This window comes from Halomonas flagellata (assembly GCF_022487945.1).
GTDB lineage: Bacteria > Pseudomonadota > Gammaproteobacteria > Pseudomonadales > Halomonadaceae > Halomonas > Halomonas flagellata.
This window is the reverse complement of sequence record NZ_JAKVPY010000002.1, coordinates 55,108-169,140: the sequence shown is the minus strand read 5'-3', so window position 1 is coordinate 169,140 and position 114,033 is coordinate 55,108. Positions and strand designations below refer to the sequence as shown.

Annotated in this window: 101 protein-coding genes (2 of these 101 cut by a window edge); 52 read left to right on the top strand and 49 right to left on the bottom strand. The window is 68.6% G+C overall.

What is annotated here, in order from left to right; genetic code table 11:
- The 4 genes in view from MKP05_RS02460 to pilM are tightly spaced (each overlapping or abutting the next) and all read right to left on the bottom strand, a layout consistent with a single transcriptional unit that may run on beyond the window.
- Positions 1 to 484 carry the 5' portion of a pilus assembly protein PilP gene (locus MKP05_RS02460; protein ID WP_240566865.1) on the bottom strand. It extends 47 nt beyond the left edge of the window, so the window shows 484 of its 531 coding nt (coding positions 1-484); it begins with the start codon at positions 482 to 484; its stop codon lies off the left edge, out of view.
- Positions 481 to 1,107: a type IV pilus inner membrane component PilO gene (locus MKP05_RS02455; protein ID WP_240566864.1), complete on the bottom strand. Its 627-nt coding sequence runs from the start codon at positions 1,105 to 1,107 to the stop codon at positions 481 to 483. Before MKP05_RS02455 ends, MKP05_RS02460 begins: the two co-directional genes overlap by 4 nt.
- Complete coding sequence (locus MKP05_RS02450) at positions 1,104 to 1,679, bottom strand: PilN domain-containing protein (RefSeq protein ID WP_240566863.1); 576 nt, start codon at positions 1,677 to 1,679, stop codon at positions 1,104 to 1,106. Before MKP05_RS02450 ends, MKP05_RS02455 begins: the two co-directional genes overlap by 4 nt.
- Positions 1,676 to 2,737: a type IV pilus assembly protein PilM gene (gene pilM / locus MKP05_RS02445; protein ID WP_240566862.1), complete on the bottom strand. Its 1,062-nt coding sequence runs from the start codon at positions 2,735 to 2,737 to the stop codon at positions 1,676 to 1,678. Before pilM ends, MKP05_RS02450 begins: the two co-directional genes overlap by 4 nt.
- A 265-nt stretch (positions 2,738 to 3,002) precedes the next feature.
- Between pilM and MKP05_RS02440 the strand changes: the two genes are divergently transcribed.
- Entirely contained in the window at positions 3,003 to 5,531 is a 2,529-nt protein-coding gene (locus MKP05_RS02440) for a penicillin-binding protein 1A (RefSeq protein ID WP_240566861.1), read from the top strand.
- 98 nt (positions 5,532 to 5,629) lie between these two features.
- Positions 5,630 to 6,394, top strand: coding sequence for a DUF481 domain-containing protein (locus MKP05_RS02435; RefSeq protein ID WP_240566860.1), 765 nt, complete (start codon positions 5,630 to 5,632; stop codon positions 6,392 to 6,394).
- Between the two features lie 88 nt (positions 6,395 to 6,482).
- Here the strand turns inward: MKP05_RS02435 and MKP05_RS02430 are convergent, their stop codons facing one another.
- The gene (locus tag MKP05_RS02430; protein WP_240566859.1) at positions 6,483 to 7,751 is read right to left on the bottom strand and encodes a malic enzyme-like NAD(P)-binding protein; all 1,269 of its coding nucleotides are present in this window, start codon (positions 7,749 to 7,751) and stop codon (positions 6,483 to 6,485) included.
- A gap of 276 nt (positions 7,752 to 8,027) precedes the next feature.
- Positions 8,028 to 8,243 carry a 50S ribosomal protein L31 gene (gene rpmE / locus MKP05_RS02425; RefSeq protein ID WP_110282993.1) on the bottom strand — a complete coding sequence of 72 codons (216 nt, stop codon included), beginning with the start codon at positions 8,241 to 8,243 and terminating at the stop codon, positions 8,028 to 8,030.
- Between the two features lie 20 nt (positions 8,244 to 8,263).
- Between rpmE and MKP05_RS02420 the strand changes: the two genes are divergently transcribed.
- From MKP05_RS02420 to tatC, 13 genes are all read left to right on the top strand, one after another.
- Complete coding sequence (locus MKP05_RS02420) at positions 8,264 to 10,636, top strand: primosomal protein N' (RefSeq protein WP_240566858.1); 2,373 nt, start codon at positions 8,264 to 8,266, stop codon at positions 10,634 to 10,636.
- A 265-nt stretch (positions 10,637 to 10,901) separates the two neighbouring features.
- Positions 10,902 to 12,587 carry an arginine--tRNA ligase gene (gene argS, locus MKP05_RS02415; protein WP_240566857.1) on the top strand — a complete coding sequence of 562 codons (1,686 nt, stop codon included), beginning with the start codon at positions 10,902 to 10,904 and terminating at the stop codon, positions 12,585 to 12,587.
- Positions 12,588 to 12,590: 3 nt separating this feature from the next.
- A complete protein-coding gene (locus tag MKP05_RS02410) occupies positions 12,591 to 13,316 on the top strand; it encodes an SPOR domain-containing protein (protein ID WP_240566856.1) in 726 nt (241 codons plus the stop codon).
- A gap of 143 nt (positions 13,317 to 13,459) precedes the next feature.
- Positions 13,460 to 13,978: an ATP-dependent protease subunit HslV gene (gene hslV / locus MKP05_RS02405; protein WP_102627017.1), complete on the top strand. Its 519-nt coding sequence runs from the start codon at positions 13,460 to 13,462 to the stop codon at positions 13,976 to 13,978.
- Between the two features lie 11 nt (positions 13,979 to 13,989).
- On the top strand, positions 13,990 to 15,312 hold the full coding sequence (gene hslU, locus MKP05_RS02400) for an ATP-dependent protease ATPase subunit HslU (protein WP_240566855.1): 1,323 nt from the start codon (positions 13,990 to 13,992) through the stop codon (positions 15,310 to 15,312).
- A 203-nt stretch (positions 15,313 to 15,515) separates the two neighbouring features.
- The gene (locus MKP05_RS02395; protein ID WP_110282988.1) at positions 15,516 to 15,899 is read left to right on the top strand and encodes a gamma-butyrobetaine hydroxylase family protein; all 384 of its coding nucleotides are present in this window, start codon (positions 15,516 to 15,518) and stop codon (positions 15,897 to 15,899) included.
- Between the two features lie 102 nt (positions 15,900 to 16,001).
- Positions 16,002 to 16,757: a bifunctional demethylmenaquinone methyltransferase/2-methoxy-6-polyprenyl-1,4-benzoquinol methylase UbiE gene (ubiE, locus tag MKP05_RS02390; RefSeq protein ID WP_110282987.1), complete on the top strand. Its 756-nt coding sequence runs from the start codon at positions 16,002 to 16,004 to the stop codon at positions 16,755 to 16,757.
- Positions 16,757 to 17,383 carry a ubiquinone biosynthesis accessory factor UbiJ gene (locus MKP05_RS02385; RefSeq protein WP_240566854.1) on the top strand — a complete coding sequence of 209 codons (627 nt, stop codon included), beginning with the start codon at positions 16,757 to 16,759 and terminating at the stop codon, positions 17,381 to 17,383. The genes ubiE and MKP05_RS02385 overlap by 1 nt, the downstream gene beginning before the upstream one ends.
- Positions 17,383 to 19,005 (top strand): ubiquinone biosynthesis regulatory protein kinase UbiB, encoded by a 1,623-nt coding sequence (gene ubiB / locus MKP05_RS02380; RefSeq protein ID WP_240566932.1) that lies wholly within the window; start codon positions 17,383 to 17,385, stop codon positions 19,003 to 19,005. Before MKP05_RS02385 ends, ubiB begins: the two co-directional genes overlap by 1 nt.
- A 29-nt stretch (positions 19,006 to 19,034) precedes the next feature.
- Positions 19,035 to 19,370 carry a phosphoribosyl-ATP diphosphatase gene (locus tag MKP05_RS02375; RefSeq protein WP_110282985.1) on the top strand — a complete coding sequence of 112 codons (336 nt, stop codon included), beginning with the start codon at positions 19,035 to 19,037 and terminating at the stop codon, positions 19,368 to 19,370.
- A gap of 54 nt (positions 19,371 to 19,424) precedes the next feature.
- A complete protein-coding gene (gene tatA / locus MKP05_RS02370; RefSeq protein WP_102627011.1) occupies positions 19,425 to 19,685 on the top strand; it encodes a Sec-independent protein translocase subunit TatA in 261 nt (86 codons plus the stop codon).
- Between the two features lie 6 nt (positions 19,686 to 19,691).
- Entirely contained in the window at positions 19,692 to 20,135 is a 444-nt protein-coding gene (tatB, locus tag MKP05_RS02365) for a Sec-independent protein translocase protein TatB (RefSeq protein ID WP_240566853.1), read from the top strand.
- On the top strand, positions 20,132 to 20,896 hold the full coding sequence (tatC, locus tag MKP05_RS02360) for a twin-arginine translocase subunit TatC (RefSeq protein ID WP_240566852.1): 765 nt from the start codon (positions 20,132 to 20,134) through the stop codon (positions 20,894 to 20,896). The genes tatB and tatC overlap by 4 nt, the downstream gene beginning before the upstream one ends.
- Positions 20,897 to 21,056: 160 nt before the next feature.
- Here tatC and elbB read toward each other — a convergent pair whose 3' ends face one another.
- Entirely contained in the window at positions 21,057 to 21,725 is a 669-nt protein-coding gene (gene elbB / locus MKP05_RS02355) for an isoprenoid biosynthesis glyoxalase ElbB (RefSeq protein WP_240566851.1), read from the bottom strand.
- A 223-nt stretch (positions 21,726 to 21,948) separates the two neighbouring features.
- Here elbB and hemB point away from each other — a divergent pair, with 223 nt between their 5' ends.
- Positions 21,949 to 22,947, top strand: coding sequence for a porphobilinogen synthase (gene hemB / locus MKP05_RS02350; protein ID WP_439108964.1), 999 nt, complete (start codon positions 21,949 to 21,951; stop codon positions 22,945 to 22,947).
- A gap of 54 nt (positions 22,948 to 23,001) precedes the next feature.
- Positions 23,002 to 25,233, top strand: coding sequence for a polyphosphate kinase 1 (gene ppk1, locus MKP05_RS02345; RefSeq protein ID WP_240566849.1), 2,232 nt, complete (start codon positions 23,002 to 23,004; stop codon positions 25,231 to 25,233).
- Here ppk1 and MKP05_RS02340 read toward each other — a convergent pair.
- The 8 genes from MKP05_RS02340 to rho all read right to left on the bottom strand — a co-directional run bounded on the left by MKP05_RS02340 (position 25,230) and on the right by rho (position 32,369).
- Positions 25,230 to 25,742 (bottom strand): DUF3087 family protein, encoded by a 513-nt coding sequence (locus tag MKP05_RS02340; protein WP_240566848.1) that lies wholly within the window; start codon positions 25,740 to 25,742, stop codon positions 25,230 to 25,232. The two genes, ppk1 and MKP05_RS02340, sit on opposite strands and share 4 nt — an antisense overlap.
- A gap of 320 nt (positions 25,743 to 26,062) precedes the next feature.
- Positions 26,063 to 27,127 (bottom strand): 3-deoxy-7-phosphoheptulonate synthase, encoded by a 1,065-nt coding sequence (locus tag MKP05_RS02335; protein ID WP_240566847.1) that lies wholly within the window; start codon positions 27,125 to 27,127, stop codon positions 26,063 to 26,065.
- Between the two features lie 322 nt (positions 27,128 to 27,449).
- The gene (locus MKP05_RS02330; protein ID WP_181422002.1) at positions 27,450 to 27,611 is read right to left on the bottom strand and encodes a hypothetical protein; all 162 of its coding nucleotides are present in this window, start codon (positions 27,609 to 27,611) and stop codon (positions 27,450 to 27,452) included.
- A gap of 67 nt (positions 27,612 to 27,678) precedes the next feature.
- Positions 27,679 to 27,804: a hypothetical protein gene (locus MKP05_RS21715; protein ID WP_258364101.1), complete on the bottom strand. Its 126-nt coding sequence runs from the start codon at positions 27,802 to 27,804 to the stop codon at positions 27,679 to 27,681.
- 45 nt (positions 27,805 to 27,849) lie between these two features.
- Positions 27,850 to 28,563, bottom strand: a complete 714-nt coding sequence (gene folM, locus MKP05_RS02325) for a dihydromonapterin reductase (protein WP_240566846.1) — start codon at positions 28,561 to 28,563, stop codon at positions 27,850 to 27,852.
- Positions 28,560 to 29,339, bottom strand: a complete 780-nt coding sequence (locus MKP05_RS02320) for an NAD(P)H-flavin reductase (RefSeq protein ID WP_240566845.1) — start codon at positions 29,337 to 29,339, stop codon at positions 28,560 to 28,562. Before MKP05_RS02320 ends, folM begins: the two co-directional genes overlap by 4 nt.
- Positions 29,336 to 30,832, bottom strand: a complete 1,497-nt coding sequence (gene ubiD, locus MKP05_RS02315) for a 4-hydroxy-3-polyprenylbenzoate decarboxylase (RefSeq protein ID WP_110282975.1) — start codon at positions 30,830 to 30,832, stop codon at positions 29,336 to 29,338. Before ubiD ends, MKP05_RS02320 begins: the two co-directional genes overlap by 4 nt.
- A 277-nt stretch (positions 30,833 to 31,109) precedes the next feature.
- Positions 31,110 to 32,369: a transcription termination factor Rho gene (rho, locus tag MKP05_RS02310; protein ID WP_110282974.1), complete on the bottom strand. Its 1,260-nt coding sequence runs from the start codon at positions 32,367 to 32,369 to the stop codon at positions 31,110 to 31,112.
- A 457-nt stretch (positions 32,370 to 32,826) separates the two neighbouring features.
- On the opposite strand from rho, the gene ppx reads away from it, so the two are divergent.
- Positions 32,827 to 34,371, top strand: a complete 1,545-nt coding sequence (gene ppx / locus MKP05_RS02305; protein ID WP_240566844.1) for an exopolyphosphatase — start codon at positions 32,827 to 32,829, stop codon at positions 34,369 to 34,371.
- Here the strand turns inward: ppx and tilS are convergent.
- The 18 genes from tilS to rpsB all read right to left on the bottom strand — a co-directional run bounded on the left by tilS (position 34,301) and on the right by rpsB (position 55,767).
- The gene (gene tilS, locus MKP05_RS02300; RefSeq protein ID WP_240566843.1) at positions 34,301 to 35,632 is read right to left on the bottom strand and encodes a tRNA lysidine(34) synthetase TilS; all 1,332 of its coding nucleotides are present in this window, start codon (positions 35,630 to 35,632) and stop codon (positions 34,301 to 34,303) included. The two genes, ppx and tilS, sit on opposite strands and share 71 nt — an antisense overlap.
- Positions 35,633 to 35,852: 220 nt before the next feature.
- A complete protein-coding gene (gene accA, locus MKP05_RS02295; RefSeq protein ID WP_240566842.1) occupies positions 35,853 to 36,806 on the bottom strand; it encodes an acetyl-CoA carboxylase carboxyl transferase subunit alpha in 954 nt (317 codons plus the stop codon).
- A gap of 438 nt (positions 36,807 to 37,244) precedes the next feature.
- A complete protein-coding gene (dnaE, locus tag MKP05_RS02290; protein ID WP_240566841.1) occupies positions 37,245 to 40,745 on the bottom strand; it encodes a DNA polymerase III subunit alpha in 3,501 nt (1,166 codons plus the stop codon).
- A 254-nt stretch (positions 40,746 to 40,999) separates the two neighbouring features.
- A complete protein-coding gene (gene rnhB, locus MKP05_RS02285) occupies positions 41,000 to 41,611 on the bottom strand; it encodes a ribonuclease HII (protein WP_240566840.1) in 612 nt (203 codons plus the stop codon).
- Positions 41,608 to 42,819: a lipid-A-disaccharide synthase gene (gene lpxB / locus MKP05_RS02280; protein ID WP_240566931.1), complete on the bottom strand. Its 1,212-nt coding sequence runs from the start codon at positions 42,817 to 42,819 to the stop codon at positions 41,608 to 41,610. The genes rnhB and lpxB overlap by 4 nt, the downstream gene beginning before the upstream one ends.
- Before the next feature lie 28 nt (positions 42,820 to 42,847).
- The gene (lpxA, locus tag MKP05_RS02275) at positions 42,848 to 43,615 is read right to left on the bottom strand and encodes an acyl-ACP--UDP-N-acetylglucosamine O-acyltransferase (protein ID WP_240566839.1); all 768 of its coding nucleotides are present in this window, start codon (positions 43,613 to 43,615) and stop codon (positions 42,848 to 42,850) included.
- Positions 43,612 to 44,055: a 3-hydroxyacyl-ACP dehydratase FabZ gene (fabZ, locus tag MKP05_RS02270; protein WP_110282967.1), complete on the bottom strand. Its 444-nt coding sequence runs from the start codon at positions 44,053 to 44,055 to the stop codon at positions 43,612 to 43,614. The genes lpxA and fabZ overlap by 4 nt, the downstream gene beginning before the upstream one ends.
- 149 nt (positions 44,056 to 44,204) lie before the next feature.
- On the bottom strand, positions 44,205 to 45,245 hold the full coding sequence (gene lpxD / locus MKP05_RS02265; RefSeq protein WP_240566838.1) for a UDP-3-O-(3-hydroxymyristoyl)glucosamine N-acyltransferase: 1,041 nt from the start codon (positions 45,243 to 45,245) through the stop codon (positions 44,205 to 44,207).
- A 29-nt stretch (positions 45,246 to 45,274) separates the two neighbouring features.
- Positions 45,275 to 45,781, bottom strand: coding sequence for an OmpH/Skp family outer membrane protein (locus MKP05_RS02260; RefSeq protein ID WP_110282965.1), 507 nt, complete (start codon positions 45,779 to 45,781; stop codon positions 45,275 to 45,277).
- Positions 45,782 to 45,805: 24 nt separating this feature from the next.
- Positions 45,806 to 48,148, bottom strand: coding sequence for an outer membrane protein assembly factor BamA (gene bamA, locus MKP05_RS02255; RefSeq protein ID WP_240566837.1), 2,343 nt, complete (start codon positions 48,146 to 48,148; stop codon positions 45,806 to 45,808).
- A 124-nt stretch (positions 48,149 to 48,272) separates the two neighbouring features.
- Positions 48,273 to 49,631 carry an RIP metalloprotease RseP gene (gene rseP / locus MKP05_RS02250; RefSeq protein ID WP_240566836.1) on the bottom strand — a complete coding sequence of 453 codons (1,359 nt, stop codon included), beginning with the start codon at positions 49,629 to 49,631 and terminating at the stop codon, positions 48,273 to 48,275.
- A gap of 34 nt (positions 49,632 to 49,665) precedes the next feature.
- Entirely contained in the window at positions 49,666 to 50,853 is a 1,188-nt protein-coding gene (gene ispC / locus MKP05_RS02245; RefSeq protein WP_240566930.1) for a 1-deoxy-D-xylulose-5-phosphate reductoisomerase, read from the bottom strand.
- Positions 50,854 to 50,862: 9 nt separating this feature from the next.
- A complete protein-coding gene (locus MKP05_RS02240; RefSeq protein ID WP_240566835.1) occupies positions 50,863 to 51,663 on the bottom strand; it encodes a phosphatidate cytidylyltransferase in 801 nt (266 codons plus the stop codon).
- On the bottom strand, positions 51,656 to 52,441 hold the full coding sequence (gene uppS / locus MKP05_RS02235; RefSeq protein WP_240566834.1) for a polyprenyl diphosphate synthase: 786 nt from the start codon (positions 52,439 to 52,441) through the stop codon (positions 51,656 to 51,658). The genes MKP05_RS02240 and uppS overlap by 8 nt, the downstream gene beginning before the upstream one ends.
- 85 nt (positions 52,442 to 52,526) lie before the next feature.
- Entirely contained in the window at positions 52,527 to 53,084 is a 558-nt protein-coding gene (gene frr / locus MKP05_RS02230) for a ribosome recycling factor (protein ID WP_110282962.1), read from the bottom strand.
- A 4-nt stretch (positions 53,085 to 53,088) separates the two neighbouring features.
- Complete coding sequence (gene pyrH / locus MKP05_RS02225; RefSeq protein WP_110283449.1) at positions 53,089 to 53,862, bottom strand: UMP kinase; 774 nt, start codon at positions 53,860 to 53,862, stop codon at positions 53,089 to 53,091.
- 138 nt (positions 53,863 to 54,000) lie between these two features.
- Positions 54,001 to 54,870: a translation elongation factor Ts gene (tsf, locus tag MKP05_RS02220; RefSeq protein ID WP_240566833.1), complete on the bottom strand. Its 870-nt coding sequence runs from the start codon at positions 54,868 to 54,870 to the stop codon at positions 54,001 to 54,003.
- Between the two features lie 150 nt (positions 54,871 to 55,020).
- Positions 55,021 to 55,767 (bottom strand): 30S ribosomal protein S2, encoded by a 747-nt coding sequence (rpsB, locus tag MKP05_RS02215; RefSeq protein ID WP_240566832.1) that lies wholly within the window; start codon positions 55,765 to 55,767, stop codon positions 55,021 to 55,023.
- A 310-nt stretch (positions 55,768 to 56,077) separates the two neighbouring features.
- Here rpsB and map point away from each other — a divergent pair, with 310 nt between their 5' ends.
- From map to MKP05_RS02180, 7 genes are all read left to right on the top strand, one after another.
- The gene (gene map / locus MKP05_RS02210; RefSeq protein ID WP_240566831.1) at positions 56,078 to 56,869 is read left to right on the top strand and encodes a type I methionyl aminopeptidase; all 792 of its coding nucleotides are present in this window, start codon (positions 56,078 to 56,080) and stop codon (positions 56,867 to 56,869) included.
- A 5-nt stretch (positions 56,870 to 56,874) separates the two neighbouring features.
- Entirely contained in the window at positions 56,875 to 59,556 is a 2,682-nt protein-coding gene (locus tag MKP05_RS02205) for a [protein-PII] uridylyltransferase (RefSeq protein WP_240566830.1), read from the top strand.
- 309 nt (positions 59,557 to 59,865) lie between these two features.
- Complete coding sequence (dapC, locus tag MKP05_RS02200; RefSeq protein WP_240566829.1) at positions 59,866 to 61,092, top strand: succinyldiaminopimelate transaminase; 1,227 nt, start codon at positions 59,866 to 59,868, stop codon at positions 61,090 to 61,092.
- Positions 61,092 to 61,436, top strand: coding sequence for a Spx/MgsR family RNA polymerase-binding regulatory protein (locus MKP05_RS02195; RefSeq protein WP_110282957.1), 345 nt, complete (start codon positions 61,092 to 61,094; stop codon positions 61,434 to 61,436). Before dapC ends, MKP05_RS02195 begins: the two co-directional genes overlap by 1 nt.
- A 50-nt stretch (positions 61,437 to 61,486) precedes the next feature.
- Positions 61,487 to 62,512, top strand: coding sequence for a 2,3,4,5-tetrahydropyridine-2,6-dicarboxylate N-succinyltransferase (gene dapD, locus MKP05_RS02190; protein ID WP_110282956.1), 1,026 nt, complete (start codon positions 61,487 to 61,489; stop codon positions 62,510 to 62,512).
- The gene (gene dapE / locus MKP05_RS02185; protein ID WP_240566828.1) at positions 62,499 to 63,665 is read left to right on the top strand and encodes a succinyl-diaminopimelate desuccinylase; all 1,167 of its coding nucleotides are present in this window, start codon (positions 62,499 to 62,501) and stop codon (positions 63,663 to 63,665) included. Before dapD ends, dapE begins: the two co-directional genes overlap by 14 nt.
- 8 nt (positions 63,666 to 63,673) lie before the next feature.
- A complete protein-coding gene (locus MKP05_RS02180; RefSeq protein WP_240566827.1) occupies positions 63,674 to 64,060 on the top strand; it encodes a hypothetical protein in 387 nt (128 codons plus the stop codon).
- 92 nt (positions 64,061 to 64,152) lie between these two features.
- Here MKP05_RS02180 and MKP05_RS21710 read toward each other — a convergent pair whose 3' ends face one another.
- Positions 64,153 to 64,617, bottom strand: coding sequence for a cold-shock protein (locus MKP05_RS21710; protein ID WP_276316494.1), 465 nt, complete (start codon positions 64,615 to 64,617; stop codon positions 64,153 to 64,155).
- Positions 64,618 to 64,679: 62 nt separating this feature from the next.
- Here MKP05_RS21710 and MKP05_RS02170 point away from each other — a divergent pair, with 62 nt between their 5' ends.
- From MKP05_RS02170 to MKP05_RS02070, 21 genes are all read left to right on the top strand, one after another.
- Entirely contained in the window at positions 64,680 to 64,958 is a 279-nt protein-coding gene (locus MKP05_RS02170; RefSeq protein WP_240566826.1) for a SlyX family protein, read from the top strand.
- A gap of 303 nt (positions 64,959 to 65,261) precedes the next feature.
- On the top strand, positions 65,262 to 66,878 hold the full coding sequence (locus MKP05_RS02165) for a phage tail sheath family protein (protein WP_240566825.1): 1,617 nt from the start codon (positions 65,262 to 65,264) through the stop codon (positions 66,876 to 66,878).
- A gap of 27 nt (positions 66,879 to 66,905) precedes the next feature.
- A complete protein-coding gene (locus MKP05_RS02160) occupies positions 66,906 to 67,433 on the top strand; it encodes a phage tail protein (RefSeq protein WP_110282950.1) in 528 nt (175 codons plus the stop codon).
- A 1-nt stretch (position 67,434) separates the two neighbouring features.
- Positions 67,435 to 68,154, top strand: coding sequence for a T4 family baseplate hub assembly chaperone (locus tag MKP05_RS02155; RefSeq protein WP_240566824.1), 720 nt, complete (start codon positions 67,435 to 67,437; stop codon positions 68,152 to 68,154).
- Between the two features lie 1,042 nt (positions 68,155 to 69,196).
- On the top strand, positions 69,197 to 70,501 hold the full coding sequence (locus MKP05_RS02150) for a Pvc16 family protein (protein WP_240566823.1): 1,305 nt from the start codon (positions 69,197 to 69,199) through the stop codon (positions 70,499 to 70,501).
- On the top strand, positions 70,498 to 72,615 hold the full coding sequence (locus MKP05_RS02145; protein WP_240566822.1) for an ATP-binding protein: 2,118 nt from the start codon (positions 70,498 to 70,500) through the stop codon (positions 72,613 to 72,615). The genes MKP05_RS02150 and MKP05_RS02145 overlap by 4 nt, the downstream gene beginning before the upstream one ends.
- Complete coding sequence (locus tag MKP05_RS02140) at positions 72,612 to 72,845, top strand: hypothetical protein (RefSeq protein WP_110282946.1); 234 nt, start codon at positions 72,612 to 72,614, stop codon at positions 72,843 to 72,845. The genes MKP05_RS02145 and MKP05_RS02140 overlap by 4 nt, the downstream gene beginning before the upstream one ends.
- Positions 72,842 to 74,662: an eCIS core domain-containing protein gene (locus tag MKP05_RS02135; RefSeq protein ID WP_276316493.1), complete on the top strand. Its 1,821-nt coding sequence runs from the start codon at positions 72,842 to 72,844 to the stop codon at positions 74,660 to 74,662. The genes MKP05_RS02140 and MKP05_RS02135 overlap by 4 nt, the downstream gene beginning before the upstream one ends.
- 40 nt (positions 74,663 to 74,702) lie before the next feature.
- On the top strand, positions 74,703 to 75,272 hold the full coding sequence (locus MKP05_RS02130) for a hypothetical protein (protein WP_240566820.1): 570 nt from the start codon (positions 74,703 to 74,705) through the stop codon (positions 75,270 to 75,272).
- A 3-nt stretch (positions 75,273 to 75,275) separates the two neighbouring features.
- Positions 75,276 to 75,893, top strand: a complete 618-nt coding sequence (locus MKP05_RS02125; RefSeq protein WP_240566819.1) for a hypothetical protein — start codon at positions 75,276 to 75,278, stop codon at positions 75,891 to 75,893.
- 9 nt (positions 75,894 to 75,902) lie between these two features.
- Positions 75,903 to 76,202, top strand: coding sequence for a hypothetical protein (locus MKP05_RS02120; RefSeq protein ID WP_240566818.1), 300 nt, complete (start codon positions 75,903 to 75,905; stop codon positions 76,200 to 76,202).
- On the top strand, positions 76,199 to 77,335 hold the full coding sequence (locus MKP05_RS02115; protein WP_240566817.1) for a hypothetical protein: 1,137 nt from the start codon (positions 76,199 to 76,201) through the stop codon (positions 77,333 to 77,335). Before MKP05_RS02120 ends, MKP05_RS02115 begins: the two co-directional genes overlap by 4 nt.
- A complete protein-coding gene (locus tag MKP05_RS02110; protein ID WP_240566816.1) occupies positions 77,332 to 77,829 on the top strand; it encodes a phage baseplate assembly protein V in 498 nt (165 codons plus the stop codon). The genes MKP05_RS02115 and MKP05_RS02110 overlap by 4 nt, the downstream gene beginning before the upstream one ends.
- Positions 77,829 to 78,152: a hypothetical protein gene (locus MKP05_RS02105; protein ID WP_110282939.1), complete on the top strand. Its 324-nt coding sequence runs from the start codon at positions 77,829 to 77,831 to the stop codon at positions 78,150 to 78,152. Before MKP05_RS02110 ends, MKP05_RS02105 begins: the two co-directional genes overlap by 1 nt.
- Positions 78,149 to 78,511 carry a GPW/gp25 family protein gene (locus MKP05_RS02100; protein WP_219999901.1) on the top strand — a complete coding sequence of 121 codons (363 nt, stop codon included), beginning with the start codon at positions 78,149 to 78,151 and terminating at the stop codon, positions 78,509 to 78,511. Before MKP05_RS02105 ends, MKP05_RS02100 begins: the two co-directional genes overlap by 4 nt.
- Positions 78,508 to 81,162: a putative baseplate assembly protein gene (locus tag MKP05_RS02095; protein WP_240566815.1), complete on the top strand. Its 2,655-nt coding sequence runs from the start codon at positions 78,508 to 78,510 to the stop codon at positions 81,160 to 81,162. Before MKP05_RS02100 ends, MKP05_RS02095 begins: the two co-directional genes overlap by 4 nt.
- The gene (locus MKP05_RS02090) at positions 81,159 to 84,584 is read left to right on the top strand and encodes a putative baseplate assembly protein (RefSeq protein ID WP_240566814.1); all 3,426 of its coding nucleotides are present in this window, start codon (positions 81,159 to 81,161) and stop codon (positions 84,582 to 84,584) included. Before MKP05_RS02095 ends, MKP05_RS02090 begins: the two co-directional genes overlap by 4 nt.
- Complete coding sequence (locus MKP05_RS02085; RefSeq protein WP_240566813.1) at positions 84,581 to 87,154, top strand: DUF11 domain-containing protein; 2,574 nt, start codon at positions 84,581 to 84,583, stop codon at positions 87,152 to 87,154. Before MKP05_RS02090 ends, MKP05_RS02085 begins: the two co-directional genes overlap by 4 nt.
- Before the next feature lie 12 nt (positions 87,155 to 87,166).
- Positions 87,167 to 89,128, top strand: a complete 1,962-nt coding sequence (locus MKP05_RS02080) for a DUF6519 domain-containing protein (RefSeq protein ID WP_240566812.1) — start codon at positions 87,167 to 87,169, stop codon at positions 89,126 to 89,128.
- A gap of 221 nt (positions 89,129 to 89,349) precedes the next feature.
- Complete coding sequence (locus MKP05_RS02075) at positions 89,350 to 91,935, top strand: proprotein convertase P-domain-containing protein (RefSeq protein ID WP_240566811.1); 2,586 nt, start codon at positions 89,350 to 89,352, stop codon at positions 91,933 to 91,935.
- Between the two features lie 11 nt (positions 91,936 to 91,946).
- Positions 91,947 to 92,102, top strand: coding sequence for a hypothetical protein (locus MKP05_RS02070; protein WP_240566810.1), 156 nt, complete (start codon positions 91,947 to 91,949; stop codon positions 92,100 to 92,102).
- An 8-nt stretch (positions 92,103 to 92,110) separates the two neighbouring features.
- On the opposite strand, the gene trxB is transcribed toward MKP05_RS02070, so the two are convergent.
- Both trxB and MKP05_RS02060 read right to left on the bottom strand, forming a co-directional pair.
- A complete protein-coding gene (gene trxB, locus MKP05_RS02065) occupies positions 92,111 to 93,064 on the bottom strand; it encodes a thioredoxin-disulfide reductase (protein WP_240566809.1) in 954 nt (317 codons plus the stop codon).
- 151 nt (positions 93,065 to 93,215) lie between these two features.
- Complete coding sequence (locus MKP05_RS02060; protein WP_240566808.1) at positions 93,216 to 93,422, bottom strand: zinc ribbon domain-containing protein; 207 nt, start codon at positions 93,420 to 93,422, stop codon at positions 93,216 to 93,218.
- Positions 93,423 to 93,600: 178 nt separating this feature from the next.
- Here MKP05_RS02060 and acnA point away from each other — a divergent pair, with 178 nt between their 5' ends.
- Positions 93,601 to 96,351: an aconitate hydratase AcnA gene (gene acnA, locus MKP05_RS02055; protein ID WP_240566807.1), complete on the top strand. Its 2,751-nt coding sequence runs from the start codon at positions 93,601 to 93,603 to the stop codon at positions 96,349 to 96,351.
- Positions 96,352 to 96,457: 106 nt separating this feature from the next.
- On the opposite strand, the gene MKP05_RS02050 is transcribed toward acnA, so the two are convergent.
- The 11 genes from MKP05_RS02050 to radC all read right to left on the bottom strand — a co-directional run bounded on the left by MKP05_RS02050 (position 96,458) and on the right by radC (position 107,076).
- On the bottom strand, positions 96,458 to 96,862 hold the full coding sequence (locus MKP05_RS02050; protein WP_110282931.1) for a cupin domain-containing protein: 405 nt from the start codon (positions 96,860 to 96,862) through the stop codon (positions 96,458 to 96,460).
- 135 nt (positions 96,863 to 96,997) lie between these two features.
- Complete coding sequence (locus MKP05_RS02045; protein ID WP_240566806.1) at positions 96,998 to 98,677, bottom strand: NAD-dependent malic enzyme; 1,680 nt, start codon at positions 98,675 to 98,677, stop codon at positions 96,998 to 97,000.
- A gap of 136 nt (positions 98,678 to 98,813) precedes the next feature.
- Complete coding sequence (locus MKP05_RS02040) at positions 98,814 to 100,022, bottom strand: YeeE/YedE family protein (protein ID WP_240566805.1); 1,209 nt, start codon at positions 100,020 to 100,022, stop codon at positions 98,814 to 98,816.
- Positions 100,023 to 100,204: 182 nt separating this feature from the next.
- Positions 100,205 to 101,218, bottom strand: coding sequence for a tryptophan--tRNA ligase (locus MKP05_RS02035; protein ID WP_240566804.1), 1,014 nt, complete (start codon positions 101,216 to 101,218; stop codon positions 100,205 to 100,207).
- A gap of 312 nt (positions 101,219 to 101,530) precedes the next feature.
- Positions 101,531 to 102,646 carry an alanine dehydrogenase gene (gene ald, locus MKP05_RS02030; protein WP_240566803.1) on the bottom strand — a complete coding sequence of 372 codons (1,116 nt, stop codon included), beginning with the start codon at positions 102,644 to 102,646 and terminating at the stop codon, positions 101,531 to 101,533.
- A 201-nt stretch (positions 102,647 to 102,847) separates the two neighbouring features.
- A complete protein-coding gene (locus MKP05_RS02025) occupies positions 102,848 to 103,168 on the bottom strand; it encodes a putative signal transducing protein (RefSeq protein WP_110282926.1) in 321 nt (106 codons plus the stop codon).
- 5 nt (positions 103,169 to 103,173) lie between these two features.
- The gene (locus MKP05_RS02020; RefSeq protein ID WP_240566802.1) at positions 103,174 to 104,370 is read right to left on the bottom strand and encodes a class I SAM-dependent rRNA methyltransferase; all 1,197 of its coding nucleotides are present in this window, start codon (positions 104,368 to 104,370) and stop codon (positions 103,174 to 103,176) included.
- A gap of 51 nt (positions 104,371 to 104,421) precedes the next feature.
- Complete coding sequence (mutM, locus tag MKP05_RS02015) at positions 104,422 to 105,261, bottom strand: bifunctional DNA-formamidopyrimidine glycosylase/DNA-(apurinic or apyrimidinic site) lyase (protein WP_240566801.1); 840 nt, start codon at positions 105,259 to 105,261, stop codon at positions 104,422 to 104,424.
- Between the two features lie 123 nt (positions 105,262 to 105,384).
- The gene (gene rpmG, locus MKP05_RS02010) at positions 105,385 to 105,540 is read right to left on the bottom strand and encodes a 50S ribosomal protein L33 (protein ID WP_102630031.1); all 156 of its coding nucleotides are present in this window, start codon (positions 105,538 to 105,540) and stop codon (positions 105,385 to 105,387) included.
- 26 nt (positions 105,541 to 105,566) lie between these two features.
- Positions 105,567 to 105,803 carry a 50S ribosomal protein L28 gene (gene rpmB, locus MKP05_RS02005; protein WP_110282923.1) on the bottom strand — a complete coding sequence of 79 codons (237 nt, stop codon included), beginning with the start codon at positions 105,801 to 105,803 and terminating at the stop codon, positions 105,567 to 105,569.
- A gap of 598 nt (positions 105,804 to 106,401) precedes the next feature.
- Positions 106,402 to 107,076 (bottom strand): RadC family protein, encoded by a 675-nt coding sequence (gene radC / locus MKP05_RS02000; protein ID WP_110282922.1) that lies wholly within the window; start codon positions 107,074 to 107,076, stop codon positions 106,402 to 106,404.
- A gap of 135 nt (positions 107,077 to 107,211) precedes the next feature.
- Between radC and coaBC the strand changes: the two genes are divergently transcribed.
- The 5 genes from coaBC to slmA all read left to right on the top strand — a co-directional run bounded on the left by coaBC (position 107,212) and on the right by slmA (position 112,114).
- Positions 107,212 to 108,489: a bifunctional phosphopantothenoylcysteine decarboxylase/phosphopantothenate--cysteine ligase CoaBC gene (gene coaBC / locus MKP05_RS01995; RefSeq protein WP_240566800.1), complete on the top strand. Its 1,278-nt coding sequence runs from the start codon at positions 107,212 to 107,214 to the stop codon at positions 108,487 to 108,489.
- 28 nt (positions 108,490 to 108,517) lie between these two features.
- Positions 108,518 to 109,000 carry a dUTP diphosphatase gene (gene dut, locus MKP05_RS01990; RefSeq protein ID WP_240566799.1) on the top strand — a complete coding sequence of 161 codons (483 nt, stop codon included), beginning with the start codon at positions 108,518 to 108,520 and terminating at the stop codon, positions 108,998 to 109,000.
- A 31-nt stretch (positions 109,001 to 109,031) separates the two neighbouring features.
- Complete coding sequence (locus MKP05_RS01985; RefSeq protein ID WP_240566798.1) at positions 109,032 to 110,429, top strand: phosphomannomutase/phosphoglucomutase; 1,398 nt, start codon at positions 109,032 to 109,034, stop codon at positions 110,427 to 110,429.
- A 69-nt stretch (positions 110,430 to 110,498) separates the two neighbouring features.
- Complete coding sequence (gene argB, locus MKP05_RS01980) at positions 110,499 to 111,416, top strand: acetylglutamate kinase (RefSeq protein WP_240566797.1); 918 nt, start codon at positions 110,499 to 110,501, stop codon at positions 111,414 to 111,416.
- An 80-nt stretch (positions 111,417 to 111,496) separates the two neighbouring features.
- Positions 111,497 to 112,114: a nucleoid occlusion factor SlmA gene (gene slmA / locus MKP05_RS01975; protein ID WP_240566796.1), complete on the top strand. Its 618-nt coding sequence runs from the start codon at positions 111,497 to 111,499 to the stop codon at positions 112,112 to 112,114.
- Positions 112,115 to 112,129: 15 nt separating this feature from the next.
- On the opposite strand, the gene MKP05_RS01970 is transcribed toward slmA, so the two are convergent.
- Both MKP05_RS01970 and MKP05_RS01965 read right to left on the bottom strand, forming a co-directional pair.
- Complete coding sequence (locus MKP05_RS01970; RefSeq protein ID WP_240566795.1) at positions 112,130 to 113,476, bottom strand: DUF3999 domain-containing protein; 1,347 nt, start codon at positions 113,474 to 113,476, stop codon at positions 112,130 to 112,132.
- A protein-coding gene (locus tag MKP05_RS01965) for a DUF2339 domain-containing protein (protein ID WP_240566794.1) crosses the window boundary here: on the bottom strand, positions 113,473 to 114,033 show its final stretch. The gene runs 2,151 nt beyond the window's last position; the window shows 561 of its 2,712 coding nt (coding positions 2,152-2,712); its start codon lies off the right edge, out of view — the gene reads right to left on this strand; it ends in the stop codon at positions 113,473 to 113,475. Before MKP05_RS01965 ends, MKP05_RS01970 begins: the two co-directional genes overlap by 4 nt.

The window sequence follows — 114,033 nt, the reverse complement described above, 5'->3', positions numbered from 1 at the left end:
GCCCCGTCGGCACCACTTCGACCAGTTGCACCGAGGCGCCCGTGATGCTGATGATGCGCCCGAAATCGCTGCCCAGGTAGTCGCCGACCCGCAGGCGATACACCTGACCGTCCGGTGCCCGCACCAGGGCCGAGGGTTGCCCACCCACCTGCAGGGTGCCCACCAGGTCGAGCTCGCCGAGCCCGTAGGCCTCCAGCGGCTCACGGGCCCGGGTCAAGTCCGGCGCCAGGCCCTCGGAGCCCCGGGGCGGCTGTTCCGCCTCCGGCAGCTGGGCGATGAAGGGGCTGCGCCGGCCGGCCTCGTCATAGGGCACCGCCTCGTACTCGGGAATCTCGGGCAGCTCCACCCGCGGCACCTGGCCGGGGTCGTTGCGGATCGCCGCGAGCTCGCGATCGAGGTCGCCCAGCTCGGGATCGGCACAACCGGCCAGCAGCATCACCAGCAGGCCGCCGGCGGGCCCCAACACCCTGCGCGCCGCGTTCATGGTGCCTCCTCTTCGCTCGGCCGGTAGCTGTAGGTCCGGGCCAGCATCGACAACTGCAGACGCTGGCCGCTGCCGCCTTCGGCGGGCGCCAGGGTGAAGTCGTGCTGGGTGACGATGCGTGGCAAGCCAGCGACACCCGCCAGGAAGGCCGCCACCCGATGGTAGTCACCCTGCACCTGGATATCGAAGGGCTGCTCGATGTAATGCTCCTGTGTCACCGGGCTGCGCAGGCGAATGGAGTCGATGGCCAGCTGGTTGTCGATGGCCGTTTCGCTGATGTCGTCGATCAGCGACGGTATCTCGGCACCGCTGGGCAGCATCTCCCGCAGTGTCTCCATGCGTACCTCTAGCCTGGCCATCTCTTCACGCATCACGGGCAGGTTGGCGGCCTGGGAAGCCTTGCTCTGGTAGTCGCGCAGCAGCTGGCGCTCCTCGGCCCGCATCCGGTCCAGCTCCTCGGCCCTGGGCGCCGCCAGGTACCAGTGCATGCCGGCAAAGGTCAGACCCAGGGCCAGCAGGCAGCAGATCAGCTGCAGCGACCAGGGCCAGCCGCCGGCCTCCTTGATGTCCAGTTCGCGCCAGTCCAGTGCACGCAACCGGCGCAGTTCCCCCTTGAGGCTCATGGCACCTCCTGTGCATTCTCGCCCGGATCGCCGGCCGGCATGTGCTGGCTCATGCTCAGGCTGAAGCGGCGGCGCTGACCATCTTCCCCGGTTTCCACCTCGGAGAGCATCGGTACCGAGAAGGCGTCGGTCGCCGCCAGGGCGCGCAGCTGGTCGGAGACCTGGCGATTGTTCTCGGCCAGGCCGACCAGCCGCAGGCTGCCCTGCTCACGAGAGAGCCGGGTGTAGTGCACTCCGTCGACCAGGCTGGTGACGAGATCGCTGAACACATGGACCGTCTGGGCGCGCCCCATCTGCAGGTCGGTGAAGACCTGGACCTGCTCGAGCATGCGCTCGCGGATCGCCTCCAGCTCGCTGAGCTCGAGGATGGCGGTGTCGAGCTGCCGGCTCTGGGCCTGGATATGGGCATTGCGCTGCTGCTGGGCCTCGAGCTGCTGTTCGTAGTGCCAGGTCATGCCGTAGCCGCCGCCGAGCCCCAGCACCGCCATCAACCCCAGCGCCAGGAAGAAACGCTTGCTGCGGCGGGCGCGAACCTCCTCCCGCCAGGGCAGCAGATTGATCTCGATGGTCATGGGCGGGACCTCATCGCCAGGCCGCAGGCCGTGAGCATGGCCGGGGCGTCACCGGCCAGGGTCTGCACGTCGATGCGGGTGTTGACCTTCATGCGCTGCAGGGGATTGGCGATCACCACCTCCATGCCGCTTTCCTGGCCCAGGCGCTCGGCCAGGCCGGGGATCACACTGGAGCCACCGGCCAGCACCATGCGCCGCACCTCGTGCTTGCGTCCGGCGGTGTAGTAGAGTTGCAGGGAACGGCCGACCTGTTGCACCAGGGTGTCGAGGAAGGGGTCGAGCACACTGCGCTGGTAATCCTCGGGCAATCCCCCGCGCTTCTTGGCCAGGCCCGCCTCTTCCAGGCTCAACCCGTAGCGATTGCGGATCTCCTCGGTGAGCTGGCGACCGCCGAAGACGGTATCGCGGCTGTAGACGATGCGCCCTTCGCGCAGTACATGGAAGGCATTCATGGTGGCACCGATGTCCACCAGGGCGACGCAGTCCTCCTCGCCCCCGGCGACCGGCAACTGATGGCGCAGCTCGGTGAAGGCACGCTCCATGGCGAAGGTCTCCACATCCACCGCCCCGGGGGTCAAGCCGGCCTGCAGCAGGGCGTCGGTCAGCTGGCCGACGTCCTGCTGGCGACAGGCCACCAGCAGCACGTCCTGCTGGTCACCGTAACGGGCATTGAGGCCCAGGCGCTGGAAGTCGAAGGCGACTTCGCTGAACGGAAAGGGGATATGCTTGTCGGATTCGAGTTGGATGCGCGCCTCGATCTCGTCGTCGTTGAGCGAGGCGGGCAGGGTCAGGGTCTTGGTGATCGCCGCGCTGGCCGGCACCGCCACCGCGGCGCGGCGCGAGTTCGGCCGGGCCTGCTGGACCGCGCGCGCGAGGGCGTCGACCACTTCGCCCATGTCGCGGATCCGCCGCTCGACCACCGCACCCTCGCGCAGGGGACGGACGGCATAGCTGTCGACCTGGTAGTGGGCGCCGGTTCGCTTGAGTTCGATGAGCTTGACGGTGGCCGAGGTGATATCGACACCAATCAGTCCCTTGCCGGATGCTCTGAGTCGCATCTAGGTCATGCCCCTGCCTGATCCATGCGGCTTGCCGCTCATTATGGTATTTCATCCCTCGGCGTGGGAGGAATGGATGATGGAAATCATACCCCGCTCTGTAATCAGAGGTTACATGATATTGCCAACCCACACACGGCAAACCCTGTCGCCAAACATCAACGCTGGTGGCCGCCCGCCCAGCTTCCTATAATGGCGGCGCAAAGGAAAACCCCCTATATCGCCGCCAGACTGCTCCAGTTCTCATCACGGATACCGCGATTTCATGAAGTTTCTCAGAACCCTGATCTTTTCGGCCGCGTGGCTGCTGATCTCGCTCACCGCCGCCACGGTCCTGAGCGTGGTGGGTGCCGCCCTCTATTTCGCTCCAGGCCTGCCCGATGTCCGCCAGTTGCAGGACTTCGAGCTGCACACCCCGCTGCGCATCTTCACGCGCGACGGCAAGCTGATCGGCGAGTTCGGCGATGAGCGCCGCATGCCCGTAGAGTTCGACGAGATCCCGCCGGAGATGGTCCAGGCCCTCCTGGCGGCCGAGGACTCGGGGTTCTTCGAGCATCGCGGCGTCGACCCCCGTGGCCTGGCCCGGGCCGCCTTCGAGCTGGTCTCCAGCGGCGGCGACATCCAGTCCGGCGGCTCCACCATCACCATGCAGGTGGCGCGCAACTACCTGCTGACCCTCGACCGCACCTTCACCCGCAAGATCCGCGAGATCCTGCTGGCCCTGCAGATGGAGCAGATCCTCTCCAAGGAGGAGATCCTCGAGCTCTACGTCAACAAGATCTTCCTCGGTCATCGCGCCTATGGCATCGCCGCGGCGTCCGAGACCTACTACGACCGCCCTCTCGGCGAGCTGACCCTGGCCGAGAAGGCGATGATCGCCGGCCTGCCCAAGGCACCCTCCTCCTTCAACCCGCTGGCCAACCCCGAGCGCTCGCTGATCCGCCGCAACTGGATCCTGTTCCGCATGCGCGAGCTGGGCCATATCGACCAGGCGGCCTACGACGAGGCGGTGCAGGCGCCGATCACCGCCCGGCGCCACATCACCCGCCCGGAAGTCGATGCCGAGTACGTGGCCGAAATGGCTCGCCAGTTCGCCCTCGAGCGCTTCGGCGAGGAGGCCTACACCGGAGGGTATCGCATTCACACCACCCTCGACAGCGACCTTCAGCCCTACGCGCAACGCGCCCTGGCCGATGGCCTGATCGCCTACGACACCCGCCACGGCTGGCGCGGCCCCGAGGAGCGCGATATCCCGCCGAGCCTGGTGGAGGCCCAGGACCGCACCGAGCGCCGGGGGCTCGAGGAGGAGCTGTCCGAGTCACCCGAGGTGATGCAGACCGCCCGCCGTGCCGCCGAACGCAGCCAGACCGAGATCGAGGGCATCGACGGCGACGTCAGCAACTGGTTGCAGGTGCTCGAGCGCACTCCCGGGTTCGGCCCGCTGCAACCGGCCATCGTGGTGGCCAGCGAGGGCCGCGAGATGCAGGTCATGGCCCGCGGCGGCGAGCTGCATACCATCGACTGGGACGGCCTGAGCTGGGCTCGCCCCCATCTCAGCCCCAGGAGTCGCGGCCCCGAGCCGGGCTCCGCCGCCGAGATCGCCGAGCCCGGCGACCTGGTGCGCATCCTCGCCCGGGAAGACGGCAGCCATCGCCTCTCCCAGCGCCCCGACGCCGAGGGCTCGCTGGTGGTGATGGAACCCGACACCGGCGCCATCCTCGCCCTCCAGGGCGGCTTCGACTTCAACGCCAGCAAGTTCAACCGCGCGGTGCAGGCCCAGCGCCAGTCCGGCTCGATCTTCAAGCCCTTCGTCTACCTGGCCGCCCTCGACAGCGGCCTGATGACCGCCGCCAGCGTGGTCAACGACGCCCCGGTGGTGCTGGAGGACGGCAGCAACGAGCTGTGGCGCCCGGTCAACTCCAGCCGGGACTTCCTCGGTCCCACGCGACTGCGGGTGGCCCTGGCCCGTTCGCGCAACCTGGTCACCATCCGCGTGCTGCAGCAGGTCGGCATGGATGCCACCCTCGACTTCCTCAAGGGCTTCGGCTTCGCCGAGGGTCGCCTGCCCAATGGGCTGTCGCTGGCGCTGGGCAGCGCCGACCTGACGCCGCTGGAGATGACCAACGCCTATGCGGTACTGGCCAACGGCGGCTTCCAGGTCTCCCCCTGGTTCATCGAGCGCATCACCCGCGGCGACGACAGCAACGTGCTGGACGAGGCGCTGCCGAAGGTCGCCTGTCGTGACTGCCGCGATGGCCAGAGCGAGGTGGAGATCGAGGGACGTCGCCACCCGGTGGCCCCGCGCGTGGCCGACCCCACCGCCATCTACATCCTGCGCGACATGCTGCGCGACGTGATCGAGAACGGCACCGGTCGCGCCGCCCTGGAACTGGAACGCGACGACCTCGTCGGCAAGACCGGCACCACCAACGGCTACCGTGACGCCTGGTTTGCCGGCTACAACAGCGATCTGGTGACCACCGTCTGGGTGGGCAAGGACGACAACGAGACCATCGCCGAGTACGGCGGCAATGCCGCCCTGCCGATCTGGATCGACTTCATGGGCGCGGCCCTCGAGGGCCGCGCCGAGGCGATGCCCAGCCCCCCGACCGACCTGGTGACCGCCCGCGTCGACCCCCAGACCGGCCGACGCCTGCCTGACGGCGAGACGGGCGGCATCAGCGAGATCTTCCACCCCGACCACCTGCCCGACTACCAGTCGCGGCGCGTCGACCGCGAGGTCGAACAGCGCAGCGGCTCGCAGGGCACCGGCGCCTACGAGGCCATCTTCTGAGAAAGCGCGCCAGGCGGCAGGGACGCCGCCCCTTTCATCTGCCAACCGCGAGCGCCGCCTTCGGCGGCCCCGACAACCGGCAACCCACGGAGACCGATATGCCGCGTCTTGCGACGAGCCGCTCCCGACCCTCATGGTGGGCACTGTGCGGCCTGCTGGCGGCCGCCGGCAGTGCACAGGCCAGCCCCTTCTATGCCCCGCCGCCCCCCGAAGAGGACGCCAAGTCCTTCAGCGGCGACGCCGAGCTGGGCTATACCCGGCTTTCCGGCAACACCGACAACCAGACCCTGATCGGCAAGAGCCGCCTGACCTGGCTGACCGGCCGGTGGACCCACACCCTGCGCGGCGAGGCGCGCAACGTCGCCCGCAACGGTGAGACCAGTGGCGAGCGCTACCTGCTGTCCGGGCGCGAGCGCTACGACCTCGAGGGGCCCCACTACCTGTTCGGCTTCGCGCGCTGGGAAAAGGACCGCTTCAGCGGTTTCGACCTGCAGTTCACCACCATCGGTGGCTATGGCCGTGACCTGGTCGACACCGAGCGCCAGCGACTCTCGCTGGAGGCCGGTCCGGGCGTTCGCCACGACCGCATCCAGGAGGAGGAGAACGAAACCCTGGCGGTGGCCTACGGCGCCATGGCCTACGAGTACGAGATCTCCGACACCTCGGCGCTGACGCAGGAGCTCTCGGTGGAGGGCACCGACGACAACACCACCTCCCGTTCGCTGTCGTCGCTCACCGCCCGCCTCAACTCGCACCTGGCGCTGAAGCTCTCCCACGAGATCAAGCACAACTCCCAGCCACCCGAGGCCGCCATGGCCCGCACCGACCACACCACCAGCGCCTCGGTGCTCTACGACTGGTAGCCGCTGGCCATGTCAGCAGCCACGAACGACGCCGCCGGCCCGAGGGCCGGCGGCGTCGTGTCGCGGGTCTAACGTCGGTCAGCAGCGGTCATCCACCATAGACGTCGTCCACGGTGGCCAGCGGGTAGTGGGAAGGATAGGGCTTGCGCGCCACCCCGGAATCCACCGCCGCCTGGGCCACCGCCGAGGAGATGCGCTCGAGCAGGCGCACGTCCACGGGGGTCGGGATGATGTACTCGGGGCCGAAGCTCATGCTCTCCTGCTCGTAGGCCTCCAGCACCGCCTGGGGCACCGGCTCGCGAGCCAGGTCCTTGAGCGCATGCACGGCCGCCACCTTCATCTCCTCGTTGATGCGGGTCGCCCGCACGTCCAGGGCACCGCGGAAGATGAACGGGAAGCCCAGCACGTTGTTGACCTGATTCGGGTAGTCGGAGCGACCGGTGGCCATGATCACGTCGGGGCGCGTCTCGCGGGCCAGCTCGGGATCGATCTCGGGGTCCGGGTTGGTGCAGGCGAAGACCACCGGGGTCGGGGCCATCTTGCGGATATGGTCGGCGGTCATCAGCCCCGGGCCGGACAGGCCGACGAACACATCGGCGCCGTCGATGGCGTCATCCAGGGTGCGCTTGTCGGTGTCGACGGCGAACATCGCCTTGTACTGGTTGAGATCCTCGCGCCCGGTATGGATCACGCCCTTGCGGTCGAGCATCACGATGTTCTCGGGGTGTGCCCCGCAGGAGACCAGCAGCTTCATGCAGGCGATCGCCGCGGCACCGGCGCCCAGGCAGACGATGCGCGCGCTGTCCAGCGACTTGCCGGCGATGTCCAGGGCATTGAGCATGCCCGCCGCGGTGACGATGGCGGTGCCGTGCTGGTCGTCATGGAAGACCGGAATGTTGCACTGCTCGATCAGCGCCTGCTCGATCTCGAAGCACTCCGGCGCCTTGATGTCCTCGAGGTTGATGCCACCCCAGGTATCGGCGATGCGTGCCACGGTGTCGATGAACGCCTGGGGGCTCTCGGCGTTGACCTCGATGTCCACCGAGTTGATGCCGGCAAAGCGCTTGAACAGCACGCCCTTGCCCTCCATCACCGGCTTGCTCGCCAGCGGCCCGAGATTGCCCAGGCCGAGGATGGCGCTGCCATCGGAAATCACCGCCACCAGGTTTCCCTTGCCGGTATAGAGGTAGGCATTTTCCGGATCACGGGCAATCTCGCGGACAGGCTCGGCCACGCCCGGGCTGTAGGCCAGGGACAGATCCCGAGCAGTGGCGGTGGGCTTGGTCAGTTCCACCGACAGCTTTCCGGGAATGGGATTCGCGTGGTAGTCAAGCGCCGCCTTTCTTGAGTCTGTCATGCTCTCGATCCGGTCAGGTGATTTAGGGGGCAGCCAGAGTATAGAAAAAACTTCCACACCTCAACTGGGCAGATTTTCCCACCTTTTGTACGCTCGTTTGATGGCGTTTGCAGACATTTGTTGCAACTTGTACCCGATACGATCAGCCATAATGCATCGCTTATCATGCCGCCACCAGACGCAGGAGAAAAAAAGACCCGCCTCGATGGGCGGGTCTCTCTCGACGGTCGACCTCGACGGTCGACCTCGACGGCCGGGACCGTGACGGGGCGATGATCAGCCCCGCTTGATGGCGGCACCGAAGCGCTTGTTGAAGCGCTCGACGCGACCGCCGGTGGTCGCCTGCTTCTGCTTGCCGGTGTAGAAGGGGTGGCACTGCGAGCAGACGTCCAGGGACAGGTCGTGACCCACGGTGGAGCCGACCTCGAAGGTGGCGCCGCAGGAACAGGTCGCGGTGACCGTCTTGTAATCCGGGTGGATACCTTGTTTCATCTTGAGCCTCATGAAGCTGTATGCCGCCACCTGATCCGCTGCCAGGCACCGCATACGGGTTTCTGTCGACGTACAAACCGGTTTTGCCGCCACGCACCCCCTGGGGGCCCGTGGAGGCGGGGCATTCTAGCAGAGCCGACGCCGGAGGCCAATTGTCCAATCCCCCCCGCCCCAGCACGCCCCGCGTGCTGGGTATCGCCATTCCCTCACCGCTGCGCCGCCTGTTCGACTATCGCCCCTGCCGGGAGACTCCGCCCGGCGGCTGGCAGCCGGGGCTGCGCGTGCGGGTGCCCTTCGGCCGCCGCCAGCTGGTGGGCGTGGTGATCGAGTGTCGCGACGACAGCGAGCTGCCGCTGACCGATCTCAAGCCGGTGGACACCTGCCTGGACGGCACCCCGCTGCCCGCCGACTGGCTATGGCTGTGCCGCTTCACCGCCCGCTACTACCAGCACCCCCTGGGCGACACCCTGCACCAGGCCATGCCGGTGCTGCTCCGCCAGGGCCGCCCCCTCGAAGCCCGGACCCGCGAGCGCTGGCAGCCCACCCCCGCCGGCCTGGAAACCGACCCGCCGGGGCTCGCCCGCGCGCCACGCCAGGCCGAGCTGCTGGAGATGCTGCGCCAGCACCCCCACGGCCTCGGCACCCAGGCGATTCTCGCCCAGTCGTTCACCCGCGAGCAGCTCCGCGCCCTGGCCGACAAGGGCCTGGTCAGCGCCCGCGAGGAGCCGCTCACCGCCCCCTGGAAGGCCGGGGAGCCACTGTTCGCCGAGCCCGCCCTGCCGCTCAACAGCGAACAGGCCACGGCCCTGGCCGCCCTCCACGAGCGCCTCGACGACTACCACCCCTGCCTGCTCGAGGGGGTCACGGGCAGCGGCAAGACCGAGGTCTACCTGCAGCTGATCGAGGCGGTGGTGGGCCGTGGCCGCCAGGCCCTGGTCCTGGTCCCCGAGATCGGCCTCACCCCCCAGACCCTGGCCCGCTTCCGCCAGCGCTTCCGGGTACCGGTGGTGGCGCTGCACTCGGGGCTCACCGACAACGAGCGACTCGACGCCTGGGAGGCCGCCGCCAGCGGCCGCGCGCCCATCGTCATCGGCACCCGCTCGGCGCTCTTCACCCCCCTGGCCCGGCCCGGGGCGATCATCGTCGACGAGGAGCACGACGGCTCCTTCAAGCAGCAGGATGGCCTGCGCTACCACGCCCGCGACCTCGCCGTGGCCCGCGCCCACCACCACGGCATCCCCCTGCTGCTGGGCAGCGCCACCCCCTCGCTGGAGAGCCTGGCTCGGGCCCGCAGCGGCGACTGGCGCCACCTGTCGCTGACCCGCCGCGCCAGCCGCCACGCCCCGGCCCGCCTCGAGCTGGTCGACCTGCGCGGCCGCCGCCGCCAGGGTGGACTCATCCCCCCGGCGATCGAGGCCATCCGCGAGACGCTCACCGCCGGCCACCAGGTGCTGGTGTTCATCAACCGCCGCGGCTTCGCCCCCACCCTGGCGTGCCACGCCTGCGGCTGGCTCGCCGAGTGCGACCACTGCGACGCCCGCATGACCCTGCACCGCCAGCCGCCGCTGCTGGCCTGCCACCACTGCGACCGTCGCCGCGCCCTGCCCGATGTCTGCCCCGGCTGCGGAAGCGGCGACCTGCGTCCCCTGGGCAGCGGCACCGAGCGCACCGAGGAGACCCTGGCGGCGCTGTTCCCCGAGGTGCCGGTACACCGCATCGACCGCGACAGCACCCGGCGCCGCGACGCCTTCGAGCGGGTGCTCACCGAGGTCCGCCGCGGCGAGCCCTGCCTGCTGGTCGGCACCCAGATGCTGGCCAAGGGACACCACCTGCCCCACGTCACCCTGGTGGTGGTGGTCAACGCCGACGCCGGCCTCTACGCCAGCGACTTCCGCGCCCTGGAGCAGAGTGCCCAGCTGCTGGTGCAGGTGGCCGGACGCGCCGGGCGTGCCGACCACCCCGGCCGGGTGCTGGTGCAGACCCTGCATGGCGACGACCCGCACCTGCGGCGGCTGGCGGAGCAGGGCTACGCCGCCCTGGCCGACCAGCTGCTGGAGGAGCGCCGTGCCGCCGGCCTGCCGCCCTTCCGGTTCCTGGCCCTGCTGCGCCTCGAGAGCCCCCGGGAAGAGGCGGTGAACGCCCTGGGCGGCCAGGCCGCCGAGGCCCTGCGGCGCTGGATCGGCGAGCGCGGCCTGGCGGTGGACTGCCTGGGCCCGGTGCCCGCCCCCATGGAGCGGCGCCAGAACCGCTACCATCTGCAACTGATGCTCGCCAGCTCGCGCCGCAGCATGCTGCACGAGGCCGGCGCCGGGCTGGTCGCCTGGCTCGAGGCCACGCCGGAAGCTCGCCGGGTGCGCTGGTCGCTGGATATCGACCCGCAGACGCTGAGCTGAAAGCCGTAAGCCGTAAGCCGTAAGCCGTAAGCCCGAAGGCTGTTGTCAGCGCCTCTGATGGCAAAGGCTTTCTCTTATAGCTTAAAGCTTATGGCTTACAGCTCCGGGCGAAGCCCGGTGGGCTTTAAAGCCACGCCACAATTGCCGATAATGGCCGACCATGCCCACCCACGGGCACCGTATTTCCACGCCCGAGCCCACCGCGAGCGCCTCGTCATCGCCCTTTACCTCGCATCGGCCGGCGCCACAGGACATCCGACGCTTCATGAAAGACACCATCATCACCCTGCTCGAGGGCGCCCTCGACACTCTCAAGCGGCAGGGCGTGCTGCCCGCCGACCTCTCGCCGACCATCAAGGTCGACCCCACCCGGGACAAGGCCCACGGCGACTATGCCACCAACCTGGCGCTGATGCTGGCCAAGCCCGCCGGCAAGAAGCCCCGCGAGCTGGCCGAGGCGCTGGTCGGCGCCCTGCCCGAGAGCGATGCCGTGAGCAGGGTGGAGATCGCCGGCCCCGGCTTCGTCAACTTCTTCGCCGCCACCGACGCCGCCGCCCAGGTGGTGCGCCAGGTGCTCGATGGGGGCGACACCTACGGCCGCAGCCTCACCGGCCAGGGCGAGAAGGTGCAGGTAGAGTTCGTCTCCGCCAATCCCACCGGCCCGCTGCACGTCGGCCATGGTCGCGGGGCGGCCATCGGCGACTGTATCTGCCGGCTGCTGGAAGCCACCGGCCATGACGTGACCCGCGAGTTCTACTACAACGACGCCGGCGCCCAGATCAGCAACCTGGCGCTCTCGGTGCAGGCCCGGGTCAAGGGCATCGACCCCGACGACGAGGGCTGGCCCGCCGACGGCTACCGTGGCGGCTACATCATCGACGTGGCCAACGCCTACCTGGCGGGCGAGACGGTCCACGCCGACGACCGCCACGTCACCGCCAAGGGCGACCCGGACGACCTCGACGCCATCCGCGACTTCGCCGTGGCCTACCTGCGCCGCGAGCAGGACCTCGACCTGCGCGCCTTCGGTGTCGAGTTCGACGTCTACTTCCTGGAGTCCTCGCTCTACGAGGACGGCAAGGTCGAGGCCACCGTCGAGCAGCTGATCAAGGGTGGCCATACCTACGAGCAGGACGGCGCCCTCTGGCTGCGCACCACCGACTTCGGTGACGACAAGGACCGGGTGATGCGCAAGACCGATGGCCACTACACCTACTTCCTGCCCGACGTCGCCTACCACCTCGACAAGTGGCAGCGTGGCTTCACCACCGTGATCAACGAGCAGGGCGCCGACCACCACTCCACGGTGACCCGGGTGCGCGCCGGCCTGCAGGCGCTGGAGACCGGCATCCCCCCGGGCTGGCCCGACTACGTGCTGCACCAGATGGTGATGGTCACCCGCTCCGGGGTCGAGGTGAAGCTCTCCAAGCGCGCCGGCAGCTATGTCACCGTGCGCGACCTGATCGACGAGGTCGGCCGTGACGCGACCCGCTTCTTCCTGGCCGCCCGCCGCGCCGACTCCCAGCTCACCTTCGACATCGACCTGGCCCGCTCCCAGTCCAACGACAACCCGGTCTACTATGTCCAGTACGCCCACGCCCGGGTCTGCAGCGTGGCGAGGAAGGCCGAGGCCGATGGCAAGCCCTTCGACCACGCCCTGGCCATGGCCAGCCTGGCGCGGCTCGCCGAGGACCAGGAGAAGGCGCTGATGAATCGCCTGGCCCGCTACCCGGAAGTGGTCGAGCACGCCGCCGCGTCCCGCGAGCCCCAGCAGATCGCCCAGTACCTGCTCGACCTCGCCGCCGAGTTCCACACCTGCTACAACGCGGTGAAGGTGATGGTCGAGGACGACGCCCTGCGCAATGCCCGCCTGGCGCTGGGCCTGGCCACCCGCCAGGTGCTGCGCAACGGCCTCGACCTGATGGGCGTCGGTGCTCCCGAGGAGATGTAAGCCATGGCCCGTCGTCCCGCCCCGAAGAAGCGCGGCGCCACGTCCAGCAAGCGCCGCTCCACTCCCCGGACAAGCCACGGCCTGCCGGGTTGGCTGTGGGGCCTGGCCGGCCTCACGGCCGGCTTCCTGCTCGCCCAGCACCAGCACGGCACGGCCCCCTGGCAGGAGGGCAGCGACTCCCCGCTGGCCACGGTGGTACCCCGTACGCCCTCTGCCGGCGACGAGGCCGCACAGCGCCCCCAGGCCAGCTCCGCGCCGGAGGAGCCGCGCATGCCGACCTTCGAGTTCTACACCCTGCTGCCGGAGTCCGAGGTGGTCGCGCCCCGGGGCGAGGTGCCCGCCTCCACCGCCCGGCCGCCGGCCCCGGCGAGCGAACCGGAGCCCGAAGCCGCCAATGCCCCCGCCGACGATCCCATCGCCCAGGTGATCGCCGCCAACCTGCGCCCCCGGGAGAACGCCACGGCCGACCCGGCGCCGAGCCCGGCCAATGGCCACCGCTACATGCTCCAGGCCGCCTCCTTCCGCGAGTCCGGCGATGCGCAGCAGCTGCAGCAGCGCCTGCGCAACCTCAGCCTGGTGGCCCAGGTCAGCCAGGTACAGGCCTCGGGTGGCGAAACCTGGCACCGGGTGCAGGTCGGCCCCTTCGATGACAACCGCGAGCTCAACCGCGCCCAGGACCTGATGGTCACCCAGGGGATAGACCCCCTGCTGATTCGCCTGCAGAACTAGCCACTCGCCGTGCCCCGACGCCCGGCGGTTGAATTCCGGTTGACTCGCCCGCACTTCCCTTGAAAGCTCATGTACGGCACCCGGGCCCCCCGCGGCGCCGAAAGTCATCGGGAGCCACGGCTCCCCGTTTCGGAGTTCTCTCCATGACCACCATCGTTTCCGTACGCCGCGGCGACCAGGTCGCCCTGGCCGGCGACGGCCAGGTATCGCTGGGCAACACCGTGATGAAGGGCAATGCCAGCAAGGTGCGGCGCCTCTACCGCGGCGAAGTGCTGGCGGGCTTCGCCGGCGGCACCGCCGACGCCTTCACCCTCTTCGAGCGCTTCGAGGCACAGCTGGAGAAGCACCAGGGCAACCTGGTCAAGGCCGCCGTGGAGCTGGCCAAGGACTGGCGCACCGACCGGGCCCTGCGCCGCCTAGAGGCGCTGCTGGCCGTCGCCAACAAGGATGCCTCGCTGATCATCACCGGCAACGGCGACGTGGTGGAGCCCGAGCGCGGCATCATCGCCATCGGCTCCGGCGGCAACTTCGCCCTGGCCGCGGCCCGTGCCCTGCTCGAGAACACCGACCTCTCGGCCCGCGAGATCACCGAGAAGTCGCTGGAGATCGCCGGCGACATCTGTGTGTTCACCAACCACCACGTCACGCTCGAAGAGCTCTGAAGGCCGCCACCATGACCCAGATGACCCCCCGCGAGATCGTCCACGCCCTGGATCAGTACATCATCGGCCAGCAGGACGCCAAGCGCGCCGTGGCCATCGCCCTGCGCAACCGCTGGCGCCGCATGCAGCTCGAGGGCGACCTGCGCCACGAGGTCACGCCCAAGAACATCCTGATGATCGGCCCCACCGGGGTGGGCAAGACCGAGATCGCCCGCCGCCTCGCCAAGCTCGCCCGGGCCCCCTTCATCAAGATCGAGGCCACCAAGTTCACCGAGGTGGGCTACGTGGGCCGCGACGTGGAGTCGATCATCCGCGACCTGACCGAGGCCGCCATCAAGCTGGTGCGCGAACAGGCCAAGGAAGAGGTGGGCCACCGCGCCGAGGACGCCGCCGAGGACCGCATCCTCGACGCCCTGCTGCCGCCGCCCCGCGGCCAGGAGGACGCCCCTCGCCAGGACAGCTCGACCCGGCAGCTCTTCCGCAAGAAGCTGCGCGAGGGGCAGCTCGACGACAAGGAGATCGATGTCGAGATCACCCCCCAGGGCCCGGGTATCGACATCATGACCCCACCGGGCATGGAGGAGATGACCAGTCAGCTGCAGAGCCTGTTCGCCGGCATGGGCAAGCAGAAGACCGAGACCCGCCGCGTGGCGGTGAAGGACGCCTTCGCCCTGCTGCGCGACGAGGAGGCCGCCAAGCTGGTCAACGAGGAGGAGATCAAGCACCGCGCCATCGAGGCGGTGGAGCAGAACGGCATCGTCTTCCTCGACGAGATCGACAAGGTGGCCAAGGGCAGCGGCCAGTCCAGCGGCGGCGAGGTCTCCCGCGAGGGCGTGCAGCGCGACCTGCTGCCGCTGATCGAGGGCTCCACGGTCTCGACCAAGTACGGCATGGTCAAGACCGACCATATCCTGTTCATCGCCTCCGGCGCCTTCCACCTGTCGCGGCCCTCGGACCTGATCCCCGAGCTGCAGGGCCGGTTGCCGATCCGCGTCGAGCTCAATGCGCTGACCCCCGACGACTTCAAGCGCATCCTCACCGAACCCTCGGCATCGCTGACCAAGCAGTACCAGGCACTGCTGGCCACCGAGGGACTCGATATCTCGTTCACCGCGGATGGTATCGAGCGCATCGCCGAGATCGCCTGGAAGGTCAACGAAGGCACCGAGAACATCGGCGCCCGCCGCCTGCACACGGTGATGGAACGCCTGCTCGAGGAGGCCTCGTTCAAGGGCGCCGACATCGGCACCCCACTGGCGATCGACGCCGCCTATGTGGACTCCCAGCTCGGCGAACTGGCGATGGACGAGGACCTGTCGCGGTATATCCTCTAACCCCAGCCGTAAGCTCGAAGCCTCGAGCCGTAAGCCTTAAGCTGAAAGGGCAACGGGCTGCGCGGCGCCGGGGACAGGTCGTAGCGGAGGTCTTTTTCCAGGGATGGAAAAAGTAGCGCCCAGGGAGGGGGTCACAGCGCCTCCGCAAAGGCCTGTCGCCGGGGTAGCCGCGCGCCCCCAACGCCCGAACCGGAAGCCATATCATGACAGCCCCTATCCCGACCCGCGTGCATTACCACAAGAAGGACCGCGAGCTCGAGCTCACCTACGAGGGCGGCGAGAGCTACCGGCTGTCGGTGGAGTACCTGCGGGTCTTCTCCCCCTCCGCCGAGGTGCGCGGCCACGGCGGCGACACCGCCACCCTGCAGGTGGGCAAGAAGCACGTCGGCCTGAAGAACATCACCCAGGCCGGGCGCTACGCGCTCAAGCTGCACTTCGATGACGGCCACGACAGTGGCCTCTACAGCTGGGACTACCTCCATGCGCTGATCCGTGACCGGGAGGCCAACTGGGCCGACTACCTGCGGCGGCTGGAGGAGGCCGGCGCCAGCCGCGAGCCGCTGGGCATCGAGATCAAGCAGTTGTAAAGGACCGGCGTCAAGACAGCGGCGGCCGCCTGAGGCTACAATATCGCGCATTCGAGGCCGGCTGGCCTGTCGACAACCGCAGCGATTCGGGAGCCCCACGGCATGAGCCCCAGCGACAAGCGCACCACGCACTTCGGCTATCAGGAAGTCCCGGTCGAGGAGAAGGCCTCCCGAGTGGCCGACGTCTTCCACTCGGTGGCGGCCCGCTACGACGTGATGAACGACCTGATGTCGCTGGGCATCCACCGCCTGTGGAAGCGCCTGACCATCGAGCGCGCCGGCGTGCGCCCCGGCCACAGCGTGCTCGACATCGCCGGCGGCACCGGCGACCTGACGCTGAAGTTCTCGCGCCTGGTGGGTCCCCGCGGCCGGGTCGTGCTAGCCGACATCAACGAATCCATGCTCAGGGTCGGCCGCGACAAGCTGCTCGACCACGGGGTCGGCGGCAACGTCGAGTATGTCCAGGCCAACGCCGAGACCCTGCCCTTCCCCGACAACACCTTCGACTGCATCACCATCGCCTTCGGCCTGCGCAACGTCACCGACAAGGACGCCGCCCTGCGCTCCATGGCCCGGGTGCTCAAGCCCGGCGGCCGGCTGCTGGTGCTGGAGTTCTCCAAGCCCCGCAGCGCCCTGCTCAACCGCGCCTACGACGAGTACTCCTTCCGCCTGCTGCCGAAGATGGGCGAGCTGGTGGCAAGCGACGGCGACAGCTACCGCTACCTGGCCGAGTCGATCCGCATGCACCCCGACCAGGAAACCCTCAAGGGCATGATGGAAGCCGCCGGCCTGGAGCGCGTCGAGTACACCAACCTCACCGGCGGCATCGTCGCCCTGCACCGCGGCATCAAATTATAATGCTGATACTGGCCTGCCTCGAGCGCACCCTGAACGCCCTGCTCGCCCGCGACCCGGCCGCCCCCGGCAGGCTGGCACGCCTCGCCGGCCAACGCATCCTGCTGCGGCTCGAGCGCCCCAGCCTGGCGCTGGCCATCCATTTCCATGCCCATGGCCTCGACCTGCTGCGCCCGGACGACGCCACCGAAGCGGACTACGACGCCGTCGTCGAGCTCGATGCCGAGACCGCCGGCGAGCTGCTCGGCGGTGCGTCCATCGAGCGGCTGATGTTCCAGGGCAAGCTCGCGGTGCGTGGGCGCATCCACCTGCTCGAGGCGACCCGCGACCTGCTGCTCGACCTCGACCTGGACTGGGAGGGCGAGCTGGCCCGCTGGCTCGGCGACATGCCCGCCCACAGCCTCGCCGAGGGGCTGCGCGGGGTCACCCGCTGGGGCCTGCGCACCCGCGACGAGCTCCGCGCCGACCTCGCCGAGTATGTCTTCGAGGAGGCGCGACTGCTGCCCGGGCGTCACCAGCTCGCCGTGCTGCGCGACCACCTCACCGAGCTCGAAGTCACCACCGACCGCCTCGAGGCACGCCTCGCCCGACTGCACCGCCGCCTGGTCGACGGGGGGACCCGCCCATGATGAGCCTGCGGCTGCTGCGCATCTTCTGGGTGATCACCCGTTACCGGCTGGACACCCTGCTGCCGCTGGACCGGTTGCCCTGGTGGCTGCGCACCCTGTTCACGCTCTCGCCGCTGCGCCTGGTACCGATCGGCCCGCGCTCGCGCAGCGAGCGCCTGCGCCTGGCCCTCGAGGCGCTGGGCCCGATCTTCGTCAAGTTCGGCCAGGTGCTCTCGACCCGACGCGACCTGCTGCCCGAGGACATCGCCGACGAGCTGCGCCGGCTACAGGACCAGGTGCCGCCCTTTCCCGGCGCCCAGGCCCGGGCCCGGGTGGAAGAGGAGCTCGGCATGTCCATCGACGAAGCCTTCGCGCACTTCGAGCCCGAGGCGCTCGCCTCGGCCTCCATCGCCCAGGTCCACGCCGCGCGGCTGCACGGTGGCGAGGACGTGGTGGTCAAGATCATCCGCCCCGACATCGAGCGGGTGATGCGCCAGGACATGGCACTGATGTACCGCGTCGCGAGCGTCCTCAAGCATATCCCGGAGGCGCGCCGACTGCGCCCGGTCGAGGTGGTACGCGACTACGAGGCGACCCTGTTCGACGAGCTCGACCTGACCAAGGAGGCCGCCAACACCTCCCAGCTCAAGCGCAACTTCAAGGACTCGCCACTGCTGTTCGTGCCGGCGACCCACTGGGAGCTGACCCGCGGGCGGGTCATGGTGCAGGAGCGCATCCACGGGGTGCCGGTGGCCAACACCGCGGCCCTGGTGGCCCAGGGCACCGACCTGAAGAAGCTCGCCGAGCGCGGCGTGGAGATCTTCTTCACCCAGGTGTTCCGCGACAACTTCTTCCATGCCGACATGCACCCGGGCAATATCTTCGTTGCCCTCGAGCGCCCCCATGACCCGCAGTACATCGCCATCGACTGCGGCATCGTCGGCAGCCTCACCCGCGAGGACCAGGACTACCTGGCGCGCAACCTGCTGGCCTTCTTCCACCAGGACTACTACGAGGTGGCCGCGCTGCATATCGAATCGGGCTGGGTCGGCGAGAACACCCGGGCCAACGAGTTCGCCGCGGCGATCCGCACCGTCTGCGAGCCGATTCTCGAGAAGCCACTCAAGGACATCTCCTTCGGCCAGGTGCTGCTGGGACTCTTCAAGACCGCCCGGCGCTTCAACATGGAGGTGCAGCCGCAGCTGGTGCTGCTGCAGAAGACCCTGCTCAATATCGAGGGGCTGGGGCGCCAGCTCTATCCGGACCTGGACCTGTGGCGCACCGCCAAGCCCTATCTCGAGCAGTGGATGAAGGAGCGGGCCGGCGCCAGCGGCTTCTGGGACTCGCTGAAGCGCCAGGCACCGGAGCTGACGCGCCAGCTGCCGGAACTGCCGGTGCTGGCCCACCAGGCGCTGAGCCGCGTCGAGCACGAACACCGGCAGCGCCACCGCCAGGCCGAGGCGATGAGCGGCATCCGCAGCCTGTTGCAGCGCCAGGGCAGCAGCCGTCGCCGCCTGAGGCTGGGGCTGCTGCTGCTGGTCATGGCGCTGGCCTGGCAGCCGCTGACAGAATGGGCCGCGGGACAGCCCTGGCCGGTGGTGGCCGCCGCCGCCATCGGCGTGCTGCTGCTGGCCTGGCACTGACGTCCACCCACAGCAATGGAACCTTCCCCATGAGCGATATTCTCGACCGCCTCCAGGTTGTCCTGGATCAACGGCGCCAGGCAGACCCGCAGGATTCCTACGTCGCCGCCTTGCATCACAAGGGCCTGAACAAGATACTCGAGAAGGTGGGCGAGGAAGCCACCGAGACCCTGCTGGCCGCCAAGGATGCCGAGCATGGCGGCGACGCCGAGCGGCAAGCATTGATCGCCGAAACGGCCGACCTGTGGTTTCATAGCCTGGTGATGCTGGCACACCTGGATCTCGATCACCGGGCGGTGCTCGACGAGCTGGCCCGCCGCTTCGGCGTCTCCGGACACGACGAGAAGGCCGCAAGGCAACGATAGAACGAACTGGCCATTCCGGGGTCTTCCCGTAGCCCCCAACCAGAGGAACGACTTATGTTAGGTGGTATCAGTATCTGGCAGCTGCTGATCGTACTCGGCATCATCATCCTGATCTTCGGCACCAAGAAGCTGCGCAATGTCGGCGGCGACCTGGGTGGCGCCGTGAAGGGCTTCAAGAAGGCCATGCACGAGGACGAGAAGGACAAGGAGAACGAAGCGGACAAGCCCCAGGCCAAGGTGAGCCATGACGACGAGGGTGACACCTATGACGTCAAGGCCGAGCGGAAGGTCGAGGACCAGGAAGAGCGCAAGTAAGCCGCCATGTTCGATATGGGCTTTCTCGAACTGCTGATCATCGGCGTGGTGGGCCTGCTGGTGCTGGGCCCGGAACGCCTGCCCAAGGCCGCGCGCACCCTGGGGCTGTGGATCGGCAAGATCAAGCGTACCGTCTCCGGCATGCAGCGCGAGATCAGTGCCCAGCTCGAGGCCGAGGAACTGCGTCAGAAGCTCGACGAGCAGCAGAAGAAGCTCGACGAGAGCGTCAAGCAGGTCAAGCGCGATGTGGAAAGCATCGCCAAGCCGGAGCCCGGCCAGGCGGCCGACGAGCCGCGTCGGGCTCCCGGGCCCGAGCGCCCGGAGGCGGGCGACGAGGCGCCCAGCGAACCGCCCGAGAAGCGCCTGGACGACGCCCTGGCCCGGGCACGCCTCGATGCGCCCGCCGATGAACCTGCCGACGCCGCCGAAAAGGACTCCACCTCCCGATGAGCAAGACCGGCGACTCCCAGGAGCAGAACCAGGCCCCGCTGATCGAACACCTGATCGAACTGCGCTCGCGCCTGATACGCGCCGTGGTGGCGATCCTGGTGATCTTCCTCGGGCTCTATGCCTTCGCCAACGACATCTACACCTTCGTGGCCCAGCCGCTGATGGCGCTGCTGCCGGAAGGTTCCCAGATGATCGCCACCGAGGTCGCCTCGCCCTTCCTGGCCCCCTTCAAGCTGACCCTGGTGCTGGCGGTGTTCATCGCCATTCCCTACGTGCTGCACCAGGCCTGGGCCTTCGTGGCCCCCGGCCTCTACGACAACGAGAAGGCCCTGGCGCTGCCGATCCTGGCCTCCAGCGTGGCGCTCTTCTACGCCGGTGCCGCCTTCGCCTACTACGTGGTCTTCCCGCTGCTGTTCCAGTTCTTCACCCAGACCGGGCCGGAGGACGTGGCGGTGATGACCGACATCAACCAGTATCTCAACTTCGTGCTCAAGCTGTTCTTCGCCTTCGGCGTGGCCTTCGAGATCCCCATCGCCACCTTCCTGCTGATCCTCTCCGGGGCCACCACGGTGGAGAGCCTGTCGAAGAAGCGCCCCTACGTCATCCTCGGCTGCTTCGTGGTGGGCATGCTGCTCACCCCGCCGGACGTGATCTCCCAGAGCCTGCTGGCGGTGCCCATGTACCTGCTCTACGAGGTGGGGCTGCTGTTCGGTCGCCTGGTGCGCCGGCGCAAGGCCGCGGACGACGAGGAAGACGAATAGCACCGAACAGGATGGTGCCCGAAATCGCGGCTTTCCCGACGGCAGGCCTGCGCGGAGGCGCTGTGAACCCTTCCCTGGGCGCTACCGATGCCATCCATGGCATCGGACCTCCGCTTCGGCCTGCCGCCGGCGCCGCTCTTACCGCTCATAGCTCCCGGCTTCAGGCTTGCAAATCCATCATCTCGTCGAGGCGATCGACCAGCTTGAAGATGCCGGTAGCCGCCTCGCTGATGCGGGTCGCAAGCATGTAGGCCGGGGTGGTGATCACCCGGTTCTCGAAGTCGACCACGATGTCCTCGACACCGCAGCTGCGGTGCAGCCCGCCCATGGCACTGATCGCCCCGGCCACACTCGGGTCGTGACCGATGGTCACGGCGATGCCGGGGCCCAGCAGTCGCGGCACCAGCACCGGGCTGATGCACATCAGGCCGATCGGCTTGCGCGCCTCGCGGAAGCCGGCAAGCACCTCGGCCAGCTCGCCGAGCACCTCCATCTCGTCGCCGGCCGCGGCGAAGGTCGAGAGGGTCTTGGCGGCGCCGAACCCCCCCGGCAGGATCGCCGCGTCGAAGTCACCGGCCTCGAGCTCGTCCAGCGGGGAGATCTCGCCCCGGGCCAGTCGCGCCGACTCCTCCAGCACGTTACGCGATTCGCCCTCGGCCACCTCGCCACTGCGATGGTCGATGACGTGGTGCTGCGCGATGTCGGGAGCGAAGCAGCGATAGCCGATGCCCAGCTGATCGAGGCGCAGCAGGGTCAGGGTGGTCTCGTGGATCTCCGAGCCATCGAACACGCCGCAGCCCGAGAGGATGACCGCCACCTGTTTGCTCATGCCTATCTCCTTGAAGGTATGCGCCTGCCGACGAGCAGACCCGATAATCCGAACCCAACACTTTAGAGAGTCGCCCGGGGTGCGACAAGGCACGACTTTCGGCGCAGGGCCGCGCTGATATACTCCAAGGCAACGACTCCCTGTCATCGTAACGTCACTCTCGTCCGCCACCCTGAGCCTGTGGCGGTCCCGTCCTCACCGCTGGAGACACGCCTTGAGCTTCATGACCACACGCCAGTTCCCCGCCACCCGCCTGCGCCGCATGCGTCGTGACGACTTCTCGCGCCGCCTGATGCGCGAATCGCTGCTGACCCCCGCCGACCTGATCTGGCCGGTGTTCGTGCTGGAGGGAGAGGGCCAGCGGGAGGCCGTGCCCTCCATGCCCGGCGTCGAGCGCCTGTCGCTGGACCTGCTCATCGAGGAGGCCCGCGAGGCCCATGAACTGGGCATTCCCGCCCTGGCGCTGTTCCCGGTGGTCGATGCCTCGCTGAAGAGCACAATGGCCGAGGAGGCCTACAACGCCTCGGGCCTGGTCCAGCGCAGCGTGCGCGCCCTGAAGGACGCCGCCCCCGGGCTCGGCCTCATCACCGACGTGGCCCTGGACCCCTACACCAGCCACGGACAGGACGGCATCCTCGACGAGCACGGCTACGTGCACAACGACCGCACCGTCGAGACCCTGCTCAAGCAGGCGCTCTCCCACGCCGAGGCCGGCGCCGACGTGGTGGCCCCCTCGGACATGATGGACGGGCGCATCGGGGCCATCCGCCAGGTGCTCGAGCAGGAGCACCTGGTCAATACCCGCATCATGGCCTACAGCGCCAAGTACGCCTCGCGCTACTACGGCCCCTTCCGCGATGCGGTGGGCTCCGCCGCCAACCTGGGCCGTGCCGACAAGACCACCTACCAGATGGACCCGGCCAACGGCGACGAGGCGCTCCACGAGGTGGCCCTCGACCTCGCCGAGGGTGCCGACATGGTGATGGTCAAGCCCGGCATGCCCTATCTCGACGTGGTACGCCGCATCAAGGACGAGCTGAGGGTCCCGACCTTCGCCTACCAGGTCAGCGGCGAGTACGCCATGCACATGGCCGCCTTCGACAACGGCTGGCTCGACGCCGACGAGGTCATCCTCGAGTCGCTGCTCTGCTTCAAGCGCGCCGGCGCCGACGGCGTGCTGACCTATTTCGCCAAGCGGGCAGCCAGGCTGCTCGCCCAGTGAGGGTGGGGCCCGGTCGCGGCAGCGCGGGCCCTTCCATCGACACCAGGAGACAGGATGGAAGACCCGCGCAGTCCCGACACCCAGGCTCACCCCGGTACCTCGCCGTCCGAGTCACCGGCCGGCGAGCCCCCGGCCAGTGAGACGACGGCCGAGCAGCCCGCCCCCCGGCTGAACCAGACCCGCACCGGGATCAAGCCCAGGGCGATCCCCGACCCGCAGGCCGACCTCGCCGATCCGGGCCTCTACTTCAACCGCGAGCTGTCGCACCTGCAGTTCAATATCCGGGTGCTGGAGCAGGCGCTGGACGAGGCCCATCCGCTGCTCAACCGACTGATGTTCCTGCTGATCTTCTCCTCCAACCTGGACGAGTTCTTCGAGATCCGCGTGGCCGGGCTGAAGAACCAGGTGGCACTGGGGGACGATGCCAGCGGCGCCGACGGGCGCTCGCCACGCTCGGTGCTCGCCGAGATCTCCCGGATCGCCCATGAGCAGGTGGCGCGCCAGTATCGGATTCTCAACGATGAGCTGCTCCCCGCGCTGGCGCTCCACCGGCTGCGCTTCCGGCGCCGCGACGAATGGACCGACGCCCAGCGGGCCTGGGTCCGCGACACCTTCGACGCCGAGATCATGCCGGTGGTCAGTCCCATCGGCCTGGATCCGTCCCACCCCTTCCCGCGGCTGGTCAACAAGAGCCTCAACTTCATCGTCGAGCTGAAGGGCAAGGACGCCTTCGGTCGCGAGGGCGGCCTGGCCATCCTGCCGGCGCCGCGCTCGCTCCCCCGGGTGATCGCCCTGCCCGCCGCACTCTGCGAGGAGGGCTTCAGCGAGTACGTCTTCCTCTCGTCGATGATCCATGCCCATGCCGGGGAGGTCTTTCCCGGCATGACGGTACGCGGCTGCTATCAGTTCCGCCTGACCCGCAACGCCGACTTCTCGGTGGACCCGGAGGAGGTCTCGGACCTCGCCTCGGCGCTACGCGGTGAGCTCCTGGCACGCCGCTACGGCAGCGGGGTGCGGCTGGAAGTGGCCACCAACTGCCCCGAGGAGCTGGCGCGCTTCCTGCTCGGCCAGTTCGCCCTTGAGGAGAGCGACCTCTATCGGGTCGACGGCCCGGTCAACCTGACGCGCATGATGTCGGTGCTCGGCGAGGTCGACCGCCCCGAGCTGCTCTACCGGCCCTTCACGCCGGGATTGCCCAAGCCGCTGGGCCGCAAGGAGAGCCTGTTCGCCACCATCGCCGAGGGCGATCTCCTGCTGCACCACCCCTTCCAGTCCTTCGCCCCCGTGGAGGAACTGCTCGCCGAGGCGGCCCGCGACGCCGACGTGCTGGCGATCAAGCAGACCCTCTACCGTACCGGTGCCGACTCGCCCATCGTCAATGCGCTGGTGGAGGCGGCCGGTAACGGCAAGGAGGTCACGGTGGTGATCGAGCTGCGCGCGCGCTTCGACGAGGCCGACAACCTGGCCCTGGCCTCGCGGCTGCAGGAAGCTGGCGCCATCGTCATCTACGGCGTCATGGCCTACAAGACCCACGCCAAGATGATGCATATCGTGCGCCGCGAGCGCGGCAAGCTGCGCCACTACGCCCATCTGGGCACCGGCAACTATCACTCGAGGACGGCCAGGCTCTACACCGACTACAGCCTGCTCACCGCCCACCCCGGGCTGTGCGAGGACGTCCACCGGGTCTTCCAGCAGCTCTCGGGCATGGGGCGGACCCGACGGATCGAGACCCTGCTGCACGCCCCCTTCACCCTCCACGAGCGGCTGGTGGCGATGATCGAGCGCGAGGCGGAGCATGCCCGTCGGGGCCGGCACGCCCATCTGATCGTCAAGTGCAACTCGCTGACCGAGCCCAGGCTGATCCAGGCGCTCTACCGCGCCTCACGGGCCGGCGTTGAGTGCGACCTGATCATCCGCGGCATGTGCTGCCTGCGACCGGGCATTCCCGGCATCTCGGAGACCATCCGGGTGCGCTCGATCATCGGCCGCTTCCTCGAACACACCCGGGTCTTCCACTTCCACAACGACGGCACGCCGGAGACCTGGTGCTCCAGCGCCGACTTCATGGCACGCAACATGTTCCACCGGGTGGAGGTCGGCTTTCCGCTACTGGAGAAGAAGCTCGCCGCCCGGGTACGCAAGGACCTGGAGACCTACCTGGTGGATAACTGCCAGAGCTGGTTGCTGCAGTCCGACGGCAGCTACCTGAAGCAGCAGCCCGGCGACGAGGCCCCGATCAGCGCCCAGGAGACGCTGCTCTACGCCTACGCCACCAGGGCTTAGCCGCGCTGGAAGGCACGCAGGTCCTCGGGATCGAAGCCGTCGACCCGCTCGGGCAACCCCTTCTCCCGGCGGGCGAGCCTGACGGTCTCGCGCTCGGCGAGCAGCTCGGCGTCGTCATCCAGGGTACGGCCATTGAGCTCGGCGAGCTGGGCCATGCCCTGGTGGTAGAAGGAGAGCACCGCCAGTGCCGTGTCGTTATCTTCCGCCACGGCGCGCCGCAGCGCCGGCAGGTAGCCGCTGACCCGCGAGAGGTGGTGCTTGAGCTGCCAGACGTAGCGCATCTCGGTCATCCAGGGACGCTCGCGCAGCACGGCGAACACCAGGCTGGTGGCGACCAGCCCCAGCAGCACGCCCAGGACATTGAGCCAGAAGCCGCCATCGAAGGCGGTCTGCAGCAGCTGGACGAACACCAGCCCGAAGACGATCAGCTGGCCGGCCATGGCCAGGCTGATGAAACGGCCCTTGCGGCGATAGGTTTCGGGGTCGTGGTCTTCGAACTGGAAGGGCATGGCATCTCCTGGACCGGTTCTGAGCGGCAAATGGCAGCATTATCCCGACATCGCCCCCGAGGGTACAGGCCTTCTCCATCGTCCCCAGCGCATTGCAGATAGGCTGCACCACTCGGGGCTGATCCGGCGGCAGGCCTTCGAGGAGGCGCTGTGAACCCTTCCCTGGGCGCTACATTCGCCCTGCTTCGCTCTCGCTTCCTTCTTCGCTTGCAGGACCGGGGTTGGCCATCCATGGCCAACCCGTTCGGCGGAGTCCGCCTCACCCCTGGCGAATGACCTCCTCTTCGGCCTGCCCCCGGCGCCCCTCGCTACGGACCATCTCAGCGCAGGCGCTCGGCGGCGCTACGCAGCAGCTGCTCGGTGGTCTCCCAGCCGAGGCAGGCGTCGGTGACCGAGACCCCGTAGCGCAGCCTGCCCGGGGCCAGCGGCTGCTTGCCCTCGTGCAGGTGGCTCTCGACCATCAGGCCGCACAGGGCCGACTCGCCGGCCAGGCGCTGGGCCAGCACGTCGAGCATCACCTCGCCCTGGCGGCGGTGATCCTTGCGCGCATTGGCGTGGCTGCAGTCGACCATCAGCCGCGGCGTCAGGCCGGCCTGCTCCAGGGCCTGGCGTGCCGCCGCCACGTGGGGCGCCTGGTAGTTGGGTCCGCCGTGGCCGCCGCGCAGCACCAGGTGAGTGTGGGCGTTGCCCGCCGTCTCCCGTACCACCGGGCGCCCCTCGGGGTCGAGGCCGAAGTGGCGGTGGGGATGGGCGGCGGCGTTCATGGCGTCCAGCGCCACCTGGACATCGCCGCTGGTGGCGTTCTTGAAGCCCACCACGGCCGGGAGGCCGCTGGCCAGTTCCCGGTGCAGCTGGGACTCGGTGGTACGGGCGCCGATGGCGACCCAGGCCAGCAGGTCATCGAGATAGGGGGCCAGCATCGGCTGCAGCAGCTCGGTGGCCACCGGCAGGCCGAGCTCGGCAATGTCGCGCATCAGGCGGCGCGAGAGCTCCAGCCCGGTCGCCATGTCGCCGCTGCCGTCCAGGTCGGGGTCGTAGGCGAGCCCCTTCCAGCCCACGGTGGTCCGCGGCTTCTCTACATAGACCCGCATCACCAGCAGCAGGCGATCCTCGACCCGCGGCGCCAGCTCGGCCAGGCGGCGAGCGTACGCCAGGGCCGCCTCGGGGTCATGGATGGAGCAGGGGCCGACCACCACCAGCAGGCGGTCGTCGCGGCCGTCGAGGACGTCGCGGATGGCCTGGCGCTGGCCGGCGATGCGCTCGGCGAGGCCAGGGGGCAACGGCAGGGCACGGCGCAGCTCGCCGGCGGTGGGCAGGGCCCGGACAGGATGGTGGACACGGCGGGCCGTGTCATTCGGGGTCGCGGTGGCTAGCGAGGCGGTCATGGCTCAACTCCGGGCAACGGACAGACATCGTGTCGCAGGACACATCGGGGGCATGCCACCGGTGGTGCCACGGTCGGAGGTGGCGCACTGGACCGACCGCGCGTCGCTAAATCGCCAGGCCCCGTAATAGCCACGGCCGAGGGTCGTGAAGCGGGGCTGGTAGGCGATGGTGGCGATCATGGTGCGTCTCCTCGATGCGGGTCTGTGTGTCGTCCAGTGCCGAAAAGCAGAACCCCCGGGCGGGGTTGCCGTCCGGGGGTTCTGAGGTGGAGGCAACCCCTGGGGGGCGTGCCTCGCGACGATGTCTCTGCTCGGTCTGTCGTCAGGACATGGCCACCGGCACGCCGGTGCTAAACCAATATCCAAACCAGTAGCGACGACCCACGGCGACACTGTCGTCCCTTCCCTCGCCACCACGACCAGCGACCATCACGCCGTGGGCGGCGTTCGGGCAGCGGGAAGCAGCGGGGTGGGTCGTCGTCATGGTCGTCTCCTGAGCGATGCCCCCATCGTGCCGTGTCGATGGGGATTTGGCAAGGCCTCCGCGCCGCTCAGGCGAAGAACTGGACCCAGCCGATGGTGGCGGGCAGTGCGCTCATGCCCACCAGCACCGCCAGGCCCATCACCACGGCCAGCAGGCCGCTCTCGTCCTTGAAGTTCTCGTCATGTCCGGCCATCTGTCACTCCTTCTGCGAGGGTTGCGTTGTCAGGGTGCGGAGATTCTAGCGGAGATGTCGTCCGCCATCGACCGGTAGCGTCACCCCGGTCACGTAGCGATTGTCGAGCAGATAGCGCAGGCTCTGGTAGATCACCCCCGGCCCGGGGATCATCCCCATCGCCGACCTGGCCTTCACCTTCTCGACATAGGCCTCGTCGTCGCCCTCGCCCAGCATGATCAGCGACGGCGCGATGGCGTTGACCTGGATCGAGGGGGCGTACATGGCCGCGAAGGAGAGCGTCAGGTTGGCGAGCCCCGCCTTGGTGGCGGCATAGGCGGCGTGCTTCCTCGAGCCCGTCTGCGCCACATGATCGGTCAGGTGCACGATGTCGCGCTGGGGCTCGCTGCACGCCTCGAGCAGCTCGCGGCCATGCAGGTTGATCAGGTAGGGCGCCAGCATATGGATGCGGAACAGCCGCTCGAAGTCGGCCCCGGCCTCCTCGCCGGTGGCGTCCGGCGCCCAGTCGCTGGCGTTGTGGACGATCGCCCGCAGCGCGCCGGTGTGCGCCTTGAGCCGGGCGATAAAGTCGAGGATGCCGGCTTCGCTGGCGAAATCCGCCTGCAGGGTGACGATGCCCCGTTCGCGCAGCGCCGCGAGCTCGTCACGCTCGCGGCGGTAGCTGACGATCACCGGATGGCCGTCGTCGCGCAGGCGCTCGGCGCAGTGGCGCCCCAGGCGCTGGGCACCGCCGGTGATCAGGATCGGCGAGGCGCTCATCCACGCCCCTCCCGGACCAGGCTGCCCACCGTCGGCACCAGCGGCTCGCGGGGCGCATAGGTGAAGACATCGGAGAAAACGCGAGAGCGCTCGAGCCCCAGCGAGGCCAGCACGTCGACGCAGGCGTAGACCATGCCCGGCGACCCCGAGAGATAGACGTCATGGCCGGCGATGTCGTCGAGGTTCTCGGCCAGGGCCTGGTCGATGCGACCGCGATGGGCGAGGATCCGCTCGCCCTCCACGGGCTCCTCGGGCACCACCTCGGTGACCACATGGAAACGGAAGCCCGCATGCGCCTCGGCCCACGCCCGGGGCAGCCGCTCCAGGTAGAGGTCACGATGCTCCCGGGCCGCCCACCAGAGGTCGATCTCACGCTCGGGATCCTCATGCAGTGCCGCCTCGACGATCGCCTTCATCTGGGCGAAGCCGGTGCCCGCGGCGACCAGCAGCAGGGGCCGCGCGCTCTCCGGGTCGAGCACGCAGTCGCCGCCGGGCAGGCGCAGGGTGAGCCGTTCGGCCACCGCGACCATCTCGCGCAGCCGCGCCGAGTTCGCGCGCTCCGGCCAGTGCTGGATATGCAGCTCGATCACGCCGTCGCCGCCATGGGCGTTGGCGATCGAGAACGGGACCCAGGTCGCGTCGTCCAGCTTGAGTTCCAGGTACTGGCCGGGCGCGTGGGCCACGGCCTCGGCACGGCCTTCCAGGGTGACGCGGAAGACGTCGGGGGTGAGATCCTCCACCTCGGTCACCTGGCAGGTCAGGGTCCTTGCCGTCATGAATGCCTCGTGTCGTTGTCGGGGGGAAGCGCGATGCCCAGCTCGTTCCAGCGGTCGCTGACGCGGGCCTTGATGGCCTCGTCCATGACGATGGGCGTGCCCCACTCGCGGTCGGTCTCGCCGGGCCACTTGCCGGTGGCGTCCAGCCCCATCTTGGAGCCCAGGCCGGCCACCGGTGAGGCGAAGTCGAGATAGTCGATGGGGGTGTTCTCGACCAGCACGGTGTCGCGGGCCGGGTCCATGCGGGTGGTGATCGCCCAGATCACGTCCTTCCAGTCGCGGGCGTCGACGTCGTCGTCGAGCACCACCACGAACTTGGTGTACATGAACTGGCGCAGGAAGCTCCACACCCCCATCATCACCCGCTTGGCGTGGCCCGGGTACTGCTTCTTCATGGTCACCACCGCCATGCGGTAGGAGCAGCCCTCCGGCGGCAGGTAGAAGTCGACGATCTCGGGAAACTGCCGCCTCAGGATGGGCACGAAGACCTCGTTGAGCGCCAGCCCGAGAATCGCCGGCTCGTCGGGCGGGCGACCGGTATAGGTGGAGTGATAGATGGCGTTCTCGCGCATGGTCATGCGCGTCACCGTGAACACCGGGAACTGCTCGACCTCGTTGTAGTAGCCGGTATGGTCGCCGTAGGGGCCTTCCGGCGCCATGTCATCGGGGTAGATGAAACCTTCCAGAACGATTTCTGCGGACGCCGGGACCTCCAGGTCGGCATGGCCGCACCTGACCAGCTCGGTGCGCGAGCCGCGCAGCAGCCCGGCGAAGGCGTACTCGGAGAGCGAGTCCGGCACCGGGGTCACCGCGCCGAGGATGGTGGCCGGGTCGGCGCCCAGTGCCACCGCCACCGGGAAGGGCTCGCCGGGGTGGGCCCGCTGGAACTCCTGGAAGTCGAGCGCCCCGCCGCGGTGGGAGAGCCAGCGCATGATCAGGCGGTTCTTCGAAAGCTTCTGCTGGCGGTAGATGCCGAGGTTCTGGCGCTGCTTGTGCGGTCCGCGGGTCACCACCAGGGCCCAGGTGACCAGAGGGGCCACGTCGCCCGGCCAGCAGTGCTGGATCGGCAGGCGGTCGAGGTCGACCTCCTCATCCTCGTAGGCCAGGGCCTGCACCGGCGCCGAGCGCACCGTCTTCGGCCCCATGCTCATGACCTGCTTGAAGATCGGCAGCTTGTCCCAGGCGTCGCGGAACCCCTTGGGCGGCTCCGGCTCCTTGAGGAAGGCGAGCAGCTCGCCCACCTCGCGCAGGGCGGCAACGCTGTCCTGGCCCATGCCCAGGGCCACCCGCTGCGGCGTACCGAAGAGGTTGCCGAGCAGCGGCATGGCGTGGCCCTTGACGTTCTCGAACAGCAGTGCCGGCCCGCCAGCCCGCAGGGTGCGGTCGCAGATCTCGGTGATCTCGAGGTAGGGATCGACCTCGGCGGTGACGCGCGTCAGTTCCCCCCGGGCCTCCAGGGCCGCGATGAAGTCGCGCAGGTCCTTGTACTTCATTCCATTTCCCGTTTCCGGAACGACGAAAGGGGCAGCATAGCATGCCCCTTCAATACGTCTGCTGAATCGCCGGTGGTGAGCGGCGCCGGGGACAGGCCGAAGAGGGGGTCCTATGCCAGGGATGGCATCGGTAGCGCCCAGGGAGGGGTTCACAGCGCCCCCTCGCAGGCCTGTCGCCGGGTCAGCCGCGTCTTTCTACAGGCGCCCGACCCCGCGCCAAGATGCCTCGGCGGTAGCACCCCGACGCTTCCACCAGCCGCGAGCCAAGGCTACGGAATCAGCGGCGCTTCATGGCCTCGAAGAACTCGAGGTTCGTCTTGGTATCCTTCAGGCGGTCGATCAGGAATTCGGTGGCCGCGGTGTCGTCCATGGGGTTGAGCAGCTTGCGCAGGATCCACATGCGCTGCATCTCGTCCTCGGAGGCGATCAGGTCCTCGCGGCGGGTACCGGAGCGGCGGATGTTGATTGCCGGGTAGACGCGACGCTCGGCCAGCTTGCGGTCCAGGTGCGCCTCCATGTTGCCGGTACCCTTGAACTCCTCGAAGATCACCTCGTCCATCTTCGAGCCGGTGTCCACCAGCGCCGTGGCGATGATGGTCAGGCTACCGCCCTCCTCGATGTTGCGCGCCGCGCCGAAGAAACGCTTGGGCTTCTCCAGGGCATGGGCGTCGACACCGCCGGTGAGCACCTTGCCGGAGCTCGGCACCACGGTGTTGTAGGCCCGCGCCAGGCGAGTGATGGAGTCGAGCAGGATCACCACGTCCTTCTTGTGCTCGACCAGGCGCTTGGCCTTCTCGATGACCATCTCGGCGACCTGGACGTGGCGCGCCGGCGGCTCGTCGAAGGTCGAGGCCACCACCTCGCCGCGCACGGTGCGCGACATCTCGGTCACTTCCTCCGGGCGCTCGTCGATCAGCAGCACGATCAGGTGGCACTCGGGGTTGTTGCGGGTGATCGAGGTGGCGATGTTCTGCAGCATCAGCGTCTTGCCCGCCTTGGGCGGCGAGACGAGCAGGCCGCGCTGGCCCTTGCCGATGGGCGCGGTCAGGTCGATGATCCGCGCGGTGAGATCCTCGGTGGAGCCGTTGCCGATCTCCATGCGCAGCCGCTCCTGGGGGAACAGCGGCGTGAGGTTCTCGAACAGGATCTTGTGCTTGGCGTTCTCCGGCTTGTCGAAGTTGATCTCGCTGACCTTGAGCAGCGCGAAGTAGCGCTCCCCTTCCTTCGGCGGACGAATCTTGCCGGAAATGGAATCGCCCTTGCGCAGGTTGAAGCGACGGATCTGCGAGGGCGACACATAGATGTCGTCGGGCCCCGCGAGATAGGAGCTGTCGGCACTGCGCAGGAAACCGAAGCCGTCCTGGAGGATCTCCAGCACCCCATCGCCGTAAATGGCCTCGCCGCTCTTGGCATGCTTCTTGAGGATGGCGAAGATGATGTCCTGCTTACGGGACCGCGCCAGGTTGTCGATGCCCATCTCTCGGGCGGTCTCCAACAGCTCCGGCACTGGCTTTTGCTTGAGTTCGGTAAGATTCATCGGTGTGTTCAGAAGTTGCTCTTGGAAGCCGGGCGGCAGTGCGCCATGCGGAAAGACAGGGGCGAGACGATTACGCCGCGTGAGTGCGTTCAGAGCCCTCGCAGGCATCCACTCGTCGTATCGCGGGGCTCGTCAGGCAGTACGGACCGGGGGCGGGCGACCGGAACAGGGGTCACCGCAGCGATGACAGATTCGAGGGAGCAGCATCATTTTCGCCTGATCAACGGCTCACGACAACTCGGCCATGATTGCACGCTGACGCAGTGGGCTTTCTGACGACTTGGAAACTGACCGATACGGGGACACCGTGTAACGGTCGGGAAGCATTCGGAACAGGCGAACGCCTCGATACTAGTCAAGGGCGAGGACAAACGCAAGCCCCCGCCAGACGAGACACCACAATTGACAAGCCTCGAGGGCGCCCGCACCCTTGACTTCTCGACCGAAGGACACCCGCATGAACCAGCCCACGGACAGGCTCTCCCGCCGCCCTCGGGCGCTCGCGAGCCGGCCGGCAACGGCCCCGCGACGCCTCGCCGCCATCGATCTCGGCTCCAATAGCTTCCACCTGCTGGTGGCCAACTACCAGGACGACCGGCTGCAGGTGGTGGCCCGGCTCGGCGAGAAGGTCCAGCTGGCCGCCGGCCTGGACGCCGAGGGCCGGCTGAGCGAACCGGCCATGCAGCGCGCCCTGGCGTGCCTGGCCCGCTTCGCTCCCTTCCTCGAGGGCATCGCCCCCGGCCACCTGCGGGTGGTAGGCACCAACGCCCTGCGCGACGCCACCAACAGCCAGGCCTTCATCGAGCGCGCCGAGGCGCTGCTGGGCAGCCGCATCGAGATCGTCGCCGGCCGCGAGGAGGCGCGCCTGGTCTACCTGGGCGCCGCCCACGCCCTGGCCGAGGACGGCCGCCGGCTGATCGTCGACATCGGCGGCGGCTCCACCGAGTTCATCATCGGCGAGCGCTTCGAGCCGCTGGCCCTGGAGAGCCTGCGCCTGGGCTGCGTGACCTTCACCCGCCGCTTCTTCGGTGACGGCGAGGTCAGCGAGAAGCGCATGCGCCGCGCCGAACTCACCGCCCTCTCGGAGCTGGCCAACATCCGCCGCCCCTACCGGGAACTGGGCTGGTCCGACCCGGTGGGCTCCAGCGGCACCATCAAGGCCGCCGCCACGGTGCTGGCCGCGGCGGGCGCCGCCCCCGACGGGGTGATCACCCGCCAGGGACTCGCCGAACTGCGCCGGCACCTCATCCGGTGCCGGCGCCTCGACCGGGTCGCCATGGAGGGCCTCAAGGCCGACCGGACGAAGATCTTCCCCGCCGGGGTCGCGATACTGGTCGCCATCTTCGAGGCCTTCGGGCTCGAGCAGATGCGCTACGCCGACGGCGCCCTGCGCGAAGGGGTGCTCTACGACATGGTCGGGCGCAACAGCCCCGAGGATTCGCGGCTCAAGACCCTGGCGGGCCTCGAGCGTAGCTACGGCGTGGATGCCCGCCAGGCGGGCAACGTGGCCGAGACGGCCCGGGCCCTGTTCGCGCAGGTCCGCGAGCCCTGGGGGCTCGACGACGACCAGGCATGCTTTCTCGGCTGGGCGAGCCGGCTCCACGAGATCGGCCTGGCGATCTCCCACAGCCAGTTCCACCGCCACGGCGCCTACCTGCTGGAACACGCCGACCTCTCGGGGTTCTCGCGGCCCGAGCAGCGGCTGCTGGCCTTTCTCGTCCGCGCCCACCGCCGCAAGTTCCCGCACAAGGAGTGGCAGGCCCTGCCCGCCTCGGAGCAGCGCCCCCATGGCCGGCTGGCCCGGCTGCTGCGGCTGGCGGTGCTGCTCAACCACTCCCGTCCCGAGCGACCTCCCGCCACGCCGCGCCTCGAGGCCCGCGGCGATGGGCTGCGGCTGCGGCTCGACGGCGGCGACGACCAGGCGCTGCTGCTCACCGACCTCGAACAGGAGGCCGCCTACCAGCAGGCGGCCGGCTTCCCGCTGACCCTGGACCTTCGCTGAGCCAGCCCTCGGCGACCGCGACCCAGCGCCCCTCCCCGGCCTCCAGCACGGCCACGGCCTCGCCGGCGTGGTGGACCACCAGCAGCCGCTCGCGCGCCCAGGGCGGCAGGCCCAGCTCCTGCAGCAGGCGCTTGAGATCCCGCCGACCGCGCCCGGCCAGGCGCAACCGCTCGCCGCCGCGGCGTGGCGCCACCCGCAGCCGCACCGGCATGCCGTCATCGCGCACCAGGCCCACCGCGACCTCACCCGCCGGCGTCGCCAGGGGGGGGCGACCGCTCCATTCGCCCTGCCAGTCGGCCGGCAGGGACGACACGGGGGCCAGCAGGTAGAGGTGCCCCCGCCAGAGTCGCGCCTCGGCGCCCGGCCACGCCACCCGTACCTCGGCATCGGGTCGCGCACCGAGCTGCGCCAGCAGGCTCTCCAGGCGTCTCGCCGGCGGCGTCGGCAACCCCAGGCACCCGGCGGCATGCCGGATCAGCAGCCGCCGACGCGCCGACGAGAGCTCGGCCAGACCCGCCGTGGGCATCCGCCCGGCCTCGCCGCCCAGCCGTTCGAGATCCAGGCTGGCCAGCTCCTCGAGCAGCGCATCGGCCTCCCCGGCCCGTGCCGCACTGCACGCCAGGGCCTCGCCGGCACGGGGCCAGCGGCTCTCGAGCAGCGGCATCACGGTCCGGCGCAGGAAATTGCGATCCAGGGTGGTGTCAGCGTTGGAGGGGTCCTCGACCCAGGCGAGGCCCAGCCGGCTCCCCTCGGCCTCGAGTTCGGCCCGCAGTCGTCCCAGCAGCGGGCGCTCGAGTCGCCGCCCCCGTCGGTCGCGTCGGTGCGGCATCGCGGCGAGCCCGCGCACCCCGCTGCCGCGCAGGGCGGCGAGCAGGAAGGTCTCGGCCTGGTCGTCGCGGTGCTGGGCCAGCCACAGGGTCTCGCCAGGCGCCACGCGCCGGTCGAAGGCGGTGTAGCGGGCCTCGCGGGCCGCACCCTCGAGTCCCAGGCTATCCATCGGGTCGACGGTGACCCGCTCGATGAAGAGCGGCACGCCGAGCCGCGAGGCGAGCCGGCGGCTATGGGCCTCGAAGCCGTCGGCGGCGGCCTGCAGCCCATGGTGCACGTGCAGGGCATGGAGGGGTCGGGGGTGGCGCCGGCAGGCATCGGCGGCCAGGGTCAGCAACAGCGAGGAGTCGAGGCCGCCGGAGAGCGCCACCCAGACGACACGCCCCGGCGGGGTCTGTGCCAGGGCGTCATCGACAAGAAGCTGAAGGGACATGGCAAGCACCCTGATAGGCAAATCGCCGAGGCCGCCCGGAGAGAAAAGCCGCGGTATCGGAATCAATGGCCTGAAGGCGCCTGGTGTGGCCGCCGGCGCTGGCGGGCCCTATGGGGTCAGACCCCAGTCAAGCCGCCATGCCTGTCTCGGCGCACTCTACCAGCGACATCACCGCCGCCGGGGTCTGACCCCATAGGGCCAGGTCGCCGAGATACGAAGCTTATGCCGGCGCCCCATAGCTCATCAGCCGCTGATACCGCCGCTCGAGCAGCGCCTCGCTGTCCATGGCGTCGAGGCGCTCCAGGCTCTCCTGCAGCGAGGCCCGGACCCGCTCGGCGGTGGTCACCGGATGGCGATGGGCGCCCCCCAGCGGCTCCTCGATCAGGGTGTCGACGAAACCCAGCTCCTTGAGCCGCTCGGCGGTGATGCCCATGGCCTGGGCAGCATCGGAGGCCTTCTCGGCGCTCTTCCACAGGATGGAGGCGCAGCCTTCCGGCGAGATCACCGAGTAGGTGGAATACTGCAGCATGGCGAGCTCGTCGCACACGCCGATGGCGAGCGCCCCGCCGGAGCCGCCCTCGCCCACCACGGTGGCGATGATCGGCGTCCTGAGGCGCGACATCACCGCCAGGTTGTAGGCGATCGCCTCGCTCTGGCCGCGCTCCTCGGCGTCGATGCCGGGATACGCCCCCGGCGTGTCGATGAAGGTCAGCACCGGCATCCTGAAACGCTCGGCCATCTCCATCAGGCGGCACGCCTTGCGGTAGCCTTCCGGGCGCGGCATGCCGAAGTTGCGACGCACCTTCTCCTTGACGTCGCGCCCCTTCTGGTGGCCGATCACCATCACCGGGCGGTCGTCGAGGCGGGCGACGCCGCCGACGATGGCGGCATCGTCGGCGAAGTTGCGATCACCGTGGAGCTCGTCGAAGTCGGTGAAGACATGCTCGAGGTAGTCCAGGGTGTAGGGGCGCTGCGGGTGGCGCGACAGCTGGGAGACCTGCCAGGGGGTCAGGTCCTTGAAGATCGACTCGGTGAGCTTGCGGCTCTTCTCCTCGAGCCGGCCGATCTCGTCGTTGAGGTTGACCTGGCTGTCGTTGCCGACCAGGCGCAGCTCCTCGATCTTGGCCTGGAGTTCGGCGATGGGCTGTTCGAAGTCGAGATAGTTGGGATTCATTGGCCAGATGCCTTGTGGTGTTTCACCGCCCGCACGCGTGGGCGCGGCCGGCGCGAAGAATGGAAGTGGCAGGCATTATCGCACCCTCAACGCGCGGCGCAAGGCGACTCCCGTTCGCTGCAGGACTATCACAGATGGCAGCACCGCTCGAGGCTGTTCCGGCGACAGGCCTGCGAGGAGGCGCTGTGAACCCGTCCGTGGGCGCTACATTTGCCCTGCTTCGCTCTCGCATCCTACTCCGCTTGCAGGACCTGGCCTGGCCATCCATGGCCAGCCCGTTCGGAGCAGTGCTCCTCACCCCTGGCAAATGACCTCCTCTTCGGCCTATCCCCGGCGCCTCTCGCTTCGGGCAACTGCGATTGTCCTGCCGTTCGCAGCCCGCAGCCCGCAGCCCGCAGCCCGCAGCCCGCAGCCCGCAGCCCGCAGCCCGCAGCCAGATTATCGATACTTGAGCCGCACCCCATCCTGCCCCTGCACCTCGCGCAGGGCGATCAGCAGCTCGTCGCTGGGGGAGACCTTCCACTCCTCGGCCAGCTCCAGCCAGCCGACGGCCTCGCCATTGCGGTAGCGCAAGCGCACCGGCAGGCCACCGCCGTCACGCCAGGGGGCGAGGCTGTCGCGCAGGCTGTCGACCAGCCGGCCGTTGGCCCGGGCACCGTCCAGCGACAGCTCCACCGCCTGGCCGTAGCGGGTGCGCGCCGCCACCATGGGGGTGACCTCCTTGCCGCGCAGGCGCAGGCCGCCGGAGTAGTCGTCGCTGGCGACCTCGCCCTCGACGATCAGCACCTGGTCGGCCTCGATCTGGCCGCGCAGCTGGTCATAGAGCTCGCCGAACAGCGAGGCCTCGATGCGCCCGGTGCGATCGTCCAGGGTGACGAAGGCCATGGTGTCGCCGCGCTTGGACTTCATGGTGCGCACCCCGATCACCAGCCCGGCGACCCGTTGCGGCTCCCGCGAGGGCCTGAGATCGCTGATGCGGGTGGAGACGAAGCGCTCGAGTTCCTTCTCGTACTCGTCGATGGGGTGGCCGGTGAGGTAGAGCCCCAGGGTCTCCTTCTCGCCGGCCAGGCGCTCCTTGTCGGTCCAGTCCCGCACCGTCAGGTAGTCGGCGTAGGCATCCCCGGCCGCCTCGTCGACGAAGGCCTCGCCGAACATGTCGATCATGCCCAGGCTCTGGTTGGTCTGGTTCTGGGCCGCGGCCTTCAAGGCGTCGTCCAGGGCGGCGGCGAGCACCGCCCGGCTCGGCCCCAGGGAGTCCAGCGCCCCCGAGCGGATCAGCGCCTCGAGGGTGCGCTTGTTCATGCGCCGGGGGTCGAGGCGACGGCAGAAGTCGAACAGGTCGGTGAAGGGGCCCTCGGCCTCGCGGGCCTCGACGATGGCACCGATGGGTCCCTCGCCGACGCCACGGATGGCCCCCAGCCCGTAGACCACCCGCCCCTCGACGTCGACGGTGAACTTGTAGGCCCCCACGTTGACGTCGGGCGGCGTCACCGTGAGCGAGAGGTGGCGGCACTCCTCGATCAGCGGCACCACCTTGTCGAGGTTGTCCATCTCGGTGGACATCACCGCGGCCATGAAGGGACCTGGGTAATGCGCTTTTAACCAAGCCGTTTGATACGACACCAGCGCATAGGCCGCCGAGTGCGACTTGTTGAAGCCGTAGCCGGCGAACTTCTCCACCAGGTCGAAGAGGTTGCCCGCCAGGTCGCGGTCGATGCCGTTCTCGGCACACCCCTCCATGAAGCCGGCGCGCTGCTTGGCCATCTCCTCGGGCTTCTTCTTGCCCATGGCACGGCGCAGCAGGTCGGCCTGGCCCAGGCTGTAGCCGGCCATCACCTGGGCGATCTGCATCACCTGCTCCTGGTAGAGGATGATGCCGTAGGTGGGCTCGAGCACCGGCTTGAGCAACTCGTGCTGGTAGTCCGGGTGCGGGTAGGCGAGCTCGGCGCGACCGTGCTTGCGGTTGATGAAGTCGTCGACCATGCCCGACTGCAGGGGACCGGGGCGGAACAGCGCCACCAGGGCGATCATGTCCTCCAGCGAGTCGGGCAGCAGGCGCTTGATCAGCTCCTTCATGCCACGGGATTCGAGCTGGAAGACCGCCGTGGTCTCGGCACGCTTGAGCATCTCGAAGGTCGGGGCGTCGTCGAGCGGGATGCCGTCGATGTCCAGCGGCCCTTCACCGGCGGCCTCGCGGACCTTGTCGACCATCTCCAGCGCCCAGTCGATGATGGTCAGGGTACGCAGGCCGAGGAAGTCGAACTTGACCAGGCCGGCGTCCTCGATGTCGTTCTTGTCGAACTGCACGACCAGGCCGTTGCCCTCCTCGTCGCAGAGCAGCGGCGAGAAGTCGGTGAGCTTGGTGGGGGCGATCACCACGCCGCCGGCGTGCTTGCCGGTGCCCCGGGTGATGCCCTCGAGCTTGAGCGCCATCTCCCAGATCTCGGCGGCCTCCTCGTCGCCCTCGATGAACTCCTTGAGCGCTGGCTCGGCCTCGATCGCCTTGGCCAGGGTCATGCCGACCTCGAAGGGGATCAGCTTGGAGAGCTTGTCGCCCAGCGAGTAGGGCTTGCCCTGGGCCCGGGCCACGTCGCGCACCACCGCCTTGGCGGCCATGGTGCCGAAGGTGACGATCTGCGACACGGCGTTGCGGCCGTAACGCTCGGCCACGTAGTCGATCACCCGGTCGCGCTTCTCCATGCAGAAGTCGACGTCGAAGTCGGGCATCGAGACCCGCTCCGGATTGAGGAAGCGCTCGAACAGCAGGTCGTAGCCGATGGGGTCGAGGTCGGTGATCTTCTGGGCATAGGCCACCAGCGAGCCGGCGCCGGAGCCGCGCCCCGGACCGACGGGCACGTCGTTGTCCTTGGCCCACTGGATGAAGTCCATCACGATCAGGAAGTAGCCCGGGAAGCCCATCTGGATGATGATGTCGAGCTCGAAATCGAGACGCTGCCGGTAGCGGGCCTCGATCTCGGCCCACTCGGTGCCGTCGCGGGGATAGCGGTCGGCCGGAAAGAGGAAGTCGAGGCGCTCGGTGAGGCCATCGTGGGAGATCTTGCGGAAGAACTCGTCCCGGGTCATGCCCTCGGGGATCTCGAACTCCGGCAGGAAGATCTCGCCCAGGCGCACGTCGACGCTGCAGCGTGCGGCGATCATCACGCTGTTCTCGAGCGCCTCGGGGATGTCGGCGAACAGCTCGGCCATCTCCTCGGGGCTCTTGAGGTACTGCTCCTCGGTGTAGCGCCGCTCGCGTCGCTTGTCGTCCAGCGCCTTGCCCTCGCCGATGGAGACCCGGGTCTCGTGGGCCCAGAAGTCCTCTCGCTCGAGGAAGCGCACGTCGTTGGTGGCCACCACCGGGGTGCCGGTCTCGAGGGCCAGGTCCACCGACAGGTGCACGCACTCCTCCTCCAGCGGCCGGCCGGTACGGATCAGCTCCAGGTAGAAGCGGCCGGGGAAGGCGGCGTTCCACTCCTCGAGCAGGGCCCGGGCCTCGTCGTGGTGGTCGGTGAGCAGGTGCCGGCCGATCTCGCCCTCGCGACCGCCGGAGAGCGCGATCAGCCCCTCGCTGGCCGCCAGCACCCAGGCTTTGTCGAGCAGGGCCCGCCCCTGGCGCTGCCCCTCCATCCAGCCCCGCGAGATCAGCTCGGTGAGGTTGCGATAGCCCACCTCGTTCATCGCCAGCAGGGTCAGTCGGTAGGGGTGCTCCTCGTCGTAGGGGTTGGCCAGCCACAGGTCGGCACCGATGATCGGCTTGAGGCCGGCGCCTTCGGCCCCCTTGTAGAACTTGACCAGGCCGAAGAGATTGGTCTCGTCGGTGACCGCCAGCGCCGGCGCCCCCTGCCCCACCGCCGCCTTGACCAGCGGCTTGAGCCGCACCAGGCCATCGACCAGGGAGTATTCGGTATGGACGCGGAGATGTACGAAGGGCGTTGTCATGGTGGACTCAAGGCTTGGCAGTGAATGGGCAGCACGGAAACCAGGCAATCGCAGTGTGACGCAGACTCAGGGCTTTCGTAGCTGGAGGCATCGCTCGGAGCTGATCCGGCGGCAGGCCTGCGGGGAGGCGCTATGAATCCCTCCCTGGACGCTACCGATTCCTTCCCTGGAATCGGACCTCCCCTTCGGCCTGCCCCCGGCGCTCCTCGCTATCCGCTACGGCAGTTGCCCTGCCCTGGAACAGCTGAAGTTCGTCAGAACAGCGCCAGCTGTCGCTTCACCGGGCCGAAGGAGCGACGGTGCTCGGGAAGCGCGCCGAGGCGCTCCAGGGCGGCCAGGTGCTCGCGGGTCGGGTAGCCCTTGTGGCGGGCGAAGCCGTAGTCGGGATGCCGGGCATCCAGCGCCACCATGTCGGCATCCCGGGCCACCTTGGCGAGTATCGAGGCCGCGGCGATGGCCGGGTGTCGCGCGTCGCCCTTGACCACCGCCTGGCCGGGCACATGATGCCCGGGCAGGCGATTGCCGTCCACCAGCAGATACTCCGGGGCCGGCGACAGCGCGTCGATGGCCCGGCGCATGGCCAGGTGGGTGGCATGGTAGATGTTCAGGTCGTCGATCTCGGCGGCGATGGCCTCGGCCACCGGGGCGGCCAGCGCACGCTCGCGAATCTCGGCGTCGAGGGCCTCGCGGCGGCGGGCGGTGAGCGCCTTGGAGTCGGCGAGCCCGGCGATGGGCCGCGCGGGGTCGAGGATCACCGCCGCCGCCACCACGCTGCCCACCAGCGGCCCACGCCCCACCTCATCGACCCCGGCCAGCCGCTCGCCGGCGTAGTCGATCACCAGCGGGGGCAGGTCGCGCGCGCTCATCGGCCCGCCTCCTCCGGCGTCGCCTCGAGGGCCGCCGCCGGCGACACGCTCTCGGGCAGCGGGCGCCGCGCCACCAGCGCCTCGATGGCATCACAGGCCCGGCGGCTGGCATCGCGCTGCAGCCCCGCATGCATCCCGGCGAAGCGTGCCTCCAGGGCCGCCCGCCCGTCGGCGTCGTCGAGCATGGCGCCGAGGCGCTCGGCGATCGCCGCCGGGGTCGCCGCGTCCTGAATCAGCTCCGGCACCAGCGTCTCCCGAGCGATCAGGTTGGGCAGCGAGATCCACTCGGTCTTGACCAGGTGCCTGACCAGCCAGTGGGTCGCCGGGGCCATCCGATAGGCCACCAGCATCGGGCGATGGCAGAGCATCGCCTCCAGCGCCGCGGTGCCCGAGGTGAGCAGCACCGCGTCAGACGCCACCATCGCCTCGCGGGCCTGGCCGTCGAGCAGGGTGACGCACCCGTCGAGGGCGGGGCGCGTGGCGAGCAGGGCGGTGAGCTCGCGGTATCGCTCGGGGGTGGCCGCGGGAATCACCACCCGCAGGCCGGGGCGGGCCCGGCACAGCCGCTCGGCGGCGTCGAGGAAGGTTGCCCCGAGGAAGCGGATCTCGTTGGCCCGGGAGCCCGGCAACACGGCGAGCAGCGGGACATCATCGGGCAGGCCGAGTGCCACCCTGGCGGCCGCGCGGTCATTGACCAGCGGCAGCTCATCGGCCAGGGGGTGGCCGACGAAGGCCACGGGAACGCGATGCTGCCGATAGAAGGCCGCCTCGAAGGGCAGGAAGGTGAGCATGGCATCCACGGACTTGGCGATGCCCTTGACCCGGCCCTGGCGCCAGGCCCAGACGGTCGGGCTGACGTAGTGGGCGGTGGTGATGCCAGCCTCGCGCAGCTGTCGCTCCAGGCCGAGGTTGAAGTCCGGCGCGTCGATGCCGACCATGATGTCGGGCCGCCAGTCGAGCGCATCCCGCCGGAGGGTGCGCCTGACTCGGATCAGCTCCGGGAGGTGCTTCACCACCTCGACCAGGCCCATCACCGAGAGGGTCTCCAGGGGAAAGCGGCTGTCGATGCCCTCGGCGATCATCCCCGGGCCGCCGATGCCGCGGAACTCGACGTTCGGATGGCGCGCCTTGAGCGCGCGCATCAGGCCGGCGCCGAGGATATCGCCGGACAGTTCGCCGGCCACCAGGTAGACGCGCCTTACCTTCATCATGTCAGCGTCATCTCGGCGAGGCCCGTCAGCGCACGATGCCGCGGGTCGACACCTCGATGGAGGTGGCGAAGGCCTCGGTCTCGGGCAGGGAGAAGCGTGCCCGAATCCCCTGCAGCGCCTGCTCCACGGTCAGCCCCTGGCGGTAGACCAGCTTGTAGGCCTCACCCAGCGCCCTGATCGCCTCCCTCGAGAAGCCGCGGCGCTTGAGCCCCACCAGGTTGAGGCCGTGGACCTCGGCCGGATTACCGTTGATCAGCACGTAGGCCGGGGTGTCCTTGGTGATGATGGAGCCGCCGCCCGCCATCGCGTGGGCGCCGAAGTAACAGAACTGATGGATCGCCGAGAGCCCGCCGAGGATAGCGAAATCCCCCAGGGTCACATGGCCGGCCAGGGTCACCTGGTTGGCCAGGATGCAGTCGTTGCCGATCATGCAGTCATGGCCCACGTGGACATAGGCCATGAACAGGTTGCGACTGCCGATGGTGGTCTCGCCCCGGTCCTGGGCGGTACCGCGATGCAGCGTCACCCCCTCGCGGATGACGTTGTCGTCTCCTATCACCAGGCGGGTCGGCTCACCGGCATACTTCTTGTCCTGGCAGTCCTCGCCGACCGAGGCGAACTGGAAGATACGGGTGCGCGCGCCGAGCACGGTGGGTCCCTTGACCACCACGTGCGGGCCGATCCGACTGCCGGGCCCGACCTCGACGTCGGGCCCGATCACCGAGAAGGGCCCCACCTCGACGTCGTCGGCCAGACAGGCCGCGGGATCGATGATGGCAGTGGGATGAATCAAGCGACCTTCCTCTCGGCACAGATGATTTCGGCCTCGCAGGCCAGCTCGCCGGCCACGGTGGCCCGGCAGGCGAATTTCCAGATGCCGCGCTTCTCGCGAACCACGTCGGCCCGCAGCACCAGTTGGTCGCCGGGCATCACCGGACGCTTGAAGCGGACATTGTCGCTGCCGACCAGGTAGTAGACGTAACCGTCGGCGGGCAGCTTGTTGACGGTCTTGAAGCCGAGGATGCCGCAGGCCTGGGCCAGCGCCTCGATCACCAGCACGCCGGGCATGATCGGATGGTGGGGGAAATGGCCATTGAAGAACGGCTCGTTGATGCTCACATTCTTGTAGGCGACGATGGATTCGCCAAGGGCAAGCTCCGTCACCCGATCCACCAGCAGGAAGGGATAGCGGTGGGGCAAATACTCACGAATCTCGTTGATGTCCATTACCATCGTTGCGACCTCTGAAATAACGAAATGCCCGCGGAACGGGCAAACACGAGCCGGCGGCCTCGACCGTCGGGCAGGCGGTGGATTATAGCGCCCCCTGTCGTGCTCTCAACCGCTCTCCGTCCCCGGCCTTGTTCCCGATCGCCACACCCTCAGCCGCCACGGCCGGACTTCTCGAGCCGTGCCAGTCGCTTGGCGAGGTCGTCGAGCTGCTTGAAGCGCACGGCATTCTTGCGCCACTGAGCGTTCTTCATCGCCCCGGTGCCCGACGAATAGACCCCGGGCTCGAGGATCGAGTTGGTCACCAGGCTCATGCCGGTGACCTGCACCCCGTCGCAGAGGGTGAGATGGCCCGAGAGCCCCACGCCACCGCCGAGCATGCAGTGCTTCCCCACCCGGGTGGAACCGGCGATCCCCACGCAGCCGGCCAGGGCACTGTGGTCACCGATCTGCACGTTGTGGGCGATCTGCACCTGGCTGTCGATCTTGACGTCGTTGCCGATGACGGTGTCCCCCAGCGCCCCGCGATCGATGCTCGAGCAACTGCCCACCTCGACGTCGTCGCCCAGCACCACGCCGCCGAGTTGGGCGATCTTGTGCCAGCGCGCGCCGTCATGGGCGAAACCGAAGCCGTCGCCGCCGATCACGCAGCCGCTGTGCAGGATGGCCCGCTCGCCGATCACCACGCCGTGGCAGACGGTGACATTGGCGTGCAGGCGCGACCCGGCGCCGATACGCGAGTCGGCACCGATCACGCAGCCCGGGCCGACCACCACCTCGTCGCCCAGCGTGACGCCCGCCTCGACCACCGCCTGAGGGCCGACCTCGACTCGCTCGCCCAGGCGAGCACCCTCGGCCACCACCGCCGAGGGGTGAATGCCGCCCGGGGCGCGACTGGCCAGGGGGTCGAACAGTCGCGACAGTGCTGCATAGGCCAGGTAGGGGTTGGCCAGCTCGAGCCGGGCCACCGGGCACTCCTCGCCCAGCTCCGGCGTCAGCAGTACCGCCGCGGCACGGGTGCCCGGCAGGTCCTTGAAATAGGCGCGGTTGGCCAGGAAGGCGACCTGGTCGGGCGTCGCGTCCCGCAGGGTGGCCAGGCCGCTCACCCGGCGGCCGGCATCGCCGACCAGGCGGGCGTCGAGTTGCTCGGCGAGCTCGCCAAGCGTGAAGGTAGGGGAGTCTGGATGCGTCATGGGGGACCTGATCCGGTTGGGTCGTCCGCTCAGAAGAGCGAGTTGAGGACCTGGGTCACCTCATCGGTCAGGTCCGGCAGGTCACGGTCAGAGTGCAGCACCCCCTGGGGCTCCACCAGCACCTCGACACCGTGGCGCTCGATGATCTGATCCACGGCCTGCTCCAGCTTGGGCTCGGCCTCCTGCAGGAACTGTTGCTCGGCCTGCTGCTGGGCCTGGATGACCTGCTGGCGCAGCTGCTCGAACTCGGCGCCCTTCTGCTGGAACTCCTGGACGGCCGCCTGGCGGTCGGCCTCGGACATCAACTCGCCCTCCTGCTGCAGGCGCTGCTGCATCTGCTGAAGCTCTTGCCCCAGCGACTGGGCCTGCTGCTGCTGGCCGCCGATGCGGCTCTCCAGTTCGCTCATGGAGCGCTGGGCCGCATCGGTCTCCATCAGCGCACGGCGCCAGTCCAGCATGGCCACCTCGGCGGCCTGGGCCGGCAAGGCCAGGGCGGCGAGCATCAAGAGGCTTAGGGCAGCGGTAAGTTTACGCATGGTCATGCTCCTTGCAGGGCTCGATCAGAAGGTCTGGCCGAGCGAGAACTGGAAGAACTGGGTGTCATCGTCGCTCTCGTCGTTGACTGGCGCGGCGATGCTGAAGGTGAGCGGGCCCACCGCGGTCAGCCAGGAGAGGCCAACGCCCACGCTGTAGCGCAACTCGCCCAGGTCGACCCCGGAGCTGCAGTTCGAGTCGCCCCCCTCGGGCACGTCAAAGCAGCTGGTCAGGTAGGTGTTGCCGGCGTCCAGGAACAGCGAGGTCTGCATCGAGCGGCGGTCCTCGATGAAGGGCAGCGGGAAGAGCAACTCGGCGCTGCCCTGCACCAGTACGTTGCCGCCCAGGGTCCGGTCGCGGGTCGAGCCTTCGGGCGGCGTGGTTCGCGGCCCCAGGGTGTTGGCGGTGAAGCCGCGCACCGAGCCCAGGCCACCGGTATAGAAGTTCTCGTAGAACGGAAAGGGATCGTTGCCGATGCTGTCGGCATAGCCCAGCTCGCCACTGAACTTCAGTGCCCAGTCATGTGCCTCGTCGAGCGGGAAGAGCTGGCGGGCCCGGGCGCGGAGCTTGTAGTAGTCGGCGTCGCTGCCCGGCACCGCGGTTTCCAGCGACAGGCGTTGGTAGTTACCGGCGGTGGGCATGATGCCGCGGTTGAGGTTATTGCGGGTCCAGCTGGCGGTGAGCTTGAGGCTCTGGGCGTCGGCCCCCTGGTCCTCCACGTACTGCTGGATCTCCTGGGCGGTGTCGTTGAAGGTCTTGACCGTCAGGTCCTCCACCGAGGTGCCGAAGTTGAGCCGGGTCAGCTCGTTGATCGGGTAGCCGAAGTTGATGCCACCGCCGTAGGAGTCGGTGGAGAAGGTGGACACATCGGAGTCCTCGAAATCGGTCTCGCGGTAGAAGAGGTCGTAGCCGCGCGAGATGCCGTCCAGGGTCCAGTAGGGGTCGGTGAAGCCGAAGTTGAAGCTGGTGAAGGTGTCGCCGCGCTGGGCGCCCAGGTTCACCCGGTTACCGGTGCCGAGGAAGTTGTTCTGGGCCAGCGCCGCGCCGAAGATCACGCCGGCGCTCTGGGAGAAGCCAACGCTGGCCGAGACCGAACCCGAGGGCTGCTCCTCGACGGTGTAGGTGACGTCGAGCTTGTCCGGCTCGCCCGCCACCGGCTGGGTCTCGACATCGACCTGGCGGAAGAAGCCGAGACGCTCGAGGCGCTGGCGCGACAGGCTGATCGACTCGGTGGAGGCCGGCGCCCCCTCGAGCTGGATCATCTCGCGGCGCAGCACCTCGTCCTGGGTCGTGGTGTTGCCGATGAAGTCGATGCGCCGCACATAGGCGCGCTGGCCGGCATCCACCCGGAAGGTGAGGTCCACGGTCTCGCCGTCGGCGGCGATCTCCGGCACGCCGTCGATGTTGGCGAAGGCGAAGCCCTCGGCGCCCAGGTGCGCGCGCAGTGCCTCGGAGGAGGCGGTGACGTCGCTGCGCGAGAAGATCTCGCCACTCTCCACCTGGAGCAGGTCGCGTGCCTCGCGCTCGCTGATCTGCAGGTCGCCGGCGAAGCGGATGTCGCCCAGGCGGTACTGGCGGCCCTCGTCGACGTTGATGGTGATGAAGATCTGCGACTTGTCAGGGCTGATGGAAACCTGGGTGGAGGTGATGGCGAAGTTGACGTAGCCGCGGTCCAGGTAGAAGGAGCGCAGGCGCTCCAGGTCGCCGGAGAGGGCCTCGCGGGAGTACTCGTCCCGCGAGAACCAGCCGAACAGGCGCCCGGGGCGGTCGTCGAGCTCGAAGACATCGCGCAGGGTGTCATCGTCGAAGTCCCGGTTGCCGACGATATTGATCTGGCGGATCTTGGCCACCGCGCCCTCGTTGATGTCGATGTCGACCTGCACCCGGCCCTCGTCGATCTCCTCCACGCTGGCATCGATGGTCGCGCTGTAGCGGCCCTGGCCCTGGTAGAGGCCCTCGAGCTCGCGCTGGATCTCCTCCAGGGTGGAGAGCTGGAGAACCTGGCCTTCGGACAGGCCGGCCTCCTCGAGGCCCTGGCGCAGCTCGTCGTCGCCGATCTGGCGGTTGCCGGTGATGTTGAGACGGGTGATGGTGGGGCGCTCGACCACCTGGATGATCAGGACGTCGCCGTCGCGGGCGAGCTGAATGTCCTCGAACAGGCCGGTGGCGAACAGGCGGCGCGTCGCCTCAGCCAGTTCGCGGTCGTCCACGCGATCGCTGGCGCTGACAGGAAAGGCATTGAACACGGAGGCCGCGGAGACCCGCTGCAGTCCTTCTACCCGAATATCGGAAACTTCGAAAGGTTCTGCCTGGGCAAGGGAAGCCCCGGCGAGCAGCAGTGCCGCCAATCCGATGGTCTTGATTTTCATGCAGTCGATTCGCTCGCGTTGATCTGCCAATCCTGTCCAGACGGGCACCTTATACATTTGTGCGGGTGACTGACAAGGCTGGAGACCGGGCCCCACCTCCTTGTGCCGCCCACGCCTTCGCTCGCTACCAGAGTCGCATCAGGTCGAAGTAGATCGCCATCAGCATCAGGGTACCGACCAGCGCCAGGCCGATGCGCAAGCCGATGGCCTGGGTATACTCCGATACTGGCCGACCGCGGACGACCTCGACGAAATAGTAGAGCAGATGGCCGCCATCCAGCACCGGGATGGGCAGCAGGTTGAGCACCGCCAGGCTGATCGACAGGTAGGCCATGAAACTGACGAAGCTCTCGAGCCCGGTGCGTGCCGTGTCGCCGGCCACCCGGGCGATGGTGATCGGCCCCGAGAGATTGGTCGGCGAGATCAGCCCGACCAGCATCTTGCGGATGGCGCCCAGGGTCAGCATCGTCATCTCGCCGGTGCGCGAGACGGCCTGGCCCACCGCCGCCACCGGCCCGTAGCGGATCTCGCGGCGATACTCCTCGGGCCACTCCACCGGCTCGACGCCGGCCCCGATGTAACCGATGGCGCCCCCCTCCTCGAGCTCGTTGCGCCCGGGGGTGAGGGATAGCCGGAGGCGCTCCTGGCCACGCAGCACCTCGAGTTCGAGGGTCTCGCCCGGGTTCGCCCGCACGATATCGACGAAGTGCATCCAGTCGTCCACCGCGGCGCCGTCCACCGCGACCACCTCATCGCCGGGCGCGAGCCCGGCCGCCGCCGCCGCCTCGCCCTCGACGACCTGGCCGAGCACCGCCGGGTAGGGCGGGCGCCAGGGGGTGACCCCCAGGCTGGGCAGGGGCTGGGGCGGGTCCTGGCGTACCAGCCAGTCTTCCACCGGCAGGCGATGCTCGCGGGGGTCGGCCGTGGCGGCGTCACGGGCATCGATACGCAGCTCGCCGCTGGCACCGATGGCCGCGATCAGCTTCAGGTTGATCTGGTCCCAGGAACGTACCGCCTGCCCCTGCACCGCGGTGATCTCCTGGCCGGGGCGCAGGCCACCACGATCGGCGGGCGAGTCGGGCGTGACGTCACCGATCACCGGCGCCACCGTGGTCGTACCGACCACGAACAGCGCCCAATAGGCGACGATGGCAAGCAGGAAGTTGGCCAGGGGGCCGGCGGCGACGATGGCGATGCGCTGCCACACCGTCTTGCGATTGAAGGCCTGGCCGAGCTGATCATGGGGCACCGGGGCCTCGCGCTCGTCGAGCATCTTGACGTAGCCGCCGAGCGGAATCGCGGCCAGCACGAACTCGGTCCCATGGCGGTCGACACGGGACCAGATCGGCTTGCCGAAGCCTACCGAGAAACGCAGCACCTTGACGCCACAACGTCGTGCCACCCAGAAGTGGCCATACTCATGGAAGGTGATCAGCAGGCCCAGCACCACGATGACGGCCAGCACGTTCTGGATCAGGCCCAAGGCGGCCTCCTGTCGGGTTGCAGTAAGGGTTGCATCAGCAACGGTTCAGCCAGTCATGCGCCGCCTGGCGGGCTAGCGCATCGGCCTCGAGAATCGTCTCGAGGTCGGCGGCCGCCGCCACCGGCCGGGCGTCACGCACCCGCGCCACCAGCTCGCCGATCCCGGTGAAGCCGAGCCGGCGGTCGAGGAAGGCCGCCACGGCCACCTCGTTGGCGGCATTGAGCACCGCCGGCGCCGTGCCCCCCGCGGCCATCGCTTCCCGCGCCAGGCGCAGGCAGGGAAAGGCCTCCTCGTCAGGCGCCTCGAAATCGAGCCGCGCCACCGCGAACAGGTCCAGGGCCTCGACACCGGCGTCGATGCGCTCGGGCCAGGCCAGCCCGAAGGCGATCGGCGTGCGCATGTCCGGGTTGCCCAGTTGGGCGATCACCGACCCGTCGGCGTAGGCGGCCATGGAATGAATCACGCTCTGCGGATGCACCACCACCTGCACCTGGTCGGGCCGGGCATCGAACAGCCAACACGCCTCGATCAGCTCCAGCCCCTTGTTCATCAGGGTGGCGCTGTCCACCGAGATCTTGCGCCCCATGGACCAGTTGGGGTGGGCGCACGCCTGCTCGGGCGTCACCGCCGCCAGTTCGGCGCCGGACCTGCCGCGGAAGGGACCGCCGGAGGCAGTCAGCAGCAGCTGGGTGACCCCGTGGCGCCCCAGTCCACCGCGGTGCTCGGCTGGTAGACACTGATAGATGGCATTATGTTCGGAATCGATGGGCAGCAGGGTCGCCCCGGAGCCGGCCACGGCGTCCATGAACAGTGCCCCCGACATCACCAGGGCTTCCTTGTTGGCCAGCAGCACCCGCTTGCCGGCGCGCACCGCGGCCAGGGTCGGCAGCAGGCCGGCGGCACCGACGATGGCCGACATCACCACGTCGACCTCGCCCGCCTCGGCCACCTCGACCAGCGCCTCGGCGCCGGCGAGCACCTCGGTGGCGAGTCCCGCCTCGCGGAGTCGTTGGCGCAGCCAGGCGGCGTCCCGTTCGTCGCCAAGCACGGCCACGGCGGGCTGATGTACCCGGCACCGCTCGAGGAGGGGCTCGCGGGAGCGATGGGCCGTCAGGGCATGGACCCGGTAGCGCTCGGGATGGCGGGCGATCACGTCCAGGGTACTGGCCCCGATGGAGCCGGTGGCCCCCAGCACGGTCACCGTTCGCGGGCGGACAGACATGGCATCCATCTACAGCGCTCCCAGGTAGAGCAAGGCGAACAGCGGCAGGGCGGCGGTCAGGCTGTCGATACGATCGAGCACGCCGCCATGGCCAGGCAGCAGGTTGCTGGAGTCCTTGATGCCGCGGTGGCGCTTGAGCATGCTCTCGAGCAGATCGCCCAGCACCGAGGCCAGGGTCACCGCCAGGGTCGCCGCCACCAGGATCAGGCCACCGCCGGCGCCCAGCCCTTGCCAGAGTGCATAGACCACCGCCAGGACCGCGGTGGCGACGAGGCCACCGGCCACCCCCTCCCAGCTCTTGCCGGGGCTGACCTTCGGCGCCAGCTTGCGCCGGCCGAAGGCACGACCGGCGAAGTAGGCACCGATATCGGCACACCACACCACCAGCAGCACGAACAGCAGCCAGACCGCGCCGGAGTCGCGTAGCACATTGAGGCCGACCCAGGCCGGCAGCAGCACCCAGAGTCCCATGGCCAGACGCCACGGTGTGGCACCCCATTGCTCGAGCCGCTCGGGGTAGCGGGTGACCCAGTAGAGATTGGCCAGCCAGCCCGCCACGCCCAGCCACAGCGGCCAGGCGGCCAGGGTCGCGCCCATCAGCCACAGCAGCGCCATCAGCGCCGCCAGGCCGGCCACCAGGGCGAGTCGCCGCTCGCGCGCCTCGACACCGGCCAGGTTGGTCCACTCCCAGCCGGCGAGCAGCACGATGAGGGCGGTGAAGAGCGCGAAGGCGCCCCCCTGCAGGCCGAACAGCCCGGCCAGCATCAACGGCGCCAGCCAGGCCGCGGTGAGGATCCGCTGTCTAAGCATCGTGCGCTTCGACCTGTTCATCGGTCATGCCGAAGCGTCGCTTGCGACGCTGGAAGTCGGCCAGCGCCAGATCGAAGGCCTCGGCGTCGAAGTCGGGCCACAGCAGCGGCGTGAAATGGAGCTCCGCATAGGCCATCTGCCACAGCAGGAAATTGGAGATGCGCTGCTCGCCGCTGGTACGGATGCAGAGGTCCACCGGGGCGTCGCCGGCCAGGCAGACCTCGCGGTCCAGGGCAGGCTCGTCGATCGCCGCCGGCGAGAGCTCGCCGGCGGCGACCCGCTCGGCCAGGCGCCGGGCCGCACCGGCGATATCCCAGCGCCCGCCGTAGTTGGCGGCGATCACCAGGTGCAGGCCCTGGTTGTCGGCGGTCAGCGCCTCGGCCCGGGCGATATGCCTCTGGATCGAGGACGAGAAGGCCTCGCGGTCGCCGATGATCGACAGCCGGATGCCGTTGTCGTGAAGCTTCCTGACCTCGCGCTTGAGCGCCATCAGGAACAGCTCCATCAGCGCACTCACCTCGGCCTTGGGTCGCTTCCAGTTCTCGCTGGAGAAAGCGAACAGGGTCAGGGTCTCGATGTCGCGCTCGGCCGCGCGGCGTATCACGGCGCGCACTGCCTCGACGCCGGCACGATGGCCGCGCACGCCGGAGAGGCCGCGGGCCTTCGCCCAGCGGTTGTTGCCGTCCATGATGATGGCCACATGACGTGGCACCCCGCCCTCGGGGGCAGCACGGTCGCTATCCCCGGGACGGGGCTTGGGGGGCTGCGGTGACGTCATGATGTCTCGCATGGGGGTGTGCCGGGCCGGGCGGGGCCTCTCCTCGAAGCGCCGGGGCCACGAGGCGAGCGCCGCCCGACCACCTTCAGACCTGCATCAGGTCCTGCTCCTTGGATTCCAGCGTCTTGTCGATCTCGGCGATGTACTTGTCGGTCAACTTCTGGATCGCGTCCTCGGCCTGGTGCTGCTCGTCCTCGGTGATCTCCTTCGCCTTGAGCAGCGCCTTGATGTCGCCATTGGCATCGCGGCGCACGTTGCGCACCGCCACCCGGGCGTGCTCGGCCTCCTGACGGGCCTGCTTGATGTAGCCCTTGCGGGTCTCCTCGGTCAGCATCGGCATCGGCACGCGGATGTTGTTACCGGCGGTCGAGGGGTTCAGGCCGAGATCGGAGGTCATGATGGCCTTCTCGATCTTGGGCACCATGCTCTGTTCCCAGGGCACCACGGACAGGGTGCGAGCATCCTCGGTGTTGATGTTCGCCACCTGGTTGAGCGGCACCTGCGAGCCGTAGTAGTCCACGGTCACCGAATCCAGGATGCTGGAGTGCGCACGCCCGGTGCGGATCTTGTTCAGGTTGCCATGAAGGGCCTCGAGGCTCTTCTGCATGCGGGATTCCGCATCCTTCTTGATGTCATTGATCACGTTGTCAACCTCTGTCTATCAGCGTGCCTTCCTCGCCGCCCACCACCAGGTTCAGCAGGGCGCCCGGCTTGTTCATGTTGAAGACCCGAACCGGCATGTCATGGTCCCGCACCAGGCAAATGGCGGTCAAATCCATCACCCCGAGCTTCTGATCGAGGGCATCGTCATAGCTCAGCTGGTCGTACTTCACCGCGTCGCCGAACTTGACCGGGTCCTTGTCGTAGACCCCGTCGACCTTGGTGGCCTTGACCACCACGTCGGCGTCGATCTCGATACCACGCAGACAGGCAGCCGAGTCGGTGGTGAAGAAGGGGTTGCCGGTGCCGGCGGAGAACAATACCACGTCCCCGGAGGTGAGGTAGCGAATGGCGGTACGGCGATCGTAGTGCTCCACCACGCCGCTCATGGGGATCGCCGACATCACCCGCGAGCGGATGTTGGAGCGTTCCAGGGCGTCACGCATGGCCAGCGCGTTCATCACCGTGGCCAGCATGCCCATGTGATCGCCGGTGACCCGATCCATGCCCGCCGCGTTGAGGGCGGCACCGCGGAACAGGTTGCCACCGCCGATCACGATGCCGACCTGGACGCCGATGCCGACCAGTTGGCCGATCTCCAGCGCCATGCGGTCGAGCACCTTGGGGTCGATGCCGAAATCGTGCTCGCCCATCAGCGCCTCGCCGGAGAGCTTCAACAGGATGCGCTTGTACTTCGACTTCGCCGAACGGGACTTGTCCGAACGAGAGGCCTCGGTCTTGGGCGGGCAATCGACCGGCATGTCGGCATGATCGGATGTGGGCATGGCATCTCTCCCTGGGTCGTCAGCAGTGGGCTTCAACGTCGGCCGGATCCACCGGCCGGATACGCGAAGGCGTGCGCTCCCGCGCACGCCATCGTCGAACTGGTACCTGTGACCTCAGCTACGCTTGGCCTGTTCCATCACTTCCTTGGCGAAGTCGACCTCCTCCTTCTCGATGCCCTCGCCCACCTCGAAGCGGGTGAAACCGACCACCTCGCCACCGGCCGCCTTGACGAAGTCGGCGACGCTCTGGTTCGGATCCTTGACGAAGGGCTGCTCGGTCAGGCTGTTCTCGGCCAGATACTTCTTCAGGCGCCCCTGGACCATCTTCTCGGCGATCTGCTCGGGCTTCCCGGCCATGTCGGGCTGGGCGAGGATGATCGCCTTCTCCTGGTCGAGCTGCGCCTGGGGCATGTCCTCGGGGCGCGCCACGGCCGGGTTGATGGCGGCGACGTGCATGGCGACGTCACGGGCCACCTCGGCGCTGCCGCCCTTGAGCACGGTCAGTACGCCGATGCGGCCACCGTGGACGTATTCGCCCACCTGGCCGCCGTCGCCGGCCTCGACCACCACGCAACGACGCACGCCGATGTTCTCGCCGATCTTCTGCACCAGCTGCTCGCGGGCGGTCTCGAGATCGCCGGCCATCACCGCGGCCACGTCCTCGCTCCTGGCGGCGAAGAAGGCGTCGGCGACCCTGTCGGCGAAGGCCTTGAAGTTATCGTCGCGGGCGACGAAGTCGGTCTCGGAGTTGATCTCGACCATCACGCCGTAGCTGCCGTCCTCGGCCACGCGAGTGACGACGGCGCCTTCGGCGGCGGTACGGCCGGCCTTCTTGGCGGCCTTGAGACCGGAGCTCTTGCGCAGGTTCTCGATGGCGACATCGATGTCACCGTCGGCCTCGGTGAGGGCCTTCTTGCACTCCATCATGCCGAGCCCGGTACGCTCGCGCAGTTCCTTGACCTGGGAGGCGCTGATAGCTGCCATGGGTTTCACCTCTGAATGGTTTTACCTGGCCGGACCCATCGATCATCGAGAGTCCGGAAAAGTCTGCCCTGGGGAGGAAAAAGGGGGCCAGGGCCCCCTTCTCGCCGGCCCGGCCGCCGCAACGCCGGCCACCGGACAGGCGGGCCGCGATCACTCGGCGGCGCTGTCGCTTTCCTGCGCCACCTCGCCGGTGACCTCGACGAACTCGTCGGGGCGGCCTTCCTTCGCACGACCACAGGCGTCGGCGATGGCCTTGACGTAGATCTGGATGGCGCGGATGGAGTCATCGTTGCCGGGGATCACGTAGTCGACGCCGTCCGGGTCGGAGTTGGTGTCCACCACCCCGATGACCGGAATGCCCAGCTTGTTCGCCTCGTTGATGGCGATGCGCTCGTGGTCGACGTCGATCACGAACAGGGCATCGGGCAGGCCGCCCATTTCCTTGATGCCGCCGATGGAGCGCTCGAGCTTCTCCTGCTCGCGGGTCGCCATCAGGACTTCCTTCTTGGTCAGCTTCTCGAAGGTGCCGTCCTCGCGCATGGCCTCGAGGTCCCGCAGGCGCTTGATCGACTGACGGATGGTCTTGTAGTTGGTCAACATGCCGCCGAGCCAGCGGTGGTTGACGAACGGCTGACCGACGCGGTTGGCCTCTTCCTTGATGATCTTGCTCGCGCTGCGCTTGGTGCCGACGAACATGATCTTGTTGTTGGCCGCGGCCATCTTCTCGACCACATCGATCGCCTCGTTGAGGGCCGGTAGGGTGTGCTCGAGGTTGATGATGTGGATCTTGTTGCGGGCGCCGAAGATGAACTTGCTCATCTTCGGGTTCCAGTACTTGGTCTGGTGGCCGAAGTGAGCGCCTGCCTTCAACAGGTCCCGCATGTTGACGTGTGCCATGGATGACTCCTGAAAAATCGGGTTAGGCCTCCACGCACCCCATGGATCCGACCGTCGGGACGAACCGACAGCACCCGGGACCATGTGCCGGTGCGTGTGTGTTTTCAAGGCGTTGCATTGCATTACGCCCTCGCTGCCGCGGCACCCCCGGCACCCCGGGCCAGCGGACTGGACGGAAGGCGGCACGACAGGGCACAGCGATTGCAGGAAAGCGCGCAGCTTTATACCATGGATCGACTCCAAGATGAAGTCGCCCGACCGCCGTTGGTGCCTGCCGGCGCCGAGCGACCCCACCCTGACCCGAGATTCCATGAACGTTCCCATCAAGACGCCCGACGAGATCGAGAAGATGCGCGAGGCCGGTCGCCAGGCCGCCAGCGTGCTGGAGATGATCACCCCCCACGTGACCGCCGGCGTCAGCACCGGCGAGCTCGACCGCCTCTGTCACGACTACATCGTTCACGAGCTGGGCTCCACTCCGGCCCCGCTCGACTACCACGGCTTCCCCAAGTCGACCTGCACCTCCATCAACCACGTGGTCTGCCACGGCATCCCCGATGACGCCAAGAAGCTCAGGAAGGGCGACATCATGAACATCGACATCACCGTGAAGACCGCCGACGGCTACCACGGCGACTCGAGCAAGATGTTCATCATCGGCGAGAGCATCCAGGGCGAACGGCTGTGCCGAATCACCCAGGAGTGCCTCTACCACAGCATCGCCCTGGTGCGGCCCGGGGTGCGGCTCTCCGAGCTCGCCCGCGCCATCCAGCGCCATGCCGAGGACAACGGCTACTCGGTGGTACGCGACTTCTGCGGCCACGGCATCGGCGCCACCTTCCACGAGGAGCCGCAGGTGCTGCACTACGACGGCTATGCCCCCGAGGCCGACATCGAGCTGGCCGAGGGCATGTGCTTCACCATCGAGCCGATGATCAATGTCGGCTCCCACAAGACCAAGGTGCTGCGCGACGGCTGGACCGCGGTGACCCGCGACAAGAGCCTTTCCGCCCAGTGGGAGCACACCCTGCTGGTCACCGCGACCGGCGTCGAGGTGCTCACCGCCCGTGGCGAGGAAGACTTCGCCTTCCTCGAGCGCTGAGCGACATGCTGCTGCACCACTACCGCTTCGAACCCGACGAGACGCTGTTCGACGTCGCCCGCTTCCGCTCGGAACTGGCCGGCAGCCGCTCGCCCATCGCCCCCTTCAAGGCGGCGCTGCGCGAGATCCAGGCGCACCTCGATGAGCGCTTCCACGAAGGCGCCGATATCCGCGACCTGATCCACGGCCGTGCCTGGTGCCTCGATCGGCTGCTCACGGTGGCCTGGGAGCGGCACGACTGGCCCGACGATGGCGTGGCACTGCTCGCCGTGGGCGGCTACGGTCGCGGCGAGCTGCACCCCTGTTCCGACGTCGACCTGCTGCTGCTGCTCGAGGAGGACGATGACGGGCCGTACCGCGCTCCCCTCACCGACTTCATCACTTTCCTGTGGGACATCGGCCTGGAGATCGGCCACAGCGTGCGCTCGCTTGCCGACTGCGAGCGCGAGGCCCGCGCCGACGTCACGGTGATCACCAACCTGCTGGAGTCGCGCACCCTGGCCGGTCCCGGGCGGCTGCGCGAGGCGATGCAGGCACGCCTGACCACCGACCGGCTGTGGCCCGCCGACCGCTTCTTCGAGGCCAAGTGGCAGGAGCAGATCACCCGCCACTACCGCTACAACAACTCCGAGTACCACCTCGAGCCCAACATCAAGAGCTCCCCCGGCGGGCTCCGGGACATCCAGATGATCGGCTGGGTGGCCAAGCGTCACTTCGGCAGCGAGCGCTACGAGGACCTGGTGGCCAACGGCTTCATGAACGACGCCGAGCTGCACATCCTCAGCCAGGGGCAGGCCTTCCTGTGGCAGGTGCGCTACGCCCTGCACATGCTGACCGGCCGCGCCGAGGACCGCCTGCTGTTCGACCACCAGCGCACCATCGCCGAGCTGTTCGGCTTCCGCGACACCCCGGAGCGCCTCGCCGTCGAGCAGTTCATGAAGCGCTACTACCGTCACGTCACGGCGCTCGCCGGGCTCAACGACATGCTGCTGCAGCACTTCGACGAGGCGATCCTGCGCGCCGGCGAGGAACTCACCACGGTGCCGCTCAACGAGCGCTTCGAGATCAAGGGCGGCTACATCCAGGCGCGCTCGCGCAGCGTCTTTCGCCACCGCCCCTCGGCGCTGCTCGAGCTGTTCCTGCTGATGGCCGAGCACCCGGAGATCGAGGGGGTCCGGGCCGACACCATCCGCCTGATCCGCGACCACCGCCACCTGATCGACGACCTCTACCGCGACGACGTTCGTCACCAGAGCCTGTTCATGACGCTGCTGCGCTCCGGCGGCAACGTCGCCCGGCAGCTGCGGCGCATGAACCGCTACGGGGTGCTCGGCAAGTACCTGCCGGAGTTCGGCCGCGCCGTGGGGCTGATGCAGCACGACCTCTTCCATATCTATACCGTCGACGCCCACACCCTGCGCCTGCTCAAGTTCATCCACGGCTTCCGCAAGCCCGAGGCCCGCGAGGAGTTCCCGGTGGCGGCGGCGCTGATCCACCAGCTGCCCAAGCTCGAGCTGCTGTGGATCGCCGGGCTCTACCACGACATCGGCAAGGGGCGTGGTGGCGACCATTCGCAGATCGGCGCCCGCGACGTCGAGGCCTTCGCCGAGCGCCACGGCCTCTCGCCCCGCGACACCCGCCTGGTCAGCTGGCTGGTGGAGCACCACCTCACCATGTCGATGGTCGCCCAGAAGCGCGACACCACCGACCCGGACGTGATCGCCGACTTCGCCCGCATCGTCGGCGACGAGACCCGCCTCGACTACCTCTACGTGCTCACCGTGGCCGACATCAACGCCACCAATCCCACCCTGTGGAACGGCTGGCGCGCCACCCTGCTGCGCCAGCTGCACGGCGAGACCAAGCGCGCCCTGCGTCGCGGCCTGGAGAACCCGCTGGATCGCGACGACTGGGTACAGGAGACACGCAGCGAGGCCCGCTCGCTGCTCGCCGTGGTGGGGACCGACATGGACCGGGTCGACCGCCTGTGGGAGTCGCTCGGCGAGGACTACTTCCTGCAGTACGCCCCCAGCGAGATCGTCTGGCAGACCCAGGGCATCCTCGCCCACGACGGCTCGAACCTGCCGTTGATCCTGATCAACGCGCCCACCGAGGACATGGCCGAAGGCGGCACCAAGGTGTTCATCCACACTCGCTCGGTACACGACCTCTTCGCCGCCACCGCCGCCGCCCTGGACCAGCTGGACCTCTCCATCCACGACGCCCGCATCGCCACCTCCAGCAATAACTGGACGCTGAACACCTTCATCGTGCTCGACGACGAGGGGCAGGCGATCCGCGACCCCGGGCGCATCGAGGAGATCCGTCGTTACCTGGTGGAGGAGCTCGACGACCCCGAGGACTACCCGAAGATCGTCACCCGCCACACCCCGCGCCAACTCAAGCACTTCCGGGTCCCAACCGAGGTGCTCATCGAGCAGGACCCGGCCAACGAGCGCACCATGCTCGAGCTCACCGCCCCCGACCGTCCCGGCCTGCTGGCGCGGGTGGGGCGTATCTTCATGGAGCAGGACATCGCACTCTCGGCGGCCAAGATCGCCACCCTGGGCGAGCGGGTCGAGGACGTCTTCTTCATCACCACCAAGGCAGGCGAGCCGCTCACCGACCCCGAGCGGCAGGCACGGCTGCGCGAGCGGCTGGTGGAGGTGCTCGACGTTTCCGGGTAAACCACCGGCAACGATAGCCTCGGAAAAGGCGAGAACGCCGGAGACGAGGGGCGCCGTCACTCGGGACTGATCCGGCGACAGGCCTGCGAGGGGGCGCTGTAAACCCCTCCCTGGGCGCTACTTTTGCCTTCCCTGGCAAAAGACCCCCTCTTCGGCCTGTCGCCGGCGCCCCTGTACGTCCAGCAGAGATTCCCACCGGCACCGGAGGCCAGCGTTTGAGGCCTTGTCTGGCCTTCCCTATAATCAAGCCCCTTTCGACCACGACAACGACGCCCGAGGCCACGGCCGGCGAGGCGCGCCTGGACACCCATGAACCCCGATCTCGACGCCCTCAAGCCCTACCCCTTCGAGAGGCTCGCCGCCCTCAAGGCCGATGTGACGCCTCCGGCGGGCCTGCCCCATATCCCGTTGACTATCGGCGAGCCGCAGCACCCCCCCTTCGCCGCGGCCCTGGAGACGCTGGTCGCCCACCGCCACGAGATGGCCCGCTACCCGGCCACCGCCGGCCTGGCCGAACTGCGCGGGGCCATCGCCGGCTGGGCCACGCGGCGCTTCGGCCTCGCGGGCCTCGACCCGGAGACCCAGGTGCTGCCGGTCAACGGTACCCGGGAGGCGATCTTCGCCTTCGTCCAGGCGGCGCTCGACCGCACCCGGCCGGCCCGGGTGGTGGTGCCCAACCCCTTCTACCAGATCTACGAGGGGGCAACCCTGCTCGCCGGCGGCGAGCCGCTCTACCTGGACTGCCGCGCCGATCACGGCTTCCGCCCGAACCTCGATGCCGTGCCCGCCGAGACCTGGCGCGACGTCCAGTTGGTGTTCCTCTGCTCGCCGGGCAACCCCACCGGGGCGGTGACGCCGCTGGCGGAGTTCGAGAAACTCATCGAGCTGGCGGATGAGCACGATTTCCTGATCGCCTCGGACGAGTGCTACTCGGAGCTCTACCTGGACGAGGCGGCCCCCCCGCCGGGACTGCTCGAGGCCTGCGCCCGGCTCGGCCGCCACGACTACCGGCGCTGCCTGGTGTTCCACTCGCTCTCCAAGCGCTCCAACCTGCCGGGGCTGCGCTCCGGCTTCGTGGCGGGAGACGCCTCGCTGATCGCGCCCTTCAGGCGCTACCGCACCTACCACGGCTGCGCCATGTCGCTGCCGCTGCAGCGCGCCTCGATCACCGCCTGGAACGACGAGGCCCATGTGCGGACCAACCGTGATGCCTATCGCGAGAAGTTCGCCGCCGTGACCGAGATCCTCGCCCCGGTGCTGGACTTCCCCGAGCCCGAGGCGAGCTTCTACCTCTGGCCGGCGGTGCCGGGCGGCGACGACGAGGCCTTCACCCGGGCGCTCTATGCCGAGGAACATGTCAGCGTGCTGCCGGGCTCCTATATGGGTCGTCCCGCAACCGACGACGGGATGGGCCGCCCCGGCCACGATGGCGTCAACCCCGGCAGCGGCCGTGTCCGCCTGGCGCTGGTGGCCGAGCGGGAGGCCACAGTCGAAGCCGCGCGGCGCATCCGCCGCTTCATCGAGAGGAGCGCATGATGCTGACGCTCTACGTCATCAACACCTGCGACACCTGCCGCCGCGCGCGCAAGGCCCTGGACGCCAAGGGCATCCCCTACCAGCTCCATGACCTGCGCGAGGACGGCCTCTCCGCGCCCCTGCTCGAGCATATCCTCGGGAAGGTGCCGGTGATGACGCTGCTCAACCAACGCAGCACCACCTGGCGCAACCTGGACGAGGCCGACAAGGCCGGTATCGACGCCAACAAGGCCCGCGAGCTGATGATGGCGCACCCGACGCTGCTCAAGCGCCCGCTGCTCGACACCGGCGACGAGATCCGCGTCGGCTACCGCGACGGCGACTACGACGACCTGAAAGGTTGAGACGCCCCTTTCCCCATGACGAGCTTTCCCACTTAGACGAGGATCCCCCCATGCTGAGCTTTGCACTCGGAATCGGCACCCAGAACACCCAAGGCGACTGGCTGGAAATCTACTATCCGGCGCCCCTGCTCCACCCCGACGCCGGCCTGGTCGAGGCCGCCGGCAAGGTGCTGGATGCCCCGGCCGGCAATGCCGCCGTAAGCTTCGTCCCCGAGCAGTGCGGCGACCTGGCCGCGGCGCTCAAGGCCGCCGGCCAGCCGGAGCAGGCCGAGCTGGCCGAGTCGCTGGCGGCGAGCAAGCGGCCGTTGGTGGCCATGTTCCTGGAGAACGACCTGCCGCCCCAGAGCGCGCCGGAGGTCTACCTCAAGCTGCACCTGCTCTCCCATCGCCTGGTCAAGCCCCACGGCCTGGACCTCACTGGCATGTTCGGCCTGCTGCGCAACGTCGCCTGGACCAGCGAGGGCCCCATCGACATCGAGGAACTGCCGGCCCGCCGCCTGCGCGCCCGCCTCGAGGGCCGTTCGCTCTCGGTGGACTGCGTCGACAAGTTCCCCAAGATGACCGACTACGTGGTACCGACCGGCGTGCGCATCGCCGACACCGCCCGGGTGCGCCTGGGCGCCCACCTCGGCGAGGGCACCACCGTGATGCACGAGGGCTTCGTCAACTTCAACGCCGGCAGCGAGGGCCCCGGCATGATCGAGGGCCGCATTTCCGCCGGGGTGATGGTCGGCAAGGGCTCCGACCTGGGCGGCGGCTGCTCTACCATGGGCACCCTCTCCGGCGGCGGCAACATCGTCATCAAGGTCGGCGAGGGCTGCCTGATCGGGGCCAACGCCGGCATCGGCATCCCCCTGGGCGACCGCTGCACCGTGGAGGCCGGGCTCTACATCACCGCCGGCGCCAAGGTCACCCTGCTCGACGACCAGGGCCAGGAGGTCAAGACCGTGGCCGCCCGCGAGCTCGCCGGCCAGGATGACCTGCTGCTGCGCCGCAACTCACAGAACGGCCGCATCGAGTGCCTGACCAACAAGAGTGCCATCGCGCTCAACGAGGCACTGCATGCCAACGACTGAGGCCCTTTCCCCGACGCTCGCGCTCGCCTTCGAGCTGATCCGACGCCCCTCGGTCACCCCCGACGACCTGGGCTGCCAGGTGCTGATGATCGAGCGGCTCGAGCGGCTCGGCTTCCATGTCGAGCGCCTGCCCTTCGGTGACGTGGAGAACTTCTGGGCGACCCGCGGCCACCACGGGCCGATGCTGGCCTTCGCCGGGCACACCGACGTGGTGCCCAGCGGCCCCCACCTGCACTGGGATCACCCGCCCTTCGAGCCCTGCATCGATGACCAGGGGATGCTCTGTGGCAGAGGGGCCGCCGACATGAAGGGCAGCCTGGCGGCCATGCTCACCGCGGTGGAGCGCTTCGTTACCGCCCACCCGGATCACCACGGCAAGATCGGTTTCCTGATCACCTCCGACGAGGAGGGCCCGGCGGTGGATGGCACCCGGGCGGTGGTCGAGCACCTCCGCGAGGCCCACGAACGGCTCGACTACTGCATCGTCGGCGAACCCTCCTCCACCGCGCGGCTAGGCGACGTGATCAAGAACGGCCGGCGCGGCTCCCTGGGCGGGGTGCTGCACATCAAGGGCGTGCAGGGCCATGTGGCCTACCCGCACCTGGCGCGCAACCCCATCCACCAGGCGATACCCGCGCTCGACGCCCTGGTCCGGGAGCACTGGGACGCGGGCAACGCCTTCTTCCCCGCCACCAGCTTCCAGGTCTCCAACATCCGCGCCGGCACCGGGGCCACCAACGTGATCCCCGGCGACGTGGAGGTGGTGTTCAACTTCCGCTTCTCCACCGAGGTGACCCACGAACAGCTCAAGCAACGCACCGAGGCGCTCCTCGACGCCCACGGCCTCGAGTACCATCTCGACTGGACCCTCAACGGCGAGCCCTTCCTCACCGCCGAGGGCGAGCTGGTCGACGCCGCGCTGAGGGGCGTCGAGGACGTGCTGGGCCACCGGCCGGAGCTCTCGACCAGTGGCGGCACCTCGGACGGACGCTTCATCGCCACCCTGGGCAGCCAGGTGGTCGAGCTCGGCCCGCTCAATGCCACCATCCACAAGGTCAACGAGCGCGTGCGTGCCGCGGATCTCGATGATCTCAGCCGGGTCTACGAGGCCATCCTCGCCAGGCTCTTCGTCAACGGCACCGCCCAGCCCTGAGGCCACCCATGCAACGCTATCCGGATATCGAGATCTACCTGTCGCAGGTCCCGCTGGACGCCCTGAACGCCTGGCTCGGCGAGACCCTGGATGCCGGGCCACTCGCCCCCGCCGGCAAGCACAAGTGGCGCACCCGGGGCCGGCTCGGCGGCCGGGAGATCCCGGTGCTGCTGGTGGAAAAGGCCGCCGACGGCTTCGCGAGCCTCTGGTTCGACAGCCCCGACACGCCCTGGGAGAGTGACCAGGCCTGCGCCCACGCCGCCGCCGACCGGCTCGGCTGCGAAGTGCGCTGCTCGCTGGGCGGCTGGCAGCCCGGCGACGACCCGGACCGCTTCCTGCAGGTGCTGCCGGATGGCTCGGAACGGGAGATCGACTGGCCCGACTCCGGCCGGTAGCCCCGAAATGACAGCGCCCCGCAGGTGCGGGGCGCTGTGCTTCTTTTGGGGTTGCAACAAGTCAGCGAAAGCTGCCGAGCGCAGCCGCTTTCCTAGGTAATCACGGTGACGTCGTCGGCCTGCAACCCCCGCTCGTTCTCGATCACGTGATAGCGCACCTTCTGGCCCTCGGCCAGGGTACGATGCCCCCGGCCGCGGATGGCCCGGAAGTGCACGAAGACATCCTCGCCGCCATCACGGGTGATGAAGCCGTAGCCCTTGTTGACGTTGAACCACTTGACCTCGCCGATCTCGCGGTCGTCGTCCTCGACCTCGGCCAGGTTGACCAACTGCGGGGTGAGGGCATTGACCGCCAGGGTGGCCACCAGCAACAGCAGGAAGACCGCGGCGGCGGCGGCGAAATAGACCACGGCCACACCGCCCACCTCGAGACTGGCGAACAGTTCCTGCGACAGCACGCCACCGGTGAGGTGCACGAACAGGGCGATCAACAGGGGGGCCGGTGCGGCCAGTAGGAGACTGATGAGACTACAACGAAGCACGACCTTTCGATTCATGGAACTGAGAGACTCTCTTGTAGTGGTGAAAGGAAGGAATGATCCATCATGAAGGTGCCACGATGAACAGCGACACACAGCGCGGGAATTCTACCATGGGCGGCGAGTCGGCGCCCGCCGACCTGGCCCGGCGCCTGGACGCCCTGGAGAGCCGCATCGCCTACCAGGAACACTGGCTCGACACCCTCGACGAGGCGGTCGCCGTGCAGGAGAAGCGCCTGTCACAGCTCGAGCGGATCAATGCACTGATGCAGAAGAAGCTGCGCGACCAGCAGCGAGCGCTGCAGGACGCCGAGGCGGTGACGCCTCGGCCAGAGGATGAGATACCGCCACACTACTAGAGTGGTGATCACCGCCGGCCGCCCCCTGATCGGGCGCGGCCTCCTACTCCTGCCTTATTACACTCCCCTTATTTACTTATAACAGGCTCGTCTTTAACCAACGTTAACCATGTGTCTCCTAAACCAGACATAACATCACATAAACATTCTTTCGGTAAATAAGTGCTGGAATTCTCATCCCTCACTTACTAGCCTGAATCATGCATCCCACCTGCAAGCGAAGCACCGTGTTTCTCAAACTACGGCGCAGGGGTAGTCGTGTGTCAAAAGCGCCGGTCAACTTCCTGAAAGAGGAACCGCGCCATGCCAGCCTCGTTGACGTATCCCGGTGTTTACATTGAAGAAATTCCAAGTGGAGTGCGAACCATCACCGGCGTCGCCACTTCGATCACCGCGTTCCTGGGCCGGGCGGCCCGGGGGGCGGTCGACACACCGGTAGTGATCAATAACTTCGGTGATTACGAACGGGTATTCGGTGGATTCGGCATCGCCTATCCGATGAGCTACGCGGTGCGCGACTTCTTCGCCAACGGCGGAGCACAGGCGATCATCGTGAGACGCTACACGACGGCGGCGCAGGGTGGCGCAACGACGGCTCAGATCGACGCCAACGGCTTGCTGGTGGAAGCCTCGAGCGCGGGCAGCTGGGGGAACACTCTTCGGGTTCGGATCGACTTCGACGTGCCGCAGCCGGCCAATCCAGGCGATCCCCATCCGCTGCCCTGGGTTGACGCGGAAGGGCTGACGAGCGCCGATCTCTTCAACCTGACGGTCCGGGACACGACGACAGGCGCGCAGGAGGCATTCCTGAATCTCACTACCGTCCCCAGTCAGCGGCAGGTAGACCGGGTGCTTGAAGCGGGTTCCACATTGCTCCGCGCCACAGGTGCGCCACCATTCACCTTTCCGACCGCGCATGGGGCGATCACGGATCCCACACAGATCTGGACGGACGACACCCTGTCCAGCCCCGTGACGACGAACGGTGAGGACAGCAGCAACCTGACCTCGCAATCCGACTTCAACGGCGACCGCGCGTCCAAATCAGGGCTGTATGCGCTCGAGGACGCCGATTTGTTCAACATTCTTTGCATCCCGCCTGATACCCGCGGCGGCAACGTTCCAATCGCGGTGTGGGGCGAAGCACTGGCCTACTGCGTTGAGCGACGTGCGATGATGATCGTGGATCCGCCGGCCGAGTGGGGCAACGTAGCAGCCGTGCTAAACCAGGGTACCGGGCTGGCGTCACTGAATCTCACCGGGCTCGCGGCTCGGAACGCTGCGCTTTATTTCCCGCGCGTGCAGCAGTCCGATCCGTTACGCGAGGGACAGATCGACACCTTTGTCGCTTGCGGGGTCATCGCCGGAATCTGGTCAAGGACCGATGCCTCGCGCGGTGTCTGGAAGGCGCCGGCCGGGATCGATACGGCGCTGCGTGGGGTCGCGAAGCTAGCGGTCAGGTTGACTGACGACGAGAACGGGCAGCTGAACCCTCGCGGTGTGAACAGCTTGCGCACCTTCCCGATCACCGGCCGCGTGGTCTGGGGGGCGCGGACGCTCCGCGGAGCGGACCAGCTGGGCGACGAGTACAAGTACGTACCGATCCGCCGCCTCGCACTTTTCATCGAAGAGAGCCTCTACCGCGGCACGCAGTGGGTGGTATTCGAACCCAACGACGAGCCGCTCTGGGCACAGATCCGGCTGAACGTGGGCGCCTTCATGCGCAACCTGTTCCGCCAGGGAGCGTTCCAGGGCAGCTCGCCCCGCGACGCCTATTTCGTGAAGGTCGACAGCGAGACGACGACGCAGACCGACATCAACCTCGGGATTGTTAACGTGGTAGTGGGCTTCGCACCGCTGCGCCCGGCCGAATTCGTCGTCATCAAAATCCAGCAGATGGCCGGCCAGATCGAGACTTGATAGATCGCTCAGGTCAAGGAGAGAGAAATGGCACAGTTTTCCGTCAACGCCGAGCGCTTCGATCCCTACAAGAACTTCAAGTTCCGGGTGAAGTGGGACGGCCGCTATGTCGCCGGCGTCAGCAAAGTGAGCGCACTGAGTCGCACTACCGAGGTGGTCGAACACCGCGAGGGCGGCGACCCTTCCACAGTGCGGAAGTCACCTGGCCAGACCAAGTTCGAGGCGATTACGCTGGAGCGCGGCGTGACCCATGACACCGAGTTCGAGAAATGGGCGAACAAGGTCTGGAACCTGGGTTCCGGCCTCGGAGCCGAAGTGTCGCTGAGAGATTTCCGCAAGGACATCATTCTCGAGCTGTACAACGAGGCCGGGCAGCTGGCGATCAGCTACAACCTGCTGCGCTGCTGGCCCTCGGAGTTCCAGTCGCTACCCGAGCTGGATGCCAGCGCGAACGCGGTCGCGATCCAGACGTTGAAGCTCGAAAATGAGGGCTGGGAACGCGATCCGGCGGTGACCGAGCCAGCCGAGGAGAGCTTCACCGATCCGGAGGACTGAGATGCAGACGCCGTCGGCTCTTCAGATGCTGCACCTCTGGGAGGAAGGGCAGGACCACCCGCCCTGGGCCCGTGCGCTGCTGCTGCTTGAGGCGGCAGAGACTGGCATGGAGCATGCAGCGCTCACCCGCCTCCCCCTGGGCGAACGCGATGCCCGGCTCCTGGAACTCCGCGCCCGGTTTTTCGGCGAGACATTGTCGAGCCTCGCCGACTGCCCCGCCTGCGGTGAGCGCTTGGAATTGAATTTCTCGATCGACGACGTGCGACTGCCAGGCCCCACGGCGGCACTTTTCCTGTTTGAGTCCGGAGACCTGTGCGTAAGCTTCCGCCTGCCCGACAGCACGGACCTCGAAGCGCTGCCACCCGGGCCGGATGCGCCTCGCGCCTTGCTCGAGGCATGTCTGCAGGGCGTCACCCGCGGAGGCGCGCCGGCGGCACTCGCCGATCTGAACGAGGCCGAGATAGCGGCACTCATCGCACACATGGGCGAGGCCGACCCGCGGGCGGATCTGAAAGCAGCGATGCACTGTCCGAACTGCTCCCATCACTGGTCTGCGCGGTTCGACATCCTGGGGTTTCTCTGGGAGGAACTCAGTGCCTGGGTGCGCCGCGTCCTGGTAGAGGTGCACGTGCTGGCGCGCGCCTACGGCTGGCGCGAGGATGACGTGCTCGCCCTCAGCCCCTGGCGACGGCAGTACTATATCGGGTTGGTGCGGTCATGAACGATTTCCTCGCCTCCCTTGTCTACCGCAACCTCGGAGCCTCGGCCGGGCCCGAGCCCGCGGCAGCGGACGGAGCGGTTCAACCACGCCCGCTCGCCACTTTCGAGCCTGGCGGACCCGGAGCCGAAGTACCAGAGCCTGCGGCAGAGGGCGCGGATACCGTCCCAGAGTCAACCCAGGACCAGCCCGCGCCGAGAGAATCCGTGCCACCGGCGCCCCCGCCTGTGCAACCGCGCGCCTCCTCCCGGCCGGCGCCTACGCCAGACGTGCCGCCCTCGCCTGAAGCGCCGGTCCTGCGGGCGCGCCCGGAACCCGCCGTCCCGCCGCGCCCGGATGAACAGCCAGCCCTGAACGCAGCACCGCTCGCCCCCCCGCCGGCACCCCCGACGAGCGAGGTGCCGCCGCCTGAGCCGCGCGACATACGGCCGGCCCCGCCACCCGACCGGGAACCGCCCGTGCAGACGGTGCGCCGGGAACCTCCCGCAGCGCTGCCAACCGAAGCGTCGCGGAATACGCAGCGGCAGGAAGTCACGCCAGAGCGGCCAAAGCTTCGCTCGCAGCGCGCAGACGCGCCGCTCCGGCAGATCATTCGCCAGATGGTGCTGTCGCCCCGCCTCGATCCCGCCCCGCGCCCCGACCCCGGCGACCGGAAGCGGGATCATCAGGCGGGACCCAAGACACCGCCTCAAGCCCCGCTCAAGCCAGCCGCCGCAGCGCCCAGGCCGCCGGCGCCCACAACCGGGCCACTGCTCACCCCTGTGCCGCCCCAGCTTGCCGAGAACCCCGAGCCGGCACCAACGCCGCCGCGGGCCGCGCAGCCGGTCAGGCCAACGCCCGAGCCGAGCCTCGCCCCGGTGCCCGAACCGCTCCGGCTGCCTGAACGCCCGCCACCCGAGACCGTCGTCAAAATAAGCATCGGCCGGATAGAGGTCCGCACCGGCGCCGCACCGGCCAAGGATGCTCCTGCGCGCACGCCACGACCGGAACCGGTGCTGATGAGCCTGGACGACTACCTCGACCGCCGCTCGAGGGGGGCTGAGCGATGAGCAATGCCCTGTCGATCGCCGCCATCACGCTGACCCTCCGGAGCCTTCTCAACGAGGTGGCGACGGCCGACTACAGCACCCTGCCGACCGATGCACGGCCGATGAACCAGATCGACGTCACCACCCTGCCGCCGGATCAGGCGCGCCCCGACAACAGCCGAAACCGGGTCAATCTCTACCTGTACCACACCCAGTACGACCCGGCCTGGCGCAACACCGACCTGCCGCGGCGCGGCCGACCGGGCGAGGCGCAGCCGCCGCTGCTGCCGCTGAACCTCCACTACCTTGTGACGGCTTACGCCGAGAACGACAACGAGCTGATCGGCCAGGTCCTGCTCGGCACCGCGATGCGAATCCTGCACGACAACCCGGTGCTGAGCCGGGCGGCAATCCAGGCCGCGATCAGCCAGGCCGAACTCGACTCCCAGGTTGAGCGGGTACGCGTCACCGCCCTGCCCTTCACGGTCGAGGAACTGAGCGGCATCTGGTCGGGTTTTCAGTCTGAATACCGGCTCTCGGCGGGCTACAGGGTCGGCGTGCTGCTGATCGAGAGCGCGCGCGCCACGCGCGCGGCGCTGCCGGTCCTGCGGCGCGGCTCCACAGACACCGGCCCGGCGGTGGTGGCCGGGCCGGCGCCCAGCCTGAGTAGCGTCGCCGAGTTTATCGACGCGACACTCGCGGCGCCGCCATCCACGGCGAAACCTGCGGCCGAGTTGGGCGATACCGTGGTGCTGACAGGCGCGAACCTCGGCAGCGCCGACATGAGTGTGCGCCTGACCCATGACCGCAGCGAGACGACCCACACGCCGCCGCTGCGGGACGAGAGGGACACCACCACCGTGCGATTCACCCTGCCGCCCGTGACGGACCCGGCCGTCGCGCGCGACTGGCCCGCGGGTTTCTACACCGTGGAACTGGTCGTCGCGAGGCCCGATGCACCGCCCTGGACAACCAACCGCCTGACCTTTGCACTGGCGCCCCGGGTCAGCGCGCTGGCGCCCGCCGCCCAGCCCGTGGCCGTCCAACCCTTCGCCCTGACGCTGACCGCAACGCCACAAGTCCTGGCCGACCAGCGCGTGAGCGTCCTGATCGGCGACCGGGAGCTGGTACCCGATGCGGGCGGCGTGACCACCCCGGCGGATCCGGACGCGCCGAGTACCGTCTCGGTCACCGTCGACGGACTCGCCGAGGGGGATCACGTGGCGCGGCTGCGCATCGACGGCATCGACAGCCTGCCGGTCGATTTCACTACTGTTCCGCCGGCTTTCGACCCGGCCCAGACCCTGACGATCACACCATGAGCTTTCCCGAGCACACTTCTGCCACCGACCCCGCCACGGTCGAGCCCGCCGCCAAGGACTGGCAACAGGCGAATGACGACTGGCTGTCAGCCTCGGTGGCACATCTGCGACTGCGCCTCACGGCGCTGGCGGCCGAACATACGCGTCCCGCCGAAGCGCCCCGCGGCGGCAACCGCTGGACCGCCTTACTCGGCGGCGGCGACACCAAGGTGTCCCCGCCGGTGCAGTCCCCCAGCAAGGCCGAGCTAAACGCCGCCCTTCGCAAGCGCGAGGAGGCCGAGCAGGCGACCGACCCGCCCCCGGCGCTCCACCTCCTCGGCGACCGCTTCGGCCTGACACCGTTCGAACGCGAGGTGCTGCTGCTGTGCGCCGCGGTGGAGCTCGACACCCGCGTCGCCGGTCTCTGCGCCGCGGCGCAGGGCGACGCCACACGGGTGTACCCGACCTTCGCGCTGGCCCTCGCACTCTTCGATGAGCCCGCCTGGGACGTGATGTCGCCGATCCGGCCTCTGCGCTACTGGCGGCTTCTCGAGATCAACCAGCCGGGCAACCAGCCGTTGACCGGGAGCGCGCTGCGAGCTGACGAGCGGGTGGTGAACTTCCTGAAGGGCCTTTCCTATCTCGACGACCGTCTGTCGCCGTTCCTCGTGCCGTTCGAGGCGGACTTCGACGGCAACCTGCCGCCCTCGCAGGAGGCCGCGGCCGCGCAGGTGGCGCGGCACCTGAGCCAGACGGCGGAGGGCACGACGCCGCTCGTCCAGTTGGTCGGCACCGACCCGATCAGCCAGGAGATGGTCGCCCAGCAGGCCGCGCGCGCACTCAACCTGACGCTCTACAAGCTGCCGGCGACGATGCTTCCGCGCCAGGCCACGGAACTCGAGACACTGGCGCGGCTCTGGCACCGCGAAAGCCTCCTGATGCCCATCGCGCTCTACCTCGATGCGCGGGAAATGGGCACTGGCGACGAAGCGCCCGAGCCAACGCTCGCGCGCTTCCTGGCACGCTCGGGCGGGGTTTTCCTGATCGGTACGCGCGAGGGACGAGGTGATCTCGGCCCGATGGTCCAGGCCGTGCCTGTCGCCAAGCCGACAGCGGTGGAGCAAGTCAATGTATGGTCTGCTGCGCTGAGCAGCGCGCCGCGCGAGACCGTCGCGCAACTCTCCGGCCAGTTCGACCTCAATGCACCGGCGATCCGCCGCATCGCCCGCGTCGTGGGCAACGGCGGCGCGACCGGCGGAGCCCTCTGGCAGGCCTGCATCGAAACGAGCGCGCTTCGCCTCGACCGCCTTGCCGAACGCATCCGCCCCGTCGCGACCTGGAACGACATCGTGCTGCCGGAGACCGAGGAGACGCTGCTGCGCCAGCTCGCCGCACAGGTGGCACGCCGCGCGCAGGTCTACGACGAGTGGGGTTTCCGGGCCCGAATGAACCGCGGGCTCGGCATCAGCGCGCTGTTTGCCGGCGACAGCGGTACCGGCAAGACCATGGCGGCCGAAGTGATCGCCAATGCGCTCGATCTCCGGCTCTACCGGATCGATCTCTCGGCGGTGGTCTCGAAATACATCGGCGAGACAGAGAAAAACCTGCGCCAGCTCTTCGACGCGGCCGAGGGTGGCGGTGCGATCCTGTTCTTCGACGAGGCCGACGCGCTGTTCGGCAAACGCTCCGAGGTGCGCGACAGCCACGACCGCTATGCCAACATCGAGACCAGCTACCTGTTGCAGCGGGTCGAGAGCTTCCGCGGCCTGGCGATCCTCTCGACCAACATGCGCGGCGCACTCGACACCGCCTTCCTGCGCCGCCTGCGCTTCGTGATCAACTTCCCCTATCCCGGGCCTGAGCAGCGTCGCACGATCTGGATGCGTGCCTGGCCGCAGGGCGTGCCACGGGAAGGCCTCGACTACGACCGCCTGGCGAAACTGAACCTGTCGGGCGGCAATATCGCAACGGTGGCGCTCAACGCCACCTTTATGGCGGCGGAGGAAGGCGGGCCGGTGACCATGCCCCGCGTTCTCGCCGCGGCGCGGGCCGAGTACGAGAAGCTCGAGCGCCCTATCCACGAGGCTGACTTCCGCTGGCGCGAGCCGGAGCGACTGAAGGAGGCAAACACATGAGGGTCGAGGTGGAGATCGGGACGATCGAGGTGGATGCGCTACCCGAGGGCGTCACCGTCGAGGCGCTGCGCACTTCGATCGTCGCAGAACTCACAGCGCAGATAAGAGCCAGCGGCGTTCCGAAGGTCGGGGACAGTGGCCGCGCGCCCCCACGGGGGGAGAATTACGGGGCCAGCGACGCTCCGGGCGTCGAGATCGCCCGCCGTATCTACGGGGAGTTAGGCCGATGAGGATACAACGCAACGTAGAGAGACTCGAAGCACGGGGCACCGCCGCGCGCGACCATGTGGCAACGCCGGTCGCGGCCCCCTCGGGACTATTGCAGCGGGCCTGCGACTGCGGTCAACACACTGGCGGCGGCAGCTGCCACAGTTGCGCGACCGAGGCTGCCGCTGCGCGCCCGAATCGATCCACGGTCGAAACGGCCGGTCTTCCCAACGCGGTGGGCGATGTGCTCCGCTCTCCGGGGCGCTCGCTCGACGGTTCTGTGCGGAGTTTCATGGAACCCCGCTTCGGGCACGATTTCAGCCATGTGCGCGTCCACACTGGGGAGAAGGCGGCGGCCTCCGCGGCTTTTGTCGGTGCGCGGGCCTACACCATCGGCAACGACATCGTCTTCGGTGCGGGCACCTATGCTCCGGGCTCCGCCGAGGGACGCCGGCTGATCGCCCACGAGTTGACCCACACGCTGCAACAACGCCAGGGGCCCTCGGTGCAAGCGAAACCGCTGATCAGTGGCCCCCAGGGCGCGGACGAGCAGCAAGCCGAGCGCGTCGCCGACGCCATCATGGCCGGATCCGAACCGGTTTCCGACGTGTTCGCCAGTCCCAGCGGGCGGCTCCAGCGCGACTGCGGACCTGCTCAGATCGGCACGCCCGCCGGCTGTGATCCGCAGGCACCGACCTTTGTCGCCGGCCAGAAGCTGGTCAAGTTCAACTTTGACTGCGACACGTTCGCGCCCGGAGAGGAGGCGAACCTTGCCACTTTCACCGGGAGAATCGCTACGTCCGGACCGGTCACGATCCACGGGTACGCAAGCACCGATGGCGATCCGACCTATAATCAGCACCTTTCCTGCGCTCGCGCGCTCAAGGCGAAGTCCCTGCTGGAGACGAATGGCGTCGCCTCTGCCCGTATAACCACGCAACGGCACGGGCCAACGGCAGGCCCAGTCGACGAGCGGCGCAGTGCGACGATCGAGGCACCGCTCGCACCGACGCCGGTAGCACCTCCCCCGATGCCGCTTTCGGTTGCGTTTACTAATGTGGACGCAGACACCTCGCCCGCCGGGATGCCGGATCGGATTCCGCCACGGGTCGATACGATCGTCGGCGTTGGTGTTGTTGGCTTCACGCCACCGATGGCGCCGATCACGATCTCGGTCGACGGCTCTGGCGGCGGCAATGGCGATCTGACGATCGACGGTGCGGCCACGGCAAGTGTGACCTCAAGTACGGCTTTGCGCCTGCGCGGCACCACGCAGACCGGCGCGGGCAATGGCGGTAACCTCAGCCTGGTTGCTGAGCAGGGCGGGACGCGTCTGGCAACGAGCAACAGCTTCTCGGTCAGCTCCATCCCGCAGAACTGGACAATCAGCTTCCGAAGCCTGGTCACCGGGCCTCGGCGAGGGTTTGTCGTGAACGACCGGTGGGAGTCCGACAGCGGTGTCGTTGCCGACCTCGACGAGACGGAAATCTCCGAGATTGTCGATCCCGCTTCGACCTCCGGCTCACTCGCCGGTGTGGGCATCAGGGTCTCCGGCTTCCTGCCCGGTGACAGCTTCACCACCGACGAGCACTCGTCGTCGGCGGCCACCACCGCGACGGGTACTGCACTGTTGAACCAGGTCTCGATTTTCAACGACGACCGCACGGGTGCGACGGATATCCCGCTGACCAACGGCGGATACCAGATAGCGCACATCATTATCGGCCTGCCGACCACGTCTATCGTGACGACGGCGAAGAACGGGGCCTCGGTCACAGCCGGGGGGTTCACCTCGAACGCGGGTGCCGGCTCCGTCATCCGAACCCAGACCATACCATGAGCGCGCGACGCCAGTGTGCCCGGCAAAGGACCAGCAAGCGATGAACGCAGCCAACAATCAGCCAGGACCCGGAGATCGACACCCGCAACGGCAGAGCCGACCGCCGCGCCTGTACGTGCGGGTCGGCGATCGCCTACACGCTGCGCCAGAGGACGTCCAGGAGGCCGCGAGACACTATCCGCTGATCGCGGAAAAGGGCGCAGTCCACGGCGGCAAACGCCTGACCATCCTGTCGCCTCGCACGACGTTTGCCCCGAACGAAGACATCCACATCATTCACGTACTCGAGGTGGTCGAGCCCGGTCACGACGTCCACATCATGGGCCCCAAGTCAGTATACGGCGAATACCTCGACGGAACGCTGTGCACAGCGCCGCCTCCCGCGGACACAGATCCCTTTCGGCCCGGCCTCTACGATGGTGCCACACTGTCCAGTCCAGCAATCGACTACAACTTCGATGTCACCGTCTACAGTTTTCCCGCGCCGGGCCGCCACGACTTCGAGTGGCGAGTCGGTGCGCTCCATTCGAATACCTTGCGGATCGAGGTCGTCGAGAATCCGAAGGGTGTCGCGACCGGCAGCGACACCGCGCTGCCAAACCGGGGGTAGTTTATGCGTAAAGGCGCCCTGATAGGCCTCGACCCGTTCAACCCCGTCGCCTCGGTGACGGTGTTCCAGTTCAATCCGGAAAAGCTCACCCGGACACTGGGGCCGCAGACGTCCGGAACGGCGGGGTCGATCTTCGAGACCGAGCGGTTGAAGGGGCCACCGGAGGAGACGATCAAGTTCGATCTCAAGTTCGACGCCGCGGACGATCTCGACATCGGTGACGGGATTACCGAGTCGCTGGGACTGTACCCGCAGCTCTCGGCGCTGGAAATGCTGGTGTACCCGAAGAGCGCGCTGGTGATCACCAACACGGTGTTGCTGGCCACCGGCACCATCGAGGTGATCCCGCCCACCGGGCCGCTCACGCTCTTCGTCTGGGGGCCACAGCGAATCCTGCCGGTACAGATCAAGGAGTTCACGATCGAGGAACAGAAGTTCGATTCGAACCTGAACCCGATCGAGGCCAAGGCAACGTTGGCCCTGCGCGTGCTGAGCTACAACGACCTGTCGCTCACCCACCCGGGCTACTGGATCTTCCTGCTTCACCAGATCGCCAAGGAGGTGTTCGCCACCATCGGCAGCATCGGCAACGTGGACAATCTGGACGAACTGTTCGAGTGAGGTGAGACGATGTTCGACCCTGGCAGCCGTTATGCAACCCTCGAGACCCTCACCACGACGGGGCCGGACGGGCGCGAGATCCGCTATGTCGCGCGACGCTTCCTGCCGCCGGCGGGCGGCGGCACGGTGATCCGCGAGCACATCGTCACCGAGGGGGAGCGGCTGGACCACCTCGCCGCCCGCTATCTGGGTGACCCGGAGCTCTTCTGGCAACTCGCCGACGTCAACAACGCGATGCACGCCGAGGCGCTGGTCGAGGAGGTCGGGCGCCGGCTGATCGTCGCACTCCTGCCGGAGGCCCCGTCGTGATAAACCTGTTCGGTCTTCATCTGCAGTTGATGCTGGGCGAGACCCTGCCCACCCCCGCGCCACTCAAGGTGAGCGAAGCGCTGCAGAGCGTCGAGGTGACGGCGAAGGACAGCGACCGCTCGGGATTTCAGATGGTGTTTCAGGTGGGTCGCGGCCTTGCTGACCGCAAAGACTTTGCGCTGCTCACGGAAACCAAGCTGCAGCCGTTCAATCGGGTGGTGTTATCCGTGCTCTTCGGCGTGACGCCGCAGCCGATCATGGACGGGATTATTACCAAGCATCAGTTGGCCCCGAGCGACGAGCCCGGCGCATCCAAGCTCACGGTGACCGGCGAGGACGTCAGCGTGATGATGGACCTGGAGAAGGTGCAACGCCCCTATCCGCAACTCGGGGACAATCTGATCGTTGGGCTGATTCTGATTCCCTACATGATCGACTACGGGATCGTACCGCAGATCATGGTTCCCTCCGATCCGCTGGTCAGGCCGGTAACCGAACAGACCCGCAGCCAGACCTCGCAAGAAACCGATCGGGATTTCATCACCAAGCTTGCCGCCAAGCACGGCTTCGTATTCTACGTCGAGCCCGGGCCCACGCCACTGGCGAACTTCGCCTACTGGGGGCCGCCGCCGCGGCTGGAGCTGCCGCAGCCGGCACTATCGGTGAACATGGGGCCCGGCAGCAACGTCGAGACGATGAGCTTCAGCTACAACGAACTGTCACCCAAGGCGCTGACCTACACCAAGTCCGATGGCAGCAGCGAGACGGTGGACAGCTATAGCCGCCAACCGCCACTTGCCGCCCGGGTCCCTGACACGCGGCAGTCCGACTTCCTCGGCGATGGCCCCGACGGTGAGACCGACGCGGCGAAACGAGTGCGCGCACAGGGCGAGGTCGACAAGTCCTTCGACAACGTGGTGACGGCCGAGGGCACGCTCGACGCGCTACGCTACGGGCGCATCCTGAAACCGCGCAGCCTGGTAGACGTACGGGGCGCCGGCGACAGCTTCGACGGTCGCTTCTACGTCAAGTCGGTGACGCACACGATCGATGTGAAAAAAGGCCTCTACAAGCAGAAGTTCTCACTCTCTCGGGAAGGGGTCGGGACGACGACTCCGCTGGTGATGCCATGACGAACGGCGTACGGCACGACGGCCTTTACCGCGGCGAGGTTGCGAATAACGTCGATCCCGAGCGCAGGGGACGCGTGCAAATCAAGGTACCGAGCGTCTTCGGGGACAACACGCTCACCTGGGCGCTGCCCTGTGTGCCCTATGCGGGACCGGGCGTCGGCTTCTTCTTGATCCCCCCCGTGGGCGCACGGCTGTGGATCATGTTCGAACGCGGCGACCCGGAGTACCCCGTCTGGATGGGCTGTTTCTGGGACAGCGCCGGCGACGTGCCGGCGAGTCCGCAAATCGCCGAGATGAAGGTGCTGAAGACCGACACGGCCACCGTCACCATCATGGACGGCCCGGGCCCCGCCAGCGTGACGGTCGAGACACAGAGCGGGCTGAAGATCGAGATGAACGCGCAGGGCATCGAGATCTCCACCGGCCAGGGTGCCACGGTAACCCTGCAGGGGCCGAAGACCGCAATCAACGGCTCTGCGCTGGAGGTGACCTGATGCCGGGCTTCGTGGTGCACGAGGGGGCAACGGTGCTCTGCCTGCATGGCGGGCAGGCGACACCCACGGCGCCCAACCCGCGGGTCTCGGTCAGTGGGCAGAAGATCACCGTGCAGCCGGTGCCCTACACGATCGCGGGTTGCGCGTTACCGCCCCCGCCGAACGGCAACGGTCCCTGCGTCAGCGCTTCCTGGACGACCGGGGCGCTCCGCGTCAAGGCCAGCGGCCAGCCGGTGCTGATCCAGGGGGCGCAGGCGGTCTGCGCACCGACGGGTACCGGGGTTACCGTGGTGGCCACACAAACACGGGTGAAGGCGACATGATCCGGATCGACTACCCCTTCGACTTCGACGAGCGGGGGCGCACGGCGCTCACCACTGAGTACGATCATATCCGCGACATGATCGAGCAATTTCTCTTCACCCGCGCGGGAGAGCGGGTGAACCGCCCTGATTTCGGCGGCGGCCTGCTGGACGTGGTGTTTGAGCCCAACAGCGACGCCCTGGGGTCGAGCCTGCAGCGTACCGCCCAGGCGGGATTGCAGCAGTACCTGGGTGACCTGATCACCGTGCAGGTGCTCGTCGCCTCGACCGAGGAAGCGGTGCTGCGGGTCGACGTGCGTTACCTGGTCAAGCGCTCGGGCGAAACGCGGACCGAAAGCTTCGAGCGGAGCCTGTCATGAGTTGCAACTGCGGTACCGACGCCGAACTGAACTGCCGCGACGACGCCCGGCGCCGGATGGTGCGGGCGGCGCAGGTCAACGGGCTCGACTATCTCGAGGTCAGCGACGACCAGCGCAAGTTGACGGTGTACTTTCTCGGCCCCGCGCCGGAGGGGATCGGCACCGGGAATATCGAGATCTGCGGCGGGGTGCGGGAACGCGACATCGCGGTCATCGACGTCCAACTCTGCCCGCAGACCGACCCCGAGCGCGACAATTGCATCGTCGTCACGGTTGACCGCCCCGGCGATTTCTCCACCTACTGCCTCTGCCTCGTGAACCTGCCCGAGGATGCACCTTTCGACCCGCGCTACCGCTGCCTCGAGTTCAGCTTCAAGGCGGCGTGCCCGAGCGATCTCGACTGCCAGTCGGAGCCGCGCTGCCCCGAGGAGGTGACGCCGGCGCCCGAGATCGACTATCTGGCGAAGGATTACGCCAGTTTCCGCCGGCTGATCCTCGACCGGCTGGCGGCCGTGATGCCCGAGTGGACCGAGCGACACGTGCCGGACATCGGCATCACGCTGGTGGAACTGCTGGCCTACGTGGGCGACTACCTGAGCTACCACCAGGACGCCGTGGCGACCGAGGCCTACCTGGGCACGGCGCGGCAACGGATCTCGGTGCGCCGGCACGCGCGGCTCGTCGACTATCACCTGCACGAAGGGTGCAACGCCCGGGCCTGGGTAGCGGTCGGAACCTCCCAGGATCGCACGCTGAAGGCGCGGGACCTCTCCTTCGTCACCAGTTTCCAGGAGGCGCCCGCCCCCGCTGCGGGTGTACCCGACTGGGCGCCGTTCGAGGCGGTGCCGGAGAACCGCTACGAGGTGTTCGCACCGCTGGTCGCCGATGCCGACGCGCCGATCGCACTGCGCGTGGCGCACAACAAGATCCGTTTCTACACCTGGGGCGACCGGCAGTGCTGCCTGCCAAAGGGCGCGACCGCGGCGACGCTGGTGGATGGCACGCCGCCGGCACCGGGAGAACCGGCGCCTGATCAGGCACAGAAAGCCGAGCTCGAAAGGTCCCCGGACACGCCGCCAGCGAGTGAGGGTACGCGCACCCTGCACCTGGAGCCCGGCGACGTGCTGATCCTGGAGGAGGTGTTGGGACCGAAGACCGCCAGCGCGGCCGACGCGGAGGCGGCGCGGCAGGTGGATACCTATTTCCACCCCGACGCGAACCCGGCGCACCGGCACGCGGTCCGCCTGACCGGGGTCACGCCGTCGGTCGATCCGCTGACCGGACAGCCGCTCCTCGAGGTCACCTGGTGCGAGGAGGACGCGCTGCCGATGCCGTTCTGTGTCTCGACCATTGGCCCGGCACCCGAATGCGCGCTGCTCGAAGACGTCAGCGTGGTACGCGGCAACGTCGTGCTGGCCGACCACGGCCGATGGCAGCCGGAGGACAATCTTGGCTGTGTACCGCACGCCGAGGAGGACCCGGTCTGCGTGGCCGAGGGCCGGGCGGCGGACGTCGCGCTCCGTGTCGGGCGCTTCGAGCACGCGCCCATCGAGGGGCCGCTGACCTTCACCACGCCCCTGGATCCCGGTGCGCCCGCTTCGCTGTCGCTCCGGCAGGATCCCCACCGGGCGATCCCGTGCCTCGCGGTGAGGAGCGCGCCGCACGCCGCCTGTGTAGCGGATGGCGACGCGGCGAAGCTGCCGGCGGGGGGCGAGCCGCGGGACTGGACCCTGGTGCGCGACCTGCTGGCCAGCGGTCGCTATGACACGCATGTCGTCGCCGAAATCGACGACCGGCGCCGCGCCAGGTTGCGCTTTGGTGACGGCCGCCTGGGGCGGGCACCCGACGCGTTCAGCCAGATCCATGTGCGCAGGCGCATCGGTAACGGCCCCGACGGCAATGTCGGCGCCGACACGCTGACCATCGCCGTCCATGCGACGCCGATCAACGGGCTCGTGCTGGCGCCGCGCAACCCGCTGCCGGCGGAGGGCGGCACCGCCCCCCAGCCGGTGGCGGAGGCCAGGCTCTTCGCACCCTACGCTTTCGCCGAGGAACTGGCGCGGGCCGTCATCCCGGAGGACTATGCCGAGATCGCGGCGCGACACCCGAAGGTCCAGCGCGCTGCCGCCGAGCTGCGCTGGAACGGCAGCTGGTACGAGGTGCGGGTGGCAATCGATGCCTTCGGCGCAGCGGTCGCGGACGACGACCTGTTGGCCGAGATCCACACCGAGCTCAGCCGCTTCCGCCGGATCGGCCACGACCTCGCCGTGCGGCCGGCGGTGCAGGTGCCGTTGGACATCGCGATGACCGTCTGCGTCGCACCCACCCATCTGCGTGCACACGTCGAGGCGGCGCTCCGTGCCCGGTTCGGTAGCGGCTGTCTGCCGGACGGCGGCCTCGGCTACTTCCATCCGGACGCGCAGAGCTTCGGCGACGACATCGCGCTCAGCCGTCTCCTGGCGGCGGCCCAGGCGATCGACGGGGTCGAGAGCGTACAGCTCGCCCGGCTCGAGCGCCTCCACGAGGGGCCGAACGGTGAACTCGCCGCCGGCGTTCTGGCGATCGGCCCGCTCGAGATCGCGCGCGCCGACAGCGATCCGAACGCGCCCGAGAACGGGCGCATCACCTTCGCCATGAGGGGGGGACGATGAGCACCGATCCGACCTGCGGCTGTTGCGAGGGCGTAGAGCCGGTCACGCCCCGCGTGATCTACAACCGCCCGGGACTCAGCGAGATCGCGGCCCGTGTCGGCACCCATGCGGATTTCCTGGCCACGATGCTCGCCCGGCTGACCCACCACGAGTTGCCAAACGGCATGCGGCCTTTGAAACGCCTGACCACGCGGGCCCCGTCCGACCCGACGATCGCCCTGCTCGATGCCTGGGCTGTGGTCGCGGACGTGCTGACCTTCTACCAGGAACGGATCGCCAACGAAGGCTACCTGGCGACGGCGACGGAGCGGCGTTCGATCCTGGAACTCGGCCGGCTGGTCGGTTATCGGCTCCGGCCCGGCGTGGCAGCCAGCGTCTACCTCGCCTTCACGCTGGAGAATGGCTACGAAGTCACGATCCCGGCAGGCACGCTGGCGCGGAGCCTACCCGCGCCCGGCGAGAACGCGGAGCCCTTCGAGACCTTCGAGATGCTGGAGGCCCGGTCGGCCTGGAACGCCCTGCCCTTGCGGTTGTCACGGCCCTTTGTGTTGTTCCCCCCGTCGCCCGGCTTCACCGGCACCGTGCCCGCCTTTCTCGCCGGAACCGAGGCCGGGCTGGAGGCGGGCCAGATGATCCTGGTCGTGGGCCCGGGAGCGCCGCTGCCCTATGTCCTGCGCAGCGTCGAGCCCGATCGCGAGGCGGACCTCACGCGCATATCCTTCGCCGAAAAACGCGCCCTCCACACCACCGCGGTCACCGAGTCGAAGGAGAAAGTGGAGCTGTCACTTTTGGCACAGCTGGGCGATGTGGTGGAGGCTTTGCGCCGACCACCATCGGATCAGCCGCCCTCGAGATTCCAGCTTGGCCGCGATCCGGCGCGCACCTACTCCACCGCGGCGGATCTCGGACCGCAGCTCCTGGCCGAGTTTGCGCCGACGCTGCGCGGCCCCCTCTTCACCGCCTACGCCAACGCTCCGGTGACCGGCAGTCGTCCCGAGGACCGCTACGGGATAGAGGCGTTCAGGATCGCGGCCGGGCCCTTCGGTGCAACGGCGCCGCTCGAGTTCGTCTACGGCGAGAACGGCGATGTGTCCCGGCGCGAATGGCTGCTGGCCGAGGTGCGCAGCAGCCTTTCGGTCGAGGCACGCGCGACGCTAGACGGAGGCGCGACCCTGGACCGGGCCTTCGAGCAGGAGGTGGACCTCGGCGCCGGCGCGGCGGCACCCCTGGCGCTGACAATCCGGGTCTGGGATCCGATGACGGCGGCGCGGGAGGTCGTCCTCGGCCTCGACCAACTCGCCGAAACCGACGAGGGTACCAGGTTCCGCCGCTGGAACGAGGGCATCGACGGCGTCGGCCTGGAGGTGGAGGCGTTATACGAGGAAATTCCTGACGGGCTGTGGCGGCTGCAGGAGGTGAGAGTGAACTGGCACGGCGCGAACAATGGGGGCCAGGGGGGCCGCTGGTTCGCCTTTGGCCGTCGCCAGGCCAGCGTCCCGGATTCCACCGTCGCTGCGGCGGCCGCGGTGACGGCGACAGACCTGGTCGTGGAGCTCGACTTCAGCGTCGATGCGCCGGGCGGGGTGATCTCGCCCACACCGAAACCGGCGCAGTTCACTGGCGGAAACGGCAGCCAGGTGACGGTGCAGATCGCCGCTGCGGCCACCGTGCTGACGGTGGTGCGCAGCGAGAGCCGCTTCGCCGGCACACCCGAGGCGCCACGCATCCTGTCCTTCGATGCCGAGTATCCGGGTATCGTACCGGGCAGCCGGCTGGTGATCGACGGACCGATGCAGGGGTGCCATGTCTACAACGTACTCGACGTGCGCAGTGCCGTGCGCGCCGACTACGGTCTGTCGCAGACGGTGACGCTGGCGCTGCTGGACGCGCCCTGGCTGAGCGGAGCGGAGGCGACGCTCGCCGACATACGCCCGGTCAGGATCCACGCCCGGAACGAGCCGCTGGAATTGGCCGAGGCGCCGCTGACCGAGGACCTGAAGGGCGTCGAGGTGGAGCTCGGCGAGCTTTACGAGGGACTCGAGGCCGGGCGCTGGGTGGCGGTGAGCGGCGAACGGACGGACGTGCTGGCCACCGACGGAACGCCGGTCGAGGGCGTCGAAGCGACCGAACTGGCGATGCTCGCGGGCGTCGAGCACCGTCCGGCGCAGATCGTCGATCCTGACGGTAACCTGATCGACCTGCCCGGCGATACCCTGCACACCCGCCTGACCTTCGCCGAGCCACTGGCCTATACCTACAAGCGCGACACCGCGACGGTGAACGCCAATGTGGCTCTCGCCACCCACGGCGAGACGGTGCGGGAAACCATTGGCAGCGGCGACAGCGCCGCACGGCTGCAAACCTTTGCGCTGTCACGTGGCCCGCTGACCCATGTTTCCGCGCCGACGCCCGCGGGCACGGAGAGCACGCTCGCCGTGCGGGTCAACGACATACGCTGGCGCGAGGCCGAAAGCCTCCTGGCGCTCGGCCCTCTCGACCGCGACTACAAGAGTTCAACCGACAACGAGGGCACGACATCGGTCACCTTCGGCGACGGCGTACGCGGCGCGCGCTTGCCGAGCGGGACAGGGAACGTGACCGCGACCTACCGCGCAGGCATCGGTGCGCCGGGCAATGTGGGCGCCGGACAGATCAGCACGCTCGGGCCGAAACCCCTGGGCGTCAAGGAAGTCACGAATCCCCGCGCTTCGAGCGGTGGCGCGGACCCCGAGACGCGGGACCAGGCGCGGCTGCGGGTGCCGCTTGCCACACGGGCTCTCGACCGCCTGGTGTCAGTGGAGGACTACACCGATTTCGCCACGCTCTACGCCGGGATCGGCAAGGCGCAGGCGGCGCGGCTCCCCGACGGCCGGCGCGAGGTGGTCCACCTGACCCTCGCCGGGGCCGCGGACGCGCCGATCGATCCGCAGTCGGCGCTCTGGCGCAATTTGATGAGGTCGCTGACCCGTTTCGGCGACCCCTCGGTGCCGATCGTGATGGCCCCGCGCGAGGCCGCGTTCGTGTTCCTGAGCGCGAAGGTCCGGGTCCACCCCGACCATCTCTGGGACAAGGTGGAGCCACCGCTCCGCCAAGCGCTCCTCGCGGCCTTCGGTTTCGAGGCACGGAAACTGGGCCAGCCTCTGCAACTGAGCGAGGTGGTCGCCGTGATGCAGGCCGCCGCCGGCGTCGACTATGTCGATGTCGACCTCTTCGAGGCGGTGCATGAAGCGGACGCCCGGACACCCGAGACGCTGGCCGCGCGGCTGGCCAGGTTCGCGGCGCGGCCCGTCACGGCGCTCGCCGGCACCCATCTCCCCGCGGCGCCGGCACGGCGCGAGAACGGGAAACTGCGCCCGGCGCGGATCGTCTATCTGAACCCCGCGCTTGCGGACACGCTGATCCTCACCGAGGTGACGTCATGACGCGGAATCCCGACCGACTCTACGACCTTCTCCCCGTCGTCCATCGTCAGCGCGACGTCGAGCACGGCGAACCGCTTCGCGCCCTCCTGCAGGTCATCGCCGAGCAGGTGGAGGTGTTGGAGGACGACCTCGCGCGGCAATATGCCGACTGGTTCATCGAGACCTGCGACGACTGGGTGGTGCCCTATATCGGCGCGCTGATCGGCTACGAGGCGCCGCCGCAGGTGGCCGAGGACGGCGTGCGCACCGCGCTGCTGTCCTCGATTCTTACCCCGCGCCGCGCAGTGGCGAACACCATCCGCGACCGGCGGCGCAAGGGGACACTGCCGCTGCTGGAGCTGATCGCGAAGGACACCGCGGACTGGCCGGCGCGGGCGGTCGAGTTTTACCGCCTGCTGGCCTGGATGCAGCCCGTCAATCACCACCGGGTGACGCGCGGGCGCACGGCGGATCTCCACGACGGATTGGCGCTGGCGCTGCTGGGCGGGCCGTTCGACCCGGTGACGCGGACCGTCGACGTCCGCCGGATCACCTCGACGCAGACCCCGGGAACGCACAACATCCCCCATGTCGGCGTCTACGCCTGGCGACTGAAGCCCTATGCCGTCGCCCGCGAGCCGGCCTATGCGCGGGAGGACATGGGCCCTGGCGCCTACACGTTCAGCGTGCTCGGGAATGACATGCCCCTGTTCACCCTCCCCGTATCGGAGCCGGGGCCCGAAGCAATTGCCGAGCCGCCAAATGTCCCTGCGCCGATCCTGCGCCGGGTGCTGGCGCAGGATCTTGCGACCTATTATGGCGCCGACAAAAGCCTTGCCATCTGGGCGGAGGACTGGCCGGCACGCGGCGAAGCCGGGCTGATCCCGCCGGAGAACCTCATCGTGGCCGATCTGAGCGGCTGGCGCTACCAACCCGCCCGCGACCATGTCGCCGTCGACCCGGAACTCGGCCGGATCGCCTTCCACGTGCGGCAGTCGCCCGGCGGCGATGTACAGGTACGCTACCACCAAGGCTTCAGCGACGACACCGGCGGCGGGACCTATCCGCGCACGCCGCGCCAGCCTGTGGGTGCCGTCACCTACCGCGTAGGGGCGGGCGCGGAGCTCACCGCAATCGGCGCGGCGCTCGACCGCTGGCGCGCGGACGACCCCGACGACGCGGTCATCGAGATCGTCGACGGCGGCGTCTATACCGAGCCGCTGAACATCACGCTGCGCGAAAACCAGAGCCTGCAGCTGCGCGCCCGCGACGGGACACGCGCGGTGCTTCGGCTGCTCGACTATCGGGCTTCCCGCGGCGACGCCATGATGGTGCGCGGCGAGGCGGGCTGCCGCTTCGCGCTCGACGGGCTCCTGGTCGCCGGCCGTGGCTTGCAATGTCGCGGGCCGATGGAGGAGCTCCGACTCAGTCATGTGACGCTGGTACCGGGCTGGAGCCTCGGCCCCGACTGCTCGCCGGATCGGCCGGCCGAACCGAGTCTGGAGCTTGTGGACGGTCCCAGGGAAGTGACGATCGAGCGATCGATCCTCGGCTCGATCCAGGTGAGCATGGACGAGGTCGACGCCGACCCGGCGGCGATCACCATCGCCGACAGCATTCTCGATGCCACCTCCGATACCCGCGAGGCGGTGGGCGCGCCGTCCTGGCCGCTGGCGCACGCCGTACTCAGGGTCCTGCGGTGCACCGTGATCGGCCAACTTCAGACGCATGCGATCGAACTGGCCGAGGACAGCATCTTTACTGGCCCTGTCCGCGTGGCGCGGCGCCAGATCGGCTGCATGCGGTTCTGCTACGTGCCAGCCGGCTCGCGCACGCCGCGCCGCTACCGCTGCCAGCCGGACCTGGCGGTGCGCGAAGCGCTCGACGCGCTGCCTGTGGTTGAGAGCGGCGGGCCGGTCTTGGCGCCGATCCTCGTCGGGGGCGATGCGAGCGCAGCCGAGGAGGCGAGTCCCGAGGCGGCCAACCTGCGACTGCGTTTCGACACCAGCAATCCGGCACCGGCCATCGGCGAGACGATCACACTGACGCTGGCGGTCGACAATCTGGGGCCGCGGACCACGACAGGGATCGAGGTCACCATCATGACGCCGCGCAGGCCCGGCGACGACACCCAGAGCCCCTTCGAACCCGACCCGGACGTCACCGTCAGTCGCGGCGCGCTCATCGGCGACATCGATCCGCCGGTCTGGGAGATCGCGCAGCTGCCACCCGGCGGTTGTGCGCTGCTGACCGCGCGGCTGACCGTGGTCGCGGGGGCCGAGCCGCCGCGCATCGGGGCCTTTATCTCGGCGTATACCTTCTTCGACGACGGCGCGGCCTACCGTGATCGCCTGCGCGCCGCAGCACGCTCGGCCGTGCGCCCGGTCTTCGTCGACCGCCGCTACGGTCGCCCGGGCTACTGCCAACTCGACCTCTGTACCGCGCCCGCCATACGCGAGGGCGCCAGCGACGCCTCCGAGATGGGCGCGTTCCACGACCTTTACCAACCGCAACGCGCTGCGGCGCTTTCGGCGCGACTTGCGGACCACGTCCCGGCCGGCATGTCCGCCGGACTCCTCTTTGCCAGCTAGGAGGGTAGATCCGTGAAAGCCGACCTGAGCCGCGACACCTATCGCCGCCACCACCATTACGCCAGGGTACTGATGCAGCAGGGCCGGGTGCTGCTGGACGCCGACTGGAACGAGCAGGTGGCAATTCTCCTCGAGCAGACCCGGTCGCTGGCGGCCGACCTGATCGGGCCGCACGGCGGACCCGGCGATGGCTTCCTGGTCACCTGCCCCGACGACCTCCTCTGTGACCTGGAGATCGGCCGGGGGCGCTATTACGTCGACGGCGTCGCCTGCGAACTCATGCCCGAGGTGCGCTGCCCGCCGGAGACCGATCCCGCGCCGGTGCGCTACACGACCCAACCCGACTTTCCGTTCCTGAAAGGCGAGGACGACCCGGCGGAGTTGCAACCCGGCATGCGCTATCTCGTCTACCTCGACGTCTGGGAACGGCACCTCAATTACCTGCAGGCCGACCACATTCGGGAGTTGGCGCTCGGCGGGCCCGATACCGCGACGCGGGCGAAAGTCGTCTGTCAGGTCAAGGCCGCGCTGCTCGGCAAGGAGGATGACGAGGACGGGGACCTGGGCTGCGACGCGCTGCTCGATACGCTGGTCGGCACCGAACTCCGCCAGCCGCGCTGCCTGCGCGCCCGTGCCAGGGTCGAGGTGCCGTCGGACGACCCCTGCCTGGTACCGCCGACGGCGCGATACCGGGGAGCCGAGAACCAGCTGTACCGGGTCGAAATCCACACCCCGGGTACCGCCGGTGGCGCCAAGTCACAGGCGACGTTCAAATGGTCGCGGGACAACGGTTCGGTCGTCTTCGGCATCCGTAGCCTGCAGGGCGCGCAAGTCAAGCTCGACAGTCTCGGGCCGGACAGGGCCCGCGGGCTGAAGGAGGACGACTGGGTCGAGATCGTCGACGACTTCTCGGAACTTCGGGCGATGCCACGGCCGCTGCTCCAAGTCGACGCGGTGGACAGGGTGACCGCGACGGTGACGCTGGCGGTGCCCGAGGGGTTCTCGATACCCGTGTTCGACGAGGCCGCCACGACCCACCCTCTGCTGCGCCGCTGGGACCAGCCGTCGGACGCGATCCCGGTGCAGGAATCGAAATGGATCGAGCTCGAGAATGGCGTCCAGGTCTGGTTCGAACAGGGCGGCGACTACAAGGTGGGCGACTACTGGCAGATACCCGCGCGCACCGCGGTCGCCGACGTGCTATGGCCACAGGAAACCGGGCCCGACGACATGCCGTGGCCGAAGGCGCTGCCGCCCAGTGGCATCCGCCACCGGATCGCGCCGCTGCGCCGTATCGAGCTTGACGAGGACGGCCGTGTGACATGCGGCGAGGACTGCCGCTGTGTCTTCGCCCCGCTCTGTGCGCTGGCAGGCGAGAATGTCGTCAACCCGCCGCAGCCGCCACCGGAGGAAACACTGGTGCCCCTCGGCACGATCGAGTTCGAGCGGGAAACCGCCACCCCCTCCGAGGCGTCGATCGCCGTCCTGCAGGCGAACAGCGCGCGCCTGCGCGAGGCGATCGCCGCGAACCAGCTGTCGCGGGTCGATTTACGCTCCATCGCGCCCGAGGAGGGCGAGGAAGGGGTGGGGATCGCCCAGCGCCGGGGCGAGTTGGTGAGGAAAGCCTATGTCGAGGCCGGCGTATCGGTGCAGGCCATTCCGCCGCTCAAAATCAGCGCGGCCGCCTCCGGGGAGCCGCGTGTGGAGAGCGACATGGTACTCAACACCCCCGAGGCCGGCTCCCAGGGCGACGTCGGCGTGGCCGTGCGGGTACCGGTCAACGATGTACCGGGTGTCGGGGACGTGTCTGCAGAACGCCTGATGGCGGCGGGGATCCACGACTCGCTGGCGCTGTCGCGGCTCGACGAGGAAGCGCTGGTGCAGGTGCTCAGCACGCCTGGCGGCCGCGCCTTTCCGCATAACCGTGCCGTAGAGATTCTCCGCGAAGCCCGCAAACTGTCAGGCAAGCCGTGATTGTCGGCTCTGGTGCACGGAAATCTGCGGATCACCAAGGAGGAATAACGGCGCCAAACGGACGCGAACTGAGAGAGTCGCGGCAAGACCCGAGGGGCGGTGGGCACGGCCCTACGCGCGCCGTGCAGCGGGAGATTCCGTTCCGATGAGCCGGCCCTGGACAAGTTCCGCAGACCGGGGCGAGCAGCGGTAGAGATGCACCGCACAGGAGGAGCGCTACCATGACCTACACCTATCGAGGCGGCAAGAAGCTGACACTCAGGAAGCGTCCCGACCAGTTCGTCTGCCGGGCACTGCCCGAGACCCTGCGCGCCGCGGGCATCGCCGACGACGCCGAGCGGGTCTCCTCGATCGCCTCCCGGGTCAAGACGCGGGCCCGGGACCTCGAGCCCCTGATGGCCAGGGGACGAACCCTGGCCCCGACCCACCACGCCTACCAGGTGGCCGATTCCGGCGAGGATTTCCTGATCACCGACCGCATCTTCGTGACCTTCGCGGAGCCCCTCTCCGATACCCAGGTGGCCGAATTCGCGGGCCGCTACGGCTTGCTGTTGCGCGAGCGCTACTCGGAGCGGGACTGCCTCTTCCAGCTCACCACCCACACCGGCATCAACCCGGTCAAGCTGGTGGTCAAGCTCACCGAGGAGGAGCCGCTGGTGGCTCAGGCGGAGAACGACCTCAACTACCTGGCCGCCAAGCGAGCCTTCGTGCCGCCGAGCGACAGGGAGTACGACCGCCAGTGGCATCTCCACGACCATCTGTCGCACCCCGAGGTCGATCCGCGCGCCAATGCGCGCTGCGAACCGGCCTGGCAACTGCTGGACGGCTTCGGCAGCCGGGAGGTGGTGGTCGGCGTCAGCGACGACGGCTGCAAGCTCGACCACCCCGACTTCGCCGCCCCCGGCAAGTTTCCCGCCTGGGGTTACTTCAGCGGTACCCGGCTGGTAACCAGGGATGACATCGACGCCCGCCCCGAGGAGATGTACCAGCAGGGTGCCAACCATGGCACCTCCTGTGCCGGGGTGATCGCCGGCGAGGCCGGCACCCGGCTGACGGTGGGGGCCTCACCGGCCTGCCGGCTGCTGCCGATCAAGTGGGAGTCCGATGGGCCCTCGCTGATGATCAACGACTCCAAGATGCTCACCATGCTCGGCTTCATCGCCGACAAGGTGGATATCCTCTCCAACTCCTGGGGCGCCGTGCCTCGCTTCCTCTTCGCCTCGATGGTGATTCGACGCCTCACCCGGCTCGCCACCGGCGGCGGACGGCGCGGCAGCGGCCTGCTGTTCCTGTGGGCGGCGGGCAACGAGAATTGCCCGATCCTCCATGAGGCCGACCAGGACGTGCCCCATACCCATGGCTGGGTGTTCGAGGGCGGCAGCTGGCAGTGGGGCGGCGTGCAGACGGCCCGCCGCTTCGCCAACAACCTCGTCGGCATCCCCGGCGTGATGCACGTGGCGGCCCTGGCCAGCACCGCCCGGCGCAGCCACTACTCCAACTACGGCACCGGCATCGACCTCTGCGCCCCCACCAGCAACAGCCATGCCTACTTCCGCATGCCGGTGGCCGGCCTGGGCATCACCACCACCAGCGGCGAAACCGGTCAGCTCACCCAGGAGTTCGGTGGCACCTCCAGCGCCACGCCCCTGGTGGCCGGGGTGGCTGCCCTGGTGCTCTCGGCCAACCCACGGCTCAGTGCCCTGGAGGTCGCTTCGGTGCTGCGCCGCACGGCGGCGAAGGACCTCGATGACACCCCCTACCCGCGCACGCCGCCGGCCTCCTTCGACCCCGACACCTCCTGGGACGTCTCGCCCATCGCCCCCTTCGACAGCGGCGCCTTCCAGGACACCGGCCACGACGACGGCAGCTGGAGCCCCTGGTTCGGCCATGGCCGGGTGGATGCCGAGCGCGCCGTGGCCCAGGCCCTGGAGCTGCGCGGCGAGATCATCCCCCCGACGTCGGAGGAGCGCTACGTCTCGCGCCCCGGGCTGACGATTCCCGACAACCGCCGCGACGGCATCCGCGACACCCTGGAGGTGCGCCACACCGGCCAGGTGGACGTCCTGCGTGTGGCGGTGGACATCCCCCACGCCTATATCGGCGACCTGGTGGTCACCCTGATCGCCCCCTCGGGCCTCGCCGTGGTGCTCCACGACCGCGCCGGCGGCAGCCGCCACAACCTGAGCGAGCAGTGGGAGATCGCGACGCTGCCCACGCTACGCCAGCTGAAGGGCGAAGAGGCCGACGGCACCTGGACGCTCTGGGTACGCGACGAGGCCCCCCTGGACACCGGGCACCTGGAGGAGTGGTCGCTGGAACTCGGCGTGATCGCCGCCACGCCTCGTCTCACCGCCGAAGAGGCGCCGGGCGTGAGCATCCCCGACAAGGACCCCGCCGGCATCGAGCGGGGGCTGACCATCGCCGAGGAGGGCAGGATCGCGGCGATCCGTGTGGCGCTCGACATCACCCACACCTACATCGGCGACCTGCGGGTCACCCTGCGCTCGCCGGCGGGCACCTCGGTGCGCCTCCACGACCGGCTCGGCGGCAGCCGGGACAACCTGCGCGCCACCTACGACTCCGCCGACCTGACGACCCTGCAGGCACTGCGCGGCGAGCCCTGCCAGGGGGAATGGCGACTCTGGGTGCAGGATCTCGTCGCCCGCGACATCGGCAAGCTGAACCGCTGGTCGCTCGAACTCCGGCCCGAGGTGCCGGCTCCGACGCCGGCCAGGACCGCCACGGCACCTCGCGGCAGAAAGGCGGCTGCCAAGCCCAAGGCCACCAAGGGCACCAGGAGCGAATAGGGAGTCATGAGGTGAGCGGCTTTCCAACGCCCCCCCGGTTGGAGGAACGGGCGGACCAGGCCGCTCGGGCCATCGAGGGACGCAGCAAGGCAATCAAGGAACGGCAAGGCGCGCTCGGGACGGCGCTCAAGCGGGCCCTGGCCGACCTTGAGGAGATGAAGAGGTGATTATCCCGTCACGCCGACTCGTCGAGATAGCGCTCGGCGTCGAGCGCCGCCATGCAGCCGCTGCCGGCGGAGGTCACGGCCTGGCGATAGACATGGTCCATGACATCGCCGGCGGCGAACACGCCCGGCACGCTGGTGGCGGTGGCGTTGCCCTCGAGGCCTGACTTGACCTTGATGTAGCCGCCGGCCATCTCCAGTTGCCCCTCGAAGATGCCGGTATTGGGGGTATGGCCGATCGCGATGAAGACCCCCGGCGCCGCCAGCTCCCGGGTGCTGCCGTCGGTGGTGGACTTCAGCCGCACCCCCGTCACGCCGGTGTTGTCGCCCAGCACCTCGTCGAGGGTGTGGTTCCACACCAGCTCGATGTTGCCGTTCTCGGCCTTCTCGAACAGCTTGTCCTGGAGGATCTTCTCGGCGCGCAGGGCGTCGCGGCGGTGCACCAGGGTCACCTTGGAGGCGATGTTGGAGAGATAGAGCGCCTCCTCCACGGCGGTGTTGCCGCCGCCCACCACCACGACCTCCTGGTTGCGGTAGAAGAAGCCATCGCAGGTGGCGCAGGCCGAGACACCCTGGCCCATGAACTGCTGCTCGGAGGGCAGGCCCAGGTAGCGGGCACTGGCCCCGGTGGCGATGATCAGGGCATCGCAGGTGTAGGTGCCGTTGTCGCCCTTGAGGGTGAAGGGACGTCCCCGAAGCTCCACCTCGTGGATATGGTCGAAGAGCACCTCGGTGTCGAAGCGCTCGGCATGTCGCTTCATGCGCTCCATCAGCTCCGGGCCCTGGACGCCGATGTCGTCGCCCGGCCAGTTGTCCACGTCGGTGGTGGTGGTCAGCTGGCCACCGGCCTGCATGCCGGTGATCAGCAGCGGCTTGAGGTTGGCACGGGCCGCATAGACGGCCGCGGAGTAACCGGCCGGGCCGGAGCCGAGAATGATCAGGCGTTCGTGACGCGCTTCGCTCATGGATAACCTCACTCATCGTTCATGGGTCGTGCAGGAAGCCTCTGCTCCCCCACTGAGTCCCGGTTCATGCCGGCTGGACACGGCGACGAAGGCCCATTGTAACAGCCGAAACCGCCGGGAGCCGCCCTCGGTCGCCTGGGGCGACACCCGGTCACAGCACATCATCGTCGCGCCCCAGGGTCACGCTCTCCAGCTCGCCGTCCACAGACACCTCGATGCGCAGCTGGATCGGGGCACAGCAGCGGGGACAGTCCTCCCAGGTCTCCTGGCTCCCCTCGGACCTGTCCACCAGCAGCTCGAAGGGCGTGTCGCAGTAGGGGCAGTGCACCGGATAACGATCGAGTTGCTCCTCGTGCATGGTCTTCCTCCGTGCACTCGTCGAATGGTTGATGGGGGGCCGACCACCGCTTTTCAAGCCGGGGCGCACCGGCCCCTCCCTCGTCCACGGGCAGTGATTGAAAGTGGCGCCTATCATGACCATGTGTGTTCCAAGGTACCAGGGGGGGTCGTTCACTCTCCCGCGAAAGGAGGACAGCATGAGCACCGAGTCCACACCGGATACCCTGCAGACGCTCGAGGCAGGTGGCACCACCTACCATTACCATAGCCTGCCGAAGGCCGCCGAGGCGCTCGGCGACATCGATCGGCTGCCGATGACGCTGAAGATCCTGCTCGAGAACCAGCTCCGCTTCGCCGGTGAGCCGAGCGTTTCCCGCGACGACATGCAGGCCCTGGTCGACTGGCAGCAAGAGGCCCGCTCCGACTGCGAGATCGGCTACCGCCCGGCCCGGGTGCTGATGCAGGACTTCACCGGCGTGCCCGGGGTGGTGGATCTTGCCGCCATGCGCGCCGCGGTGGAGAAGCTGGGCGAGAGCCCGGATCGCATCAACCCGCTATCCCCGGTGGACCTGGTCATCGATCACTCGGTGATGGTCGACAAGTTCGGCAATGCCACCGCCTTCCGCGACAACGTCGCCATCGAGATGGAGCGCAACCGCGAGCGCTACGAGTTCCTGCGCTGGGGCCAGCAGGCCTTCGACAACTTCCGGGTGGTGCCGCCGGGCACCGGCATCTGTCACCAGGTCAACCTGGAGTACCTGGGCAAGACCGTCTGGCCCCGGGAGGAGGACGGCAAGACCCTCGCCTACCCCGACACCCTGGTGGGCACCGACTCCCATACCACCATGATCAACGGCCTGGGCGTGCTCGGCTGGGGCGTAGGCGGCATCGAGGCCGAGGCGGCCATGCTCGGCCAGCCGGTGTCGATGCTGATCCCCGAGGTGATCGGCTTCAAGCTCACCGGCAAGCTGCGCGAGGGCATCACCGCCACCGACCTGGTACTGACGGTGACCGAGATGCTGCGCAAGAAGGGCGTGGTGGGCAAGTTCGTCGAGTTCTACGGCGACGGCCTGGCCGACCTGCCGCTGGCCGACCGCGCCACCATCGCCAACATGGCCCCGGAATACGGCGCCACCTGCGGCTTCTTCCCGGTGGACGAGGAGACGCTGACCTACATGCGCCTGACCGGCCGCGACGACGCCCAGGTGGCGCTGGTCGAGGCCTACTGCAAGGCCCAGGGGCTGTGGCGCGAGCCCGGCCATGAGCCGATCTTCAGCGACACCCTGCACCTGGACATGGACGAGGTGGAGGCGAGCCTGGCCGGGCCCAAGCGGCCCCAGGACCGGGTGGCGCTCAAGGACATGAAGGCGACCTTTGCAAAGCTGATGGACACCGACGACGGCAAGCAGCCCTCCTCTGCCACCGAGAACGGCAAGCTGATGTCCGAGGGCGGCCAGACCGCCGTCGGCATCAAGGACAGCTACGAGCACCACGACAGCCAGGACGTCGAGCTCGCCGGCGAGGCCTTCAAGCTCAACCCCGGCGCCGTGGTGATCGCCGCCATCACCTCCTGCACCAACACCTCCAACCCCAGCGTGATGATGGCCGCCGGCCTGCTGGCCCGTAACGCCCTGGCCAAGGGGCTCACCACCAAACCCTGGGTCAAGACCTCCCTGGCCCCGGGCTCCAAGGTGGTGACCAAGTACCTGGAGGCCGGCGGCGTCAACGACGACCTCGATGCCCTGGGCTTCCAGCTGGTGGGCTACGGCTGCACCACCTGCATCGGCAACTCCGGCCCGCTGCACGAGGCCATCGAACAAGCCATTGAGGATGGCGACCTCACCGTGGCGTCGGTGCTTTCCGGTAACCGCAACTTCGAGGGGCGCATCCACCCGCTGGTCAAGACCAACTGGCTCGCCTCGCCGCCGCTGGTGGTGGCCTACGCCCTGGCCGGCAATGTCCAGCTCGACCTGACCCGGGACCCGCTGGGCGTCGACCGCCACGGCCAGCCGGTCTACCTCAGGGACATCTGGCCCAGCCAGGCGGAGATCGCCGAGGCCGTGGAGAAGGTCAAGACCGAGATGTTCCGCAAGGAGTATGCCGAGGTGTTCGACGGCGACGCGACCTGGAAGGCGCTCGAGGTCCCCGAGAGCCAGGTCTATGCGTGGTCGACGGACTCCACCTACATCCAGCATCCGCCCTTCTTCGAGGGCATGGGCAGGACGCCCGAGGCCATCGAGGACGTCAGGGATGCCCGCATCCTCGCCCTACTGGGCGACTCGGTGACCACCGACCACATCTCGCCGGCCGGCTCGATCAAGCCCGACAGCCCCGCCGGCCGCTACCTGCAGGAGCGCGGCGTGGGGCCGGTGGACTTCAACTCCTACGGGTCGCGCCGCGGCAACCACGAGATCATGATGCGCGGCACCTTCGCCAACGTGCGCATCAGAAACGAGATGCTCGACGGCGTGGTCGGCGGCGAGACCCGCCATGTGCCCAGCGGCGAACGGATGGCCATCTACGACGCGGCCATGAAGTACCAGCAGGAAGGCACGCCCCTGGTGGTGATCGCCGGCAAGGAGTACGGCACCGGCTCCTCCCGCGACTGGGCGGCCAAGGGCACCCGGCTGCTCGGCGTGCGCGCCGTGCTCGCCGAGTCCTACGAGCGCATCCACCGCTCCAACTTGATCGGCATGGGCGTGGTGCCGCTGCAGTTCCCCGAGGGCGAGAACCGCAAGACCCTGGGCCTGACCGGCGACGAGCAGGTCTCCATCGAGGGGCTTGCCGAGCTCACCCCGGGCGGCAGGGTCAAGGTGACCATCAAGTCGGACAAGGGCGAGAAGAAGCTCGAGGCGCTGTGCCGCATCGACACCGCCAACGAACTGGAGTACTACCGCCACGGCGGCATCCTGCACTATGTGCTGAGGAAGATGATCGGGGCGGCCTGAACCGGAGCGCGTAAAGCCGATCATCGGGTGGCAAGCGAAGGCGATACCGGGGGCCCGACGGTGCCCCGGGGTCGAACCGCGGCCCCCTACGGCAGTCGCCATGGCGCTATGACAAGGCACTTCGCCCGGGATCATAAGGCTCGACCTTGTCCTGTTCCGCCGGGTCGTTGCGGGCGACGATCGCGCGTGCCGGCTCCGTTTCGCTGAGGTTGATCGCTTCATGGGGAACGCCGGGGGGAATGAAGAGAAAGTCGCCGGCCTCACTGACGGTTTCGTGTTCGAGCGAAGCGCCCCAGCGCGTGCACACCCTGCCCTCGAGCACATAGATGCCCGTTTCGTAGCCGACATGGACATGGGGGTCGGCACGGCCGCCCGCCGGGATGACCACGAGGTGCATGGACAGCCCGGTCGCCCCCACCGTCTGCCCCGAGATGCCGACGAAGTACGGCAGCCGCTGCCTGGTCATCACCTCGGCTTCCGGACGAAGCCCCTTAACCGCTGGCGCTTCCATCGTTCTCTCTCCTCCAGTCTGTGCGTCTTCGTTCGTGGCCCGGTCACCACCCCAGTATGATCCTGGCCGTGCTGGAAAGACAAAGGCCCCGCCGGGGGTAGCCGGCGGGGCCTCGTCGTTCGGGCGGGCGTTCGCTCAGAACGACCGGCGACGGTAGCGGCGATACTCCGGGTTCCAGCTGTTGCGCTCGATGGCGTCACGCAGCTTGGTGCCGTTGGTCTTCGGTGCCACGCCCTCCCCCTGGGCCTGGGCGGCGACATCGAAGGCGATCGCCTTGGAGAGCTCGCGGATCTGGGAAAGCCGCGGCAGCAGCGCGCCCTCGCCCTCCTTGACCAGCGGGGCCTCCCGCGCCAGCGCCCGCGAGGCCGACATCAGCATCGCATCGGTGACCCGCTTGGCCCCGCTGGCTACCACGCCCAGGCCGATGCCCGGGAAAATATAGGCGTTGTTGCACTGGGCGATGGGGTAGGTGATGCCATCGTGCACCACCGGGGCGAAGGGGCTGCCGGTGGCCACCAGCGCCTGGCCGTCGGTCCAGGTGAGCACGTCCTCCGGCGTCGCCTCGGCCCGGGAGGTAGGGTTGGAGAGCGGCATGATCAACGGCCGGGAGCAACCGGCGTGCATGGCACGTACCACCTCCTCGGTGAAGATGCCGGGCTGGCCACAGACGCCGATCAGCACCGTGGGACGCACCTGGGTGACGACTTCCAGCAGGTCGCGCCCGCGCCAGTCGTTGAGCAGGGCCGGATCCTGGGCGAGGCGGCGCTGGAAGTCCCACAACCCTTCCATGTCGGCGGTCACCAGGCCGTCCCGGTCGACCATGAAGACCCGGCTGCGCGCCTCCTTCTCGGTCAACCCCTCCGCCTGCATGGCCACCACGACCTGCTCGGCGATGCCGCAACCCGCCGAACCGCCGCCCACGAACACCACCCGCTGCTGCCCGACCCCCTCGTCACGCGCCTGGCAGGCCGCCATCAGGGTGCCCACGCAGACCGACGCCGTGCCCTGGACGTCGTCGTTGAAGCAGCAGAGCCGGTCGCGATAGCGCTCGAGCAGCGGCAGGGCGTTGGCCTGGGCAAAGTCCTCGAACTGCAGCAGCGCCTTGGGCCAGCGGCGCTTCACCGCGGCGATGAACTCCTCCATGAAGGCGTCGTATTCGGCCTGGGCGATGCGCGGGTGGCGCCAGCCCATGTACATGGGGTCGTCGAGCAGCGCCCGGTTGTTGGTGCCCACGTCGAGCATGATCGGCAGCGTATAGGCCGGGCTGATGCCGCCGCAGGCGGTGTAGAGCGAGAGCTTGCCGATGGGAATGCCCATGCCGCCGATGCCCTGGTCGCCGAGGCCGAGGATGCGCTCGCCGTCGGTCACCACGATGACCTTGACCTGGTCCTTGGTGGCGCAGCGCAGGATGTCGTCCATGCGGTCGCGGTCCGGGTAGGCGACGAAGAGCCCGCGGTGGTTGCGATAGATGTTGGAGAACTCCTCGCAGGCCTTGCCCACCGTGGGCGTATAGATGATCGGCAGCATCTCCTCGAGGTGCTCGGAGACCAGGCGGAAATAGAGGGTCTCGTTGTCGTCCTGGATGGCGCGCAGATAGATATGGCGATCCAGGTCGTTCTGGCACTGGCGATACTGTCGGTAGGCGCGTTCCGCCTGCTCCTCGATGGACTCCACGTTCTGCGGCAGCAGACCGATCAGGTTGAACTCGATGCGCTCCTCGCGGGTGAAGGCACTGCCCTTGTTGAGCAGCGGCATCTCGAGCAGCGGGGGGCCGGCATAGGGAATATAGAGGGGACGCTTGGGTTCGGTGGTCATCTCTCGTCTCGATGCGGTGACTGGAACGGGCCGTTGACGCTCTCGACGGCGTCTCTGGCGCTAACTCTACCACGCCGAAAACGACAGTGCTCCGACCTGGCCGAGTCGGGGCGCGTTCATCCGCCGAAAGGCGCGATCAGCAGCCCTTGGCCGCCGGCTGTCGCCCGGCCTCCCCCGCGAAGAAGAAGGGGCGCAGCTTCACCCCCAGCATGTTGCCGGCGAAGGCCGCCACCAGCCAGACCCAGCCGTGCAGGCTGCCCGAGGCGATGCCACCGAAGTAGGCGCCGATGTTACAGCCGAACGCCAGGCGCGCGCCGTAGCCGAGCAGGATGCCGCCGATCACCGCGGCGAGTACGGACCTCGCCGGGATGCGGAAATTGGGCGCGAAGCGACCGGCGAGCGAGGCGGCCACCAGGGCTCCCACCATGATGCCCACGTTCATCACCGTGGTGATGTCCCCCCAGACGCTGGCCTGGAGGGCCGCGGCGTTGCCCGGTGCCTGCCAGTAGCCCCAGGCGGAGACGTCGCCGCCCAGGAACTCGAAGCCCTTGGCGCCCCACAGGGCGAAGGCCGAGGTCACTCCCCAGGGGCGGCCGGCCAGGGCCAGGGTGGCGAAGTTGAGCAGCGCCAGCGCCACGGCGCCGAACAGCAGCGGCCAGGGGCCGGTGAGCCAGCGCCGGTTGCCGGCATCGACCGCCGGCGCCTGCTCGAGCCGGCCATGGCGGCGTTTCTCCATCACCACCGTGAAGGCGGCGATGGCCGCGAACAGCACCAGGCTGACCGCGATGCCGCCCCCTACGCCCAACTCGGTGACCAGCGAGGTCGGCCGCCAGGCGGGGAGGCTCTGCCACCAGGCGAAGTGGGCGGTGCCGATCAGCGAGCCGACGACGAAGAACAGCAGGGTGATCAGCATGCGGGCGTTGCCGCCACCGGCGGTGAAGAGGGTACCGGAGGCACAGCCGCCGCCGAGCTGCATGCCGAGGCCGAACAGGAAGGCCCCGACCACCACCGAGACGCCGATCGGCGCCACATAGCCGGCTACCGGGGTGCCGAACAGGCTGCCGGCACCGAGCGCCGGGAAGAACAGCAGCACGGCGATGGCCAGCATCACCATCTGGGCGCGCAGCCCGCGGCCGCGGCGTTCGGTGATGAAGACCCGCCAGGCGGCGGTGAAGCCGAAGGCGGCCTGGTAGAGCACCACGCCGAGCAGCCCGCCGACCACCATCAGCAGGCCGACGCGGTCGCCGAAGGCAGTGCCCACGGCCAGGGCCCCCAGCAGCAAGGCACCGGCGGCCACGACGGAGACGGACAGGCGCTTCGGCGGTGTCAGGGCGAATCCCCTCATGACGTGCTCCCTCGATGTCGTCCGGAACGGGCGTCCCGATAAATAGAGCATGCTGCTGACTTGGACCCGGCACGTAAAAGCATTGATCCGCAGCCATGCAGGCAAACGGAGAATATACGGCAGCCCGACACGGCGACGGGCGCCCAGGGGACGCCCGATACTTCAGGGGAAGCCGGATACCGTCAGATGAAGCGGCCCAGCCCCACCGCCTGGCGCAGGCGATCCAGGAAGGGAACGGCCTCGCCACGGGCCCGCTCGGCCCCCTTGAGCAGCACCTGCTCGATGTGGCCGGGGTCCTCCATCAGCGCCTGGTAGCGCTCACGGGGTTCGCGCAGCTGCTCGTTGAGGTACTCGAAGACCCGGTTCTTGGCCTCGCCCCAGCCGATGCCGTTCTCGTACTCGCGGCGCATGGCGGCGCTCTCCTCCGCCGTGGCGAAGGCCGAGTAGATCTGGAACAGGGTGCAGCCGTCGGGATCCTTGGGCTCGCCGGGCTCCAGCGAGTTGGTCTTGATCTTGCGCACCAGCTTCAGCAGCTTCTTCTCGGAGACGAACAGCGGGATGGTGTTGTTGTAGCTCTTGGACATCTTGCGCCCGTCGAGGCCATTGAGCACCGCCACCCGGTCGTCCACCACCGCCTCGGGCAGGCTGAAGTAGTCGCCCTTGAAGAGGTGGTTGAAGCGCGCGGCGATGTCCCGGGCCATCTCGATGTGCTGGATCTGGTCACGCCCCACCGGCACCTTGTGGGCGTTGAACATCAGGATGTCGGCGGCCATCAGCACCGGGTAGCCGAACAGCCCCATGGTGATGCCCTTGTCGGGGTCCTGGTTGCCGGCGGCCTCGTTCTCGGCCACCGCCGCCTTGTAGGCGTGGGCCCGGTTCATCAGCCCCTTGGCGCAGACGCAGGAGAGCATCCAGGTCAGTTCGGTGATCTCCGGCACGTCCGACTGGCGATAGAAGATGGCGTTGTCGGTATCCAGCCCCAGCGCCAGCCAGGTGGCGGCGATCTCCAGGCGCGACTCCTGTACCCGCCTGGGGTCCTGGCACTTGATCAGGGCATGCAGGTCGGCGAGGAAGTAGTAGGACTGGACGCTGGGGTCCTGGCTCGCCGCGATGGCGGGCTTGATGGCCCCCACGTAGTTGCCCAGGTGCGGGGTGCCGGTGGTGGTGATGCCGGTGAGAACGCGTGTCTTGGTCATGGAGTCGGGCTGTGTCACTGATCGGTGGCAAATGCCGCCCATCTTACCGCGCCGCCCCGGTCAAGGCGACCGGGGCATGCGGCAAGCAGTATTCTCGCGGCTTGCCCGGCGACAGGCCGACGTGGAGGCGCTGTAAATCCCTGGGCGCTACCTTCTTCTTGCGGCGCTCTCGCCTCCTGCTCCGCTTGCAAGGCCGGTGCACGCCATCCATGGCGTGCCCGTTCGGCTTTCGCCTCACCCCTGAAGAATGACCTCCACTCTGGCCTGTCCCCGGCGCCGCTCACGCTGGCGGATGTGTCTCGACGCCTTGCCTTACTTCACCAGGGTGGCGGGATCGACGCTCTCCAGGCCGAAGGCCTCGGCCACCGCGGCGTAGGTGATCCGGCCGTCGTGGACGTTGAGCCCGGGCAGAAAGTGGCGGTCGTCGGCCAGCGCCTGCTTCCAGCCCTTGTCGGCCAGCGCCATGACGAAGGGCATGGTGGCGTTGGTCAGCGCCTGGGTGGAGGTGCGTGCCACCGCCCCGGGCATGTTCGCCACGCAGTAATGGACGATGCCGTCGACGACATAGGTCGGCTCGGCGTGGGTGGTGGCCCGGCTGGTCTCGAAGCAGCCGCCCTGGTCGATGGCCACGTCCACCAGCACGCTGCCCGGTTTCATGTCGGCGAGCATGGCACGGGTGATCAGCTTGGGCGCGGCGGCTCCGGGAATCAGCACGGCCCCGATGATCAGGTCGGATTCGCGCACCGCCTCGTCGATGGCGTCGGCGGTGGAGAAGACCGTCTTCATGCGCCCCTGGTAGCGGTCGTCCAGGGTCTCGAGCCGCGGGATCGACTTGTCGAGCACCGTGACCTCGGCGCCCAGGCCCAGCGCCATGCGCGCGGCGTTCTCGCCCACCACGCCGCCACCGATGACGGCCACCTTGCCCGGGGCCACGCCGGGCACGCCGGGCAGCAGCACGCCGGCGCCGCCCTGGGCCTTCTCCAGGCTGTGGGCGCCGGCCTGCACCGCCATGCGGCCGGCCACGGTGCTCATCGGCGCCAGCAGCGGCAGCCCCCCCTGGCGGTCGGTGATGGTCTCGTAGGCAATGCAGGTGGCACCGCTCGCCATCAGGCCGCGGGTCAACGACTCCTCGGCGGCCAGGTGCAGGTAGGTGAACAGGGTCTGACCGGTCGTCAGGCGTGACACCTCCTCGGGCTGGGGCTCCTTGACCTTGAGGATCAGCTCGGCGCCGGTCCACACCGTCGACACGTCCGCTTCCAGCCGCGCCCCGGCCGCCTCGTAGTCGCTGTCCTGGAAACCCGCGCCCTCACCGGCCCCGCTCTGCACGGTGACCACGTGCCCGCGAGCGACCAGCTCCCGGGCGCCTGTGGGAGTCAGGGCAACGCGATACTCATGGTTCTTGATTTCCTTCGGGACGGCGATCTGCATGGGACCCTCCTGCGGGCTCTTGTCGGGTAGGTTTCCTCCCCATTACAGCACAGGCAGAGCATCCACAAAGAGTCCACGCACAATTTCAATAAAAATCCACGAACCCAGGCCCTTCAGCCAAAGATCATCTTGCTGCAAGACTGTCCAGCAGAAAACCCTACGGGCGCTGCTGGCCCCGCCGCGGACGAGGCAGGCAGGCGCTCAGCCCGGGCGGTGAGTGCCACAGTTCCAGCAGGTGTCGAACGCCCCCTCCAGGCGTTCGCCGCAGCCGGGGCAGGTCCAGTCGGGCCGCTCGCTACCCCCTTCCAGGGAGTCGCGGATCAGCGCCTCGGCGCGCTCGCGGTTATGGGGCGCCACCCAGACCTCGGGCTCGCACTCCCCCAGCGGCAGCTCTCCGGCGCCGCCGCCCAGGGTCATGTTGCGCAGCTCGGCGGGGATCCCCGCCGCATCCAGCACATTGTGCAGATGACTGACCAGCAGCGCATTGGAGTGGGCGAAGACACGGACATACTCGGAGGACATGGCGCTCAATCCCTGAACACCCTGATGCCCAGGGCCTTGAGGTACGAGGTTTCCGGGATCGCCGGGTGTACCGGATGGTCCGGCCCCTGGTGGCCCTGGAAGAGGATCTGGCCCTGGCGGTCCTGGTGGCGCACCGCGCCGCGCACCACGTCGACCAGCCGCTCCGGCGCCAGGTGCATGGAGCACGAGGCCGACAGCAGCAGGCCATCGCGACCGAGCAGCCGCATCGCCTCGCGATTGAGCTTGCCGTAGGCACGCTCGCCGGCCGGGATGTCCTTGCGCTTCTTGATGAAGGCGGGCGGGTCGAGGATCACCACGTCGAACTGCTCGCCGTCGTCCTTGAGCGCGGCCAGGGCCTCGAAGGCATCGCCCTCGCCCACCGCCACCTGCTCGTGCAGGCCGTTGAGGGCGGCATTCTCTGCGACCCGTTCCAGGGCAGGACCGGAGGCATCGACGCAGAGCACCTCGGAGGCTCCATTGGCGGCGGCCTGCACCCCCCAGCCGCCGACATAGCTGAACAGGTCCAGCACCCGCTTGCCGGCCACCAGGCCGTTGAGCCAGGCACGGTTGACCCGGTGGTCATAGAACCAGCCGGTCTTCTGGCCATCGAGGACCGGGGCCGCGAAACGCACGCCATTCTCTTCCAGCAGCACCCGCTCGGGCAGTTCGCCCTTGACCACCTCGACGCCGAGCTCGAGGCCCTCCTGGCGACGGCCGCCGGTGTCGTTGCGCAGCACCACCACCTGCGGCGACAGCACCTTGTCCAGGGCGTCGAGCAGCTCGTTCACCACCGTCTGCATGCCGGCGGTGTTGAGCTGGACGACCAGCACCTCGTCGTAGCGATCGATGACCAGCCCGGGCAGCAGATCGCCCTCGCCGTGCACCAGGCGATAGAAGGGCCTGGCGAAGAGCCGCTGGCGCAGCGACAGGGCCTGGTTCAGGCGGTGCACCAGCAGCGAGCGGTCGAGCCCCTGCTTCGGGTCACGGGAGACCATCCGCGCACAGATCAGCGAGTGCGGATTGACGTAGGCCACGCCCAGGGCCTTGCCGCCTGCGGCTTCCACCACCGCCTGCTCGCCGGCCTCGATGTCCTTGAGCGGCGTGGCCTCGATGTCGATCTCGTTGGAGTAGAGCCAGAGGTGGCCGGCCTTGAGGCGGCGGTCGGCGTGCTTCTTCAGGCGCAGGGTTCGGGTGACGGTCATGGACTTGTCTCGTGGAGAAGAGGAAATGGCGGTGGTCTCGCCGCCCTGGCGTCAGGTCTGACAGCTGCCGCAGAACACGCTGGCCCGCTGGCCCAGGGTCACCAGGCGCAGCCCGGCGCCGCAGCGCCGGCAGGGCTGGCCGTCGCGGCCGTAGACGTTGAGGCGCTGGGCGAAGTAGCCGGGCTCGCCGGTACCGCCGACGAAGTCGCGCAGGGTGGTGCCGCCCTGGGTGATGGCAGCGGCCAGCACCTCCTTCACCGCCGCGGCCAGGCGGTCGTAGCGCTCCCGGGAGATGCGGCCGGCGGCCCGGCGCGGGTCGATGCCGGCCAGGAACAGGGCCTCGGCGGCGTAGATGTTGCCCACCCCCACCACCACGGCGCTGTCCATCAGGAAGGGCTTCACCGCCAGGCGCCGCCCGCGGGAGAGGGCGAACAGCCGCGCGCCGTCGAAGGCGTCGGACAGCGGTTCCGGCCCCAACCGGGCCAGCCGCGGGTCGGTCTCGGCGCTGCCGGCCAGCCAGTCGACGAAACCGAAACGGCGCGGGTCGTGATAGCGCAGGATGGCGCCATCGTCGAGCACCAGGTCGAGATGGTCGTGCTTCTTCGGCAGTTCGCCGAGCCGCGCGATGCGCAGGCTGCCGGACATGCCCAGGTGCCAGAGCAGGGTCGCCGGCGACCCGCTGCCCTCGCCCTGCGGGCAGAGCGGCACCAGCAGGTACTTGGCGCGGCGGGCCAGCATGCCGACACGGGTGCCCACCAGGCGCTCGACGAGATCCGTCGGCACCGGCACGCGCAGGCGCGGCTGACGCACGATCACCTCGGTGATCTCGCGGCCCTCGACATGGGGCGCGATGCCACGGCGTGTGGTCTCGACTTCGGGCAGTTCGGGCATCGAGTTTCTCGCTCCGCTCGGCCGCCGGTGGCCTGCACAAACGCCTGAACCCGGCTTATTCAGCCGGGTTCAGAAGGACAGGTCTTTCACCTGCGGCAGGAGCCATCAAGGGTCGCGAGCGACTTACTTGATCTTGGCTTCCTTGTACATCACGTGCTGGCGGACCACCGGGTCGTACTTCTTGAACTCGAGCTTGTCCGGGGTGTTCCGCTTGTTCTTGTCGGTGGTGTAGTAGTGGCCGGTACCGGCGCTGGACACCAGCTTGATCTTGTCACGCATGACTGATTGCTCCCTTGGTGGATCGCTTAGACGGCTTCGCCGCGCTTGCGGATGTCGCCGAGCACCGCCTCGATGCCCTTCTTGTCGATGATGCGCATGCCCTTGGAGGAGACGCGCAGCCTGACGAAGCGCTTCTCGGACTCCACCCAGAAACGGTGGCTGTGCAGGTTCGGCAAGAAACGACGACGGGTCTTGCGCTGGGAGTGTGAAACGTTGTTACCAGTCACCGGGCGCTTGCCGGTAACCTGACATACTTTTGACATTGGAGCCTCCAACCGCTGGGCCAGGTATTCGAAACGTGAGTGTTCAATACCTGAGTGTTCAAAACCTGTCGGGCAAACCGGGATATCCCGCTACATTTGACCCAAGGGAATTCAAAGGCTGCACTTTATACCAGAGACCGTCACGCTCGGCAAGCGGCGCGACGATGATCCGACAGGGGCATGACATGGCCCCGCGTCACTCGCGAGCGGCGCGGAAGGCGGCGATGACAGGCAGGGATCCATGCCGAAGGGCAGGACCGAGCGCAGCCGGTGCGACATTATACCCGGCCACGTCAGGTTTTCCTATCCACTCCTCATATCCATCAGGGCTATCGCAGATGGCGGTAACGCTCGAGGCTGTTCCGGCGACAGGTCGGCGAGGGGGCGCTGTGAACCCCTCCCTGGGCGCTACCGATTCCCTGCTGCGCTTTCGCATCCTGCTTCACTTGCAGGGCCGGGGTTGGCCATCCATGGCCAACCCGTTCGGCGGGAAGAACATTCACTGGATGTTCTTCTGATTCCGCCTCACCCCTGGAATCGGACCCCCTCTTCGACCTGTCCCCGGCGCCTCTCGCTTTGGGTAACGGCGATTGCCCTGTCAAATCCACCCCCGCTCGGCGAAGGACACCACCTCGCCGTCGCCCACCACGAAATGGTCCAGCACGCGGATCTCGAACAGCCCCAGCGCCTCGCGCAACCGCTCGGTGATGCGCCGGTCGGCGTCGCTGGGTTCGGCCACGCCGGAGGGATGGTTGTGGGCGAAGATGAGCGCCCCCGCCCCCAGCTCCAGCGCCCGGCGGGCCACCTCCCGGGGATAGACCGAGGCGCTGTCCAGGGTGCCGCGGAACAGCGACTCGTATCGGATCACCCGGTGCTGGCTGTCGAGGAAGAGCGCGGCGAACTCCTCGTGGCCCAGGTGGCGCAGCTGCGAGGCAAGGTAGGCCCGCACCAGCGACGGCGAGGTCAGGGCATCGCCCCGGGCCAGCTGGCTGGCCAGGTGGCGCCGCGAGAGCTCGAGGGTCGCCTGCAGCTGCACATACTTGGCCGTGCCCAGGCCATGCTCGGCGCAGAAGCGCTCACGACCGGCCTCGAGCAGCGGTCGCAGCCCGCCGAAGGCGCCGAGCAGGTCGCGGGCCAGGTCCACCGCCGAGCGGCCCTGCACGCCGACCCTCAGGAAGATCGCCAGCAGCTCGGCATCAGACAGCGCCTCGGGCCCCAGCGCCAGCAGTTTTTCCCGGGGGCGCTCGCCCTCCGGCCAGTCACGGATCGCCATTCCTGCCTCCCTGCACACCGTTCCGTCGCCATTGCGTCACACACCAGTGTAGCCGTCCCGCTACGCCACCGCGGCTACGCAAGGCACCCCGCCGATGGTAAGGTAGGCGACTGGATATCAGCTCGGATCTCGTCCATGTCAACGCTGTCAAGCAAGCGCCTCCTACTCGGCATCAGCGCCGGTATCGCCGCCTACAAGAGCGCCCATCTCGCCCGCCTGCTGAAGCAGGCGGGCTGCGAGGTGCGCGTGGTCATGACCGAGGGCGCCCAGGCCTTCATCACGCCCCTGACGCTACAGGCGTTGACCGGCGAGCCGGTGCGCACCTCGCTGCTCGACCCGGAGGCCGAGGCCGGCATGGGCCATATCGAGCTGGCCCGCTGGGCCGACACCATCCTGATCGCCCCGGCCACCGCCGACCTGATGGCACGCCTGGCCACGGGACAGGCGGACGACCTGCTCACCACCCTCTGCCTGGCCAGCGAGGCCGAGAAGGTGATGGCCCCGGCCATGAACCAGGCGATGTGGCGCCACCCGGCGACGGGGCGCAATGCCGCCCGGCTCGAGGCAGACGGCTGGCACCTGCTGGGGCCGGCCAGCGGCGACCAGGCCTGCGGCGACGTGGGCCCGGGGCGCATGCTGGAGCCCGAGGCGATCGTCGCCGAGCTGCTGTCCATGACGCCCGAAGCCGCGCCAGCCACGGCGACCGATACCGCGCCGACCCAGGCGCCCGGATCCCGCGAGGCCGACGGCCTGACCATCACCATCACCGCTGGCCCCACCCGGGAGCCGCTGGACCCGGTGCGCTACCTCTCCAACCACAGCTCCGGCAAGATGGGTTACGCCCTGGCCGCCGCCGCCGCCCGCCTCGGCGCGAAGGTGTGGCTGATCAGCGGCCCGGTGTCCCTGCCCACCCCCGAGGGGGTCGAGCGTCTCGATGTGGAGACGGCGCGGGAGATGCACGATGCCGCCCAGCGGCTCGCCGGCGACAGCGACATCTTCATCGGCTGTGCCGCCGTGGCCGACTATCGCGCCGAGGCGCCGGCCAGGCACAAGATCAAGAAGCGCGAAGGGCAGGACGACCTGACCCTCACCCTGGTCAAGAACCCCGACATCATCGCCGAGGTAGCGGCCCGCGAGGATCGCCCCCTGGTGGTGGGCTTCGCCGCCGAGACCCGCGATCTCGAGGCCTATGCCAGGGACAAGTTGACCCGCAAGCGGCTGGACATGATCGTCGCCAACGACGTTTCCCGGGCCGGGCTCGGCTTCGGCGCCGACGACAATGCCGCCCTGATCCTGTGGCGAGATGGCGACACCCTGGGCCGCGACCCCCTCGCCCCCCAGCCCAAGTCGCAACTCGCCATGGCCGTGATCCAACGCGCCCTGGCCTGCCTGCAGGCGCATCGACACCCCTGATACCACCCCCATTCCGCAAGGACTTCCGATGCCCGACGACACCGCCGAACGCCCGTCCGCCAAGCCTCGCCTGGCCGTCAAGCTGCTCGACCCGCGCCTGAGCGACTACTTGCCCCATTACGCCACCGACGGCTCCGCCGGCATGGACCTGCGCGCCCTGCTCGACGCGCCCCTGACCCTGGCGCCGGGCCAGTGCGAGCTGGTGCGCACCGGGCTCGCCATCCACATCGGTGACCCGGGGCTGGCCGGCATGATCCTGCCCCGCTCGGGGCTCGGCCACAAGCACGGCATCGTGCTCGGCAACCTGGTGGGGCTGATCGACTCCGACTACCAGGGCGAGCTGATGGTCTCGGTGTGGAACCGTGGCGGCGCCCCCTTCGTACTCGAGCCCTTCGAGCGACTGGCACAGTATGTGCTTGTTCCCGTGGTGCAGGCCGAACTGCAGGTCGTCGACGATTTCGCCGCCAGCGCCCGGGGCGACGGCGGCTTCGGCAGTTCGGGAAGACACTGAGCCGTTCGGGCTCCAACGAGGGATTGATCAGATGACCCAAGACACCAGACAGGCCGTACCCGCGTCGATTTTCCGCGCCTACGACATCCGCGGCATCGTCGATGACACCCTCACCGAGGCAAGCGTCGAGCTGATCGGTCGCGCGATCGGCAGCGAGGCCGCCGCCCGCGGCGAATCCACCGTGGTCGTCGCCCGTGACGGACGCCTCTCCGGGCCGCGCCTGCTCGCCGCCCTGACCCGCGGCCTGACCGCGAGCGGGCGCGATGTCATCGACATCGGCATGGTGCCCACCCCCGTCCTCTACTTCGCCACCCATGTGCTCGAGGGAACCGCCTCGGGGGTGATGGTCACCGGCAGCCACAACCCGCCCGACTACAACGGCTTCAAGATCGTGCTGGGCGGCGAGACCCTCTCCGGCGAGGCCATCACGGCGCTTTACCAGCGCATCGTGACGAGCGACCTGAGCGAGGGTGACGGCGGGGTGCGCCAGGAGGACGTGCGCGCCGCCTACCTGGAGCGCATCCTCGGCGACGTAAAGCTGGAGCGGCCGCTCAAGGCGGTGGTCGACTGCGGCAACGGCGTGGCCGGCGAGCTGGGTCCGCAGTTGATCGAGAAGCTCGGCGCCGACACCGTGCCGCTGTTCGCCGAGATCGACGGCACCTTCCCCAACCACCACCCGGACCCGGGCAAGCCCGAGAACCTGCAGGACCTGATCCGTACCGTGCAGGAGACGGGCGCCGACATCGGCCTGGCCTTCGACGGCGACGGCGACCGCCTCGGCGTGATCACCCCGAGCGGCAAGCTGATCTACCCCGACCACCTGCTGATGGCCTTCGCCGAGGACATGCTCTCGCGCAACGCCGGCGCCCGGGTGATCTTCGACGTCAAGTGCACCGGCAACCTGACCCGGGTGATCGAGGAGGCCGGCGGCACCCCGGAGATGTGGCGGACCGGCCACTCGCTGATCAAGGCCCGCATGAAGGAGACCGGTGCCCTGCTGGCCGGCGAGATGAGCGGCCACATCTTCTTCCAGGAGCGCTGGTACGGCTTCGACGACGGCCTCTACGGCGCCGCCCGCCTGCTGGAGATCCTGTCCAAGCAACACGAAGACGCCGATGCCTTCTTCGCCCGCTTCCCCCAGGACCTGAGTACCCCGGAGATCAACGTCACCGTCACCGACGAGACCAAGTTCGACCTGGTGGCCCGCCTGGCCCGGGAGGGCGACTTCGGCGCCGAGGGCGTCAAGACGACGCTCGACGGCATCCGCGTCGACTACCCCGACGGCTGGGGACTGTGCCGCGCCTCCAACACCACGCCGGTGCTGGTGCTGCGCTTCGAGGGCAAGAGCGAGGCAGCGCTGGACCGCATCCGCTCGCGCTTCGCCGAGGCCCTCGAGCAGGTGGCGCCGGAACTGGACGTGACGCTCTGAGCGAGGCGACCTCCTCCAAGACAGGCTGCCGCCGAGACGCGGCAGCCGGAATGACAAGGGAACCCGAGCATGACCGACAAGACCCGTGACCCGCGCCTGGTGGTGGAGGTGCTCTCCGAGGCGCTGCCCTACATCCAGCGCTTCTCCGGCAAGACCGTGGTGGTGAAGTACGGCGGCAACGCCATGACCGAGGACACCCTGATCGACTCCTTCGCCCGCAACATGGTGCTGATGAAGGAGGTGGGCATCAATCCGGTGGTGGTGCACGGGGGCGGGCCGCAGATCGGCGATCTGCTCAAGAAGCTCAATATCGAGTCGCGCTTCGTCAACGGCATGCGGGTGACCGACGCCGAGACCATGGACGTGGTGGAGATGGTGCTCGGCGGCCTGGTCAACAAGGGCATCGTCAACCTGATCAACCAGTGCGGCGGCAAGGCGATCGGCCTGACCGGCAAGGACGGCGCCCAGATCCGCGCCCGCCAGCTCAAGGTGGAGCACCAGACGCCGGAGATGACCGCCCCGGAGATCATCGACATCGGCCACGTCGGCGAGGTCGAGCACATCTCCACCGACCTGATCGAGATGCTCGCCGAACGCGACTTCATCCCGGTGATCGCCCCCATCGGCGTCGACGCCGAGGGCCACAGCTACAACATCAACGCCGACCTGGTGGCCGGCAAGGTGGCCGAGGCGCTGGGCGCCGAGAAACTGATGCTGCTGACCAACGTGGCCGGCCTGATGAACGCCGAGGGCGAGGTGCTCACCGGGCTGACCACCGCCCAGGTGGACGCCCTGATCAGTGACGGCACCATCCACGGCGGCATGCTGCCGAAGATCCGCTGCGCCCTGGACGCCGTGAAGGGCGGGGTGTGCAGTGCCCACATCATCGACGGCCGGGTGCCCCACGCCACCCTGCTGGAGATCTTCACCAACGCCGGGGTCGGCACCCTGATCACCGACGACGCCCACGAAGGCCCCGCCGGCTGAGCCGTCGGGCCCGCGGCGACCTTTGCGCTGCCGCGGAGCCCCGATTAGGATGGTGCGACCACATAAAAGAAAAGACCGATATGACGCAGGAAACCCCCACCCCCAGTCGCCGCGAGCAGATCCTCCAGGCGCTCGCGCTGATGCTGGAGGAAGACAGCGGCAAGCGCATCACCGTGGCCGCCCTGGCCCGCCAGGTCGGCGTCTCGGAGGCCGCCCTCTACCGCCACTTCCCCAGCAAGGCGCGCATGTTCGAGGGACTCATCGAGTTCATCGAGGCATCCTTGTTCGAGCGCATCAGCCGCATCCTCGACCAGGAGCCCCTCGCCGTCCCGCGCTGCGGCCAGGTCCTCACCCTGCTGCTCGGCTTCGCCGAGAAGAACCCGGGGCTCTCCCGGCTGCTCGGCGGCGACGCCCTGACCGGCGAGACCGCCCGCCTGCGGCTGCGCATCCACCAGCTGTTCGAGCGGCTCGAGACCCAGCTCAAGCAGATCCTGCGCGAGGCCGAGCTGCGCGAGGGGCGTCGCCCCTCCCTGCCGGTCTCGGCGGCGGCCAACCTGCTGCTGGCCCAGGCCGAAGGGCGCATCTCCCAGTACGTGCGCAGCGACTTCCGCCGCCGCCCCACCGAACACTGGGACGACCAGTGGACGCTGCTCTCGGCGCAACTGCTCAGGGAGGCGCCGCAGCTGGCGAGGGCCTGAGAGGCCGGGCGGGCCTCAGCCGCGGGCCTGGCGCAACAGCCCCAGCGCCAGGCCCGCCACCAGGGCCGCCCCTCCGCCCAGCACCGCCCACAGCAGCCAGGTCGTCCAGTCGCGAGCGGGCCGCAGCGCCCGCTCGCCGGCCAGCTCCCTCGCCGCACCGGCCGTGGCCACCGCCGGCCGCCACGCCTCCCCCCGCTGCTCGCGCAGCGAGGCCAGTACCGTCGCCACCGGCGCTTCGGCGCGCCTTGCCCGGGCGCTGCCGGCCGCCAGGCTGAAGGGCGCCTCGCCCTGGGCCAGGAACACCACGCGCTCGGGACGATACCCCAGGCGCAGGGTCGGCGCCATGCCGGCCGCCTCGCCCTCGGCCGTCAGCCGCCAGTGGCGATCGCGCACCGGGCCGGCGATCTCCCGGGGCGGCGAGCGCACCTCGCCGCTCTCGTCGTCCAGTCGGTAGCCGACCCAGGGGCCGCTTCGCCGCCGCCAGTCGTCGCCCTCGTCGTCGCGGCTCCACAGCGTCCAGCGCCCGACCCCGGCCCCCGAGGCCGGTTCGACATCGGCCCGTACGACCGGGAAACGCCCGTCGAGCCGATAGTCGACGCTGCCCTCCGCCTGGCGCTGGCCGTCGAGGGCCAGCCACTGCCAGGGCCGCTCGGCGCGAACCGGCATCGGTACCGCGCGCACCTCCTCGAGTTCGAGCGGCGCCTCGCCGACGGTCGGGCGCAGCCGCAGATAGGGGGCCGAGACCCCGCCCAGCATCAGCTGTCGGCGGGTGATGCGATGCCCCTGATGCGTCAGGTCGAGCAGCCGGCCCCGCTCCAGCACCGTCCGCCAGCGCTCGAGGTCGTCACTGGCCTCGACCCGGTAGGCGGTATCCACCGGGGCCCGGGATTCCGGCCAGGCCAGTTCGAGCGCCAGCAGGGGCTCGTCGACGGCGCCGACATCCACCAGGGCGGCCCCGTCCGGTCGCCGCGGCGCACTCTCCTCCAGCCCCCGGGTCTCGACCCGCCTCAGCCGCCCCTGCGCATCGGTCTCGCTGATCAGTTCCCAGCGGGCCCCGCCCTCGGTCTCGGGGGCGGGCAGGGGAAACCAGGGCACCGCCAGGGTCGCGGTGATCGGGTCGGCCGAGGCGTCTTCCGGCATCACCGTCGTGGGCACGGCCACGCCCCGGGCATCGAACACCTGGAGATCCCCCAGGGCGGCATCCCGGGCACTGCGATACATGGCCGGGTCCAGCGTCAACCGATAGGCCCCGCCGGCCTCCCCCGCCAGGGTCAGCGGCCACTCGCGCACCCAGTCCCCCTGGTGGTCGCTTGCCGATACCAGCAGCGGCCAGCCGAGCAACAGTGCCAACAGGCGTCTCATGGTCGCCCCTCCCCGATACCCTCGGCACGCGGCACCTCGCGGCGCGGTGGTGCCGGCGCCACATATCCCACCCCGATGCACAGCAGCCCGTAGCCGATGAAGGAGACGATGCCCAGCAGGTTACCGAGGTGGACACGATCGACCAGCACCAGCTTGGCCAGCACCACCGCCATCAGGACCGCGGCCGCGAGCCACACCTGGCGCTGCCCGCGCCGCGAGCCGACGATCCAGCCGGCCACGCCGAGCAGGCTCCACAGCAGGGTCAGCCCGGTCTGGACCAGGCCATTCGCGAGCATCGCCGGCGACCAGACGACATCCGCCCGCAGGTGCAGGCCCCGCAGCACCGTCACGGTCAGCAGCACGAAGCCGGCCGCCGCCAGCACCGCACCGCTACGCTCCTGCAGCCAGCCGGGTAGCCGGCGGGCCTGACGCGCCTGCCACAGCAGCAGCAGGACCGCCCACTGCGCGAGCTCCAGGGGATTGAGCAGCGGCCACCAGGGCAGGGGCACCGGATCGCCGGGCTGACCCAGCGCGACCAGCCAGGCCAGCGCCAGCAG

Bases quoted from the DNA above. Each gene is read 5' to 3' on its own strand.
- dapE (WP_240566828.1), top strand. From the start codon at position 62,499: ATGCCAACGACTGAGGCCCTTTCCCCGACGCTCGCGCTCGCCTTCGAG.
- MKP05_RS02170 (WP_240566826.1), top strand. From the start codon at position 64,680: ATGAACAGCGACACACAGCGCGGGAATTCTACCATGGGCGGCGAGTCG.
- MKP05_RS02160 (WP_110282950.1), top strand. From the start codon at position 66,906: ATGGCACAGTTTTCCGTCAACGCCGAGCGCTTCGATCCCTACAAGAAC.
- dut (WP_240566799.1), top strand. From the start codon at position 108,518: ATGCCCGACGACACCGCCGAACGCCCGTCCGCCAAGCCTCGCCTGGCC.
- MKP05_RS02085 (WP_240566813.1), top strand. From the start codon at position 84,581: ATGACGCGGAATCCCGACCGACTCTACGACCTTCTCCCCGTCGTCCAT.
- MKP05_RS02420 (WP_240566858.1), top strand. From the start codon at position 8,264: ATGCCGCCACCTGATCCGCTGCCAGGCACCGCATACGGGTTTCTGTCG.
- MKP05_RS21710 (WP_276316494.1), bottom strand. From the start codon at position 64,617: ATGAATCGAAAGGTCGTGCTTCGTTGTAGTCTCATCAGTCTCCTACTG.
- acnA (WP_240566807.1), top strand. From the start codon at position 93,601: ATGAGCACCGAGTCCACACCGGATACCCTGCAGACGCTCGAGGCAGGT.
- MKP05_RS02135 (WP_276316493.1), top strand. From the start codon at position 72,842: ATGAGGATACAACGCAACGTAGAGAGACTCGAAGCACGGGGCACCGCC.
- MKP05_RS02260 (WP_110282965.1), bottom strand. From the start codon at position 45,781: ATGCGTAAACTTACCGCTGCCCTAAGCCTCTTGATGCTCGCCGCCCTG.
- tatA (WP_102627011.1), top strand. From the start codon at position 19,425: ATGTTAGGTGGTATCAGTATCTGGCAGCTGCTGATCGTACTCGGCATC.
- MKP05_RS02045 (WP_240566806.1), bottom strand. From the start codon at position 98,677: ATGACCACCGAACCCAAGCGTCCCCTCTATATTCCCTATGCCGGCCCC.
- ppk1 (WP_240566849.1), top strand. From the start codon at position 23,002: ATGGAAGACCCGCGCAGTCCCGACACCCAGGCTCACCCCGGTACCTCG.
- MKP05_RS02430 (WP_240566859.1), bottom strand. From the start codon at position 7,751: ATGACAGACTCAAGAAAGGCGGCGCTTGACTACCACGCGAATCCCATT.
- MKP05_RS02205 (WP_240566830.1), top strand. From the start codon at position 56,875: ATGCTGCTGCACCACTACCGCTTCGAACCCGACGAGACGCTGTTCGAC.
- folM (WP_240566846.1), bottom strand. From the start codon at position 28,563: ATGAGCGCCTCGCCGATCCTGATCACCGGCGGTGCCCAGCGCCTGGGG.
- lpxB (WP_240566931.1), bottom strand. From the start codon at position 42,819: ATGAAGGTAAGGCGCGTCTACCTGGTGGCCGGCGAACTGTCCGGCGAT.
- rpmE (WP_110282993.1), bottom strand. From the start codon at position 8,243: ATGAAACAAGGTATCCACCCGGATTACAAGACGGTCACCGCGACCTGT.
- MKP05_RS02335 (WP_240566847.1), bottom strand. From the start codon at position 27,127: ATGACCGCCTCGCTAGCCACCGCGACCCCGAATGACACGGCCCGCCGT.
- argS (WP_240566857.1), top strand. From the start codon at position 10,902: ATGAAAGACACCATCATCACCCTGCTCGAGGGCGCCCTCGACACTCTC.
- tsf (WP_240566833.1), bottom strand. From the start codon at position 54,870: ATGGCAGCTATCAGCGCCTCCCAGGTCAAGGAACTGCGCGAGCGTACC.
- map (WP_240566831.1), top strand. From the start codon at position 56,078: ATGAACGTTCCCATCAAGACGCCCGACGAGATCGAGAAGATGCGCGAG.
- ispC (WP_240566930.1), bottom strand. From the start codon at position 50,853: ATGTCTGTCCGCCCGCGAACGGTGACCGTGCTGGGGGCCACCGGCTCC.
- ppx (WP_240566844.1), top strand. From the start codon at position 32,827: ATGAACCAGCCCACGGACAGGCTCTCCCGCCGCCCTCGGGCGCTCGCG.
- dapD (WP_110282956.1), top strand. From the start codon at position 61,487: ATGCTGAGCTTTGCACTCGGAATCGGCACCCAGAACACCCAAGGCGAC.
- rnhB (WP_240566840.1), bottom strand. From the start codon at position 41,611: ATGAGCGCGCGCGACCTGCCCCCGCTGGTGATCGACTACGCCGGCGAG.
- radC (WP_110282922.1), bottom strand. From the start codon at position 107,076: ATGGCGATCCGTGACTGGCCGGAGGGCGAGCGCCCCCGGGAAAAACTG.
- MKP05_RS02105 (WP_110282939.1), top strand. From the start codon at position 77,829: ATGCCGGGCTTCGTGGTGCACGAGGGGGCAACGGTGCTCTGCCTGCAT.
- MKP05_RS02180 (WP_240566827.1), top strand. From the start codon at position 63,674: ATGCAACGCTATCCGGATATCGAGATCTACCTGTCGCAGGTCCCGCTG.
- rpmG (WP_102630031.1), bottom strand. From the start codon at position 105,540: ATGCGTGACAAGATCAAGCTGGTGTCCAGCGCCGGTACCGGCCACTAC.
- MKP05_RS02455 (WP_240566864.1), bottom strand. From the start codon at position 1,107: ATGAGCCTCAAGGGGGAACTGCGCCGGTTGCGTGCACTGGACTGGCGC.
- MKP05_RS02340 (WP_240566848.1), bottom strand. From the start codon at position 25,742: ATGCCCTTCCAGTTCGAAGACCACGACCCCGAAACCTATCGCCGCAAG.
- MKP05_RS02020 (WP_240566802.1), bottom strand. From the start codon at position 104,370: ATGACCGTCACCCGAACCCTGCGCCTGAAGAAGCACGCCGACCGCCGC.
- MKP05_RS02320 (WP_240566845.1), bottom strand. From the start codon at position 29,339: ATGACGGCAAGGACCCTGACCTGCCAGGTGACCGAGGTGGAGGATCTC.
- MKP05_RS02195 (WP_110282957.1), top strand. From the start codon at position 61,092: ATGCTGACGCTCTACGTCATCAACACCTGCGACACCTGCCGCCGCGCG.
- rho (WP_110282974.1), bottom strand. From the start codon at position 32,369: ATGAATCTTACCGAACTCAAGCAAAAGCCAGTGCCGGAGCTGTTGGAG.
- coaBC (WP_240566800.1), top strand. From the start codon at position 107,212: ATGTCAACGCTGTCAAGCAAGCGCCTCCTACTCGGCATCAGCGCCGGT.
- MKP05_RS02155 (WP_240566824.1), top strand. From the start codon at position 67,435: ATGCAGACGCCGTCGGCTCTTCAGATGCTGCACCTCTGGGAGGAAGGG.
- MKP05_RS02395 (WP_110282988.1), top strand. From the start codon at position 15,516: ATGACAGCCCCTATCCCGACCCGCGTGCATTACCACAAGAAGGACCGC.
- MKP05_RS02140 (WP_110282946.1), top strand. From the start codon at position 72,612: ATGAGGGTCGAGGTGGAGATCGGGACGATCGAGGTGGATGCGCTACCC.
- MKP05_RS02095 (WP_240566815.1), top strand. From the start codon at position 78,508: ATGAGTTGCAACTGCGGTACCGACGCCGAACTGAACTGCCGCGACGAC.
- MKP05_RS01985 (WP_240566798.1), top strand. From the start codon at position 109,032: ATGACCCAAGACACCAGACAGGCCGTACCCGCGTCGATTTTCCGCGCC.
- pyrH (WP_110283449.1), bottom strand. From the start codon at position 53,862: ATGCCGGTCGATTGCCCGCCCAAGACCGAGGCCTCTCGTTCGGACAAG.
- MKP05_RS01970 (WP_240566795.1), bottom strand. From the start codon at position 113,476: ATGAGACGCCTGTTGGCACTGTTGCTCGGCTGGCCGCTGCTGGTATCG.
- MKP05_RS02110 (WP_240566816.1), top strand. From the start codon at position 77,332: ATGACGAACGGCGTACGGCACGACGGCCTTTACCGCGGCGAGGTTGCG.
- argB (WP_240566797.1), top strand. From the start codon at position 110,499: ATGACCGACAAGACCCGTGACCCGCGCCTGGTGGTGGAGGTGCTCTCC.
- MKP05_RS02440 (WP_240566861.1), top strand. From the start codon at position 3,003: ATGAAGTTTCTCAGAACCCTGATCTTTTCGGCCGCGTGGCTGCTGATC.
- tatB (WP_240566853.1), top strand. From the start codon at position 19,692: ATGTTCGATATGGGCTTTCTCGAACTGCTGATCATCGGCGTGGTGGGC.
- tilS (WP_240566843.1), bottom strand. From the start codon at position 35,632: ATGTCCCTTCAGCTTCTTGTCGATGACGCCCTGGCACAGACCCCGCCG.
- hemB (WP_439108964.1), top strand. From the start codon at position 21,949: ATGACCACACGCCAGTTCCCCGCCACCCGCCTGCGCCGCATGCGTCGT.
- lpxD (WP_240566838.1), bottom strand. From the start codon at position 45,245: ATGACGCATCCAGACTCCCCTACCTTCACGCTTGGCGAGCTCGCCGAG.
- MKP05_RS02240 (WP_240566835.1), bottom strand. From the start codon at position 51,663: ATGCTTAGACAGCGGATCCTCACCGCGGCCTGGCTGGCGCCGTTGATG.
- pilM (WP_240566862.1), bottom strand. From the start codon at position 2,737: ATGCGACTCAGAGCATCCGGCAAGGGACTGATTGGTGTCGATATCACC.
- rpmB (WP_110282923.1), bottom strand. From the start codon at position 105,803: ATGTCAAAAGTATGTCAGGTTACCGGCAAGCGCCCGGTGACTGGTAAC.
- ubiD (WP_110282975.1), bottom strand. From the start codon at position 30,832: ATGAAGTACAAGGACCTGCGCGACTTCATCGCGGCCCTGGAGGCCCGG.
- mutM (WP_240566801.1), bottom strand. From the start codon at position 105,261: ATGCCCGAACTGCCCGAAGTCGAGACCACACGCCGTGGCATCGCGCCC.
- trxB (WP_240566809.1), bottom strand. From the start codon at position 93,064: ATGAGCGAAGCGCGTCACGAACGCCTGATCATTCTCGGCTCCGGCCCG.
- bamA (WP_240566837.1), bottom strand. From the start codon at position 48,148: ATGAAAATCAAGACCATCGGATTGGCGGCACTGCTGCTCGCCGGGGCT.
- fabZ (WP_110282967.1), bottom strand. From the start codon at position 44,055: ATGGTAATGGACATCAACGAGATTCGTGAGTATTTGCCCCACCGCTAT.
- dnaE (WP_240566841.1), bottom strand. From the start codon at position 40,745: ATGACAACGCCCTTCGTACATCTCCGCGTCCATACCGAATACTCCCTG.
- MKP05_RS02165 (WP_240566825.1), top strand. From the start codon at position 65,262: ATGCCAGCCTCGTTGACGTATCCCGGTGTTTACATTGAAGAAATTCCA.
- accA (WP_240566842.1), bottom strand. From the start codon at position 36,806: ATGAATCCCAACTATCTCGACTTCGAACAGCCCATCGCCGAACTCCAG.
- elbB (WP_240566851.1), bottom strand. From the start codon at position 21,725: ATGAGCAAACAGGTGGCGGTCATCCTCTCGGGCTGCGGCGTGTTCGAT.
- MKP05_RS02130 (WP_240566820.1), top strand. From the start codon at position 74,703: ATGAACGCAGCCAACAATCAGCCAGGACCCGGAGATCGACACCCGCAA.
- MKP05_RS02100 (WP_219999901.1), top strand. From the start codon at position 78,149: ATGATCCGGATCGACTACCCCTTCGACTTCGACGAGCGGGGGCGCACG.
- MKP05_RS02435 (WP_240566860.1), top strand. From the start codon at position 5,630: ATGCCGCGTCTTGCGACGAGCCGCTCCCGACCCTCATGGTGGGCACTG.
- tatC (WP_240566852.1), top strand. From the start codon at position 20,132: ATGAGCAAGACCGGCGACTCCCAGGAGCAGAACCAGGCCCCGCTGATC.
- MKP05_RS02075 (WP_240566811.1), top strand. From the start codon at position 89,350: ATGACCTACACCTATCGAGGCGGCAAGAAGCTGACACTCAGGAAGCGT.
- MKP05_RS02385 (WP_240566854.1), top strand. From the start codon at position 16,757: ATGCTGATACTGGCCTGCCTCGAGCGCACCCTGAACGCCCTGCTCGCC.
- MKP05_RS02375 (WP_110282985.1), top strand. From the start codon at position 19,035: ATGAGCGATATTCTCGACCGCCTCCAGGTTGTCCTGGATCAACGGCGC.
- MKP05_RS21715 (WP_258364101.1), bottom strand. From the start codon at position 27,804: ATGGCCGGACATGACGAGAACTTCAAGGACGAGAGCGGCCTGCTGGCC.
- MKP05_RS02125 (WP_240566819.1), top strand. From the start codon at position 75,276: ATGCGTAAAGGCGCCCTGATAGGCCTCGACCCGTTCAACCCCGTCGCC.
- MKP05_RS02120 (WP_240566818.1), top strand. From the start codon at position 75,903: ATGTTCGACCCTGGCAGCCGTTATGCAACCCTCGAGACCCTCACCACG.
- rpsB (WP_240566832.1), bottom strand. From the start codon at position 55,767: ATGGCACACGTCAACATGCGGGACCTGTTGAAGGCAGGCGCTCACTTC.
- MKP05_RS02145 (WP_240566822.1), top strand. From the start codon at position 70,498: ATGAGCTTTCCCGAGCACACTTCTGCCACCGACCCCGCCACGGTCGAG.
- dapC (WP_240566829.1), top strand. From the start codon at position 59,866: ATGAACCCCGATCTCGACGCCCTCAAGCCCTACCCCTTCGAGAGGCTC.
- MKP05_RS02060 (WP_240566808.1), bottom strand. From the start codon at position 93,422: ATGCACGAGGAGCAACTCGATCGTTATCCGGTGCACTGCCCCTACTGC.
- MKP05_RS02450 (WP_240566863.1), bottom strand. From the start codon at position 1,679: ATGACCATCGAGATCAATCTGCTGCCCTGGCGGGAGGAGGTTCGCGCC.
- ubiE (WP_110282987.1), top strand. From the start codon at position 16,002: ATGAGCCCCAGCGACAAGCGCACCACGCACTTCGGCTATCAGGAAGTC.
- MKP05_RS02150 (WP_240566823.1), top strand. From the start codon at position 69,197: ATGAGCAATGCCCTGTCGATCGCCGCCATCACGCTGACCCTCCGGAGC.
- MKP05_RS02410 (WP_240566856.1), top strand. From the start codon at position 12,591: ATGGCCCGTCGTCCCGCCCCGAAGAAGCGCGGCGCCACGTCCAGCAAG.
- slmA (WP_240566796.1), top strand. From the start codon at position 111,497: ATGACGCAGGAAACCCCCACCCCCAGTCGCCGCGAGCAGATCCTCCAG.
- ald (WP_240566803.1), bottom strand. From the start codon at position 102,646: ATGCAGATCGCCGTCCCGAAGGAAATCAAGAACCATGAGTATCGCGTT.
- ubiB (WP_240566932.1), top strand. From the start codon at position 17,383: ATGAGCCTGCGGCTGCTGCGCATCTTCTGGGTGATCACCCGTTACCGG.
- hslU (WP_240566855.1), top strand. From the start codon at position 13,990: ATGACCCAGATGACCCCCCGCGAGATCGTCCACGCCCTGGATCAGTAC.
- MKP05_RS02025 (WP_110282926.1), bottom strand. From the start codon at position 103,168: ATGTCCTCCGAGTATGTCCGTGTCTTCGCCCACTCCAATGCGCTGCTG.
- MKP05_RS02040 (WP_240566805.1), bottom strand. From the start codon at position 100,022: ATGAGGGGATTCGCCCTGACACCGCCGAAGCGCCTGTCCGTCTCCGTC.
- MKP05_RS02330 (WP_181422002.1), bottom strand. From the start codon at position 27,611: ATGACGACGACCCACCCCGCTGCTTCCCGCTGCCCGAACGCCGCCCAC.
- MKP05_RS02090 (WP_240566814.1), top strand. From the start codon at position 81,159: ATGAGCACCGATCCGACCTGCGGCTGTTGCGAGGGCGTAGAGCCGGTC.
- uppS (WP_240566834.1), bottom strand. From the start codon at position 52,441: ATGACGTCACCGCAGCCCCCCAAGCCCCGTCCCGGGGATAGCGACCGT.
- MKP05_RS02035 (WP_240566804.1), bottom strand. From the start codon at position 101,218: ATGACCAAGACACGCGTTCTCACCGGCATCACCACCACCGGCACCCCG.
- hslV (WP_102627017.1), top strand. From the start codon at position 13,460: ATGACCACCATCGTTTCCGTACGCCGCGGCGACCAGGTCGCCCTGGCC.
- MKP05_RS02050 (WP_110282931.1), bottom strand. From the start codon at position 96,862: ATGGAAGCGCCAGCGGTTAAGGGGCTTCGTCCGGAAGCCGAGGTGATG.